Annotated in this window: 74 protein-coding genes and 1 tRNA gene (1 of these 75 cut by a window edge); 30 read left to right on the top strand and 45 right to left on the bottom strand. The window is 39.7% G+C overall.

The genetic code is table 11. The annotated features are described in order from the left end of the window. Positions 1–233: 233 nt before the first annotated feature. Together JWG41_RS17650 and JWG41_RS17645 are read right to left on the bottom strand one after the other, a co-directional pair. A complete protein-coding gene (locus tag JWG41_RS17650) occupies positions 234–791 on the bottom strand; it encodes a hypothetical protein (RefSeq protein WP_205271128.1) in 558 nt (185 codons plus the stop codon). A 479-nt stretch (positions 792–1,270) separates the two neighbouring features. After that, the gene (locus tag JWG41_RS17645) at positions 1,271–2,728 is read right to left on the bottom strand and encodes an HD-GYP domain-containing protein (RefSeq protein ID WP_205271127.1); all 1,458 of its coding nucleotides are present in this window, start codon (positions 2,726–2,728) and stop codon (positions 1,271–1,273) included. A 482-nt stretch (positions 2,729–3,210) separates the two neighbouring features. Here JWG41_RS17645 and JWG41_RS17640 point away from each other — a divergent pair, with 482 nt between their 5' ends. Then, entirely contained in the window at positions 3,211–4,536 is a 1,326-nt protein-coding gene (locus tag JWG41_RS17640; protein WP_205271126.1) for an LA_0442/LA_0875 N-terminal domain-containing protein, read from the top strand. A gap of 103 nt (positions 4,537–4,639) precedes the next feature. On the opposite strand, the gene JWG41_RS17635 is transcribed toward JWG41_RS17640, so the two are convergent. Then, positions 4,640–5,548 carry a LysR family transcriptional regulator gene (locus JWG41_RS17635; protein WP_205271125.1) on the bottom strand — a complete coding sequence of 303 codons (909 nt, stop codon included), beginning with the start codon at positions 5,546–5,548 and terminating at the stop codon, positions 4,640–4,642. A gap of 91 nt (positions 5,549–5,639) precedes the next feature. On the opposite strand from JWG41_RS17635, the gene leuC reads away from it, so the two are divergent. Then, positions 5,640–7,043, top strand: a complete 1,404-nt coding sequence (leuC, locus tag JWG41_RS17630; protein WP_205271124.1) for a 3-isopropylmalate dehydratase large subunit — start codon at positions 5,640–5,642, stop codon at positions 7,041–7,043. Then, a complete protein-coding gene (leuD, locus tag JWG41_RS17625) occupies positions 7,040–7,666 on the top strand; it encodes a 3-isopropylmalate dehydratase small subunit (protein WP_205271123.1) in 627 nt (208 codons plus the stop codon). Before leuC ends, leuD begins: the two co-directional genes overlap by 4 nt. An 804-nt stretch (positions 7,667–8,470) precedes the next feature. On the opposite strand, the gene JWG41_RS17620 is transcribed toward leuD, so the two are convergent. After that, complete coding sequence (locus JWG41_RS17620; protein ID WP_205271122.1) at positions 8,471–8,881, bottom strand: response regulator; 411 nt, start codon at positions 8,879–8,881, stop codon at positions 8,471–8,473. Continuing rightward, positions 8,878–10,818 carry an ATP-binding protein gene (locus JWG41_RS17615; RefSeq protein ID WP_205271121.1) on the bottom strand — a complete coding sequence of 647 codons (1,941 nt, stop codon included), beginning with the start codon at positions 10,816–10,818 and terminating at the stop codon, positions 8,878–8,880. Before JWG41_RS17615 ends, JWG41_RS17620 begins: the two co-directional genes overlap by 4 nt. A 135-nt stretch (positions 10,819–10,953) precedes the next feature. Between JWG41_RS17615 and JWG41_RS17610 the strand changes: the two genes are divergently transcribed. After that, positions 10,954–11,400 carry a DUF3592 domain-containing protein gene (locus tag JWG41_RS17610; protein ID WP_205271120.1) on the top strand — a complete coding sequence of 149 codons (447 nt, stop codon included), beginning with the start codon at positions 10,954–10,956 and terminating at the stop codon, positions 11,398–11,400. Between the two features lie 57 nt (positions 11,401–11,457). On the opposite strand, the gene JWG41_RS17605 is transcribed toward JWG41_RS17610, so the two are convergent. The 3 genes from JWG41_RS17605 to JWG41_RS17595 all read right to left on the bottom strand — a co-directional run bounded on the left by JWG41_RS17605 (position 11,458) and on the right by JWG41_RS17595 (position 15,606). After that, a complete protein-coding gene (locus tag JWG41_RS17605; protein WP_205271119.1) occupies positions 11,458–13,362 on the bottom strand; it encodes a methyl-accepting chemotaxis protein in 1,905 nt (634 codons plus the stop codon). Positions 13,363–13,405: 43 nt separating this feature from the next. Continuing rightward, positions 13,406–14,569 carry a hypothetical protein gene (locus JWG41_RS17600; RefSeq protein ID WP_205271118.1) on the bottom strand — a complete coding sequence of 388 codons (1,164 nt, stop codon included), beginning with the start codon at positions 14,567–14,569 and terminating at the stop codon, positions 13,406–13,408. A gap of 212 nt (positions 14,570–14,781) precedes the next feature. Further along, the gene (locus JWG41_RS17595; RefSeq protein WP_205271117.1) at positions 14,782–15,606 is read right to left on the bottom strand and encodes a YndJ family transporter; all 825 of its coding nucleotides are present in this window, start codon (positions 15,604–15,606) and stop codon (positions 14,782–14,784) included. On the opposite strand from JWG41_RS17595, the gene JWG41_RS17590 reads away from it, so the two are divergent. Next, positions 15,600–16,385, top strand: a complete 786-nt coding sequence (locus tag JWG41_RS17590; RefSeq protein ID WP_205271116.1) for a hypothetical protein — start codon at positions 15,600–15,602, stop codon at positions 16,383–16,385. The two genes, JWG41_RS17595 and JWG41_RS17590, sit on opposite strands and share 7 nt — an antisense overlap. Here the strand turns inward: JWG41_RS17590 and JWG41_RS17585 are convergent. Then, positions 16,274–17,677 carry a beta-propeller fold lactonase family protein gene (locus JWG41_RS17585; protein ID WP_205271115.1) on the bottom strand — a complete coding sequence of 468 codons (1,404 nt, stop codon included), beginning with the start codon at positions 17,675–17,677 and terminating at the stop codon, positions 16,274–16,276. The genes JWG41_RS17590 and JWG41_RS17585 overlap by 112 nt on opposite strands. 248 nt (positions 17,678–17,925) lie before the next feature. On the opposite strand from JWG41_RS17585, the gene JWG41_RS17580 reads away from it, so the two are divergent. Beyond that, the gene (locus JWG41_RS17580; protein ID WP_205271114.1) at positions 17,926–18,876 is read left to right on the top strand and encodes an MBL fold metallo-hydrolase; all 951 of its coding nucleotides are present in this window, start codon (positions 17,926–17,928) and stop codon (positions 18,874–18,876) included. Between the two features lie 47 nt (positions 18,877–18,923). Here JWG41_RS17580 and JWG41_RS17575 read toward each other — a convergent pair whose 3' ends face one another. Together JWG41_RS17575 and JWG41_RS17570 are read right to left on the bottom strand one after the other, a co-directional pair. Next, complete coding sequence (locus JWG41_RS17575) at positions 18,924–20,486, bottom strand: aldehyde dehydrogenase family protein (protein WP_205271113.1); 1,563 nt, start codon at positions 20,484–20,486, stop codon at positions 18,924–18,926. After that, positions 20,476–21,795 (bottom strand): proline dehydrogenase family protein, encoded by a 1,320-nt coding sequence (locus tag JWG41_RS17570; protein ID WP_205271112.1) that lies wholly within the window; start codon positions 21,793–21,795, stop codon positions 20,476–20,478. Before JWG41_RS17570 ends, JWG41_RS17575 begins: the two co-directional genes overlap by 11 nt. A gap of 105 nt (positions 21,796–21,900) precedes the next feature. Here JWG41_RS17570 and rocD point away from each other — a divergent pair, with 105 nt between their 5' ends. Then, a complete protein-coding gene (rocD, locus tag JWG41_RS17565) occupies positions 21,901–23,109 on the top strand; it encodes an ornithine--oxo-acid transaminase (protein WP_205271111.1) in 1,209 nt (402 codons plus the stop codon). A 22-nt stretch (positions 23,110–23,131) separates the two neighbouring features. Here the strand turns inward: rocD and JWG41_RS17560 are convergent, their stop codons facing one another. Beyond that, on the bottom strand, positions 23,132–24,178 hold the full coding sequence (locus JWG41_RS17560; protein ID WP_205271110.1) for an alpha/beta hydrolase family protein: 1,047 nt from the start codon (positions 24,176–24,178) through the stop codon (positions 23,132–23,134). A 437-nt stretch (positions 24,179–24,615) separates the two neighbouring features. On the opposite strand from JWG41_RS17560, the gene JWG41_RS17555 reads away from it, so the two are divergent. Continuing rightward, on the top strand, positions 24,616–25,863 hold the full coding sequence (locus tag JWG41_RS17555) for a lactonase family protein (RefSeq protein ID WP_232374083.1): 1,248 nt from the start codon (positions 24,616–24,618) through the stop codon (positions 25,861–25,863). A 36-nt stretch (positions 25,864–25,899) separates the two neighbouring features. Here the strand turns inward: JWG41_RS17555 and JWG41_RS17550 are convergent, their stop codons facing one another. Further along, positions 25,900–28,173, bottom strand: a complete 2,274-nt coding sequence (locus tag JWG41_RS17550; RefSeq protein WP_205271109.1) for an autotransporter outer membrane beta-barrel domain-containing protein — start codon at positions 28,171–28,173, stop codon at positions 25,900–25,902. 347 nt (positions 28,174–28,520) lie between these two features. On the opposite strand from JWG41_RS17550, the gene JWG41_RS17545 reads away from it, so the two are divergent. The 10 genes from JWG41_RS17545 (at position 28,521) to JWG41_RS17500 (ending at position 37,526) form a co-directional block, all read left to right on the top strand. After that, the gene (locus tag JWG41_RS17545; RefSeq protein WP_205271108.1) at positions 28,521–30,332 is read left to right on the top strand and encodes a 7TM diverse intracellular signaling domain-containing protein; all 1,812 of its coding nucleotides are present in this window, start codon (positions 28,521–28,523) and stop codon (positions 30,330–30,332) included. A gap of 93 nt (positions 30,333–30,425) precedes the next feature. Then, positions 30,426–31,325, top strand: a complete 900-nt coding sequence (locus tag JWG41_RS17540) for a VIT1/CCC1 transporter family protein (RefSeq protein ID WP_205271107.1) — start codon at positions 30,426–30,428, stop codon at positions 31,323–31,325. 16 nt (positions 31,326–31,341) lie between these two features. Continuing rightward, the gene (locus JWG41_RS17535; protein ID WP_205271106.1) at positions 31,342–32,037 is read left to right on the top strand and encodes a LytR/AlgR family response regulator transcription factor; all 696 of its coding nucleotides are present in this window, start codon (positions 31,342–31,344) and stop codon (positions 32,035–32,037) included. Between the two features lie 300 nt (positions 32,038–32,337). Beyond that, positions 32,338–32,883: a DUF6886 family protein gene (locus JWG41_RS17530; protein ID WP_205271105.1), complete on the top strand. Its 546-nt coding sequence runs from the start codon at positions 32,338–32,340 to the stop codon at positions 32,881–32,883. Positions 32,884–33,052: 169 nt separating this feature from the next. After that, positions 33,053–33,934: an Ig domain-containing protein gene (locus tag JWG41_RS17525; RefSeq protein ID WP_205271104.1), complete on the top strand. Its 882-nt coding sequence runs from the start codon at positions 33,053–33,055 to the stop codon at positions 33,932–33,934. Between the two features lie 226 nt (positions 33,935–34,160). Next, positions 34,161–34,691, top strand: coding sequence for a hypothetical protein (locus tag JWG41_RS17520; protein WP_205271103.1), 531 nt, complete (start codon positions 34,161–34,163; stop codon positions 34,689–34,691). A 126-nt stretch (positions 34,692–34,817) separates the two neighbouring features. Continuing rightward, positions 34,818–35,273, top strand: a complete 456-nt coding sequence (locus tag JWG41_RS17515; protein WP_205271102.1) for a hypothetical protein — start codon at positions 34,818–34,820, stop codon at positions 35,271–35,273. After that, complete coding sequence (locus tag JWG41_RS17510) at positions 35,270–35,791, top strand: hypothetical protein (protein ID WP_205271101.1); 522 nt, start codon at positions 35,270–35,272, stop codon at positions 35,789–35,791. Before JWG41_RS17515 ends, JWG41_RS17510 begins: the two co-directional genes overlap by 4 nt. A gap of 73 nt (positions 35,792–35,864) precedes the next feature. Next, entirely contained in the window at positions 35,865–36,926 is a 1,062-nt protein-coding gene (locus JWG41_RS17505; RefSeq protein ID WP_205271100.1) for an alkaline phosphatase D family protein, read from the top strand. 33 nt (positions 36,927–36,959) lie between these two features. Continuing rightward, the gene (locus JWG41_RS17500; RefSeq protein ID WP_205271099.1) at positions 36,960–37,526 is read left to right on the top strand and encodes a TetR/AcrR family transcriptional regulator; all 567 of its coding nucleotides are present in this window, start codon (positions 36,960–36,962) and stop codon (positions 37,524–37,526) included. A 46-nt stretch (positions 37,527–37,572) separates the two neighbouring features. On the opposite strand, the gene JWG41_RS17495 is transcribed toward JWG41_RS17500, so the two are convergent. From JWG41_RS17495 to JWG41_RS17475, 5 genes are all read right to left on the bottom strand, one after another. Then, the gene (locus JWG41_RS17495) at positions 37,573–38,268 is read right to left on the bottom strand and encodes a DUF4349 domain-containing protein (protein ID WP_232374082.1); all 696 of its coding nucleotides are present in this window, start codon (positions 38,266–38,268) and stop codon (positions 37,573–37,575) included. A 149-nt stretch (positions 38,269–38,417) separates the two neighbouring features. Continuing rightward, the gene (locus JWG41_RS17490; protein ID WP_205271097.1) at positions 38,418–40,166 is read right to left on the bottom strand and encodes an N-acyl-D-amino-acid deacylase family protein; all 1,749 of its coding nucleotides are present in this window, start codon (positions 40,164–40,166) and stop codon (positions 38,418–38,420) included. Between the two features lie 105 nt (positions 40,167–40,271). Further along, a complete protein-coding gene (leuA2, locus tag JWG41_RS17485; RefSeq protein ID WP_205271096.1) occupies positions 40,272–41,456 on the bottom strand; it encodes a 2-isopropylmalate synthase LeuA2 in 1,185 nt (394 codons plus the stop codon). A gap of 196 nt (positions 41,457–41,652) precedes the next feature. Continuing rightward, positions 41,653–43,086, bottom strand: coding sequence for a sodium:solute symporter (locus JWG41_RS17480; protein ID WP_205271095.1), 1,434 nt, complete (start codon positions 43,084–43,086; stop codon positions 41,653–41,655). A gap of 8 nt (positions 43,087–43,094) precedes the next feature. Continuing rightward, positions 43,095–43,694 carry a CBS domain-containing protein gene (locus JWG41_RS17475; protein WP_205271094.1) on the bottom strand — a complete coding sequence of 200 codons (600 nt, stop codon included), beginning with the start codon at positions 43,692–43,694 and terminating at the stop codon, positions 43,095–43,097. A gap of 123 nt (positions 43,695–43,817) precedes the next feature. Here JWG41_RS17475 and JWG41_RS17470 point away from each other — a divergent pair, with 123 nt between their 5' ends. The 4 genes from JWG41_RS17470 to JWG41_RS17455 are packed head-to-tail and all read left to right on the top strand — an operon-like array spanning position 43,818 to position 48,965. After that, positions 43,818–45,719 carry an AMP-dependent synthetase/ligase gene (locus tag JWG41_RS17470; protein WP_205271093.1) on the top strand — a complete coding sequence of 634 codons (1,902 nt, stop codon included), beginning with the start codon at positions 43,818–43,820 and terminating at the stop codon, positions 45,717–45,719. After that, entirely contained in the window at positions 45,716–47,290 is a 1,575-nt protein-coding gene (locus JWG41_RS17465) for an acyl-CoA dehydrogenase family protein (protein WP_205271092.1), read from the top strand. The genes JWG41_RS17470 and JWG41_RS17465 overlap by 4 nt, the downstream gene beginning before the upstream one ends. Positions 47,291–47,293: 3 nt before the next feature. Then, positions 47,294–48,559: a sensor histidine kinase gene (locus tag JWG41_RS17460; RefSeq protein ID WP_205271091.1), complete on the top strand. Its 1,266-nt coding sequence runs from the start codon at positions 47,294–47,296 to the stop codon at positions 48,557–48,559. After that, on the top strand, positions 48,543–48,965 hold the full coding sequence (locus JWG41_RS17455) for a MaoC family dehydratase (RefSeq protein WP_205271090.1): 423 nt from the start codon (positions 48,543–48,545) through the stop codon (positions 48,963–48,965). The genes JWG41_RS17460 and JWG41_RS17455 overlap by 17 nt, the downstream gene beginning before the upstream one ends. Here the strand turns inward: JWG41_RS17455 and JWG41_RS17450 are convergent. After that, a complete protein-coding gene (locus JWG41_RS17450) occupies positions 48,949–49,314 on the bottom strand; it encodes a DUF1292 domain-containing protein (protein WP_205271089.1) in 366 nt (121 codons plus the stop codon). The genes JWG41_RS17455 and JWG41_RS17450 overlap by 17 nt on opposite strands. Further along, positions 49,314–49,607: an HNH endonuclease gene (locus JWG41_RS17445; RefSeq protein ID WP_205271088.1), complete on the bottom strand. Its 294-nt coding sequence runs from the start codon at positions 49,605–49,607 to the stop codon at positions 49,314–49,316. The genes JWG41_RS17450 and JWG41_RS17445 overlap by 1 nt, the downstream gene beginning before the upstream one ends. A gap of 49 nt (positions 49,608–49,656) precedes the next feature. Here JWG41_RS17445 and JWG41_RS17440 point away from each other — a divergent pair, with 49 nt between their 5' ends. Next, complete coding sequence (locus JWG41_RS17440; RefSeq protein WP_205271087.1) at positions 49,657–50,769, top strand: acyltransferase family protein; 1,113 nt, start codon at positions 49,657–49,659, stop codon at positions 50,767–50,769. Between the two features lies 1 nt (position 50,770). Here the strand turns inward: JWG41_RS17440 and JWG41_RS17435 are convergent, their stop codons facing one another. Beyond that, positions 50,771–52,147: a flavin monoamine oxidase family protein gene (locus JWG41_RS17435; protein WP_205271086.1), complete on the bottom strand. Its 1,377-nt coding sequence runs from the start codon at positions 52,145–52,147 to the stop codon at positions 50,771–50,773. Between the two features lie 104 nt (positions 52,148–52,251). On the opposite strand from JWG41_RS17435, the gene JWG41_RS17430 reads away from it, so the two are divergent. Beyond that, on the top strand, positions 52,252–54,366 hold the full coding sequence (locus tag JWG41_RS17430; protein ID WP_205271085.1) for a 7TM diverse intracellular signaling domain-containing protein: 2,115 nt from the start codon (positions 52,252–52,254) through the stop codon (positions 54,364–54,366). Here JWG41_RS17430 and JWG41_RS17425 read toward each other — a convergent pair. The 15 genes from JWG41_RS17425 to JWG41_RS17355 all read right to left on the bottom strand — a co-directional run bounded on the left by JWG41_RS17425 (position 54,363) and on the right by JWG41_RS17355 (position 69,012). Beyond that, entirely contained in the window at positions 54,363–55,289 is a 927-nt protein-coding gene (locus JWG41_RS17425; RefSeq protein ID WP_205271084.1) for a 50S ribosomal protein L11 methyltransferase, read from the bottom strand. The two genes, JWG41_RS17430 and JWG41_RS17425, sit on opposite strands and share 4 nt — an antisense overlap. 2 nt (positions 55,290–55,291) lie before the next feature. After that, the gene (locus JWG41_RS17420) at positions 55,292–55,915 is read right to left on the bottom strand and encodes a helix-turn-helix domain-containing protein (RefSeq protein ID WP_040507030.1); all 624 of its coding nucleotides are present in this window, start codon (positions 55,913–55,915) and stop codon (positions 55,292–55,294) included. A gap of 39 nt (positions 55,916–55,954) precedes the next feature. Then, positions 55,955–56,641, bottom strand: a complete 687-nt coding sequence (rsmI, locus tag JWG41_RS17415; protein ID WP_205271083.1) for a 16S rRNA (cytidine(1402)-2'-O)-methyltransferase — start codon at positions 56,639–56,641, stop codon at positions 55,955–55,957. Continuing rightward, entirely contained in the window at positions 56,638–57,465 is an 828-nt protein-coding gene (locus JWG41_RS17410; RefSeq protein ID WP_205271082.1) for an HAD family hydrolase, read from the bottom strand. Before JWG41_RS17410 ends, rsmI begins: the two co-directional genes overlap by 4 nt. 6 nt (positions 57,466–57,471) lie before the next feature. After that, complete coding sequence (locus JWG41_RS17405) at positions 57,472–58,257, bottom strand: M23 family metallopeptidase (protein ID WP_205271081.1); 786 nt, start codon at positions 58,255–58,257, stop codon at positions 57,472–57,474. Positions 58,258–58,550: 293 nt separating this feature from the next. Then, on the bottom strand, positions 58,551–59,792 hold the full coding sequence (locus JWG41_RS17400) for a sterol desaturase family protein (RefSeq protein ID WP_205271080.1): 1,242 nt from the start codon (positions 59,790–59,792) through the stop codon (positions 58,551–58,553). An 18-nt stretch (positions 59,793–59,810) separates the two neighbouring features. Beyond that, entirely contained in the window at positions 59,811–60,686 is an 876-nt protein-coding gene (gene rsmA, locus JWG41_RS17395; protein WP_205271079.1) for a 16S rRNA (adenine(1518)-N(6)/adenine(1519)-N(6))-dimethyltransferase RsmA, read from the bottom strand. Then, positions 60,640–62,475: a ComEC/Rec2 family competence protein gene (locus JWG41_RS17390; protein ID WP_205271078.1), complete on the bottom strand. Its 1,836-nt coding sequence runs from the start codon at positions 62,473–62,475 to the stop codon at positions 60,640–60,642. The genes rsmA and JWG41_RS17390 overlap by 47 nt, the downstream gene beginning before the upstream one ends. A 42-nt stretch (positions 62,476–62,517) precedes the next feature. Further along, entirely contained in the window at positions 62,518–63,486 is a 969-nt protein-coding gene (gene trpS / locus JWG41_RS17385) for a tryptophan--tRNA ligase (RefSeq protein ID WP_205271077.1), read from the bottom strand. After that, complete coding sequence (locus JWG41_RS17380; RefSeq protein WP_205271076.1) at positions 63,483–65,459, bottom strand: hypothetical protein; 1,977 nt, start codon at positions 65,457–65,459, stop codon at positions 63,483–63,485. Before JWG41_RS17380 ends, trpS begins: the two co-directional genes overlap by 4 nt. 2 nt (positions 65,460–65,461) lie before the next feature. Further along, entirely contained in the window at positions 65,462–66,043 is a 582-nt protein-coding gene (locus JWG41_RS17375) for a LolA family protein (protein WP_205271075.1), read from the bottom strand. A gap of 23 nt (positions 66,044–66,066) precedes the next feature. Then, positions 66,067–67,026 carry an electron transfer flavoprotein subunit alpha/FixB family protein gene (locus JWG41_RS17370; RefSeq protein ID WP_205271074.1) on the bottom strand — a complete coding sequence of 320 codons (960 nt, stop codon included), beginning with the start codon at positions 67,024–67,026 and terminating at the stop codon, positions 66,067–66,069. Between the two features lie 10 nt (positions 67,027–67,036). Then, positions 67,037–67,798, bottom strand: a complete 762-nt coding sequence (locus tag JWG41_RS17365; protein ID WP_205271073.1) for an electron transfer flavoprotein subunit beta/FixA family protein — start codon at positions 67,796–67,798, stop codon at positions 67,037–67,039. Between the two features lie 67 nt (positions 67,799–67,865). Then, complete coding sequence (locus tag JWG41_RS17360) at positions 67,866–68,165, bottom strand: LIC10362 family protein (RefSeq protein ID WP_205271072.1); 300 nt, start codon at positions 68,163–68,165, stop codon at positions 67,866–67,868. A gap of 16 nt (positions 68,166–68,181) precedes the next feature. Further along, positions 68,182–69,012, bottom strand: a complete 831-nt coding sequence (locus tag JWG41_RS17355) for a hypothetical protein (RefSeq protein ID WP_232374081.1) — start codon at positions 69,010–69,012, stop codon at positions 68,182–68,184. Between the two features lie 81 nt (positions 69,013–69,093). Here JWG41_RS17355 and JWG41_RS17350 point away from each other — a divergent pair, with 81 nt between their 5' ends. Beyond that, positions 69,094–70,440: an adenylate/guanylate cyclase domain-containing protein gene (locus tag JWG41_RS17350; RefSeq protein WP_205271071.1), complete on the top strand. Its 1,347-nt coding sequence runs from the start codon at positions 69,094–69,096 to the stop codon at positions 70,438–70,440. On the opposite strand, the gene JWG41_RS17345 is transcribed toward JWG41_RS17350, so the two are convergent. Continuing rightward, positions 70,441–71,913, bottom strand: coding sequence for an HD domain-containing phosphohydrolase (locus tag JWG41_RS17345; protein ID WP_205271070.1), 1,473 nt, complete (start codon positions 71,911–71,913; stop codon positions 70,441–70,443). A gap of 372 nt (positions 71,914–72,285) precedes the next feature. Here JWG41_RS17345 and JWG41_RS17340 point away from each other — a divergent pair, with 372 nt between their 5' ends. Both JWG41_RS17340 and thrB read left to right on the top strand, forming a co-directional pair. Beyond that, the gene (locus JWG41_RS17340) at positions 72,286–73,470 is read left to right on the top strand and encodes an acyl-CoA dehydrogenase family protein (RefSeq protein WP_205271069.1); all 1,185 of its coding nucleotides are present in this window, start codon (positions 72,286–72,288) and stop codon (positions 73,468–73,470) included. Positions 73,471–73,623: 153 nt separating this feature from the next. Then, positions 73,624–74,577 carry a homoserine kinase gene (gene thrB / locus JWG41_RS17335; protein WP_205271068.1) on the top strand — a complete coding sequence of 318 codons (954 nt, stop codon included), beginning with the start codon at positions 73,624–73,626 and terminating at the stop codon, positions 74,575–74,577. 2 nt (positions 74,578–74,579) lie between these two features. Here the strand turns inward: thrB and JWG41_RS17330 are convergent, their stop codons facing one another. Together JWG41_RS17330 and JWG41_RS17325 are read right to left on the bottom strand one after the other, a co-directional pair. Next, a complete protein-coding gene (locus JWG41_RS17330) occupies positions 74,580–75,218 on the bottom strand; it encodes a hypothetical protein (protein ID WP_205271067.1) in 639 nt (212 codons plus the stop codon). Positions 75,219–75,220: 2 nt separating this feature from the next. Beyond that, positions 75,221–75,538: a hypothetical protein gene (locus JWG41_RS17325; protein ID WP_205271066.1), complete on the bottom strand. Its 318-nt coding sequence runs from the start codon at positions 75,536–75,538 to the stop codon at positions 75,221–75,223. A gap of 161 nt (positions 75,539–75,699) precedes the next feature. Between JWG41_RS17325 and JWG41_RS17320 the strand changes: the two genes are divergently transcribed. Both JWG41_RS17320 and JWG41_RS17315 read left to right on the top strand, forming a co-directional pair. Continuing rightward, a complete protein-coding gene (locus tag JWG41_RS17320; protein ID WP_205271065.1) occupies positions 75,700–76,749 on the top strand; it encodes a DsbA family protein in 1,050 nt (349 codons plus the stop codon). A 28-nt stretch (positions 76,750–76,777) separates the two neighbouring features. After that, on the top strand, positions 76,778–77,761 hold the full coding sequence (locus JWG41_RS17315; protein ID WP_205271064.1) for a malate dehydrogenase: 984 nt from the start codon (positions 76,778–76,780) through the stop codon (positions 77,759–77,761). A gap of 68 nt (positions 77,762–77,829) precedes the next feature. Here the strand turns inward: JWG41_RS17315 and JWG41_RS17310 are convergent, their stop codons facing one another. Next, positions 77,830–78,687 carry an alpha/beta fold hydrolase gene (locus tag JWG41_RS17310; RefSeq protein WP_205271063.1) on the bottom strand — a complete coding sequence of 286 codons (858 nt, stop codon included), beginning with the start codon at positions 78,685–78,687 and terminating at the stop codon, positions 77,830–77,832. 121 nt (positions 78,688–78,808) lie between these two features. On the opposite strand from JWG41_RS17310, the gene JWG41_RS17305 reads away from it, so the two are divergent. Continuing rightward, entirely contained in the window at positions 78,809–79,255 is a 447-nt protein-coding gene (locus tag JWG41_RS17305; RefSeq protein WP_332461311.1) for a MarR family winged helix-turn-helix transcriptional regulator, read from the top strand. Between the two features lie 3 nt (positions 79,256–79,258). On the opposite strand, the gene prmC is transcribed toward JWG41_RS17305, so the two are convergent. The 5 genes from prmC to JWG41_RS17280 all read right to left on the bottom strand — a co-directional run. Then, positions 79,259–80,143, bottom strand: a complete 885-nt coding sequence (gene prmC, locus JWG41_RS17300; RefSeq protein WP_205271062.1) for a peptide chain release factor N(5)-glutamine methyltransferase — start codon at positions 80,141–80,143, stop codon at positions 79,259–79,261. A gap of 6 nt (positions 80,144–80,149) precedes the next feature. Further along, positions 80,150–80,222, bottom strand: a tRNA-Arg gene (locus JWG41_RS17295). A gap of 17 nt (positions 80,223–80,239) precedes the next feature. After that, complete coding sequence (locus tag JWG41_RS17290; RefSeq protein ID WP_039936944.1) at positions 80,240–80,872, bottom strand: Crp/Fnr family transcriptional regulator; 633 nt, start codon at positions 80,870–80,872, stop codon at positions 80,240–80,242. An 11-nt stretch (positions 80,873–80,883) separates the two neighbouring features. Then, a complete protein-coding gene (locus tag JWG41_RS17285; RefSeq protein ID WP_205271061.1) occupies positions 80,884–81,936 on the bottom strand; it encodes a tetratricopeptide repeat protein in 1,053 nt (350 codons plus the stop codon). Between the two features lie 25 nt (positions 81,937–81,961). Further along, a protein-coding gene (locus tag JWG41_RS17280) for an amidohydrolase family protein (protein ID WP_205271060.1) crosses the window boundary here: on the bottom strand, positions 81,962–82,014 show its end. Its footprint extends 1,177 nt past the window's final position; 53 of the gene's 1,230 nt are visible here — the last part of the coding sequence; the start codon falls outside the window, past its right edge; it ends in the stop codon at positions 81,962–81,964.

Raw genomic sequence — 82,014 nt, 5'->3', positions numbered from 1 at the left:
TATAACACAACCTATCGTTTTTGAAAAGAACCTTGATCGCTTCGGAAATTTTATTCTAAATCTTTTCACCTTTGCACGGGGATGACTCAATGCAGAGTAGTTTCCAAAGTACGTTCTTATTCCTGATCATGATAAATGATCAAACCAGATTTATTCTGATTCCTGCTCTTGGATAGCGGCTAGCTTTGAATTTAGCATGGTATCTTTACATCGCAAGATTGAATGCAGATTTCTCAGACCTTATCCTTCTTTCCCCGCATCCAGTAATACCGCATTACACCTATGAGTGCAAAGAAAGCGCAGACGAAAATTCCTGTGGTAGAAAAAATCCCAACTATATCTTTTGCACTGAAAACGTCGATGGGATGCGTGCCTGTTTGCGAAAGTAACGGATTTAGTATCCCAACCCAGAGAACAAACACAAACATAAATGCTGCGCCCCGACCTGCCCAAAGACGAATGATTGCAGGATCGCCTGGTTTGATTTTTCCTCTGACTACTATATAGTCGACTAATAGGCCTAAGGTTACTCCCAAGAATAGCCCTTTGGTCAATCCCAGTATTCCTGCGGTAGTGAGCAAAGAAAGGAACGAGAGCACGACAAGAAACATGAATACAAAAACGATAGTCAGTATGAATGGTCCTCCCACTCGTGCGGCTGGCAGTGCACCCGATCCTAGTTCTATTGAAGAAAAGGCACTGGCAAATCCACCAAGCCCAGCGATGACTTCAGCTCCTAACGAAAAGAGAATGCTGAAAATAAATATGAAAATCCAGAGTTTCCGGCGCATTCGTTGATTTTATGGCCAGGATGGTTTCTCGCAAGCACTTAGGAAATTACTAAGACTTTTTACCAGATAGATTTCACAATCTTCAATTGGTCGGGATAAACTCTATCCTTGCCCATGATTTGACATGTTCTTTGCTACTTGGAAGGAGTAGATTACTTTGGAAGCAATTTTTTTTACTTAATGGATATGCGAGAGGGATAGTAAGGGCGCGTTAGCGGTCGCGGTTTGCGACCGAAGCCCTGCATAGCCCGACCCCAAACGGTTTGGAAAATTGTTTTGTAGTAGCAAACTTTTTGTGGGAAGAAAATATCTTTGGGGGGTCGCCCGAAATATCAGAGGGGATCGTAAAGATAGACACTTACTTCGATAGATCCTATTTTTCCAAAAACATATTTTTCTTAGTTTAGGAATTCATGTCCAGATGTATCCAATCTGAACTAATTCAATGTTGAGTTGAAAGTAAAAGACAATGAGTTCAGTTAAGAGATGTCCATCTTTCTTGCTGCATTATAAAGAGGTGCGTTCATTTCTGGATCAATAATGTAAATGATCCTTTGGGTACTGGAAGTCTGGCCTGCAAGATCAATCACTGCTCGTCGTTTGTCCATACGAATTTCGTTAATATCAAAATCGGCAATTCGATACTTAATCCCTTTTTTAAACAAAGGTTTGATGGTGCATATCCTTTGGATCTTTGGGCGTGTCTGGAAGCGATCGACTTCTAAAATTTTGCAGATATCAAAATGTGCCTGTTTTTCAGAATCAATAGAGGCGGTGATTACATAATCACCTACGTTAATTATATTTTGATTATTGGTTAAGCTGGCACCGACATAGTCCAATAAGTGTCGAATGTTTCTATTGCTATAGGAAAAAAACGAATCATTTACAATCATTTTCAATGCTGTTGCTGAATTGAATGCTGGGCGCCACGGTTGGTTTGTTGTTAAACTTGCATATTCGCTTGCGAGCGACAAAATTGCGATATCTTCTTCAAAATTGACAGAGTTTACATTCGATTCTTGGATTCGAAGTTGTGCATCTATATCAGCAACAATCATTTTTTTACTTGGATCTTTTAAAAACTTATCCCTAATTACCATCAACTTTCTAAAAACTGTGTTATTGTCAGGAAAGTTATTGTTAATTGAGTTACCTCGGAATGGTCTATGGTGGTTCAAAACAAGAGTACGAATTTCTTGCGTAATTTCTGGCGCTGCAAGAGTCATTAAGTAACTTATAATTGGATGTTGTTGGATTGAGTTGTATTCTTCTTTAGTCAAGTTAGGTTTGTCTGGAAGAACTAACTTTGAATAACCAATATCCGCAAGAAAACTTGCCGTCATTACCGAAAGATGGTCTTTTTTATTGGGTTTGTTATCTTCTCCCATGCCTATCTTTTTGGTTCGGACTTTCATACCCATTGCAACAATCGTTCGTTTGGTCATTAACTCTGATTCCACTGGAACGCCAGCAAGATTCAAAATTTCTAATATATTAAATAATCCAGATTCAAAATCTGGATTGCTAGTGAAATCATCTAAAACTTTTCCGATTGATTTGTGAACTCGGAGTGCATGATCCGAATTGAATGCTTCTTTTTTTAACTCAAGAATCAGTGATTCGGTTTGTTTTGCAAATTCTGTGGTTTTGTCTGGGTCAAAAAGTTTTGTTTGGCGAGGGTCAGCTATTTCTCCGGATGTTACTAGCAAATGTTTTTTGTCAGATGTTAGGTAATAGGCTCCTTGCAACTCAATCTTTAAAAGTTTGCCAAAATCCTCTTCCGTCGGGTTCCTTTTTTTTGACATGATGAGTTTGCCAGTTCGATCAAAAAGATCGAGTGGAATTTGTTTGCTCTTACGGTAATTACTGAGCAGATCATCATTAAATTCAAATTTAGCAAGTTGGTCAGTGGGAATTAAGGGAATATCGCTCAAAATTTGCAGTCCAGTTATGGTATGATTATCTAATGATATGAGACGAGAAAAATTGACTTTCACCAACAACAAAGTTCATTTTTTCAATTAAAAGCTTCCTCTGATGATTATCAATACATATCGGCAAAACTCAAAGAATGGTTGTTCAGTAATGGGGATGGCGAACGTTTTTGCCCAAAAAGACGTTGGTCACTTTCTATCAAGTTTTTACGAAATGAGTGTTTGGTTTTGATCAATGCAATGTATCGTAAGATCTGTTCTGATTAAATGCTTGTTTCACTTTGTAACTTTGTAACTTTGTTGGTTTGAAAAGTAAATATAATGGAAGCAAAGCCGTCGAGTGACTCGGCTTACTAATTTTTAATAATCATTCCCAATGCTTAGTTTTTTCTTTATAATCGAACATTAAAGTGCTGAATTGATTTGCAGAATGGATACGATGTGTTAAGATCCGCCGATACTGTCTTGAATTGGTCAAAATTATGAAAAAAATTATTTCCTTACTGTTCTCAGTGTTTCTTTTTGTAAACTTATCTCTTCGTAGTGAAACGATTCAACTCAAGTCCGGAGAAAAATTTGAAGGTTCGATTATAGACCAAGACAAGGATTCCGTGACTATCAAACTCGCAAACGGAAATACGAAAGTGTTCCCTAAGTCGGCGGTTCAAAAAGTTTCTTATGGAAAGGGGCCGGAATCCTCTGCTCTTAAAAAAGAATCTCCGATTTTGGAGAAAGAAAAGAAAATCAAAGAGGAAAAGGAACTCGCAGAAAAACAAAAACAGGAAGAGGAGAAACTTAAAGCTAAAGAAGAAAAACTCAAAAATCGAGAGGAACAGCTTTCGAAATCTAAACGACATTATTTAGAAGGTTCCTTCGGGGTTGGAAGTGGCGAGAGTCAATCAGAGCTTCGTCCTTTCTTTCAGACAATTCAGTATGCTGGACTTCTTTTTAGCAGTGGCGGTCAGGCCGAACTACAATCCACTCCTTATAAAAGTAAAAATCAAAGTACAACGGCGCGTTTGTTTTATGCCTGGAACCGGTTCACCATTGAGATTCGCGGAACAGAAGCGAAAGGAAATTTAGACGTAGGTGGCTTCCAGACTCTATCTTTCGGAAGTGGGGGTGGGTCTTCTTCCTCCAGTTCTGAAAAAACTACAAATGTTCTGCTAGGCAACGGGGAAACAAAGTTTCAAAAAGTTTCATCCAGGATCGGTTTTTCTCCTTATCCGCATCCGGTTTTAGATCTTCAAATCTTGGGAGGACTGGAAAGAATTTGGACAAAGACCTCTCAAGAAGTCGATAGTCTCGGAGGGATTACCGCCACTGGAATCAATCCCAGCCGCGTGAGTTATCGGGAAACGAACAGTGCCCTCAGAGGTTATAGTTTGGGACTTGGGTTTGAATGGAATTTTTGGGAGAGATTTACCTTACAAGGACAGATTTTACATTTAGATATGCAAGGTCCATCCTCGCTTCGAAGCGACGAATTTCGATTGAATGCCATTCCTTTTCGATACAATCAATATGGACTCGATTATCAATGGAAATCTACTGGAACCGAAGTGAATGTAAAATTCACAACGAAGATCAAAGGTGATCTAAGTTTATTCGTGGAAACGAGCAATATGACCCTGAATAACAAATTGCAGTCAGGTTATATCACGGAAAACGAAGGTGGGGGAAATACGGATCCGTCCCAAATCTTACTAAGATTTTATGGGCCACAAATTTTAATACCAATCTTACATGATTCAAAGACTGTATTAACATATGTTCAAGTCGGTGCCAATTATCGTTTTAATTTTTGAGTCGGAGTAGATTCCTCCAGTTCCGACATTGCAACTTTGTAGATCGAACTAAAACAGAGTTTTGTCTTCTTATGTAAAATCGGAGTAAAATAATAGGATCGCTTTATTCCGTTGAAAGGGAAGAGGTTTCTTTTTCTGATGCCCATTTCTCTGCGGATCTCAAAATTTCTTCGGCGAGCATCGCAAGTCCGGGTCCGGATTTTTTGCGATAACAAAGATAAAATTTCCTTTCTACTTTCCAGTCTTCGAATTTAATTTTTTTTAGTTTTGAGTTCATCGAATATTCGGATAAAAAACCGATTCCGAGTCCCGCTTCCAATGATTTGATTACGGATTCTACACTTCTTAGTTCCATCGCAATCTTAGGACCAAAATCTTTTGAAAAAGATTTTATTTTCTTCTCTACTGCTTTTCTAAGAGCAGAACCTGGATGGAAGAATACAAAAGATTGTTTTTTTAGATCTTCTAATCTGATTTTCTTTTTTTGAAAAATGGGATGATCTTTTGCTGCTACAGGAAATATCTGATCGGATAAAAATTCCAATACATTCAGACTAGGCTCTGAAATGGGACCAGTTAAAATCCCAAGATCTACTTCTCCTTTTAATACAGCGTCTTTAGTTTCCTTTGCGTCTCCTTCTCTTACGGAAAGAGAAAGTCCGGATCTTTTTTTTAAGATTTGTTTTAAGATTTGAGGTAATATCCATGCGGATACTGTCCCTCCCGCTGAAATGGAAAAGTTACCTTTTAGTTCATTTTCTTTAGAAAAGCCATTTCGTATTTCTTCCCATAATTCTTTCATTCTTATCGAATACTGATAGAATCTTTCTCCTTCATGAGTCAGTCGTACAGACCTTCCCCCTCTTTCCAAAACCCTTACTCCTAATTCCTTTTCTAAAAGAAAAATCTGTCTAGAGAGTGCAGGTTGTGTTAATCCCAAACGAGTTGCTGCCTTTTGGAATGTTCCTGATTCCGAGATTTCCAGAAAATAAATGATCTGTCTGAATTCCATACAACATATAACTTTTAGTTATATATTTTATAAAACCAATTTATTTGCATTATATCAATTAATTTGATATCCTCTTTACTAAGAGGGAAATATGGGACAAACACTTTACGACAAAATTTGGGAGACTCATCAGATCATAGAAAATTCTGACTCGGAATTTATTTTATATGTGGACCGTCATATCCTACATGAAGTGACATCTGCCCAAGCATTCGAAGGATTAAGAACTAAGAACAGAGATGTAAGTAGAAAGGATCTCACTTTTGGAGTTGTGGATCATAATGTTTCCACAAGAGATCGCAAAAACAGAGATGCGGCAGGACCAGTCTCCCGATTGCAGATCGATACGATGGAGAGAAACTGTAAAGATTTCGGAATCCGTTTGTTCGGCCCTGAAGATCCCAATCAAGGGATTGTACACGTGTTAGGTCCTGAGTTAGGTTTTACAACTCCTGGATCTGTAATTGTATGTGGAGACTCACACACTGCAACTCATGGAGCATTCGGTGCATTGGCTTTTGGGATCGGGACAAGTGAAGTGGAACATGTGCTTGCAACACAAACTCTCAAACAGGCAAAAACAAAATCAATGTTCGTTCGATTTGTCGGTAAACCTGGATTTGGGATCACTGCAAAAGATATAGTTTTAGCACTCATTGCAAAGATTGGGACTTCAGGAGGAAGAGGTTTCACTATGGAATATTCTGGTGAATGGATCAGTTCACTTTCAATGGAAGGTCGAATGACTCTTTGTAATATGAGTATCGAAGCGGGGGCAAGGGCAAGTTTAATCGCACCAGATCAAATCACATTTGATTATTTGAAAGATAGAAAACTTGTGCCGAAAGGAGAAAGTTTTCAGAAGGCAATCGAATATTGGAAAACATTCTTCACGGATAAAGATGCCGTTTTTGACGAGAAGATAGAATTAGATATTTCTAATATAGAACCTCAAGTCACATGGGGAACAAATCCATCTCAGACTTTATCCATTGACGGAGTAATCCCAAATCCAAAAGAATTTCAGGACAAGCGAGCCAGAGAGACAGTAGAGAATGCATTGGAATATATGGATTTAAAACCTGGGACTCCGATTTCAGAGATTAAAATCGATAAAGTATTCATCGGATCTTGCACGAACTCAAGGATAGAAGACTTAAGAGCTGCAGCAGAAGTAGTCAAAGGAAAAAAAATTCATCCAAGAGTGCAAGCTTTGGTGGTTCCGGGTTCCGGCTCAGTAAAACGTCAGGCAGAATCGGAAGGTTTGGATCAAATTTTTAAAGAAGCTGGATTTGAATGGAGAGAGCCTGGCTGTTCGCTTTGCCTTGCGATGAACGACGACGTATTAAAACCGGGAGAAAGATGCGCTTCCACTTCTAATCGCAATTTCGAAGGAAGACAAGGTAGGGGAGGAAGGACTCATTTATTAAGTCCTTCTATGGCTGCAGCAGCGGCAGTGACTGGAAAATTATCTGATGTGAGGAAATTGGCATGAGTACGAAAAATTGGACAATCCATACGGGAATTGTCGTATCAATCCCAAAAGAAGATATTGATACGGACCAAATACTTCCTAAACAATTTATGAAATTAATAGATAAAAAGGGTTTTGGAAAACATCTGTTTCATGATTGGAGATATTTAGACTTAGAAGGAAAAATTCATAATCCCGAATTCATTTTGAACCAAGAAGGATTTAAGAATGCCAGTGTGCTTATCGCAGGGAAAAATTTCGGCTGTGGATCAAGCCGAGAACATGCGCCTTGGGCCTTATCAGATTTCGGATTCCGAGCGATTTTGGCTCCTTCTTTTGCCGATATATTCTCGATTAATTCTGCGAAGAATGGAATTGCATTGGTTCGTTTGCAAGAAAAAGAGATTCATTATCTCAATGAATGGGTTTCTAAAAACTCAAGGTTATCTATCAGGATCAATTTAGAAAATTTGGAAGTACAGGCGGGAGACAGGACATTCTCTTTCCATTTGGACTCGGCTTCCGTCAATCGGATCCGGAACAGTTGGGATGATATTGATATCACTTTGAAACATGCAAATGAGATTTTGGAATTTGAACGGATACGAAAAACTGAAAAATCATTTTTGGAAGTGTATTGGTAAAGATACTTCCAAAATTTTCTTAGCGAAAGTTTGCATAAAAGAAATTGAGACGAACCACCTATCAGGTAATTCAAGAGTGGATCTTCATATTGGTTTGAATGTATCCACTGCGAGAGGGATAGTAAGGGCGCGAAGCGGTCGCTAATTGCGACCGAAGCCCTGGATAGCCCGGCCTCAAATTCTATAAACCATTGTTATGTGGAAAGAATTTGATTTGAGATAGAGTTCAATCTTTGGGGACTCGCCCCGAAGAGCTTGCTTTCAATGTTAGGGGAGGCATGGGGAAATTCGTGAAGAGGGTTTGGGAGGAGGGTTCTAATGAGACATAATGTGGAGGCGAATCTACAAACCCCCGCCCGAGTTAGGGTGGAGGGGAGTGGTTCGTGGGAGGTGCCGTATTTCCCCTAACATAATTTCCACGTTTTAACAAGGAACTTTCAGAAAACCTATGTTTTATTCCAAAAGTTTTCGCCTTTTAGCAACATATCTTTGAAGTGTTCTTTGCTGTTTTACATATTCACAAAGCAAGTGCATGCGAGGGTAAGTCTTTCCTGAATGATAAGTTCCAAAACACATTCGTAAAGCAGATGTTTGAAAAACAATTTTCCATTGAATCAGCACTATAAATCCGTATAGTTTAGGATTTAAAAAATTTAGATTATGACTGTATTATAAAATTAAACTTTATTTCTACTTTAAGTCTGATGCTTGTCCATAGATTGTATGATTATGGAGTAGATAGAATACGATTGTGTATTGCGTTAGTTTGGCCAAGGAGTGACAGTTGTAGAAAATCGGTTGCTATCAGCTTGATGGTAATACATGCAACTCTCCAATCACCGAGACCAATTGTTCTTTAGTCCACGGTTTGGCTAAGACATGGTCTACATGGCCCAAAGTTTTTGCTCGCACCAAAGAGTTTGGATCCGCTTGGCCGGTTAAAAGAATTTTTTTAATATTTGGAAAATGATTCTCTAGGTAGATCATAAATTCATCACCTTTCATTCCAGGCATAAGCCAGTCGCTGATAATGATTAAAACCGTATGGTTTGCATCTTCCGTCTCGTTCAGAATTTCCATTGCTTCTTCGGCTGACAAAGCCATTTCATAAATAAAATTTTGACCGTAAGTATTACGAAGTTGTTCTTTTAAACACAGTAACACGATCTCTTCATCGTCTACACATAGAAGAATGCTTTTTTTAATTTTGGTCATAGAGGTAGCCTCACAGTAAAGGTAGTTCCCACGGCAACATCCGACTGAAAATATATCTCTCCTTTATGTTTTTCAATGATTTTTTTTACAATTCCGAGTCCTAGGCCTGTTCCTTCACCTCTTATTTTTGTGGTAAAAAAAGGATCAAAAATCCGTGCTTTGTCTTCTTCTTTGATCCCCTTTCCCGTGTCTCGAATGATAATGTTAGCCATGTTGGTTTCTATCTCTTTGTTAGTCTCAATATAGATTGATCCTTGGCCTTCAATTGCCTGCACAGCATTGTGAATTAGATTTGTCCATACCTGACTGATTTCATCTGGGAAACAATGGATTGGACCATCGTAGTTGAAATTTTTTATGACCTCTACTCCGTCCCTTAATAAACTATTATAGATTGTGAGCACAGTTTCTATATTTTCCGTTAAGTTGATCTCGATTTTTTTGCCTAATAAATCTTGGTGAGAATAATTCTTTAGGGCGTAAACAATTTTAGAAGCTCGGTCGACGGATTGACTTATGTTTCGAATATTGCCTCGTAATCGGGAAATTTTGTAAATATATTCAATTGTATTTTCACCACCTTCTTCTTGTAGTATCGAGATTAAAGGTTCTATTGGTTTATTCTTGTTGATATCCAATAATAAGTCTGCAAAATACTCTGGATTTTTAATTTTTGCTTTCTGCAAAAGTTCTTCCACGTCTTTCTTGATTGTCCTTCGTTCCCTCGTTGTTTGGTTTGATTGGCTGAACTCTTGTCTATCTTTTATAAGATCTTTGAATATGATGGAAGCATTGTCAGATAATTTAGCTGTCGGAAATGATAACACAAATGTAACGGCTTCGTCGAAATTGGAAATGGAAGTCCGAATCGAACCTAGCGGTGTATTGATTTCATGGGCAATCCCTGCCACTAGCTGACCTAGAGCTGACATTTTTTCGGATTGAATGAGTTGTGCTTCTGCTGCCTTTAATTCTTCTAGTGCCTTCATTAGATCTAAGTTTGTTTTAGATAAGTTTTGGTTCGAATTGTTTAAATCTTGTATTAGAATTGAAATTTTATTTTTAAGGACTCTAAATGCTCGAGCTAAATGGCCAATTTCATCGTTTGACTCATAACTAATCGATGTATTCCAGTTTTGGTTGCCAATCTCGGTGGCAGCATCGATTAAGCCATAAATTGGTAAACTTACTTTACCATGAATCACCTTATAAGAGAATAATAACGAAAGGATTAAGATTGTGATAATGGCAAACATTGTTGTTAGTAAATAAAGAATGTAACTTTCAAATTTTCTAACGGATTCATTTGTACGGTTTTCAATTAATTTAAGGAATTCATTGATGGGTTGCATAATTTCTCTTTTGTGTAGATGGTAATCGATTCCATGCATTATGGATATGGCATATGCTCTGTTAGGTTTTCCATGAATTGTAAAATTTCCTTTTTGATCTAAGAAAATACCTTTTGCTGCATTTTTTGCGATGTTTTCCAGTTTTACAAGTTTATCAGAATTGATTTGAGCTTTTTTCAATTTATCAAATTCTTCCTCAGTGAACCCGGCATCAATCATTTTGGAATGTAGGGAGATTTTCTGCCCAAAATCTTCTTTTCGATCGGAAGGAAAAACAATCAAATCCCAATAAATTCGATCATAATTCTCGGGCCTAGGTTTTTCTCCATTTCGTATTGCTAATATATCGTTGAAAATAGTTTGATATAATTCGTCCCCGGTTACCACATTGGTGCGTGCAAATCGTGTTAGGTCATCTGAACTTTGTCTAAGTTCGTCTGCTAGTTTGATGGATACTAATCGTTTTTCTTGGCTCTCCGCCAAGGCCGATTCTACTTTAAAAAGAGCGAGTGTAAGCAATCCTATTGAAATCAATAATAGGATGTTGATTGAAAATATTAGGTAAAATAATCGTTTTAAGCTCATAAATGACTCATTCATTTTTTATAAACGGGAATTTTAGTTTGAGATGATTCATCCGTTTCAGTTTACCAGAAGTGCTCCATTTATGCAAAGATAATGAGTTGACTTAAATTATTTATTAACTAAATTTTATAACCTATGAATGCTTACCGAAATGCTTCTTATGTTGGTTTTGTTCTGTATGCCTTTGGAATTGTATTATTTCTTTATGGATTTTACAATCTGTCCATTGAAAAGGACTTGGATGCTAAGGGCAACAAAGCCGTTGGGGAAGTTTATGGTTTGGAAGTGACAGAGCCCTATCGTCAGGCTTGGGTTGTTTTTAAAACGGAAAAAGGGCAGACTGTGAGATTTTTGGATAAGTTGTTTTGGAATCATAGTTTTGAGAAATATAAAAAAGGCCAAAAGGTGGAAGTATTGTATGATCCGGCAAATCCAATCCAAACTGCGGTCATCAACGATTTCTTCCAACGAACCACTGCACCTTGGTGGCCCGTGATCGTTGGTGGTATCGTAACTTTAGTTGGTTTTATCCTACGTAAAATCATGAAACGAAAAGCAATCGAGTTAGATGCTCGTTTATGAAATTTTTTTATAGCAATCATCATTGTTTTTTTGAAATACCTAGAGATACATCTATCCTCATTCAATTTTGAATCGAAACTGTTCCACCAAGACCATTAAATGTTCTGCTTGTCGGCTCATTTCATTGGCGGTGGCAGATAATTCCTCGGAACTTGCTGCATTCGTTTGTGTACTTTCATTCACTTGAGTCATTGCATCAGTGATTTGTTGGACACCCATTGCCTGTTCTTTCGAGGAGAAGGCAATTTCTTGGACTAAATCAGCAGTTTTACTAATAGAAGGAACAATTTCGTTTAGTAGCGATCCGGCTTCTTGTGCTGTGGTTAAACTTTCATTCGTAAGATGACTGATTTCTTTCGCAGCAGCTTGACTTCTCTCTGCTAACTTACCGACTTCTGAAGCGACCACAGCAAATCCCATTCCTTGTTCTCCTGCCCGTGCCGCTTCGATCGCAGCATTTAATGCAAGTAAGTTGGTTTGTCCTGAGATTTCATTGATGATGCCAATTTTTTCAGCAATTTTTGACATTGCTAAAACCGTCGCATTCACCGATTCACCACCTCTGGATGCATCATCTGCTGATTTTTTAGCAATTCCATCAGTATTTTTTGCATTTTGATTTGTTTGTGTGATTGAGGCGGACATTTCTTCCACAGCTGCCGTGGTTTGTTCAATACTAGAAGCTTGTTCCGAGGTGGCTTCCGCTAGAGAAAGGGAAGTAGAGGATATTTGGCTTGAAGCTTGTGAGATTACCACAGCGGAACTTCTGACTTCCGATAAAGCTAATGATAGTTTTTCTAATGCGTTATTTAGAGAATTTGCTAATGTTTCAAAATCACCAAGGTAGTTTAAAGAAACTCTGTGAGTTAAGTCACCTTCAGCCATTGCAATCAATACTTGATTCACATCATCAATGATATTGGAGCTTGTGTTCGCTAATAAATTAACACTACCACCTAAGTCTTTTGCAAAACCTTGTTTGTCCTCTAGGGAAACTCTTGTTTTTAAATTTCCTTTTCCAGCAGCATCAACTACGTCTTGCGTTTCACTAATCATAGTTTGGAGACGATCGACCATACCTTTGATCGAAAATAACATACTCATTTTATCTTTAGGAAGTGTTTGGATCTTTACATTTAAATTTCCTGCTGCAACTTCTGCAACGATAGCATTTGCATAAGCAGGTTCTCCGCCAAGATACTTAAATAGTAATCGTATTTCATAACCTGCATAAGTTAAGATACAAAGTGTAATGAAAACGAAAATGATAACCACAGTATTCCAAAAATTTTGACTAGAAATGGCTTCGTCAACTTTGGATTGGGTTCTTTGGTTTAGAAGATCAAAGAACTCGGAAACTGGTTTCATGATTGTTGCTTTGTTTTTATGATATTCATCATTATGCATCAATCTGCGTGCCTCTGCTAAGTCAGGGTTTTTCTTTAGAACAAAGTTCCCCGAAGCATCTGCATATAAACCCTTTACCATATTCATGGCGATGGTTTCTGTTTTGACTAATGCATCCGATTTTACTTTTGCTTCATCTAATTTTGCCAATTCTTTATCAGAGAAACCTTTTTCTTTCATTAAATCCAGGAGTGCAATGGCTTTAGAAGCTGGGCGAGGGGTTAATTCACCGGCGGCAACGAAATCCCAATAAATATTTTCATATTGAGTGGGTCTTGGTTTTTTACCATTTCTAATATCAAGAATGTCGAAGTATTGATTTTCCCATTTGGGATCTCCACCGGAAATTACGTAAGTTCGAGCAAGCCTTGTTAAGTCATCGGAACTTTGGCGTAATTCATCTGCTAGCAAATAGGATTCGTATCTAGAAATTGTAGCGTCCGCTACAATTTCCGAAGCTTTTCTTAATTGCATAGTAAAGATGACGAGAGAGATCATTGCCAGTGTGATTGTAATGAAGACAGTTCTGAAAATGGAACGCATGTTTTCTTTCATTGTAATTATCCTTTAGTTTATTGATGGGTGTTTTTGAATGGAATTAAAATTTCATAGTATATCCGATTTGGATCACAAAGGTATTTTTAACGAAGTCTTGTTGTTGGTATCGATAGACAAGTTTTTGTCGTAAGTCCCCATCGATGGGTAGGTTTTTAATGGCATCAATAGTGATTTGATTTTCTAATCCATATCGTTTTGAAGGATCTGTGATTCTTTGGTCATTTTGATTATTGTCTGAAATAATCACTCCTGTTTGTGGATTAAAAATGGCATTGTCCCAAAGGTAAGTGTCGGGACGATATATATGAATTCCTTTCACAAAAAAACCTAAATAACTCAGTTTTAAACTAGTGTTAATGTCAGAAATCCCTCTGCGTTGTAGTGCATAATCATTTACATATTGGTAACCAATATGAGTGGCGGGTGTGATTTGAAAATTTTCAGTCACTAAAAATTTATGAGAAAAAGATAAATTGGAATAAACACTCCCTGTTCCATAACCGCTGAATTCGGAAGTGAATTTATAGAAAGTGGAAATGGTGGGGTTAATATACTTTAAAAATGCCGTACGCCAAATAAAAGCATAATCGGAAGTGGCAAATCTTGAATTATCACCTACATTGATGAGTACATATAGTCCAGTAGAGAACGATCCGGCGCGATTTTCCCAATTGAAATAAAATTCTCCGAGCGCAGAATCCCCTAAGGCATTTTTCTCGGCTCGTTTTTTGATATGATTGGGATCATAACCTAAACTTCCTGTGGAGAGGGAATGGGCAACCGTTTGTGTTTGGTTATCACCGCCAGGTTTATCTTGGTAATAATAATCATTGTCCCTGTTTGTCCTTCCCACGATGGGATTAAAGAAGAGCATATTGGAACTAAATTTTTTGTCTCCGGTGTTGAAGGCAAGTTCCGTTGTTAGAAACCATGCATCCGGTATAGATTTATACTCAGTATTGTTTCGTCTGGCAAATCGATCTCCGTAGACACTGATCCCTCGGAAGTTATTTTCGTTGGCTGCATATTGCGTAATAGTCACAACATTTTCATTGGGAACTGTTGGCGATGCTTCTACTTCCGCTTTTACGGAGGGAAGATTGGCACCTTTCTTTTGGTTTTTACCTTTTGGAGTTTCTTGTGCTATGGTTTCCGCATAAAGAGTGACGCTAAAAAGCAAAAAGAGTATGGTTTTATGTTTCATACATTCAATTTAAATCCCGCACATTGTTCACTTATCTATTTTTCATTTGCGTACAAAACGTAACCTGCAAATTGAGAAATGCTACATTAAGAACATATTTTACTTTTGCAAGCAAAATCGAAATATTTACGAGAAGTAAAGAGGAGTGAGAAAGGAATCGGTTACTAGGGTTTTCCTCTTCTATCTCTTTCGGTGACTCTGTTCTGAGAATTTTATGTTGATTCTTCTTTAGCGAATAAAAGGGAAAATAAAAAACAAGGAATCACAAGGAAGGCATTGATGCCTCCATGAAGGATGACCATAAGGGGATATCCATAAATAAACTTAGGAAAACCAATATAGAATTCGTGAACCAGTGCCAAGAGAAAGGTAAAACAGAGGAATAGTCGACTGCAGTTGGCAAGAATTAAGGAAACCCTGTTTTGATTTCTAATTTCCTTTGTTGCCACCCAGAGAGTGTAAGGTACTAGAAACGAAAATCCAACCACTGCGATTTTTTTTAAAATGGGATTTCCATAAATACCCAATGCGATGAGGAGAAATAGAATTACAATTCCTAGAGATTCGATTAAAGTTTTTTTGGATCCTTCTGGATGATTCGAAACACTGATGATCCCTGATAAAAATAACCAACCGATAAAACAACCGTGAATGGCTGCGTAGTAACTCCAAGTTTCGTTATAACCAAGAAGATGGCATTCGTTTTGCCCACAATAAAACCAAAGGGAAGAAAGAAGGCTAAATCCAAAGGGTAAAAATCCAATCCAAGTCTGTAATTGTTTGAAATTTGTCTTTTGTATTTTACAGAATAAAACCAATCCCAATCCACAAAATATAGGCCAGACCACGGTTAATTTGGGGATTCTAAAAAAGATTGCTAAAAGGATCAAAAGGAAGGAAATGAAGTGAAATACGGAATATATTTTTGAATTTTTTAAAAAGAAACGATTGGTAAAAAAAGGTGCCAGACCGTATCCAAAAGTTAGAACAGCAAGTAATAAAGAATTTTCATTCATAAAATAGAAGATCAATGTCACAGAAACAAAACCCCGCACAAGAAGTTTTTAGTTTTCACTATTTTGAAGTGCCTATCTATAAACTTCCGTTCTATTTGTTTCTCTATTTAAAGAAAAAGAAAACAAAAGGACTGATCCATTCCGAATCCTTGGTGCCCATGCAATTAGGTGCTTCTCTCTTTTCTAAAAAACGTTACCATCTATCGCAGATTGCTTTGATCGCATTTTGGCAATCAGAAGAAGATCTGGATCAGTTTCTGAATCTTTCTAGGAACCATCCTATTCATTCTTCTTGGCAGATGCGATTGCGATTGTATCGGAGGTGGGGGAAAATTAGTGAATTAGATTCAGCCGTCCTCTATCCCAAACCATCGAAAGAAGATACACCAATGGTTGCCATCACTCTCGCTCGATTGAAAATTTCTCAACTATTTCGATTTACAAAATGGGGAAGGCCTGTGGAAAAACAAGTCAGGGATCATCCTTCGCAAAGATTTGCTTTTGCTGCCTTCCGACCGTTTCGAAATTTTTTGACTTTTAGTATTTGGAATTCGGAACATGAAATGATCCAGATGGTCCACGGCCTAGAACCTACAAAGGATGGTTTAGAACACAAAGAAGCCATGGCGGAAAGAAATCGTAAGGACTTTCATACTGAATTCACAACACTTCGATTTGAAATTTTGAATCATTGTGCCACCCGAAACGGTTCGGGAACACTAGGAGTTCCCGATGCTGGATACGGATTCCCAGAGTTCATTAGACTTGGTAATCCTGTTTCTGCATCCACTTTGAATTGATAAAAGTTATTTGATCCAATATTACTGACAAAACAGTAAGTACCTGTGGGATCCAAAGTAATAAATTGTAAATTCGATCCAAAGTTCAGAATCGAATTAGCCAAGGATAGGGAACCATTCGCTAAAGAAATATCATGTTTTGCCAGTAATGCTCCTGTAATATTCACAGTATAAAAATACTTTCCAGAGGGATGCATCACTGCTCGAAAATTTCCGCTGGTTCCTGTAAATGGACTTCCTGGAATCACTGTTAGGTTCCCTGTGGCGGAATCAATTTGCCTGCCAAGAATGCCATTCGCCAATGAAAGCGAATATAAGTAGTTGGATGTGGAGTCAATGAGCAGTGCCTCGAGATTGGGGATCCCCGTCGCAAATGGGGAACCGGCCAAATTAGACAATGCCCCCGTGTTTTGATCAATCGAATAACCGATGATAGGTTCTGTGCCACCGTTCCCATTTACGTAAAGATATTTTCCATCAGGTGAGATTGCCAGATGGTTAAGATTGCAAGTGCAAGGTTGGTTATAGTCATTAATTTTCGTGAGTATCCCTGTGTTGGAATCAAATCCAAAGGCTGCGATGCTACTACCACTATTACTTGATACATAAAGGAATTGGTTTGAGGGATGAAAGGCAAAGAATACAGGATCTACTGTTGTGGTACCCGCATTGGTGTTGAATGAAGACAAAAATCCCGTGTTTTGATTTGTCGCATAACTAGAAATATAGGTGATTCCGAATCCACCAGAAAAGGCAAATTTTCCATTGGGTGAAAATTTGGCAGAATTGGTGGCGAGGGCATAAGGGGATCCCGTGGCAGCAACAATTTCGCCGGTATTCATATTGAGTGAGTATAATTCTGAATTGGCATCAACAGAAAAGTTAAGGAAATATCGATACACGGTAAATGCATCAAAGCTCTGCGCAGAACCTTTGTTATTTTCAATTGTGATGGGACCTGATTTGGCACCGTAAGGTACTTTCACTGTTAAGCTTGAAGGACTTGTATTATCTATGGTTGCTTGGACAGAACCTGAAAAGAACACTCTGTTTTCTGCACCTTCTGCTGAAAAATTTACACCTCCAATGACTATCGTTTCGCCTTCCACACCAGAAGTTTTGGAAAGAGAATAAATCCTTGGTTGTATGAGAAATATAGCGGAAGCAAATTGTAATTGGAGTTTAGAAAGAGGATCCTTCTCTGGGAAAAAATAGGGTTTCCACAAAGGATGATAGAAACAAGAATTACAAAAATAAAATGTAAGTAAAATGGGAACACTGAATTTTCGCATGGTTGTTTGGCTTTACAAAGTGGTTTATTTAGCGGATATCTGAAATCAATTTGCAATAAATTATTTCCTTTTTCGTTTGTAAATTCCAGAAAAATTTTCTAAGATCTACTCGCGGGAAGTGAAAACTTTTTTTGATCCTTTCGTTTGATTGTAAGTTCCTTTTTAAGGATGCGGAACGAATCCTCAATTTTTAGAGTGACTGCTAAAATGGATTCATTCGACTTAGTTTTAGAGAAGGTGGTGGTTTTATGTTTTTTCGGATGAACTTTATCGTACTGTTTATACTTTGTCTTTTCGCCCTTTCTTGTCAGATAACATCGCACCAAGTAAAACCCTTTTTTTCAGACAAGGGGACGGGGCAAATCCCTCTTTCCCCGAAACCGAAACCGAAACACTGGGTCGAATTCCAAGTTGTCAAAGTGGCGGATTGGGAAACATCTCTTGCCGGACTTTTGGATTTGGATGATCCTAAAGCAAAAGCAGCTGGTTTAAAGGATCGTCAGGAACCCATCTCCATTTATTTCTATCTCGTCAAACATCCGAAATTTGGAACCTTTATGATTGATTCCGGTGTGGGGGAAAGTTTTACCAAAGGTAAGGATGCCCTACCCATCAGTTCTATAGTGGAATCTCAGATGCATTTTTCAAAAATGCAAGTCTATCAAACAACCAAAGCCTATTTGCATCAAAACAAAATCGATGTAAAGGGAGTCTTTCTGACTCACTTACATTTGGATCATACACTCGGAGCTTCAGAGTTAGATAACTCGATTCCTTTGTATGTCGGGCCTGGAGAAGTCACGAGTAAATATTTTATCAATTTATTTGTCCAAGGTTCCACCAATCGTTTGTTAGGAGAAAATCCGAATTTAATCCAATTTGATTTTGGTAAAGATAAAGACCAAATTACTGTTTTGGATTTTTTTGGGGACGAGAGTTTCTATATACTTTCTGTTCCGGGGCATACACCCGGAAGTTTGGCATTTTTCATTCCAACAAAAGATGGGGCTCATTTGGTCCTCGGGGATACTTCCCATACGAGTTGGGGTTGGAAAGAAGGTGTCACTCCGGGGGCCTTTACCTCGGATCACAAACTCAATCGTAAAAGTTTGGATTTTTTAAAAGGACTGGAAAACACTCACAAACTTAAGTTTGTGTATCCAGGCCACCAAGAACGAATTTCTGTTTCTGGAAAGTAACCGGTTTGTCGATTATGTTTTAAAGATTTCTATACTGACAAAAATCTTTATTGAATTGTATCGCGAGAGAAACCTTGGCGCATTGTGTTTTCCGTAAACGTTTTTCCTTCTACAAAAAGATGTAAATAATCGGGACCTCCTGCTTTCGCACCGGTTCCCGATAACTTTCCTCCACCAAACGGTTGTCTATTGACTATAGCTCCCGTGATTCCGCGGTTGATATATAAATTCCCGGCATCTATTTTTAATTTTGCTTCCTGCACATGTTTGGGATTTCGGGAGATGACTCCGCACGTCAGAGCATAGTCGGAGTCGTTGGCTAATTCGATTCCTTCTTGGAAACTAGAAATCTTTTTCATCGAGAGTAGTGGTCCAAAAATTTCAGAACTCCACATGGATGAGTCGGGAGGTGGTTCGTATAAGCTTGGTGGAATATAAAACCCATCTTTTGGGTATTGGGTAGTAATTCCTGTTAAAAAACTTTCATTTTCCTTTTGCAAACGAAGGAGTCGTAAATAACTCTCTTCGTGGATGACAGGTCCAATTCGATTTTCAAAATCTAAAGGAGAACCAACCAGTAAATCTTCCATACTTGCCATTAATCTTTCTTTTAGTTTCTTGAAACAATCGTTATGTACATAAAGCCGAGAGAGAGCACTGCATTTTTGGCCTTGGAATCCAAAGGCAGAAGAAAGGATGGCCTGGACGGCCACATCTAAGTCGGCATCAGCATCCACAACCATCGCATTTTTACCACCTAACTCGCAGATGACTTTTTTTATGCTGCGTTGTCCGGGGGAAATCTGGGACGCTAGTCTTACAATGGAAAGTCCCACATCTCTGGATCCTGTGAAATTGATAACCGAAACCTCCGAGTGGGTTACCATTGCTTCCCCAATTTCGGAACCAAGACCTGGTAAAAAATGAAACACTTCTTTGGGTATTCCTGCTTCCCAAAAACATTTTGTGATCTCGTAAGCCGTAGCCGAAGTTTCTTCCGCTGGCTTTGTTAGGACAACGTTGCCCGTGACCAGAGGGGCAGCACACATTCCGGTAAAAATTGCCATAGGAAAATTCCAAGGAGAGATGGAAGCCACAATCCCTTTTGGTTGGTAATAATATAAATTGTCTTCACCTAAGAGATTTATATTTTTTGGTAACATTTGATCATTGGCAACGGCTGCATAATAACGACAAAAGTCGACGGCTTCCGCAAATTCAATTTCTGCTTCCGTGATATGTTTTCCTGTTTCCCAAATGCAAACAGAGAGGATCCAATCTTTTTTACTCACTAACTTTTCTGCGACTTTCATGAGTAAGGCGGAGCGTTCTTCTTGTGGACGTTCTTTCCAAAGGTTCCCTCTTTTTTTGGAAATTTTGATGGCTTCTTCTAAATCCAAAGCATTGGAAAGAGAAACCTTCGAGACGACGATCTCTGGAGACCAAGGGTTTTTGTGGACAAAATGATTTGTTGAAAACTTCTGCGTGTTCCCGATCGAGATGGGAATTGTAAAAGGTAATACTTTTTCGATAGAGTTTAGTGCCAAACGAATGGCATTCCTTTCTTTCTCTATGGAAAAATCTCGAATGGTTTCATTTTTAAATTCCATGTAAATTTTCCTCTTGGGGACTCATTATTAAAGAATCTAAATTTTTTCCCAAACTCATTTGATACAAAAATCCTTGGTTGGATGTATTCTCTAAAAGCCTACGAATCAAATAAGCCATCCCAGGAAGTAGGGCACCTATGGGAGAGTATTCCCGGACAATGATTCCCATAGATTCTAACCCAAACTTGTATTTACCGGCCATCCCATACAACATTTGAATTTCAAAATCGGAAATGTTTTTTCTTTTTGTATGATATAGGATATAAGAAAGCGAACGAAGGTTATGTGTTCCGAAGGCTGGCCTAAGGTAGGGATAGGATTCTAAAAGAAATAAAACATTTTCTTCAAATTTGATATCGGTTTCTTTTTTGGTCTCAAATACGGGAGAGGTCCATCCGCGTTCTTCTGCTTTGATTCGTTCGAATTCTAAATAGGCCCCCTTCACCAGTCGAATGGTGATGGGAACGGTCCGAAGTTTTGCGTATTCTTTCCAAACACCTAAATCCTCTTTTGAGGATTTTAAATAGGATTGTACAACGATACCGAAGTGTGGATAGAATTGAAATTCTGGCTCTAGAAATAAATCCATTGCGGATCGGCTGATGATTGCTTTAAGGTCATACTGTTCCATGTCCAAATTGATTCCGATTCCCTTCGTCATTGCCAAACGAAGGATGGGCCTCAGGGCATCTTGTAAATATCTCACACTCACCTCTTCGGCTTCTGGATAGAGCCTTGTTTCAATCCCGGAGCATTTGATGGATATATTGGTTCGTAATTTGGAATTGATACCTGTTGGCACCTCGGGTAGAATTTTTAGGAGTTCCGAATATTGATGTAGATATTCTTTTGCTTCTCTAGGGGAGAGTGCCGTTTCTCCTAAAATATCATAGGTGCGAGGTCTTGTTGATAAATGGATTTCTTCTAAATTCCTCGGAGAGTCCGTCAGTATAAATAATTTGGCAAAGATTTTTACTATTTTTAGTATGAGGAAAGAAACAATGTAATCTAGGAAAAAGATATTGATGAGAAACTGAATCGAAGATTTTAAAAATGTAGGAATCTCTGTATTTTCATCGAAAAGATAAATTTTAAAATACTTGTATATGTTTTTTGATTCGAGTGAGGGAAGGACATCGATGAATTTGAAAGTTTGTAATTTTAATTTTGGATAACGAAACCCCAAGTGGATTGTTTTGGAAGTGATAAAAAATCTGAATCTTTGATACCAAGGTCCCCCGCTTCCATCGATTGTTTTAGCAATGGAAAGAATTTCTTTATCATCATCTTGCATTTGTTTTGTAAACATAATGTAACAACCAAATTCGATCCCAAAACTCTTGATTCTGTAAAAAATGAGAATATAAAATCTGAAAGGAGTTGTAAACAATAACTTAGATGTTTTTATTTCCAAATGGGAAAATTGACAGATTTGTTTATCGAAAAAGAATCTAAGTTTGGAGCTTTCAATTATTCTCCTTTGCCTGTTGTGATCACAAAAGGGGAAGGGATTTATCTTTGGGATATTGAAGGAAAAAAATATTTTGATTTTCTATCTGCATACAGCGCTGTGAACCAAGGCCACTGCCATCCTAAAATTGTTGAAGTTTTTCAAAAACAATCAGCAATCCTTACTTTGACATCCAGAGCTTTTTATAACGACAAACTTCCATTATTTACTGAGTTTATGACAAAAACTTTTGGATACGATCGAGTATTGCCCATGAATACGGGAGTGGAGGCCGGGGAAACCGCGATTAAACTAGCGAGGAAGTGGGGTTATCAAAAGAAGAAAATTTCCGATAATCAGGCAAAAATCATTTTCTGTGAAGGAAACTTTTGGGGAAGAACCATCGCTGCCATTTCAGCGTCCACTGATTCAAAAAGTAAAAATGATTTTGGTCCTTTCCTTACTGGGTACGAAATCATTCCCTATAATGATTTGGATGCTTTGAAAAAGTGCGTTTCCGATAAAAATGTTGCCGCCTTTATGGTGGAGGCCATTCAAGGGGAAGCGGGTGTCATTGTTCCTAATGAAAACTATTTAAGCGAAGCAAAGAAAATATGCGAATTTCATAATGTACTACTCATCGTTGATGAAATACAAACAGGTTTAGGTAGGACTGGGGAACTTGTTTGTTCGGATCACTCGAAAATCAAACCAGATTTGTTACTTCTTGGTAAAGCCCTTTCTGGTGGAATGATGCCCGTATCTTGCGTATTAGGTTCTGATGAAATTCTTTTACTTTTGAAACCAGGGGAACATGGTTCTACATTTGGTGGCAATCCACTGGCTTGCGAAGTGGCAATGACTGCAGTGAAAACCATTCTAGAGGAAGGGATGAGCGAGAATTCAAAACGAATGGGAATCCTATTTCGAGAAACAATTGAATCTTGGAATCATCCTTTGGTCCATTTGGTTCGGGGAAAAGGCCTCTTAAATGCGGTACAATTTACTGACAAGGTAGATGCCAAAAACTTGTGTTTGGAGTTAATGAAGTCAGGAATTTTAGCCAAGGAAACTCATAAAAACACAGTGCGATTTGCACCCCCTCTCGTGATTCAGGAGAAAGAAATGAGAGAAGCAATGGGAATCATAAAATCAGCAATTGATTTATTGTGATCAAACGTTGTTGGATGATTTTTTATTTTTCTCTATCATAAGCTTTTAAGAAAAAAAAGGAAAAGGAGCTAATCAGTTTTGGTACTTCTAATAAAGTTTTGAAACTGAATCCCGTATCCCCATGGGAGATTAGGGAAGTAATACAAAGTTTGCATTCAACACCCCGAGCTAAAAGTTTCTCGTATAACATGAGTGATTCGTTTGCAGGCACCACATCATCTTTGACTCCATGAATTAATAAAATGGGTATATTGAGAGAATTGATATAATTGGTAACAGATAAAGCCGTTAACAATTCGCGGTTTTTCCCTCCTTTTTTTAGAATGAGTTTCCAATGTTTCATTCGAAATTCACTATCATATTTCAGGTTTTCAAAAAAATCACGATCTGATTTTTTCATTTTTGTATAATGAGGTTCGAGAAGGTTATTTTTGTATTTGTAGTAATTGTCTAAGATCGCAAGTTTAATGGCTTTAAATAAGCTTTTGTTTTCTCCAATGGATAGGGGAAGAAAATTTAAAAGAAGGATCATTCGTCCATATTCATCTAGATTCTGGTTTGCAAATAAATTTCCAATGATATCATCTACATTGGCAAAGGCTCCGATGGCGCAAAGGGAATGGGTTCGGTCTGCAATTTCTTTATCGCTGGCTGCGATGAGACTTAAGGAACCGGAGAAAGAAGGTGCAAAAATGGATACTTTCCCGGAGGGGCTAAGTTCTTTTTGGGAAGAGATATAAAGAATCGAATCTTTTATATCATCAATGTTACGAAGTGAAATTTTATAATCACAGATTTCATCATAGAAAGGACTGACGACCGTATAACCCAGTTTGCTCAGACTTTTATTGACAATGATAAACCTTGGGTCCCTGTTTCCTAAGGGAGCTAGTCCATTGATAGTGACAATGGTTCCGATTGGTTTTTTTTTCGGAATGTAACAGTCTGCACGCAAAACTCCGTTGCGTATGGGAATGGAAACTTCCTTAACATCAGGCAAGGATTCATCCTGACTTTGTAGTCCTAATAAAAATTGGATTGATTTTCCCCAAGCTATGATGTGATTCATTGGTTTCGTTTACCGGAAGTAATGTTCTTTATCGGAAACAATCTAAAAGTTAAGTTTGCAATCAATCGAATTCTTTTTTAACACATACAAACTATTTTTTTTACTTTAAGATAAAGAATATAATTTTTGGATTTGTCATCTAAATGAAATTTTATATGGGATTTTTTAGCGTTAGGGACCTGGAGGGCTTGGTCCGCTTTCGCGGACGGGAGCGAACGCGCACCCCGGAAGAGCCCGACCCAGCATGAATCCAATTTTTAAATAACGATCCAATGGGGAACGCCCAGGTTTGAAAAGATGTGAGTGATTTTTTCTGATGGATTGTCCTTTGTATTTCTTAAAATAAATTGATAGAAATGATGGAGGAAAGGTGAATAAAGTTTGTATATTTTTTATTAGAAAGGAATACCTGCTTAGTGAAAAGGAATGAACCCGGATTGAAACAAAAACCGTTGATTTACTTATGTAAAAAGATTCTTTGTATTGCTCTTGTGATTACGTTTTGTTCTCAATGCGAACCTTCTGAACTCAATGTTAGTTGTGATCCAGGGGCTTCATCTTATTTTCAAACCTTGGCGATCCTGCTCGGCACTAGTGAAAGCACGCAATTTTGTGGTGTTAGTATGAGAAATCCTTCTCATACTAGAATTAAAATTCCTCGTTTCCTTCTGGTTACCAATGTCGGTGTGTCTACGGCAACGAGCAGCATCAGTGTTTTTCGGATCCTCCCGAACACTGGTGAATTAGCTGAGGTGGCTGGATCACCCTTTGCATTGACAAATCGTCCTCGTCATTCAGTAGCCAATGCGGATGGTACAATTGTATATGTGGCTAATGTTGGTAATACTTCCATTTCTATACTTAATCTAAATCCCGATACAGGAACCCTATCTATAAAACATACCGATTTGGTTCTTGCTTCTACCCCATATTCTTTAGCCTTAGATCCTAGTGGAAAATATTTATTTGCTAGTTCGGAAACCACTCAGCAAATTCATCGGTTGGCCATCGATTCTTCTGGAAATATTTCTAGCCTAACACCTACTACTAATACATCCAATCCAACGGCTGGGGCAGTTGGAAGACTTGTTTTCGATTCTACTGGTAGGCATTTGTATGTTGGACTTACTGGTGCGAGCGGAAATATATCTGGAGTTCAGGCGTTTCATCTGGATTCGACGACAGGAGGATTAACTTCTGTTAACGTTTATCAAACTGGTGAAAATAATATTTCCATAGCCATTTCTGCTAATGATCAGTTTGTTTATGGAGCCAATTATTTTTCACAAGATGTGTTCCCATTTTTGAGAGATGGAAATACGGGAAATCTTACCATCCAAACCAGTATTTCTGCAGGAATCGCACCAGGGTTTACTGTCACAGATCCATTCAATCGGTTTGTGTTTGTTGCCAACAGTGGTACGGGGCAAGGAACGATTTCTGCTTATACTGTAAATCCTGTTAATGGAATTTTAACATCTGTAAGTGGGTCACCTTTTTCTTCTGGATTTAGTCCTATTGGTCTTAGTATTGATCCAAGTGGAAAGTTTTTATATTCCTCCAATACACAAGGAGGCAATGTTTCGGGTTACACTATTGGTGGGGATGGATCTCTTTTGCCTCTTAGCGGATTTCCTGTGACTGCCGGAAGTAATCCATTTTCAGTGGAAATTGTATCTTATTGAAACTAAAAATGGAAGTTTGAAAATCTTTAGATACCACTAATTATTGATATCAGCAAAGTAAAATCCCCCTTTCGGACGATAGTTGACTTGGCTAATTTTTCCTCCGAAGTAATGTGTGTTGTTTACTGAGATAGACCGGTAGACATCACCTGCCGATGGAATATTGGAATCTAATATTTTTCTATTCAGAAAATCATAATATACGAATCCTTCTTTAGGGTATCCGTTTATGGTTGTAAAATAACCACCAACAACTCCCTTACCATTTTCTCCAATACTTATGGTGGAAACTATGTTATCGGTGGAAAATAATTGATGTGTATAAGCACCGGAAGTATTATCGAAGGAACTAAACCTCGAAGTGGTTTGTGCACCGATGGTAGTAAAATTTCCTCCGATAAACACTTGATTTTGATAGTTAGCTATTGCAGAAACATTGATATTGGGGAACATTGTCGGAGATGGAAAAAGTAAATTGGTGCCGCTTGTTGGGTTCAGTGCGGTAATATAAGATGTATTGGATCCTCCTATATTGGTAAAAGATCCTCCCACAAATACTTTTTCTTTTAAAAGGTGAATGGAGGCAACGTTTCCATCTCCTACAGGATTCCAATTGTCAAGTGCACCATTGGAAAGCACCAAACGCGCGATATTTGTGCGCGCTGTTCCTGCCACATTCGAAAAACTTCCGCCGACATAAATATAATTTTCATCTGTGGTGATAGTTTCGACGTTGGAGTTGAATGTGGGCGCTGTCCCTTCTAAGGTATTTGTATTTAAATTCAAAATAAAAAAATTGGTTCTGGAGTTATTTAAAATAGAAGTAAATTGTCCTCCTCCATATAAAATGTTATCTCGAATATGCAAACTTCGTATTGCTATACCCGCCATTTGAAGATTCAAATCTGTTGGTTTGCCGGTGTTTAAATCAATGGCTCCAAATCCATTGCGTTCGACTACATTAACGCTGTAATAATTGCCTGGAACTAACACCTTACTGCCGTCAGAGGAAAAGGCGATTTTTCCTGTGGGATAGGAGAAACCAGTGGTAAAACTTGGATTCCAATCTGATATTTTTCCAGTGGTGGGATCTATAGAGAATCCATACCTCCTTGGTGTACCAGCTATGGAAGTGAAATTTCCTAGGAGATAAATTTTACCACCAAATACAGTGATGGAGGCTAGTGTGTCAGCACCAGAGAAAGGTAAATCTTCATTGCCCACAGCTCCTAAATTGTTATCTACAGCAGCAAAGTAATTTCTAACGGTAGCACCTAATAGAGAAAAGCTACCGATTAAATAAACTTTTGAACCTACTGCTACAAGATCATCGACTAGATTGTTTGGAGCGGGATTCCAAGCCGTTAAACTACCATCCATTGCAAAGGATTTTGCATTGGAGTTGGAACCAGCGGTAAAACTTCCACCTGCATAGATTACTTTATTATTTGAAGCATTGATTCCGATTGCAATGGAACGAATGGCCCCTGCTGTAATACTCGGCGCAAAACTCAAAATTGGATTCCCTGTATCGAAGGCAATTTTTGATAACCTACCGATTCCGCTTCCGTTGATATTGATAAATTGTCCTGCGACAAAGATTCCGTCTGTGTCAGCGATTATAGCTTCTACGACTCCATCAGCATTTGCGATCCAATTTGTATCTAAAGCACCTGAGGTTCTGTCCACCGCAGCCAGATATCCACGAGTAGAACCATTCCATGTGGAAAAACTCCCCGCGATATAAATTGTTTCTCCCACTAATAAGAGATCACGAATGTCGGCTCCTCCAGATCCCGTTCCCACATCAAAATTTGTATCCAATTTACAATTGGAATTAATATGCACTAAACTTTGTTTGGCGACCCCTTGGACGTGTGTAAAATTCCCAGCCAAATAAAACCCACCTCTTTCGTCAGAAATAGCTACATTGCTAAAACTAAGGACTTCTAAGTAGGGACAGGAGTTCGAATCAAGTAGGGATCCATCCACTGTATTTAAGATGGCAGCTCCTCCCGTATTGGGACCTAAAAATTGAAATCTACCACCTAAGTAGAGTTTATTGTTATGGATGGCCATACCTAAGATTTCCAGATTGGCCAAGGAATCGCTATGTGCACCCCAGGTGGGAGGTTTGGGAAATCCGGGGAAACAAGAAGGGGAGTTATCGCTAGTTAAAAACCTGAGGATTGTGGAAGTTATATAGGATTCGGAATTTGGATCGCAAGCGTTGGAGAGTTCCGCTGGTTTACAAATGATAAGGGAGAAAAAAAGAAAGATTAGATAGGAAAATTTTGCCAGTCGTATCATGATTCAAGCCTTACAGTTGGAGTGTTCAGGATTCAAAAACGTTGACAACTGTTATTTTGTATTAAAATCCAAACGATGGGAAGTGTTGTCAAAAAATTTTCGAAATTAAGTGATTTGATTGGGTCCTTCCTTGAGGAATTTCCTAAACCAACTTTTCATTCCGTCTGAGGGGTGGTGATGGAGAACATTCGCAAGTATAAGAGAAAGTTTACCCGATTGGGAGTTTTTGATCCATGAATCTTCCATATTGTCCGCTTTTGGGATCAAAAAGAATGTTGGGAATCATTTAACACCAAACAGAATCTTTTACTTTACAATCTAACTCAAACAAAGTAAATTTTGTCAAAATGTCCTGGACGCAATTTAGCCTAATTCTAATATTTTTAAGTGGTTTTTCTCTTTCGGCTCTCCCCACCCAGTCTCGATTTACTACCATTTTAAAAACTGGAACTGGTGAATATCCCATTGGATTTCATATGGAGATTCTTACCCTAACGCCTGATAATCACTTGAAATTTGAGGAAGTCCGAAAATCGAATCTATTTGCTGAGAGTAAATCCCTTTCGCCCAATTTTGGGTTCACAAAAAATGTTTATTGGGTTCGGTTTGAACTACAAAATGAATCCAAAGTGCGGGATTGGTTCATTCATGTATCCTATCCATTACTAGACAAAATAGAATTTTATGAATGGAACGATCAAACTTGGAAAGAGATCATCACTGGCGATTCCTATGTATTTTCGCAAAGGCCCTTAGAAGAAAAAAGTTTTATTTTTCCGATCAAACTAGGCTCCCAAAAAAATAATAAATATTACTTTCGGTTTGAGAGTGAAGGAACTGTACAATTTCCAATCACAGTGTATTCGCATGAACGATTTTTAAAACTTAAAGAAAAGGAAAATTTGTCTCTGGGGATTTATTATGGGATTCTCTTTGTATTAGTAATTTATAATTTAATTCTTTTGTTTATGCTAAGAGATTTGGGTTATTTGTATTATCTTTTGTATATTAGTTTTTATGGTCTTTCTCAGTCAGTTTTAAATGGATTAGCATTCCAAATATTTTGGCCTAATTCGCCGCATTGGGCAAATATTAGTTTGCCTTTTGTGGGAGGGTTTTCCTTATTTTGGGGGCTTCAGTTTACGAGAAGTTTTTTAAGCACAAAGAAAAATACGCCGACTTGGGATAAAATCATATTTGTTTTGATGGGACTCATGTTATTTTTAATGTTATCTTCCTTTATCTTTTCATACTATGTGAATATATATTTACTGGCATCCCTTGTTATTTTGTTCGCTTTGTCTGTGTTTCTTGTCGCCGTTGTTTGTTGGGATAAAGGATACAAGCCGGCACGGTACTTTTTAATCGCTTGGGTGGCACTTCTATTTGGTGTCGGTATCTATTCCCTCAAAGGTTTTGGGATTTTACCTGCAAATATAGTGACTGAGTATGGGCTGCAAGCGGGTTCGGCCATAGAGATGTGTTTACTTTCCTTGGGTCTTGCCTACAAAATCAAACTTACGAACTCGGAAAAAAACAGAGCCGAAAGGCGGATGGCTTCCTATAAAGTCAAACTCCAAGATGCCCAACTCGTTTCCTCGAGGCTAGAGGTAGAATTATTAAAAAATAATATCCATCCCCACTTTTTGTTAAATTCGATCAATGCAACGATCATTTGGTTAGATGAAGATCCAGAAACAGCAAAACAATTGCTAACTGCTCTTTCTGATGAATTACGAGCCATTCTAAAGTTAACAAACAAAAAAACCATTTCCGTTAACGAAGAAATTAGTATTTGTAAAAGATACTTAGAAATTATGAGTCTTAGAAAAGAATCAAAATTTGAATTCAAAACTGAAGGTATCAGTGCCAAAGATCTGATTCCTCCGATTGTATTGTTGACATTGGTTGAAAATGGACTGACCCATGGTTATCAAGGCAAAAATTCAGGAACTTTCACATTGAAGAAAAAGAAGGATAAAAATAAAACAAAATACATCCTTTTCAATGACGGCCTCCCCACAACCAAATCAGATTCACTTGGTACTGGTATTAAATATATAAAATCAAGGTTACAAGAAGCTTTCCCAAATAAATGGGATTTTTCTTCCAAAATGGTGACAGGTGGTTGGGAAAATACCATCACACTTATGGAATGAATTTGTGCGTCTCACGCTGATTTAGTGCGCTTCGCTCCTTTTTTTTTGTAAGTTTTGATCATGTCTTTATCCTATCCATAAGGATAAAGATATATGAATACAAAGAAACTGACAGTAACCTTGCTTCTGTTATCTGCAAGGATGACCTTTGCAGAACCCCTCATTAAAAAAGAAGAGAAGCCAGTAGTAAACCAAACTACAGAAGAGACTCAAAAAAACAATGCAGAACTAGAAAAATATTACGCAAAGCTTAAATACCCACCAGGTTTTTATGAAGGCGCATTTTTGATTAGTTTTATGGGAGGAGGGACATTGGCACCTAGTGGATCTTTCATTAGTCATGAGAAAAACTATGACAGTTCTCTCCAATATAAGGTTGTAACAAAAGAAGTAGGCCAAGAATATTATCCGCAAGGTTCCGTTCCTAATAATCAAGCAGGTTTGTATTTTAAGCCAACTTATACCCCTGGTGTTGCCTCTCAGTTTGATTTTGAATATGGTTGGAAAGAAAAAATTGGTCTTGGGTTTACTGTAATGCAAAATTCTATGAATGCCAAAAGACAAGATGTAATTCCAGGGTTATCCTATTACAAAGAATTTGTTGATCCTGTTCCTAGGGAACGAACCATTTACCGTGGGAATTCAATGAGTTTTCTTGCCACTTATCATCCTGTTCCAAGAAATTTTTTTGATCCTTATCTTGTGGCAAGGGCTGGTGTTGTTTCATTTACAGGGGAAGCACATTCTGGCTTAACACATGACAGGTTTGTTTACAGCAATCAGATCACGAGTGGTATTGGAAGTATCGTTGGTGCCGGTGCAGGTTTAAATATTTATTTGGGTCGTTACTTTGGAATTAAAGCCGAAGTCGATTATTATAGGGAGTTTTTAAAAGCAGACCAATTTTCTATGCGTACATTAAATTCCTATCAAGCCATGATTGGTGTATTTGTAAACCTCTCCAATGTACAATATAGATTGGAACAGTATTAAAGGTCGGATTTAAACTTTGAGAATTTTAATCGTAGAGGATGAAGTTGTGGCGGCAAGGGGACTGGAACGAATGTTACGTGAACTCCTTGGGAGTAAAATTTCATCTCTACGTATTGAAAAAAGTCTGATTGGTTCTCAGTGTTTCATTCAGGAAAATGAAATCGATTTATTGTTTTTAGATCTGAATTTGGATGGTGATATCGGCTTTGATTTGTTAAAAGAAACATCCGCTGCCTCTTTTTTAACCATCGTCACATCCGGTAATACGGCCGAAGCCATTCACGCCTTTGATTATGGAGTTTTAGATTTTGTTCCCAAACCAATCAGTAAAGATAGAATAACAAAAGCCCTTCAGAAATTCCAAACAAACAATAACAGAACCAAAACGAAATACATTGGTATTAAACAAGAGGATCAACTAAACTTAATCGCAACAAAGGATGTTTTGTATGTCCAGTCCTTTGATAAACGAGTGAAGGTGTTTCAAAAGAATGGAGAAATGTTGGTTCATAATAAAAGTTTAGATTCTATTCTGAAAGTATTACCAGGATATTTTTTAAGAATTCATCGTTCGTTTATAGTGAATGGAAAACAAATCAAAAAAATTATTACTTCACCAGGTGGTTCCTACCAATTAGAACTGACTACGGGAACTAAACTTAAAATGGGACGAAACTATTATAAAGAGTTGAAGGAAACATTACAAACGTAAAATGAATGACTTTCCTTTTGTAAACCGCTGCATTTATCACAGTAGGGTGAAGGGTAATCCGGTGCAGAATTCTAGTTATTGAAAAAGGTAACTCACTTACTTCTTTCATTCCCTTTCGAACGAAACCCGCTTACGAGAGTAACTCATTCACCCCTTCCCAATCCCCCATAAATGTCCTACACTCACCGTTACTCCCAAATCTAAACTGGCAGACGGAATGGATGTTCCAAAGAAAGACTTAAGGGTTCATGATTTTTCAGAAAGGTGAAGCTATGGAACAGTCAAAAATAAGGGAAACCAATGAAATTATATCATTTTAGTGAAGAAGGAAGTATCACAACATTCAAGCCGAGGGTAAAAGACACAAGAAAGGATATGCCTCCCGTCGTTTGGGCCATTGACGAAACCCATCAATTTTCCTTTTACTTTCCTCGGTTATGCCCGCGGATTGTTTATACGAAATCGAACCATATCACAGAAACTGATGATCGTAAGTTTTTTGGTACAACTAGTGCGGATATTGTCGTCACAGTAGAGGCAAACTGGTTGCAACGGATTTTAAATGCCACTTTATTTCGCTACGAATTACCAACACAAACCTTCTCGTTGTTTGACGAAATCGCGGGGTATTATATCTCACCTGTGGAAGTAGAACCAGTTGGAATGGAAGCTATAAAAAATGGGGTGGAAAGGTTACTCGAAGAAAATATTGAATTAAGGATCACGACAGATCTAAATCGACTTCGAGCGGAATTGTTAAATTCATCGATTCAAGATTTCGGAATTCATCAATTTGGTTCTGCCATCCAGCGGAATTCTAGAGTGCCATCAGAAACAAAATCCTAAAATACATTGACTATATTTTTCTCAGACTACTATTGTTCACAAAAGATTTTTAGAAATTAGTTTTTCAATCGTTTTTGGATTCATTGGTTCGGAAGATCATTCTTTCTGCATAATTTTTTATGCCCAACCTTCTTTTTTCTTACCCATCTCTCCGGTAGAGGTGGTCACGATGACAAAAAAATTCATTCTCCTTTTTACACTAAAGTTATGTTCTTTGGCTGTATTTTTTCTTTTTACTTGGAGCTGTTCTGCTAAAGAATCAAAGGATTCTGGTTCCTGGGCCGTAAACCTGCTTGGGTTAGTTTCTCACTTCCCGGAAGATAAAGGAATTTCCGATCCGGCGACTTCTGTTTCGGAAGAGTCCTATACCATCCGTTCGGTTTCTCCCACTGTGGTGTTTGAAAATTCTAACTTTTCGATAGAAGGCGAGAATTTAAGTGTATTGACGAGAGAACGATTGTTTGGCGAAGGGTCTGGAAAGTTTTTAGAATTTACGGAAATGACAGACACGAAAATTACAGTTTCTTTATTTCGTTGTCCTGATATTTCCTTGGTTTTATTACCTTCCGATAAAAAGGAAAACAATCAGTCCCTTTCCATTCCTTGTCTCGGCTCCTTTCGATATTTGGTTCGGTCTATGCAATTAGAATTAGGTCTTTCATTGGTTCCGATCTCTCCAATTTTTTTAGGGAACTCTTTGGAAATCTTACGAAGCTTAGGTGAAGTCGAATTTGTTTCCTTATCCCCATTGCCGGCAGGAATCCACTTAAATCCGGACACGGGAGAAATCAAGGGAACACCGACGGAAACAACGGGTAATGAATTCCAATCTTACACAGTATTTGTCCGATTAAAAACAGATCCTGAGAAAAAAATCACCTCCTCGTTTCAGCTCATCGTTGTTTCTGAAGAGGAAAAAAACAATCGAACTTGTAAATCGATTTCGCAGACATCCACCTGCCGTGGTCCCGCACCCCATGTTTGCTCCAATTCTTCGGTCTGTTATACGAGTCAGTCTGCTTGTGTGATGGATTCCCGATGTGGATTTTGAATCTAAGAAAACGAAGCGCCAGTGATTGTAGCGGAAATCCTTTCCCAATCAGGAAAAAATCTCTGATGGTATAGGGATTGGAAAGATTGCAGCGTAAAGCGCGGTCGCGGATTGGGATCTGATTTTTATCTAACAAAGGATCGCGAGGCGCCCCGACTTTTTTAGAAAATGGGGAACCAACTAATAGAATTCAAAACCTACTTAGAAAACAATAAGTAGGTTTTGTATGTTAAAATATTTGGTTTGGTTGCCACTCCTTGCTCTCTTTATTTGGAGTTGTTCGCATGAGAAAGAAGAGGGGTTGATACCCGGCACAAGGCTCACAGGGGATCCCATGGCGGATGCCCTTGTACTTTCGGTTCTTGCCACCCCGCCTTGTCAGTATCTGACAAACGAAAATGCCAGTGTTCCATTCGTTTTGGACGGATCGATTTCCATTTGTAGTGTTTTGGCGGTTCCTGGGTCATTATCGGTAACGGTGAGTGGAAACTATGAAGTGACTGCGGTTTCCGGCCGACAGACACTCACGTCGAACAATTGTAATTCGAGTCGGTTTGATTTTCTTGTGTCTTTGAAGGATGGAAATACCGAACTGTTTTCTTCCACATCGGCTGGTGCCAAACAAATCGTATTGGAAACCGGAAAGTTGTATGCGTTGCAATCGACAGGGCTTGTCGATCCCTCCGCCTACCAATGCCAGGGAAGGCCCGTATCCTCTGCAGTCACTCCTTACCGAATCAATCTTCGCAGATTATGATATAGATTTGGTTTTTAGGATACCCATCCTTTCGTTTTTTCGAGTTTCGTTGATTCGATTTAGGTAGTATCCGCAATTGCGGATACCTCCCATCGCATTTCTGTTAGTTTTCAGTAGAATGTCAGTATGAAACTTCTAGTAGGCATTTTGCTTGTTTTTATTCAGTGCACAAGTCTTGACAGAAGGTCTTTTTTTGGAACAAAGAATTCTCGTGCAAACGAAAGGTGGCACTATCAAAATTCGGTGATTACGGAAACGGGACATTCTTCAGAATGTTTGCTTCCTCCCGATGGACAGTATCCCTTTCCTCGACTGAGTTATTGTTATGTGGGAAGTCGGTCTCTAAACTCACCGTCAAGTTTTGGTGAGGGGCGAAAGGAAACGGTTCGACCTTTTCTCTCCATCATTCCGGGTTATGTTCTGGAAGGGCATGCCAATTCGGAAATATACAAGGATGTGACCTTAGGGCGAGGGCCTTTTCATAATCGTTCGTTAAAAGAAAATATTCTCCGCCAATCGATGCAACAGAGTTTGCCTGGAAAAGTCCAGTCGGTTCAGTATTCGCGGGGAGGTGGGTTATGAACCTTTATCTTCGCAAATTCAATGTATGGCGGGTTTTATTTTTCATTCTAATGTTTGGATCCTTGTTAGAATGTACAACTTTGGATAAAAAAACCGCAATGAGGGGATGGTATCAAACCTCTCACCTTCGAATGCACCAACAATTGGCCTATGCGGAAAAACATGGATACAATTCGGAATGTTTGGTTTTGATGGCGGGCTCAGTTCCCAGTCGGATGGAACCTTGTGCAATTGGAGATCGAAGGTCTGGTCGGGATATGTATCAAGAAACGGAAGTTCAGGTAGCAGGGGATTTTTTCCCAGCGGATTGGCCCATTGCTGGTTATACTTATGCACTACATGTAAATAACGAGTATTACCAAAATATAATCCTTTATACCGGATCTTACCAAAGAAGGGATTATTCTCGGTTTCCTCACTTATATGTGTATCGGGGAATGTATGGAAACCGAGTGATCCGAAATACCGTGGGATATCCTTACCCAATGTCGCCTGGTCTATTTATGAATGGCCGCTAGTCGAAATCCGATTGACGAAAAGGGAAAATTCGGGAAAATTTAGAAACATTTTCCGAATACTAGTGAATCCTTTATGAAACAACAATCTTCCTTCGTTTCTTTTTCTCTATCCATTATTTTTTTGATTCTATTCCAATTCCCCATGGAAGCAAAGGAGAAAGAAACTTTCGAGATTGGCTTTGGGTCTTGTTTGCATCAGGACAAAGAAAGTCCCATTCTTACCCAGTGGAAAAAAGAATCTTTCAACTTAGTGCTTCTGTTAGGTGATAATATTTATGCAGACAGTTTGGTTGCCACAGAAAAGATTCCTGCCTATAAAAAACAGTTTGCTCGGCCTGAATGGAAGGCCATTCGCTCGAAAGCCAAAATCCTTGCGACTTGGGATGATCATGATTATGGGGTCAACGATAGTGGTGGTGAATTTTTAGATAAAGAAAAGAGCCGAGAAGTTTTTATCTCCCAAGTCGGTCCTCTGATGCCCAAAGGACAAAAATTAGGAACTAAGGATGGAAAGGGAATTTTTCTTTCTTACTGGATTGAATTCAAAAAGAAAAAAATTCATTTTGTGATTCCTGACACCCGGTTTTTTCGTTCTCCTTTGAAACGATCTTTTTTCTCTTACTTTACCGGCAAAAGCCAATACACTGCAAATGATGCAGAAGATGCCACAGTTCTCGGAGAAGAGCAGTGGAAGTGGCTTGCAGCGGAGTTGGATCAACCTTCGGATTTACTTGTTTTTGTTTCTAGTGTCCAAGTCATTCCCACCGAACAACCGTTTGAGAAATGGGGGAACTTTCCCAAAGATAGAGAGAAGTTATTCCAACTTTTGGGTTCTGCCAAAACATCCGACTTAGTCATCCTTTCCGGAGACAGGCACATTGCAGAAATATACGAATATCCTTTGTCTGACACTCGTAAGTTAGTGGAAATCACTTCGAGTTCCCTCAATGTACCATTGTCTTTTTTACAATTGGAATATGATTCTGAATACAAGTTAGGTTCTGCCTTCCGGGAGGAAAACTATGGAACACTGCAGATTCAATGGAAAGAAGGAAAATTGGTTTGGCGATCCTCCGTCAAAGACAAAACTGGGAATGTAGTCCTTGAATATACGAAGAATGATTCTAAAGAATAAAAGTATTTTAGAAACAATAGGAGCCGATTCATTTTGAAACCAAAACAAAAAATTTTAGAAAGTTCCTTTGCCTTGTTTCGTGAAAAAGGTTTTCAAGCCACAGGAATTGCGGAGATCTTAGAGAAGGCCGGTGCTTATAAAAAAACTTTATATGATCATTTCCCTTCCAAGGACGATATCGGGTTTGAATACTTAAATTATCTTTCTGAACAACAACGCGTTGTTATGTTAAAGGTATTGGCCAAAGCCAGTGATATGGCAGACTTCATTGAAAAATGGGTCAATTTTATTGTTAGAAACCAAAGGAATACTTCTAGAAAGGATTGCCCCATTGCTCTTTTCTCTGGTGAAATTTCCCACCTCAGCCAATTTGATACCTATAGAAATAAAGCAGTGCATCATGTACTAGAAACCGTAGAGACTTGTATTTTAAACTTTGCACCGAACTTGCGATCCGACCTTGTAAAATCATTGAGTTACGAGTTGTATATGAGTTATCTTGGTGGGCTTAGGTTGTATGCCTTAACCAAAGATCGTAAGGTCATTGAACGTATGAAATCACAAATGATTGTGTCGGCAGAGCGTATCATCAAAAGTTAATTTTTCTGAAACGCCCTGTTTGGAATCGGTTCGGCTTGTGATTTGATTAATCTGGAATTTCTGTTTTTTCCTTTGGAATTTCTTGGATGAATAACCAAACCAGTCCGTCTTTTACTTTTCCCATTCCTAAATACAAATAGTAGAAAGGATATCCCAAAGGCCCCGGTTTGTATTCTTTTTGAACGACTGGCTCCCATTTCTGACGGACTTGCACTTGAACGGAAGATAATTGAACCGCGCTCGCAAGGTATTTTAGTTTTCCTTCCCATCTTTCAATCGATTCGGAAACTTTGTTTAGTTCTGCTTCTACTTTCAAAGTTTCTTCCACAGTCTTTGTTGATTTTAAAATTTCTAAAAGTCGAACTCGCATCTTGAGAGAGTTTTCCATACGGATTTCCGTATCGGTATAATCTTCCGTGACATCTTTTGCTGAAACGTCTTCTGAGTAGTTTTGCGATTGGCCACGTAGGGTAAATAAAAACTGTTTTAACTTTTCTGCGGGAATCTTCAGCTGTATGATGCCATTGGAACTGTATTGGAGCGCATAACCACCATAAGACTCCGCCAGTTTGATGATTTCTGTGACTTTGGATTCAATTTCCTTGGACTGTAAATTGACATTCACCGAATACACCATCATTCTTTTTTGGACTTTCAGTTCATTGGATGTAGTATCTGTTTTTGGGGAAGGTGCCGCAACCGATGGTGCATATTCCTCTGCTTCCCCGTAAGAACGGCTCATAGGCCGTTCCCGTTCCATTCCTTTTGCGGAGGAACAGTGGACAAAAGAAAAACAAAGGCTAAGGAATAATAGGAAGGAGAGTTGGTTCTTTGTAATTTTCATGTTGGATACTGAAATTAATCAGTTCAGTATCCAACCGCAAATCTTTTTTATGTGCCGATCGTGGACTCGAGAAAGCTACCATACCCTTTTTCTTTTCCAAGGGCGGTGACTGGTTTTCCCTGATCGACAGCAAGTTTTCCATTGATATAGACTTTTTTGACAGTTTCATCGTTACGACGAACCCAACGTTTGAAGTCTTCCATAAATGGCATAGCTGCTTCTACGTCTTTGGCAAGTGAGTCGTCGAGTTTGGTTGGATCAATCAAAACTAAATCGGCTCTTTTTCCTTCTTTGATATATCCAGCATCGATTCCAAACCAATCTCCGATTTCTCCTGTTAGGCGATGCACTGCTTTTTCCATTGTCATAAATGGTTTTTGTTCCAGTTCTGCATCCCGAACCAATTTCAACATACGCAAAGGAAAGTTATAATGAGCCATACCTCGTAAGTGGGCGCCCGCATCTGAAAATCCGATGAGGATGTCGGGATAGGATACAATTTTTTGGAGAGGTTCTTTTCTGTGATTTGCCATCACGGTATACCAACGAACTTTGTTACCATGTTCGGCCACCAGATCTAAAAAGGCAGTCACCGAATGAACTCCCTTTTCTTTCGCCACTTCATCAATGGATTTCCCGATCAGTGATTTGTCAGGAGCATCGACAATTTTTGTTTCTTTGAAGTTTCTATGGAAAACACGAGGTAAAAACCAATTGGTCCATTGGCGTTTGAACCAAGACCTATAAGTTGGATCTTTCATTAATTGTTTTCTTTCCAATTCATCTTCGATATGATTTGCTTTGGCACCAGCTGCAAACTCTTCGAAGACAACAACATCCATTCCATCCGCGTATAAATCAAATGGTTCAGGGAGTGCTTGGAATTTAAAGTCAGACCTAAATATGGTATTGGTGATTCTTCCAATGAGGTTCAATAATTTATACAAACCCGGATCAAACTTCACATCCATAAGTGAGATGACTGTAGTTTTTAATGGTTTACGAAAGAGTCCAAAACCTTCTTTCAAAAACATAAGAACATTGATTTTGGTAGAAACATTTGGAACACCTTGAAAGATCTTTCCGCGTTTTCTCAATGTTTTGTTTAGGTATTGGTATTCGCTCCAATTGGCATAGGTAGAAGGGAGTGGGCGAGATCTAAATCTAGATCCATCCATTTTATCCCAAACAAGAGTGTTGATGGAAAGACCCATAAAACCTGCATCCAGTGCTTCTTCCAGATGTTGGTTCATTGTCTCTAACTCTTGTTTTGTGGGGTTTTCCCCTTTGGTGAGAGAACGTTCGAGGCCCATCACATGTGCACGAATGGCTGAGTGGCCTGCAAACGAAGTTACATTGGGACCGAGTGCTAAACTGTTTAAATGTTTTTTATATTCAGAAGCGGAGTTCCAATTTTTTTTACTTTCGAGGATGGATAAAACATTCTTTCTTGGGATGGCTTCGACCCGACTAAACATATCTGCCAAATCAGTGGGATCACCCACAGCCAAACTCAAAGAACAACTGCCAAGAGATATGGTGGTAACACCATGACGCACCGATTCGGAAAGATCCGGTGCCATTTCTATCTCTGCATCGTAGTGAGTATGAAAGTCTATAAACCCAGGTGTGAGCCAAAGCCCTTTGGCATCGACCACGGTTTCTCCCGAGTTGGGGTTTAATTCCGTTTTGGATATGGATTGGATGACTCCATCTTTAATCCTTACATCACCTACAAAAGATGGATTTGTGCTACCGTCAAAAATTCTCGCCTGTTTGATGAGAGTGTCTGCCATGATACCTCCGGAAAAACCAAACAAAATTATGGCAGATTGACAAAGATTTGTCAATGATTCGATACGAATCACGTAAAAGATTCTCTGGACGAAAGCCCCCCTTGTTCAGGAGGCTGTTACGTAATTACTGACTAAATCCACTAACTCCCCTTCGGTGATTTCTCTGTTGTTTTCATTGGAGGAAATGGCTTTGGCTCTTTCAAACAATCTATGGATTTCTTCGTTGGAAACGCTTACTCCTCGTTTTTCCAATAAAAATTGAATGGCCCTATGTCCCGATTGGTTGGTAAAGGAGATAGTTTCGGAATCATTTCTTCCTACAAATTCAGGAGAAAAAGTTCGGTAAGCGCCTTTGGTTTGTTTTATGGTCTTGGCAACACCATCTTGATGGATTCCTGATCTGTGCGAAAAAATATCATCTCCAATAATCGGTGTTTTTTCTCCAATGGGAATGTCTGTCATTTCTGCAATGCGTTTGGCTGTGGGATAAATTCTTTGGAAGTTGATTCCTAAAGATTCACCATTTTGATGTAAGGCGATGGCTGTTTCATACAAATTGGTATTCCCTGCTCTCTCTCCAAGTCCATTCAAAGCCACTTCGATTTGTTCGGCCCCGACATACACACATTCCACAGAAGTTGCTGTTGCCATTCCTAAATCGTTGTGGGTATGCACAGAAACCTTGGCTCTGTCCCCGATAAAGTCTTTCATCTCTTTTACCATATTCACAAATACCATGGGCCGGTAACGTTCGACTGTATTGGGTAAGTTGATGATATTGGCCCCGGCTTCAATGGCGGCAAGAAAGGCATCTTTAGTAAAAGAAAAGTTCTCGATCGCATCTCCAAAATGTTCCCCAGAGAATTGAATTTCTACGTCGGGCCCAACGATGGACCGGGCAAATGAAACAGATTTCCTGATCTTCTGAATGACTTCCGCTTCCGAGATTTTCAAAACATGGCGAATGGAAAAATCACTGACCGGATACACAATATGCATTCGGGGTTTGTTTGCATATTGAATGGCTTCCCAGGTTCTCGCAATTTCTGTTTCATTGGCACGTGACAATCCAGCGATGGGGATTCCGACTGGTGCTCGTTTGGCTAAGGTCTTACTTGCCACAAACTCAGTTTCATTGGAAGAAGGGAACCCCACTTCGATTCCATCTACATTCAATGCGACAAGCAAATCAAAGACTTCGATTTTCTCATCTAAGGTCCAGGGTCTTCGCAAAGCTTGGTTACCGTCTCGTAAGGTAACGTCTTGGATTTTAATTTGGTTTGGTTTCATATTTCCTCCGAATCCGCTGCCACTACTGACCGGAAGGAGGACTAAAAATAAAAAAAGCCCACTTCCTGGTTAGGAGTGGGCTTTGTCACACAGCACGTTCTCCCTCGATCTATAAAAGTTCGAGGAGGAGGAGTGACTGAATGTTAGCAGATAATTTCATTGTTAATCTTTAGACGAACGGATACGGAAGATCCTGTCAATTTTTTTTAACTCGAATACGAGAAATTTGTACAAGAAAGATTTGGATTCCAAATCCAATTGGGATGAGAAGGGTAAAGGAAATTTGAAAACCAAGTCCAAGGGCTACAGTAAGCAAGATACTGGTTAGGAAGAAAATGGAAAATACAAGACCTGATACAGGCAAATCCGCTTTTCCTCTCGCCAAAAAGAAAACCGCAATCGAAGGCCCAAGTGTATAGGAAAATATCGTGAGACCCATTTCCAAAAGCCCTTTTTCCCAGGTTTGGATGAGAAAATAAGGAATGAGACTCGAGATAAAGAGAGTGATTCCAAAAAACAGAGAGAGGGTGCGTGGACTAAACCATTGGTCCATTCCCCAGTCCCGGGCCCAAGTGAGAGAGAGGGAATTGATGGTGGAGCTGAGTGTGGACATGGCACTGGCAAGAATCGCAGCCACAAGGATTCCCAGGAGTGGAGAAGGGACTTCATTCACAATGAACTGACTAAAGACTTTGTCTGGGGCCATGGTTTGGCCTGCATAGAAAAGATAAAGAAGGGATCCAATCAGGAGAAACAAGATGAATTGGAGGAGGACCACAATCCCACTTCCAATGAGAATCTTCTGGCCCGAAACTAAATTCTTGGTAGCAATGACTCGTTGTACAAGCATTAGGTCTGTGCCATGAGAACCAATGGAGATAAAAGCCCCCCCGATCAGAGCAAATACGATAAAGTAACTATTGTCTCCTGCGGGAAGGTAATCGAAGACAAACAAATTCCATTTTCCCAAAGTTTGGAGACTAGAGATTCCTTCAAAGATAGGAATATTTAATTTATGGATCAGTAGTCCGAGAGCAAAAATTCCCCCAAAAATATAAATGAACCACTGGAGAACATCGGTGAATACGATGGCACGAAATCCTCCCACAACAGAATAGATGATGGTGACAACACTTAAGGTAGTGAGGGCGATGATTCCTAGAAGTTCGGGGGAAAACGCAAGTCCCATTCTTTCCAAAAGAAAAGCAATCGGAAGGGAACTGACATACAATCGAATTCCATCTCCTAGAAGTCTGGAAATCGTAAATACGAAGGAGATGGTTTTTTGGGGAGATTTTCCAAAACGATTTCCTACATACTCATAAACAGAAATTGTATTTCCTGAAAAATACGATGGCAAAAGATAGAGAGCCACAATCGTCCTTCCAATCAAATACCCAAAAGCAATTTCTAAAAACCGGTAGTCTCCCTTGAAAGACAAGGAGGGAATGCTTAAAAAAGTTAAACTAGAAGTTTCTGTTGCCACAAGAGACAATAACAGAAAGACCCAATGGATTTCTTTTTTCGCAAGATAGAAGTCCTCTTCTTTTTGTGTGTTCTTTGCAAAATGAAATCCAAAATAAAAAACGAGAATAAAATAAAAAATAAGAACAATTACATCCCAGATCATAAAATTCCTTACGCGATAATATTTAAATTTGGATATTTCAGTAACAAACGGAGTAAGTCCGATCGAGTGATGATCCCAATAGGATGATTATCGTCATCTACGACAGGAATACATCCAATTCTTTCTTCCAAAAGCACTTGTGTGACCCCTCTGATTTCGGCTCCTGGAGATCCAACTAATACTCGTTTGGTCATTATGTCGGAAACCGTCCAATCCCTTTCATAGGATTTACTTTTTTCGAGAATGTCCCGGTCCGAAACAAAACCAACAAGAATCCCTGATTCATTGGTGATGGGGAGGTGGCGGATTTTTTTCTCCACCATAAAATCCAAACAATTTGTGATCGTTTCCGTGGAGGGAAGAGAAAGGGCAGGGGTCGACATGATCTCGTGGAGGAAATAGACCGTTTTTTCAGTTTGGCCTGCGGATTCTTTGTAAACATCTCCTGGCGCACGGTGTAAAAAAGAAGTATGAGGGGCATTGGAGGAGCCGTCCCCCTCGCTAGAAACCGGAGCACTTTTGCCTCCCGGATGGATTTTATGCACCCGATCTGCGTGGGTGGTCGGGAGATTGGGGGAAATTCGCCCCTCATGGATCCAAAAGAACATAATTATGCCCTACCTTTCTGAAAAGTTTGTCAAAAATAAGAAAAAACTTGCAAAAAACGAACAGTGGTTTTTTATCCATCCTACATTTCCGAATTCCCATCCCATACGAAAAAGGCAAGACCCATGATCCAAAACTACGAAAACCTCTACCAAGCGTTGGCCCACGTTGCAGAAACCCTTCCGAACAAAGTTTCCTTTCGGAAACGAAAGTCTGCCACTGAATTCCCTGGGATCAGTTTTGGAGATTTGAAAGAGTTTGTCGACCAATTGACTTTGGGCTTTATCGAACTCGGTGTCGAAGTAGGGGATCGAATTGGTTTTTTCTGCGATGCCACTGTGAATTGGCTCCGCACAGACATCGCCATCCTCACTTCTGGAGCCGTTGTCGTCCCTCGCGGAACAGACATTGTTCGAGAAGAAATTCTTTATATTCTAAACCATTCGGAAGCCAAATACTTGGTCGTCCAAAAACCCAAGGATAAAAAACGCATTGATGATTTGTTAGGTGAACTTCCTCATTTAAAACAAATTTTTATTTTGGAAACAGACCAAGGGGATTTGTATACGGGTGAGAATTCCATTCTTTCCGTTGCTAAAAAAGGAAAGGACAGATGGGTCCGTGACGGCAAACAGACATTAGAAGCTAGAATGGGGCAAACCGATGCTGATGCATTGGCTACTTTAATTTATACATCGGGAACCACGGGAAATCCAAAAGGTGTGATGTTGTCTCAAAAAGGTTGGATTACTGCGATTCGAAATACCAGTTCTAGGTTGGACATGAATTCCAATGACAATGCAGTGAGTTTACTTCCTCCTTGGCATGCGTTTGAAAGAGCGATTGAATATGCCACTATCTTTCTTGGGATTGATTTTTTAGTATCGAATATGTCTTCCTTAAAGGACGACCTAAGGGATTTTCGTCCGACGATTTTTCCTTCTGTCCCTCGAATTTGGGAATCTGTTTATAATGGGATCATTGCCAAAGTTGCCAAAGAAGGTGGGTTCAAAGAAAAACTATTCCATTTCTTTTTGAAAGTTGGAGCCACTTGGGCCCATTACTATGCTATGTGTTTTGGATTTGAATTTGAAATCAAAAAACCTAATTTCCTAGTTTCGTTTGTAAAGAGGACCTATGCCTTCTTTATTTTGATTTTACTTTCTCCTTTAAAACTTTTGAGTATCAAAATCTTTTCTGCCATACACAAGGCGTTAGGTGGTAGGATTCGTATTTGTATATCGGCAGGATCAGCACTTCCTAGTGTGGTGGATGGATTTTTATCTGCCATTGGACTGAAAGTTTTGGAAGGATATGGAATGACAGAAACGTCAGCTGTAGTTTCCATTCGTTCCAACACCAAACCAACCAAAGGAACAGTCGGGATTCCCATCGATGGATACCAAATTCGTTTGAAGGATGATACGGGAAAGACGGTTACAGCCGTCGGTGCGAAAGGTACCCTTTGGATCAAATCCAAACAAATCTTAAAAGGTTACTACAAACGTCCGGAATTGAACCAAGTTGTTTTTGATGCAGAAGGTTTTTTTGATACAGGGGATCTTATGATGATCTCTCATAGAAACGAACTTGTTTTTGCTGGTCGTTCGAAAGACACCATTGCTCTCATCGGTGGGGAAAACGTAGAACCTATCCCGATCGAAGACAAACTTCTTACTTCTCCCTTCATTGACCAAGTGATGGTTGTGGGTCATGATAAAAAAACTTTGGGAGCACTCATTGTCCCGAACTTCGAAGCTGTGGAAGCTAAAATTGAAGGAATTTCCAAGGAAAAAGCAGGGGAATGGAATCTAAACCCCAAGGTTCGGCAATTGTACCGAACTGAAATTACACGCATTATTTCTCGCGAAAACGGATTCAAAGGATTTGAAACAGTGCCAGCTAACAACTTCTATGTGGTTTCTCGTCCCTTTGATCCCGATGTCGAAATGACAAGAACTTTGAAAATGAAACGAAATGTCATTTCTGAAGTTTTTGCAAAACAAATTGAAGGAATTTACGAATGATACACCCGAAACTGAATCCCTATTTAAATGAGGAGGAAAGAAGTTTTTACAATACCGTATTTCAGTTTTCTGAAGACAAAGTGTTTCCATCAGCAGAAGAAAGAGACGAAAAAGAAATCTGGTCTGATGACTTATGGAAAGAGTTTAGTAAAGCAGGTCTAACCGGTCTTACCATCCCTTCGGAATATGGTGGTGAGGGAGCAAGTTGTTTGCAATGTTCGATTGCAACCGATGCCTTTGCTTCTGGATGTTTGGATGGCGGAATGGGACTATCTTGGGTTGCCCATTTGGTCATTGGGACTATGCCCATTATCTTCCAAGGAACCAAGGAACAAAAATCCAAATACCTTCCTAAACTTTCCACGGGAGAATGGATGGCTGGATTTGCCTTAACAGAACCGGCTTCCGGATCCGATGCCGCTTCTCTTTTAACCAAAGCAGAAGAAGTGGACGGTGGTTGGAAACTCAACGGAACCAAGATGTACATTACCAACGGACCCGTAGGACAGGTGTTTGTTGTGATGGCAAGAACTTCTGAAAAAGGAAGAGGGCCCATGGGAATTTCTGCCTTCATTGTAGAAAGCCATACCCCTGGTTTTAAGGTGAGTAAGGTTTTGAAAAAACTCGGGCATCATACTTCCATGACCGCCGAACTCGTGTTTGAAGATATGGTCATTCCCAAAGAAAACTTACTCGGTCCTATGAACACTGGGTTTTTGCGAATTGGTAAGGAAACTTTAGAGTGGGAAAGAACTGTATTTGTGGCAGGACTTGCCGGAGCTATGGAGTTTTGTTTTCGGAAAGGCCTTCGGTATGCCAATGAAAGGGTCCAATTTGGAAAACCCATTTCTAGTTTTTATGGAATGCGTGATATTTTAGTTCGCAACTGGGTTTATATCCAAGCAGCAAGAAGGTTGATCTATTGGGTGGCAGAACGAAAAGATGCAGGGATCCCTTCTCCTTTAGAAAGTAGTTTGGGAAAACTCATTACTTCTGAAATTGCGGAAGATGTAGCTAAGGATTCCGTACAGTTGTTTGGTGGGTATGGATACATGAAAGAATATGCCGTGGAAAGATTTTACAGAGATGTAAAGTTAGGAACCATTGGTGGAGGGACAAGCGAAATCCAACGTTCCATCATCTCCTCTTTATATCCGGGAAAAGAAAAATTCCAAAAGGAATTTTCTCGACTTGCGGCAGAGTCTGACCTTACAGACAAAATTCAAAATGTACTCTTTGCGATCATACTCTCCATGGATACAGAACCAAACCGTAAAAAACAACAATCGGTTGAATTTGCCTTTGCAGACGTTTTGTCCATTTTTGTAATCCTTTCTTTGTCAGAAATGGATACACATAAATCTTCGGATTACTATTCTTTGGATGAAAAATTGATGGATCGAAAGTTACTTTCGTATTATCTTGTGGGGAAGTACCTTATGTCCTTCAGTAGACTTACAAGTTATGTTCCTTCCGAACTCACCCAATTGTGGGATCATTATTCCCAATTGGGGAAATCGATTGAAGAAACTGTACACGGACGTTTTCAAACCCTTCAGGAACTTTTATAATCAATGAAAGCCGCTGGCCGAATTGCATTTTTCTATTTGTTATTCGGCTATATTTGGATCTATTTTTCAGACTATACTATTTCTCTTATATTTCAATCGGCAGAAGACATTCGAGAGATTCAAAGTTTTAAGGGTTGGGGGTTTGTCACCCTCTCGGCAGTCATAATTTTCGTATTGCTAGTTCGAGAGTTACGGCGGCAGAAAAAAGTCCTTTTTGAAAAAATAGAATCCGACCAGCTATTCCAAGTTATTTTGGAACGGATTGAGGATGCGGTGATCGTCTTCAATTTAGATACTTGGAAAATTGATTTTTTAAGCGAACAAGTCTCTCGTCTTTTTGACATACCTACGAAAGAGATTCTCATCCATCCAGAACTTCTGATTGAACGTGTGCACGAATCGGATAGACAGCGGATGACAAATATTTGGATGAACCAACTACGAGAAAACCATACAGGGCTTTTATATCGTATTCGTATGTTAGATGGTCAGATCAAGTGGGCCTTGGAACATAGGCTTTTTATCCCTGCTAAAGAGGTGAGTGCCAACAAAGCCGTTGCTGTCATTACTGATATGACGAGTTATATGGAAAATCAGTCCAAACTCGAAAGCTCTTTGCGAGAGAACGAAACCTTACTTACCGAAGTTCACCATCGGGTAAAAAATAATCTAGCGGTTGTCATTTCTTTTTTGCAGCTCCAAGTGTATTCTTCGCCACCGGAAACGGCAGATATTTTAGAACAAAGTATTGTGCGAATCAAAGCCATTGCCCTCGTTCATGAAAAATTATACAGTAGTAAAAATCTATCAGGACTTAGTTCAGTGGATTATATCACAAGCCTTGTGGAAAATATCAAACTGATGTATATGAGAACCGATATCCAAATTGAGTTGGATATTCAACATTTAGAGTTTAATATTGTCGATGCGATTCCCATGGGTCTTATGATCACAGAAATGTTAACCAATAGTTTTCGGCATGCCTTTACAGCAGGAAAAACCGGTGCTTTGATCAAAATTTCTTTTGTGGTTACTGATAAATTTAATTATGAATTAAAATACAGAGACAATGGAATTGGTTTTCCACCGGGACTGAATTATAAAAAAGCAGAATCCATAGGATTGTCCGTTATTTTTTCGTTATGCAGTCAGATGAATGGGCGCGAAGTAGAATGTTCCTCAAAACCAAACGAAGGTGTATTCTATCACTTTGCCTTTTCACCAAAAAAAGTCATTCCTAAGGGCAGTTCGAATGTATCAAAAGGGTAAAAGTTTTTTAGAAATTCAAATTGGTGATTCCGCATCCTTTACCAAAACCATAACAGAAACCGATGTCTATCTGTTTGCCGGAATCAGTGGTGATTTTAATCCATTACACGTAGATGAAGAGTATGCCAAATCCACTAGTTTTGGAACAAGGATTGCACATGGGGGACTTGCGGCATCGTTACTCGCACCGGTTCTTGGAATGAAATTACCGGGTCTTGGAACTATTGCTTTAGAAACCACAACCAAGTTTCGAAAACCTGTTTATTTTGGAGATACAATCACTTGTTTTGTGGAAGTTATTGAAAAAGTAGAACGACTGAAGGCAGTGAGGATGAAAATTGTTTGGACCAATCAAAAATCGGAAGTAGTGAGTAAAGGGGAAACTCTTGTCATTCCTCCCGGTTGAGAAATTGTCCCACAAGTCCAATTTCATCTTCCACATATTCACGAATTTCTTCCAATTCGTCCTCATCTAAGATCTCTTCTAAAATTTCTTCCCCTGCCTCGTCTTGGCCAATCCGCATCACAATGTATCCTGGTACATCGGAATCTGGATCGTCCATCTCTACGTTGACAAACTGGAATTCTTGTTCTGTGGCAGGTAGGAAAACAAGGTAGTCGTTTCCCATTTGAGAAAAGGAATAGAACACTTCCCATTGGTAACTGTTTCCCTTCTCATCCACAAGATCAATTTCTTCCGTGGCACGACTAGGAAGAAAGTCATCCCCTTGGAATCCTAAGTCCTTCATATCCATTAGGTGAAGAACTCCTTCTCAAAAGGGAGGCTATGTTTTTTCTTAAAATTACATTCCTTACAAGCGGGAACCAAATTGGCTTTGACCGATTTTCCTCCTCGAATAAGAGGAATTAGGTGGTCCATGGTGATCTCTTCCATTTTGAATTTTTTCCCACAATAATGGCAGATTCCAGAAGAACGTTTGTTCTTCCACCAGGCGGTATTTTTTAGTTCTTTGGCTTTCCTTCTTTCCCTAGCGATTTCTTCATCGCTCACATCGGAAAAAAATGAATCGGAGGGAGTTTCCGTCATAATTTAAAAAAATCTGTTTTTTTCCCTTCGTCAAGAAAAAGATGGAGGAATGGGAAGATTGGTCTACCTCGACAATTTACGATCCTTTGCACTTTTACTGGGAATTGTGTTCCACGCAGCCATTGTTTATGCCTCGGATATCAAATATGCCATCCAAGACCAAAACCGGAGTGAGGTTCTTTCTTATTTTTGTTATTGGATTCATAGTTACCGGATGCCTATGTTCTATATGATTTCTGGCTTTTTTTCGGCCATGGTTTGGGAAAAAAAAGGTCGGAACTTTTATCTAGAAGCAAGGTTCAAACGAGTTCTTGTTCCTACCATTTTGGGACTCATTTTTTTGGCACCCATCCAATACTATCTGACAGAAAGGATGAGGACTCCGCAAATGGAACTCCTTCCTTTTTTAAAATTCTTTTTTACCAAAGAAAATTTTCAACATTCGCATATTTGGTTTCTGGTTGATTTGTTTTGTTTTAGTATTCTATACAGTTTGGTTCCCAAATCTTTTTTTCGCTCCAAACTCTGGGACAGAATTCCCCATGGATTATCCAGATATTTAATCCTTGTTAGCTTTTGTTTTCTTTTTGTTTTTCTTTCCCATACACAGATTTCAAAAGGGGAATCGTATTACGGAATTTTCAAACTCACTTTTATATTCCAGTTTTCCTTTTTTATTTCAGGAGTGTTCTGTTATCATTGGAAAAACATTCTCACTCCAAATGATTCTTCTCGAATCAAAACATTAGCTGTATTTGTTTGGGCTATTTTTATATACTTAGTGTTTAAAGACATGGAAATTGAAGATCCACTTTGGATTTACTTTCAGTATGTGAATGTTTGGGTACGGGCCCTACATATTTTTTTATGGGTTTTATCTCCCTTTTTATGGACGAGTTTTCTTATCTCGGTTTTTCAATACTTGGGAAACAAAGAAGGAAAATTAGGATCTTATTTGATTGAAGCAAGCCTTCCCATTTATCTAGTCCACCATCCTATATCTTTGGTTTATGCATTCTGGGTAAGGGATTTAGAATGGGGCGTATGGGTCAAATTTATCTCCCATACTCTCGTAGTCCTTGGGCTTAGTTTTTTCTTATATGAATTTTTAATCCGAAAGATCAAACCCCTTCGGTTTCTCTTCGGATTAAAAAGTACATAGATTATGTTCTGCTGATCGCTTGGATTGCTGATGCCACTGCCGAATCCATACTTCCCGTATGGAAGGCTAAATGTTCGCCAGCAAAGAATACTCTTTCAAATGGCTCTGCCCAAACATCTTTGATTCCAAAACTTCCCGGTGGGAATAAGGAAACAAATCCGGCCCGACCTGTCGTTTTTTGAAAACTATGGAAAACAAAAGGGGATTCCAGGATCAATTCCAATTCTCCTACTTCTTCCAAAGAAGAGGTCATTAGATTTTTTCTCTGACGATCACTTCCTTTTTCAAACAAAGAAGCTCTGTCCCCAGTGGAAATAGAGGTAACAGCTGTTACGATTGACCCAATCGCAGATTCTGAAACATATAAAGTTTCTGCTGCAGTATTTGTAGAGAGGAAAAATTGGGATAAAGAGTCTTTGGATTTCACCAAACTTAAGTTTTTGGAAATTTTTCCTGTTTGCATCCGTAGAGCTGAGTAAATCAAATCTTTGGGTAGGCCCGGTGTCCATTTGATATCAAGAACAGCAGCGGCCGGAAGAGAACAAACTACCAAACTTCCTTTTACGGATCTACCAGAAGCCAATTCAACAGTGACTTGATTTTTTTGTTGAGAGACCTTGGTAACAACATCTCCTAAAATCACTTCCTGGTTCCTGAGAGAGTTTGCGAGTTCTTTAATGATTCGTTCTGCCCCACCGCGCACTTGGAATTTGGGTTTGAGAGCGGACTGTAAAGCCGAAAGATCATCTAATACCGATTCGCTGGAGATTTGGTTTAGGTCAGCACCAAGGATCACTCGGTATAAATCGTTCATGGAACGAATTTCATCTTCTGTTAACCCTTGGTAACGAGCATACGAAGAAAAATTGATTTTATCTAAACCTTGTTTTTGAGTCGTACCTAAAGACTTATGAAGTTCAATGACTTTGTCTAAGGTCTCAATCGAGGAGGGTGATATTTTTAATAGATCTGCATTTGATTTTTGGAGTGAAAAACGATCAGTTACATTGGAAGTTACCAAATCTAAGCTCAGTTGTTTTACTAAACTTTTGATATCGGATTGACCTTCACCGATCCACTCACCACCTAAATCTTGTAAGATTCCTAGGCCTGAGTTTTCGTAAGTGGCAATTCGGCCACCCAACTTCTCTCCGCGTTCAATGACTGTCACATCGTACCCTGTTTGTTTCAGAAGATAGGCAGAGTAGAGCCCCGAGAGCCCACCACCAAGAACGATGGCTTTTTTGCCACCACTAGACTTTGGTTTGGTTTCAGCAGTCGTGGATGTTGTGGTTTGTCCGAATGATTTTTTAGGAAGTAATAACCCTGCCCCGAAGGTAACAGCGCTCAGCTTTTGTAGGAAACGTTTTCGATTCATAGAACTTTCCCCTATTTTAGCAATGGAAACAAAAAAGGCTAGAAAAATTAGAAAAATACAATCTAGTAACTTTGTCTTTTTAAGCGAATTGGGAGATTTACACTTTGTCTTTCCGTCACACAAAATATTTTTTCGTTAGCCTACTTGTGTTTTTGCCGGGGATTTTGTTATCAGAATCCGTCATTCCACTGCAGTCCCAAATTTCGGGAAAGGCCATTTGGCAAGATGTATTGGTTCTGGAGGACAAAGACCAGTCCCTACCTGTGGCCAGTATCACCAATGGATCCAACGATTCCCGGTTCCAGAAAATTGCTTCACCAAATTTGGGTTTTTCTAAATCCACTTTTTGGGTACGCCTCCAAGTAAAAAATCCCACAGAAGATTTGGTTCGCTGGAATTTGGTTTTTGATTTTCCTCTTTTGGATGAGATCCAAATTTATGGAGACCAACTTCCCAAAACAATGATTCGCACTTTGGGAGACAACCATCCGTTTTCAGAAAGAAATTTGGACTATAGAAATCCTGTTTTTCCTTTAGAATCAAGTCCAGGTTCCATTTCGATTTATTATTTACGAATCCAATCAGAATCAACCATTCCGCTAACTCTCACTATATGGACAAGTAAAGAGTTCTATGATCACCTGAACAAAGAACAAATGATCTTTGGTTTGTTTTATGGAATTTTATTTGTGATGGTTGCGTATAACTTTTTTATCTATATTTTTACTTATGAAAAAAGTTATCTTTTCTATTTGTTTTTTATTAGTTCCATTTTCTTTTTTCATTTGGTGAATAACGGATTTGCCTTCCAATACCTCTGGTCTAGTTGGGTTTTTTGGGGGAATTATTCTTTGCCTTTTTTTATCTGTCTTTCTTGTATCACAGGAATCTTTTTTACAGATAATTATTTAAATTTAAAAAAACACCTTCCTCGAATTTCTAAATTGATGTGGTTTTGGGTGGGTGTCCTTGTTATCTTTTCCATCGTCACATTCTTTTTGAATTACCGAATTGCCATGGTAACTTCCATTTTCTTAACAGTTCCCACGGCACTCATTTTAGTTTATAGTGGAACCTATACTTATTTGTTAGGAGTTCGAACCGCTCGGTATTTTTTGATTTCCTGGGCGTTTTTTCTTTTGGGTGTATTACTTTATTCATTAAAAAGTTTGGGAGTTCTTTCTGACAATCATATCACAAGATGGACCATCCAAATTGGGACTGCCTTACAAACGATTCTATTATCACTGGGCCTTGCGGATAGAATCAACTTTCTCACAAGAAGCCTTCGTGAAAATATCAGAGAACTTTCGCAGGCCAAACTAAAAATCGAAGAGTCTGAAAAACGGTTCCGAGAAATTTTTCAAGGTTCCGATGAAGTGATTCTGATGATGAATGAAAATTTTGAAATCATCAATGCAAACAGGGCTCTTTCCAAACATATGGGTTTCCGATTGGATGATTTACGTGGCAAAAAAATCACCGAGTTTTTATATACGGGTCGAGACCAAAGTTCTGATTACAATGTTATGTATGTGAACGACAAACTCACCGATCTAAAAATGACAGGTTCCATTATTAATTTCAAAACAGAGTTTGGACAAAAGTATGTAAAGGAACCAAAAGAAATGTACTGTAGGTTGCAGTACATCGACTTCGATGAAACAAGGGAAGTTCTTGCGACCATGTCTTCTCAATTTGAAGACACCATCATCCAACTCATCGAATCGGAAAAGATTGAACTTTCGATGAATAATTATTTGCGAAATGCGGAACTTGTATCTCAAAAAATCACTTCCCAACTTGCAAAATACCTTTCCACCATTGAACAAACCGAGGTTAGATCTTCTGTGCGTGAGATCATCATCAATGCGGTGGAACATGGAAATTTAAATATTAGTTTTGATGAAAAATCGAAAGCCCTAATTGAAGGGAACTATTTAGAGTTTTTGCAGAAACGACAAGAGGATCCGCGTTATAACCAAAAGCGGGTAAAAATTGAATATTCATTCACAAGAGAGTATGTGGCTTATCGGATCTCCGATGAAGGTCGAGGTTTTGATCATAAAAAACACATGGAAAAATCCCTGGAACAGATGAATGAAGCTCATATCCAACACGGGCGTGGGATTCTTATGACAAAGTCGGTTTTTGATCGCATTGAATACAACGATCGTGGCAATCAGGTGAGTTTGATTAAGTTTCTAAATAAGAATTAATTACGAATCCAGTCAAGAACCCACCACTCATTCCATTCTTTGGAGTAGAGGAGTTTTCCTGGCAGATGGCTTTGTAATAAACCTAGGAACTGGTCTTTTTTATCTGTGATGATTCCAGAAAAAATAATTCTTGGGGCTTCGATTTTTGCCAGATGACGAATGTTCTGCGAAAGAACGGCATAAGTAATATTGGCAATGGCTAAATCGTATTTTCTATTGGATAATTTGGGATTGTCGATTCCTGATTCTTCCACACTGAATTGAAAACCTTTTGGGTATTCATTTTCAGTCCAGTTAGACCATGCGGCCTTCACTGCATTGGGATCAATGTCTAAAGCAAAAATTTGAGAAACCCCAAACTTAGCAAGGCCAATGGAAAGGATTCCGGAACCGGTTCCCACATCACAAGCAGAAGAAAATTGGAATTCTCCTCTGTCATATAACTCATCCAAATGTTCTAATATGAGTTTGGTGGTTTCATGATGGCCTGTACCAAAAGCAACCCCTGGATTGATGAACAAAGGAATGCCGCCATTTGGTTTCCAAAGTTTGATGGTGTCCGGTTCATTTTTTTCCCAAGTGGGAATCACCCAAAGTTTTTTTCCAATGGGGAAAGGTTTGTAATATTCTTTATAGGCTTCTTCGTAGTCACGAGTTTCAATATTTCGTGATTCTGTATTGGAATTATCAGGTGCGCGGATCTTTAAAAAGATAAGAACCTGTAGTTCTTTTTCTATCTCATCTGTTTGTAAATAGATACGAATGTTGGTATTGTCTCGGATGAGACCTTGGTCTTTTTCTTTGGGAGCTTCCCCATCAAATAGAATCTCATAGTAACCTGCACATTGGAGTGTATCCAACAGTTCATAAAAACTGTCAGATAGTTCTTTCGGTAGGTTGACTTTGAGTTCTCTGTATTCCAATCTTAACCTATTTCGTCCGTATAATCCATAACAAGATACATTAACGTTTCTTGGTCAGTGGGATTGGAATACTCATGCGAAACATCGGCTTTGAAAAATACAGAATCTTTTGGTTCCAGTTCTACAACCTTTTCACCAACGCGTAACCGTAGTTTGCCGGAAACAACAACCAAGTTTTCAGTAGTTCCTGTTTTGTGTGGTTCGGCAACTTCATGTCCACCGGGTTTTAACATCAGTTCATAGAACTCTGTTTTGCGGTTTCCAAGGAAGGGGAAGAGAGCTCGGCTTGCAAAGACTTTGGAATTGGAATACAAAACTTTGGAGTTTTCTACTTTGAGGACATGAATTCCATCTTGGTTTTTTTCTTTGAGGAGTTCGGAAAAAGGAACATTGAGTCCGTTTGCAATCTTCCATAAAACGGAAATTGTAGGAACTGATTTCCCTTGTTCGATTTGTGATAACATCGCTCGGCTCACGCCACATCGGTTTGCGAGTTTGTCCAAAGAAAAACCTTTGGTATGACGGATGAGTTTCAAATTTTCTTTGACGACGTCTGTTATATAGTCGCCAGATTCTGAAATCAATTGTTCTATTCCGTCAGTCGGTTGTTCTACTTTACTTACCATTGTCCAAGCGTCCAATATAACAGAGGTACTGTCAACAAACTAACGTTTCGGCCTTTCTTTTTTCTCTTCAATCACGAAGACGGGAGGGAGTTTGAGGCCTGGAGGGAATTTTTTCTGTATTTCTTTGGCCGAACCACGGTAACTGGTTTCGCTTGCCAGGGAGATCCCAAGAGCTAAGAAAATCTGACGATCCCCGGGCAAGATCTTGGCCAAGGTCTCCAAACAATGTTTGGCCCGGTAGGCTGTCTCATAAAAGGCAATGGTAATCCCAAGCCCAATGTATTGTTTGAGAGTTCTTTCTCTTTCCTTTTCCTCTCTAGGCAAAAAACCCAAAAAAAGAAAGGGGGAGGTGGCAAACCCGGAACTTGTGAGGGCGGCAATGAGGGCTGTGGGTCCAGGGGCCGATCGAACTTCGACACCCATCTCCCAAGCCAGAGGGACAAGCCATTTGCCGGGATCTTCCAGGCCAGGGCTTCCGGAATCAGAGATGAGGCAGGTTCTTTTGGTGGTCGCCAGTTTCATCCCGATCTCATCCATTTCCTTCCGGGATGTGTGTTCGTTCAAAAGGTCAAAGGGTTTTGCGATTCCTAACTTTTTTAGTAAGGTAGAGGTAGTTCTTTGTTCTTCGCCAATGATCCAGTCCGCTTCCTCTAATAAGGTTTTGGTGCGAGGAGGGATGTCGGCATCGTTTCCAATGGAATTGGATACTAAATAAAGTCGGTTCATCGGGTCACAACAGGAAAGGTAAAGTAAGGTTGTACAAAGATTCCTTTGTCGGCACAGGCTTTCGCAAATTCTGGATTGTCGCGATTGATTCCGACTGCCATTTGTTTGGCTCGGCAAAGCATAGGATAATCATTGAAGGAATCTCCAAAAGCAAGATCGGGATATGTGCCGATTCTTTCTTCGATGGCTTTTACTTTTCCTTCGCCGTAAGTATAAGGTTCAATCAGATTATGGGTGAACTTACCATCTTCACCTAACTCTTGTCTCATGCCAATCACTTTGGATTCTTCTACAGGGAATAGGTGGGCGATGGCAGCAATCCCCGGTTCTGGCGAGGCGGTCACGATGTAAACCGTCCAATCATGGTGGTTTAGGTAAGCGATGAGGTCTTTCATTTCCACTTGGGGAAGGACACCGGAATCTTTATCGGGAAAACTCACTCTTTCCCAAGCGCGTCTAGACACTTCGTAGTATTCTTTTTTGTCCATCCCTTGGAAGATAAAACTCGTCCAACGGTATCCTCTTTCGATTCCATATTCTTTGAGTTGGTATGTGTATTCTTCCCAAACCAACCGTTCTTTATCCGGGGCATTCAGTTTGGTATGGTCTTTCCAAAGTTCTTTATCACGAAAAAAATCAGATAGGTCTTTCTTTACATAAATAAGTCCATCATGGAGGAGTTCATCCATGATCTTTTCGCCAAAATCGTTACGAATGAGGGTATTATCAAAATCAAAACAGGCAATGCCTGGGTTTTTCGGTATGATGGTTGTCAGACGGTCGTAAATTTCGTCCGTCCAACTGTTCTTTGTCAGGTTAGTCACTAATACTTATTCTGCAAATCCGACGATACTAGTGGCAACTCCTTCTTCGTAGGGAGTGAGAAAGTTTTCTGGATTTAAATACACATTATGAAATCGAACTTCGAAGTGGACATGGGGTCCTGTGGACTTTCCCGTGTTTCCCGAAAGAGCAATGATTTGCCCTTTGCGAACCACATCTCCTGGTTTTACGAGTAACTCTTGGTTGTGTCCGTAAACGGTATGAAAGTGATTCATGTCATGGTGGTAAATTTTGACAGCAAGTCCGTAGTCACCACCTCGACCTGCTTCTTCGACCACTCCGTCCGCTGCCGCAAGAACGATCGAATTTTTAGGAATGGCGATGTCGAGACCGGTGTGCCAGGTATTCCAACGCCTTCCAATTCGGGAAGAAATGCGAGATTTATGATTGGGGAGGACGGGCCAGATGAATTGGTCGATAGGAGATTCTACAGTTTCGCGAAAGAGTTCCTTTTCTTGGAGCCCGCGCATGTATTCTGCAGAGTAAGGAAAGAAAATGGAGCGTTTCAAACGTTTTAGATCCGCTTCTTTCAGTTGGTTGATCTCCATCACCTCTTGGGCGAGGATTCCAAACTCGGATGCCTTCTCCAGAAGGCTTTTTTTCTCGGCGCCTAGGTCTACCCAAAGGCCCCATTGTTCATTATAACGTTGGAAGACATGATTGTCCAAAAAAACAGGACCGTTCTTTTGTTTCTGGTAAGCCGCATAGGCTGAATAGGTCACTACGAATAGGATCAGAACCAGAATGATATAGTAACTGCGGTTTCGCTTCATCTCATTTCGCCTCAAAAACTATGGTGCAATGCCAAATTCTCACGAGACCCCGTTCGGTCAAGGCGAACGGTCTGGAAATCCGCCCCAAACATGGCATTTATGTGACATAACACTGAGACTGGTTTTCAGGTCATTCGTTTTTCTTTTGGCAAAATCATTAGAGAACAAGGTTTAGCGAGAGATGGAGGGATTTTTTCGAAGAGTTTCCGGCAGGGAAGGAGGACATCTTCCTACCAGAGGGAATTCTGGGAGGAAGATGGGAAATAAATTCTATCCTTAGCGAGAACTTTAGGTCAGACCGCTTGGGCTTTCTGGCCGTTTGTGCGGTAGAGGTAGATTCCTGCGACGAGGAGACAAACAATACCGATCACATAGTACGCCCAACCCACATCAAAGTAGGCAATCACGAGAAATCCAAAGAGAAGGCGTCCAATTTCCATCGCTCCTGCCCAAGATTTCCCTTCGATCAGAGCGTTGATCGCCACAAGGGAAAATGTCACCCAAAGAGTCACAAGGATTTGTGAGATGAGGGAGAACTTCGCGACAAAGAGTAGGAAGGAAAAGGACAAAAGTAATACCAAAACAAACCAGGTCGTGGTATAGGTTCTCACTTCGGACGGAGGTTTCGGATCATACTTATGGAAACTCGCGGGACTTACTTCCGGGATCGGTAAAAATCCAGAAGGATTTTTTCCTTCCCTGGGATACCAGCCTGGTGGTTTGAAAAAGACCCGAATTTTATCTAAGAAATAAGGGGCACTGGCGGCTTGTTTGATCAGTTCCCAATAATAATGAAAGTTGGCATAGACAGGATTGAAACTTTTGAGAGGTTTTACCGTTCCATAAACGCAAGGTTCTGTTTCTTCCCGGAAAGTTCCAAACATCCGATCAAAGATAATAAAGATTCCCCCATGGTTTTTATCGATATAGATGGGGTTGATCGCATGGTGGACACGGTGGTGGGAAGGAGTGGATAGAATGTATTCTCCAATCTTTCCAATTTTACCCACAGCTTTGGTATGCACCCAAAATTGGTAGATGAGGTTGATTTGTCCGCTAGCCAAATACATCCAAGGATGGAATCCAACGAGGGCCAAAGGAACATAGAAGATCCAAGAAACGATTCCGCCGAGTCCAGTTTGTCTGAGAGCCACAACCAAATTGTATTCTTCACTATGGTGGTGGATGACATGTCCTGCCCAAAGGATGTTCACTTCATGGGCCAAACGGTGGGACCAGTAGTAACAGAAGTCTTGGCCGACAATACAAAGGACCCAAGCCCAAGGGTTCGTCATGGCAAATTCAAAAAAACGAAAGTGCTCATAAACATAGAAATAAGCAAAGAGTCCAATTCCCTTTTGGAAAAGTCCCCAGATTTGCGATATGATTCCCGTACTTAGGTCGGCAATGGAATCATTCAGCCGGTAGAGGGCCTTATTTTTTCGGTAACCAATGTAGACTTCGATCCCAATCAGGAGGAAGAATACAGGGATGGCATAGGTGACAATGGGCGGAGGTGTAAAATTCTCGAACATGGCGGAGTAATTTTGACATCATTTTGACAAATGGTCAAGTAAATGTTGACCCAAAGTCAGAAATTGTTCACGGTTCAATTCTTCCGGTCTGGCCGTGGGAGGGAGTCCCGCGGATTGGATGGCCATTCCCAGAGCTTCGCGGAATTTTTCGTCTGCTGAAAAGGGAGATTCCCGAAGGCTTACTTGGATTTGTTTTCGTTTTCCCCAAAACAAAGTACGAAGCATACGTGACCAAAACTCCACTTCCTTGTCGGTTGTGAGTTTCCACTGGTTCGGCGTTTCTTTTTTGGGACTGAGAAGGATGAGAGCCGAGTGGATTTTTGGAATGGGAAAAAAACAGTTTTTGTGGACAGTTTTTAAATACTTCACTTCGCAAAAAGCAGAGAGAAAGACCGATAGGGAAGAGGTTTCTTTGACAAGTCGTTCCGCAAATTCCTTTTGCACCATAAAAATCCCACCTTGGAAATGGCGACAGTGGATGACTAGAGTGTTGATGATTTCTGTTGTTAGGTGGTAAGGTAAATTTCCATACACAAATACCTTTTCCTGATAGATATGGAATAGGTTTTCTAAAGCATCTCCTTCAAAAAGCACTGCTTTCGGAAACTGAGGTAAAATTTCTTCTTTGGTTAATTGGATGTAGGCGTTGTCGATTTCGAAAAGATAAGTCTTTTTATCTAAACCGAGGACGGGGTAGGTTAGAGTTCCCAGTCCAATTCCAATTTCTGCAAGGACTGTGGATTCGTCACTTAGCAGTGGTTCGGTGGAATTGACGATAAAATTGACTATGTTTTGGTCGATGAGGAAGTTTTGCCCAAATTTCTTTTGTGCTCGAATGCCTTTGGCTTCAAAGAAGGTTTGGATATTGGATATGGTCGCGTAAGGGGATTTCAAAAGTTTCCTCAACGAGTATCATTTTCCAGGCAGTGGAAATCCCAAGTAGTTTTTGGTATTGGATCCATTCTTTCGCTTCCTTTTTTTTCCAAGGAGGAAAGTCCAAAAGGAGGATTCCCTTCCAATTGGGGTTGGTTTTCGATTGGTCAGCCTGTTTTGTTTGTTTTAAAAACCGGTCTACCTCCTTAGGATTTCCATCAAACCGTATGATGGAAAAGAGTGGGTTCATTTTTGCCCCAAGGATTTCTTTTTCCATTGGTTTTATGGGAAGTTGGAATTGAGTCATCCATTCCAATTCCAAGGATTTTTTAGATCCATGCCAGTAAACATTCGTTATTTGGTGTTTTTTCATTAAAGATAAAATTCCTTTTAGACAAGATTCCGATTCAAAGGAAATGGATTTGGGTGGGGGAAGACCTGGGGTCGGTTCAGTCATTCCTTTTGCATAACAATTTCCAAAGAGATACAAATGGTCACCTTGTTGGATGGAAAGGTTTCCCTTTCTGAGTTTGGTTTCTAAATAAGGAAATTGCGGTAGGGGAAAAAAATAGGAAGTGAACAAAAACAAAATTGGCAAAAGGTAAAGTGAGGTTTGGAGGGATGTGTATTTTAAAAACCGAAGTCTGGGGTAAAGTGTGAAAGTGAAAAGAATTAGGATCGAAACCAAACAGAGTCCTTCTTGAGAGGTGGCCCAGGTTTTATAGGCTCTACCGAAACTTGCCAATTCTTGAAAAAGTTTTAAGAAGATAGACAAAACAAAAGAAGCGGGAATCCAGATCCAAGAAGAAAGTTCATTCAGGAGAAAGGAGGGAACCAAGGACTGCAAAAGAAAACTTAAATAGAGTATGGGAAGAAGGATTCCCGCCAAAGGAACCAAAATCAAATTGATTCCAATCCCCCCAAAAGAAAAGGAACGAAAGAAATATACCAAAACCGGAAAGGTACTAAGAGAACAAGCTAGTGTTAAGTGGAGGTTTTCTTTCCAAAACGATTTGGATTTGGGAAGGAGGATATTGTCAAAACTAGGTTTTAGAAAAAATATCCCAAATACAGCCCCAAAGGATAATAAAAACCCAATACTTAAAAAATCATAAAACAAAAAGAAGGCTATTGTGGCAGAGGAGATGGTAAGTAAATCCGCAGGTCCAATCTTTCTGAAAAACAAAGAAGCCACAAGGGATAAAAAAACAAATAGATAGGCACGTAAAAAAGAAACAGGAAAGTCCAGAGCCGCCAAATAAAGAAAACCACCGCCTAATGAAAGTATAATGGATATCCATTTTCTTTTCGGAAAACAAAGGTTTCCCAAAAATTGTAAGGAACCAATAAAAATTCCTAAGTGGAGACCGGAGGCCGCAAACAAATGAAGGATTCCTGATTCTTTACTTAAGTCTTTGAAACTGCGAGGAATTTCTTTTGTGGATCCCGTCACAAAACCCATCACGATCCTTGATTCTAACTTACTGAGAGGGGATTGTTTTAGTTGGGTTTCTAAATACGAACGAAAGAGCGGATGGGTGGTTCGAACCCTGGGGCCTGAATGAATGTTGGCAAATAACAAAAAAAGAATGGATGCGAAAAGAAAAAGATAAATTCTTTTGTTTGGAATGCGGGGGAGGAAGGGGGGAGTGAAGGTATAGAGAATGAATAAAGATAGGAAAACTAAAATTAAGAGAGAATGAAATCCGGGAATTTTCATTCCCAGTTTGAGAAGGAATGCGGCCCCGCAAATTCCCAAACAGAACCAACTGAAATCGGCTCTGGGGAGAAGGTAGATCTCCTGCTTCATACAGAAGTAGGTAGAAAATGATGGGTTTTGGTTCTTTAGAAATTAGAAAGGATAGATGCCTAAGGTTTTTCTCAGGTCTTCGATTTTTGTTTGTGCAACCGCTCTTGCTTTTTCCTTTCCTTCTTTTAGAACTTGGTGCACATAGTCTAGGTTTTGTGCGAGTTCTTCTCTTTTGGTTCGGTAAGGAGCAAAGTGGTTTAGAATCGAATCCAAAAGATCTTTTTTTAGATCCCCGTAACCTGCGCCCCCACGTTTGTATTTTTCTATTTGCGTTTCTTTTTCGGAAGGTGAAAGAAAAAGAGAATGGATTTGGAAGATAACAGATGTTTCAGGGTCTTTTGGTTCTTCTACGGCTTTGGAATCACTTACGATAGACATCACTTTCTTTTTGATCTCTTTTTCGGTTCCAAAGAAGTCGATGGTGTTTTTATAAGACTTGGACATCTTTGCCCCGTCCACACCAGGAACTGTGGCTGTGTTTTCGTCGATATCAGGTTCTGGGATGGTTAAGGCAGGCCCAAATTGTGTATTGAATCTTTCTGCAATGTCACGGGCAAATTCCAAATGTTGTTTTTGGTCTTTTCCTACGGGGATTTTTTCTGCAGAAAAAAGTAGGATGTCACTTGCCATAAGAATGGGATAAGTGAAAAGTCCAGCACCAGGAACAAATCCTTTCGCCACTTTGTCTTTAAAAGAATGAGCTAGTTGTAATTGAGAAACAGTAATGGATTGAGACAAATACCAAGTGAGTTCTGTCACTTCTGGAACATCACTTTGAATCCAAAATACAGACTTTTTTGGATCAACACCAAGCGCTAGTAAGTCGATCGCACATTCCAATGTGAAATCCTTTAGTTCTTCTTTGGAGCGGAAAGTGGTGAGTGCATGTAAGTTTGCGATAAAAAGAAATAAGTCTTCTGTGGATTGGTAATCCAAGATTTTTTTGATCGCTGAAAAATAATTACCTAAGTGGAGTTTTCCGGAGGGTTGTAAGCCAGTCAGGACTCTCATGTTTCTCCTTCTGTATCGGAAAGGTCTATAGGATCAGAAGGTTCTTTGTTTTCTGAAGATTCGGAGCCCGGATTTTCACCACTACCGTCTTTCTGGAAACTGGAGTAAGTAAGCCTTTCGTATTCTTTATTGAGTTTGATCAGTTCTTGTTCAATTTTGCGATGTGCTGTGAGTTTTGATGTGGTTGCTTGATCTTTAAAGATCACTGCATAATTGTACAAATATTTTGTGAATTGGATGAAGACATCTTCTACTTTGATTCCGTTGATTCGTTCTTTGGCGACTACGGCTTTATCAAAATGGGGAATGAATCTTTGGGCAATTTTAACTTCTTCGATGACTTTGTCTTTTGTGGAGGCAATTTTATCGTTTCCTTTCCCTTTGGATTCGGTGACTTTCGCCATCAAATGGTTTTCCACAATGATATTGAGTTTTCCGGCAAAACTTCCAAAAAACTCAGAAGCTTCTTGTAAGGCCTGGACTATCGGTCCGGCAATTTGGTCGTTTGCCGCATTACCCGTGCTATTGTCCATTCCATACTGTTGGAAACTATATTGGAAACTCGGGAATTTTTTATTAAAATTATCAATGGTTCGAACGAGGGAATTCAGTTGGTCAATTTCGTTCCGGAAAAGGCCTGGTTGGATGAGAAGAAGTTCTTGGTTTTGGTTTTTGTCACCAAGGCGAACATATCCTTCAATTAAGTTGATGTATACGGTTTGTAAATCTCGAAGTAATAAATAAACCAGTCTATGCGGTTGGGATTTAAAACTGTTTTTGACGGTTTGGCTTTTGGCTGACTCTGGCATATGATGAGCCATAAAATCGTCAACAACCACATTCAAAAAATCAAAACTGATTTTTCCTTTATCATCGATAGAGAAGTATCTAGATCTTAGGTTTTGTAGTTCTTCTCTTTTGAAGGATCTTGTATTGATATCGTCAGAGATTTTTGCAACAGTGATCTCCACTTCTTTTTGGATTTCCCTTGCTGCTTGGAATTTATGTTCTTGGATGGCGGGAACTCGTAAGTCCGTAATGATTTCCGGCCAGGTGAACATTTTCTTTTTTGCTACTATATAAAATGCAGTGATTGCTTCCGATAATCTAGGTTTGTTGTTTTCTAGATTGAGCGCGTAGTTCACACCTTCCATAATTTTACTCAGTTTTGGTGTGAGTTTTTCATCCATCTTTACGATGTCTGGGAGGTTAGAAAGAATGATGTCACTTGCATCATTTCTTTGGAGAAATCTTACGTAAAACATCTGCATCTTTAAGGAACGTTCCAAAAAGATATCAGCAGAAATTTTATCCAAAATTAGGGCGTCTAGAGATGCAAAGGAATTGAAGAACTTATTAAAATTATTGATGATATTATAAACAAGGGGAGTCCAGATCCTCCAACCTTGTTGTTCCGAAACACGAAGGGCTTGGATCGTGGGGATGAGAACATCTTCTTTCATACCACGAAAGAGTTTTTCTACATTATTGGAAATTACAGGGTTACGACCAAAAAGACCAATGTCTATGGTTCCTGTTTCTTTTCCAAACTTTCCAATGGAATTGTTTACACTTCCCGCACCACCGCCGAAAAGACCAGCAAGTAGGCCACCACCACCTTGTCTTTGTTCGATGGCTCTTTTTTTTGCCGGGTTTTGTTTTTGTTTGGCACTGTCGATGGTAACCAAATCACTCGAACGTTTGGGTTTAGGTTCGGGAGTTTCAGGTCGAGAAATGACTTCTCTTCTTGGTTGTTCCCTTTCCGGGAGTCCACGATCACGACTGTCTTCTTTTTTTGGTTTGTTTTTGCTTTCAAAGTCCTCATCGACTTTACGGATGAGGTCAATGCGTATAAATACATCATTCGATTTTAAGATGGCCTCATCGATAAGCTGTTGGTGTTCCGGTGTCCGTGTTTTACGATACAAATCGGCAAAAACGCGGTGAGCTTCTGTACGGGAGACTGGAGTCACAATCACTCCTTTTGGTTGAGAGGGTTCTCAACAATCTGTGAGCTTGTGGGAGGTTGGAAGTTGAATAGTCCGGTTCCAAGACCAATATTCGTAGCTATGCCAGAGAAGGCCACTTCGGTTATTTCTTCATCGGAACGTTTCATTTTGAGTACACGAGGTAGGTCATTATCGGAAACAACCAGGATAATTTCATTATACCGCTTCGTATTGGAGGTTAGACGAAAAGTTCTGCCACTTACCGTCACATTTTCGTATCCGGATAAAAGTCCACCGAGTCCGCCCGAGGTACCTTTTAGATCCTGTTTTCCGGCAATGGAGGAGTCTGGATTGTAAAACCACAGAATTCGACCGTTGGAGGAAATGATCCTTCCATCGCCAAAACGAACGTGGAGTTGGTTAGGGCTTTTGAAGGAAACGACACCTGTCAGTCCACCATTGATGGTTACCGAGGCGCGAAAACTTTCTAGGGAATTCATTTTGCCAATGACGGCGTTTAGGCGATCTCTTCCTTCCTCTGCCCAAAGGTTACCCGTTTGGACAGAGAAAAAGAGAACAATCGTAAATTTTGGAAGGAAATTCCTCAAAGGACGAAGGTTCGTATTGGGAATTAACCCAATACTTTTTTGAACTCAGAAGTGAGTGCAGGCACTACTTCAAAAAGGTCTGCAACCACACCGTAAGTCGCTACTTTGAAAATAGGAGCGTCTCCATCTTTATTGATGGCAACGATGTATTTAGAAGATCCCATACCCGCTAAATGTTGGATGGCTCCGGAGATACCGCAAGCAATGTAACAGTTAGGGGAGACAGTTTTACCTGTTTGTCCTACTTGGTGGGCGTGAGAAATCCATCCTGCATCTACAGTTGCTCGAGAAGCACCAAGTGCTGCACCGAGTGTGTCTGCTAGGTCTTGGATGATAGGCCAGTTTTCTGGTCCTTTGATTCCGCGTCCGCCAGATACAATGATAGAAGCATCAGCAAGTTGCACTTTGTTTCCACCAGAAAGATCTTTAGAAAGAGACTTCGTTCTTACTTCACCAGCTGCAGCACCAGATTTTTCAACAGCACCCGCTCCGTCTTTTGGAGTTACTTCTTGGGAGTTTGCACGCACTGTAAAGATTTGGATGTCAGAAGTTACTTTGAAATTTGCATACGCTTTTCCAGAGTAAATCGGTTTCTTTGCTACTACTTTACCACCGTCAACAGAAAGAGATACAGCATCAGCAACGATACCAGCATTTGCTTTGATCGCTACTCTTGCAGAGTATTCTTTTCCTTGTGCGGAGTGTGGTAAAAGAACCACTGCTGGTTTTTTCTCTTGGATGATTGCAAAAATTCCATTTGCATAACCTTCAGGAGAAAATTCACCAAGGTTCGCGCCGATGACTGTATCAGCACCAACCGCTTTTAGATCACCAGCAAACGTATCTACGTTGTCAGTAATGATTACTGTATGAACTTTACCACCAATGGAGTCCGCAATTTTGCGAGCTGCAGAGGTAAGTTCTTTTGAGATTTTTTTAAGTTCGCCGTTTTTTAATTCACCAACTACTAAAACATCAGCCATGTTCGTCTCCTTAGATGACCTTCGCTTCTTCGCGAAGAGCTTTTACAAGTTGAGATGCAAAACCTTGTGCATCTGCTGCTTCCAGTTTTCGACCAGCGATACGTGGAGGAGGTGGTTCAAGAGATACTACTTCGAGTTTAGATCCTGTTGCTCCGAGTTCTTCCGGTTTTTTAACATCTACCGGTTTTTTCTTCGCAGACATGATACCTTTTAAACTTGGGTATCTTGGTTCATTCAAACCTTTTTGCGCAGTCACTGCTAGAGGAGCAGAAGTTTCGATGACTTCAGTTCCACCTTCGATTTCTCGAGTTGCAGTTACTTTGTTTCCGTCAAACTCAAGTTTGAGGGCCATAGCTACGTGAGGAACATTTAATCTCTCTGCAATTTGAACAACAACTTGTGAGCTGTCAGTGTCGATTGATTGACGACCACCGATGACTACATCTGCGTTTTCTGCTTTGATCAGATTTGCAAGAAGTTCGGAAGTGTATGTAGAATCAAAAGTTACATAGTCATCCACTTTTACATGAACGGCTCTGTCCACACCCATAGCGTAAGCAGTGCGAAGAGCTTCGACTGCACGGTCTGGACCGAGGGACACTGCGATGACTTCTCCACCGCTTTTTTCACGAATTCTGATTCCTTCTTCGATCGCAAATTCATCATAAGGAGAGATGATCCATTTTACGCCAGCTTCGTTGATCGATTTGTCACCGACCTTGATATTGGTTTCCGTGTCCGGAACCTGCTTTACTAGAACAACAATTTTCATTCCTTAACCCCGTTATCGTGGATTACCTAAGACCAGAAAACGGGAGCGAAGTGATAAGGGAAGTAAATTATTCTCTCCAGAACGTGTATTTACTCCAATTGTAGGCCCAAATGATCCAAACGATGACAACAATGACATTCGCATCGGTCTGGAGGAAGAAGGCGAATCCCAGAGTCAGGGGAAGGAGGAGGAAGAGGGCAAAACCGATGAGGAGGACCAAATAGGGAGTGGATTTCCAGTCTTTTGTGGCGGCTTGGATTTCTAAGAGGATGCCATCCTGGGGATTTGGCACTAATTTTCGGAATCGGAAGCTATAGAGTAGGACAAAGGCAAAAAGTGCGAGCAAATGTAAGATGAGTAACCACATAAACCCACCCTAATTTTTAAGGAAGTAGGGAGAAGAAAAAAAAGATCTGGGGTAGGAACATCGGTAGGTAGGAAAGTTCACAAAGAGATTTGAATCGGATGCCCCCTTTCTTTTGGAAGCTACAAATTCCAAGCCAGAGATAACTGAAGGCCATCCCTAAAAGAACCGAGACCTCGTGGGTTTGCAGGAACCCTAGGCCAAGGAGTAAAAATATTCCAAGGCCGAGAAGGCAGCGGGCTACGATTCGTACTGTTTTGGGTTTCCAATATTGGGTTAGGGTATAGGTGTGATGTTCTTTGTCAAATTCTCTGTCGCCGTCATAGGTAAGAAGGACATTCGCGAGGACATGGAGGAAAAAAATCCAAACGATTGGGTCCCGACCAACAAACAAAGAAAAGGGGGCAAACACTCCCCATGTATAATATAGAGAAACCAAAATTTCCTTGGGGATCGGGGACTTTTTTAGAAGAATCAAAACAAGAAAGAATCCAAAGGAGATGACAAGGGGAAGTTGGTTCCAGAGAAAGTTGAATTCAAAAGAAAACCCAATGGATAAGGATAAAAAAGCCAGAAGGACAAACAAACTAACAATAAAAAGTCGGAATCGCAAATAGAAACTTCCCCTTTCGGAAAAAGGTTCTTTTTCTCGGTTCGCATCCCAGAAATGATCGGCCAAATAGAGGGCCCAAACAGAACTCAAATAAAAGAGAAACAGTGTGGATTGGATTTTCTCATTCAGATGGTGAGAAAAAAAGGATAAGTTTGCCGAAAGGGAGAACAGAACATCCAAAGCCAAAAAGGAGACAAGTTTTCCGATGCGAATCAAAAATCCGTTTGGGATCATCATTCATTGATAACGAATCGTTTCTCCATTGGCAAAAAGAAAATTCCCTTGCAACAAAAACTTTCCGTGTTGGAATGTCTGGCAATGTTCGCCTCCATTGTTCGTGCCGTTCGCTCCGTTTATTGCATCCGAGACCAATTCCCTCGTTATATGTCGGATCTGTTATTCCAAGAAGAACAAATGGGGGCTTTATTTGCAGTTCGGTTCCGTTATGTGATCGGTGTGGCTCTTGTTGCCAGTGCTTTGGCCAATGTAGGGAATATAGACTCTATTTTTGGGCATCTCATTAACTTTGTTGCGATCACGATTTACTTTATCAATACATTTGTACATGCGCAAATTCTAAAAAAGAGTAGGGGACATTGGAAAACAAAATATGATTACATTAGTTTGTTTATCGATAACCTTCTTGTCTCAATGACCATTATCAATTGGTTTTTTTTGAAGGGGGATGGAAATCCTAACTTTCTTGTGAAATCTCCCTTAGTTGTTTTTTATCTCCTGCCTTTGTCACTCAGTTTGTTCCAATACCGATTTTCCCTTGTGAACTTTTCTTTTGTTTGTTTTTTGATTAGTTATTATGGGTTCATTCTGTTCGCCGTCTTTGATTCTCATGCCGTATTTTCTTTGGATTGGTATCGTTATGTTTTGGGTGACCAAATCATTTTGTTAGATGCTCTTGTCACAAAACCTGCGGTTTATCTTACACTTGTTTTTGCCATTTCCTATGGAATCTTTCGAAGCCTTCGTATGTTATTAAAATTTGCGGCAGCGGAATCTCAAAAAACAACATTATCTCGTTATTTTTCCCCTGATTTGGTTTCCGAAATTGTTTCGGAACCAGAAGTCATTGCCAAAGGTCGACGCCAAAAGGTTGCCGTCCTCTTCAGTGACATTCGTGGGTTTACTCAGTTTTCTGAACCTATGGATCCAGAAAGTCTCTCCATATTTTTAACAGAGTTTCGTCGGCGTATGGTGCGAGCGATTTTTAGTCACAATGGAAGTTTGGATAAATTCATTGGAGATGCAGTGATGGCTACTTTTGGCACACCTTCTCCTTCGGAAATAGAAGGTGAGGATTCTAAAAATGCAGTCCTTGCCGCAAAGTCTATGTTAAATGAGCTGATACAATGGAACAAAGAACGAACCGCTGAAGGTTTGGCAGAAATTAAAATTGGAATCGGGATTCATACGGGCGAAGTATTCTGTGGAAGTATTGGTTCCGAAGAAAGGATGGAATACACTGTCATTGGAGATACAGTAAACACGGCTTCAAGGGTTGAGTCTGCATGTAAAGATTTAGGAGTTTCTTTTTTGATTTCGGAAGCGGTTTGGTTAGAGATTGGTTCTCCCATTGGTTGGGATAAAAAAGAATCTGTCACACTTGCAGGAAGAGAACAAAAAATTCATTTGTATACCGCAAAAGGATAGTTAGGAGGCCAGATTGATTCGATAAACAGCTTCGTGGAGGACTGGGTTCAGTTCGGGATCGATGATATAAATCACTCGAGAAGTTCCTGCCTGCAAAGCCAAATCCATAATGGCTTTTCTGCGATCGATTTTGATGCTGTGCAAATCAAAGTCAGCAATTTTGAATTTGATTCCCTTTTGAAAAATAGGATTGATACTACAAATTCTTTGGAGTTTGGGACGTGTTTGGTATCGACCTACATCAAGAACAATACAAATATCAAAGTGAGCCCTTCTTTCTGAATCAACAGAAGCGGTAATCACAAAGTCTCCAAAGTTCACAATGTTTTCATTGTTGGTGAGAGAACTTCCTACATAATCTAAAAGATGTCTAATGTTTTTATTGCTATAAGAGAAAAAGGAATCGTTCAAAATCATTTTTAAAGCAATGGAAGATTTGAAGGCAGGTCTCCAAGGTTGGTTGGAAGTGAGAGATGCATATTCACTGGCAAGAGAGAGGATGGCAACGTCTTCTTCGAAACTAGACGTGGTTACATTGTTTTCTTGTAAGTGGAGTTGGAGTTCAATGTCCTGAGAAATTCTTTCCTTCCCCACTTCTTTATTATACTTGTCTCGAACAGACATGAGTTTTGTAAATAGTGATCTGGGATCGGGGAAGTTGTTATTCACTCCATTCCCACGATAAGGTCTGTGATGGTTTAAAATCAGTGTGCGAACATGGGAATCAATTTCTTGGGCAGGGAGAGTCATCAAATAACTGATGATAGGATGTTGTTGGACAACCGCATATTCTTCTTTTGTGAGTTTGGGATTGTTTTTGATATCGAGTCTTGAATACCCAACATCGGCCAAATAACTCGCCATCATCAAACTGAGATGGTCTTTTTTATTGGATTCTTCTTTGCCTTCGTTGACAATCTTTCGGGTGCGAACCTTCATCCCCATCGCAACGACTGTTCGTTTGGTCATCAGTTCTGATTCCACAGAAACGCCCGCCACACTGAGGATTTCTAAGATATTAAAAATTCCCAACTCAAAGTCAGGGTTACTGGTAAAGTCTGTGAGGAGTTCGTTTACCGAATTTTGAACAAAGATGGCTTGGTCAGAAGAGAAGGAAGTCTTTCGTAAATCTTCGATCAGTGCTTGGGATTGTTTGGCGAAACGAGAAGTTTTTTCCTGATCAAATAGCTTAGTTAGGCGGCCAGGCTCTAGGATATGTTTGTCATGGCCATTATGTGCTGATTTTCTCAATTCAGAGATGAGAAAGTAAACACCTTGCATTTCAAATTTTAGGAGTTTACCGAAATCGGCTTCAGAAGGGTTTCTTTTTTTATGAATGAGGATTTGTCCGTCTTTATTATAAAGATCGAGCGGGATATTATTGTTGCGACGGAAACTATTTAAGGACTCTTCCGTTAACTCAAATTTGGCGAGCTTTTCTCTTGGTACTATGTTTGTATCGTTGGTGCTCATTTGATTGCGCTTGATTCGACGAAAGAAATTTTCGAATGTTTTAGTGATGATTATATACAATCAATAAATTGTAAATTCATTCCTGTATTTCATGAATACTTTTTCATACATAGGAATTTCCTCATAGGATAATCACTAGTTATAAGTAGTTGTTCTATCAATGAGTGTAGTTTTTGTTTTATCTTATCATAAGATGTGTCAATGATTGTTAGTGGAATAACTAGAGTTAGGGTGTGTCGGAAAGTTTCTACTTGGTTCTGATTTTCCCTCTATCAGAAACTGTTCTTTTTTGTAGCGAATTCAATCGTGAGAATGTAATGGGTCTTGGTTTTTTCGTTTACAGGCTCAGGAAAAGTACGAAAAAATTATCGAATGAGTACGCTTTCGACAAAAAAATCCTCACTGGATCTATTCAATCCGACAGAAGACCATTTGGCCCTTAGAGAGTCTGTGGCTTCCTTTGCGGAACGGGAAATGGATGAACAAGCCAAAGAAAACGATGAAAAAGAAACATTCAATACCTTGCTTTTCAAACGACTTGGTTCTGAACTCGGAATTTTTGGAATCACTGTTCCAGAAGCTGATGGTGGGCATGGACTCGATCCACTTGCCTCTGTCATCATTCATGAAGAGATGTCCAGGTTTGATCCAGGATTTACTCTTTCTTACTTAGCTCACGAAGTACTTTTTGTGAATAATTTTTTCTATAGTTCCAATCCTTCGCAGAGAGCTCGGTACTTAAGTAAGGTGATTACCGGAGAATGGATTGGGGGAATGGGGATGACTGAACCCGGTGCGGGAACGGACGTTCTGGGAATGACCACTCACGCCGTGAAGAAGGGTGATCGTTATATCATCAATGGTGTGAAACAATACATCACCAATGGATCGATAGGTCAGGTTTTTGTTCTTTATACAAAGTTAGAAAAAAATGGGAAAAAAATGACCTCCTTTGTCATTGAATCGTCTTACAAAGGTTTTTCGGTCGGAAAAAAAGAAGAGAAGATGGGGATGCGTTCCTCTCCTACCACCCAACTTGTTTTTGAAGATATGGAAGTCCCCGAAGAGAATTTACTCGGTGTGGAAAACGGTGCTGTCACTCATATGATGCGTAATTTAGAAATCGAACGTGTGACCCTTGCCGCCCAGTCACTGGGGATTGCTCGTCGCTGTATCGATATCATGTGTGATTATACCATCCGTCATAGAGAAGCCTTTGGAAAAAAACTCATGGAGTTTGGACAAATCCAAAGGATGGTGGCTGAGTCCTATGCTGACTACCAAGCCGCACGAGCTCTTGTTTATCATGTGGCAAGTGAACTTGGACCCGATGTGCGTAACTCACTGGGAGCTGCTTCTGCGAAACTTGTGGCAACACAAATGGCGGAGCGTGTTTCTAGAAATGCCATTCAAGTTCTCGGCGGGTATGGATACTGTCGCGAATATCCAGTGGAACGTTTGCATCGGGATGCCATCTTACTTAGTATTGGTGGTGGAACGAATGAAGCCATGCAAAAGAACATTGCCAGTGACTTAAAAAAACTTTGGTCTGAGTAAAGGTTCCAATTTGTTTGTATCCATCCTCAAACCTTTTCCGGCCTCCAAGGGGGATGGATCGATTTTGGGATGGAGGACTCAATTCAAGTGAGCAATACTTCGATCGAAAGAGAGGTTGATTTTCGAAACCCGTCTTAGAGCCTGGGCGAAACGATGATTCGCCTTCCTAAGATTTTCATACAAGTGCCGGGAACTTCCGCCAACTTGGGGCCTGGTTTCGATCTCATGGGCCTTGCTCTCGATCTTCGAAATGAATTTGAATTTACTTTTTCCAAAGAAATTACAGAACCAAAAACAGAATTAAAAAACGGCAAACCGTTGCCGTTTTCAGCAAAAGAAGATTTGGTTTATCAGTCCTATCTTGCCTACTTCCAGAAGTTTTTACCCGGAACAATCGCCCCGCCTTACCATTGTAAAATGAACCTCTCTCTCCCATTAAAAGGAGGACTTGGTTCTAGTGCTTCTGCCATAGTAGCCGGGCTTTCTTTAGCAAGAGAAGTTCATAAACGATTGGATGCGGCCACTGTACCAGCGGAATCAGTTTTTACTCAGTATTTGGCTGAATTCGAAGGCCATCCAGACAATACTCTACCTGCTTATTTAGGTGGGTTTGTCTTCGCATACTCTACATTTGGTGAACCATTGCGTTATTTCCGTAAAAAATTTCCATCCTCAGTGGCAATTTTTGTATTAACCCCAGAATTCCATGTATCCACTGAGGAATCTAGAAAAGCCCTTCCTAAAACCTATGCGACGGCCGATGTGATTTTTAATTTATCTCGTATCGGTGCTTGGATGCATTTTTTAGACAAACGTAAGTTTGGTGATCTTCTGATTGCGTTAGAAGATAAAATGCATACACCCTATAGAATTCCCAAGTCCTCTCCTTTGTATCCACTTGCGGATCTTTTCAAAGAGGCAGGAGTTGGGTATTGTTTATCTGGATCGGGCCCAAGTCTACTTGTGTTTTTAGAACGAAAGGCAGTCAAACGGTATCAGGTAGATTTAGAGGAAAAGATTGGGCAAGTGATGCAAACTTCTGGGATTGCTTATAGTTTCAAACGAGTGAAACCCGATGGGCTTGGGGTTCGTATCCAAACCAAATAGTTTTAGTCTTCGTCCGCTCCTTCTTCTTTTCCAAATCCGTAGACATCTCCACGAAACCGCGCTTTTCTATTGATCCCCGGTTGGATCTTTCCCACTTCAAATGTAAATTTCATTCGTTCCTTTCCAGACCGGTTGAAATAAAAGGAAGAGGTGAGGGAAACTTCGATGTAGTTTACCATCCGTTCTTTGGCGATTTTATCAGAGATTCGAAATTCAGCGGGATGGCCAATGACTTCATAGGATTCAAAACTTTCTTTGGATTCCATCTTCCCATAATGTTCCATGCGAGGTGGTTTGTAAAAGGTCGGGCCATTTTTTAAAACAGTAATGGTGTAGTCTTCACTATCCCGACTTTTTTTGAATTGGAAGATGAGATGGTCTTCGGAGATCGCATTACAGCGAGTGGCGAGCTGCCCCGTTTTACTTCCAATTTGAAAGGTAGCAAATCGACTGAGTTCGTCCACAACGAGATCGTATTTGTCTCCGGTTTGGACAGGAATGAAACGGTCAGATTCTTTTCTCGAAATGATAGGATGGATGAATTGGTTGTACACAACAAGCCCTAGTCCTAAAACGGCAACGGTCAACACTCCGCTAAGAACTAGGATAAAGCTGTCAAGAATGGCAATGCTAAGAAACAAACTTACCTTTTTGTATCTACTCTATGGCTTTTTGGAGACGGTAGGGGAGTTCGTGTCACAAGAGAGAGTAAGTCTTTCACTTCTTCGGCGGAGATGATTTGGTTTAATTTTTCTTCCAATGAAGCGGGAGTTGGTTTTAAAACCAAATCTTCCGGTTTTACTTTGGCCTCTCGTTCCGCCTCTGCCTTCTTCGTGGCTCTAAGGTTTTGCGATTTTTCGGGAAGGGATTCATTTCCTTCCTCCGATTGTTTCCCCGTTTGGGTTGGAATCGTGGGGGGAACCGATGTGTGCGAATTTCCTTGAATGTTAATGGTGTTCATTTTTCCCAAACCTCCGTGTTCAGGATCAGCTTTTGAGAAAAAAATTTCCTTTTCCCTCCCTCAAATTTTCGGTTATTTCGGGGTAGGCTTTAGCAAAATCGTTTCTTTTTTTCAGTTTTTTCCGTTTGATTGCCCGCTTTATGGCCGGGAAGCTGGCAGGGATGGAAAATAATTTTAAAAAGTGGGTGGAAAACCCCATCTCCAAGATCGTCCTTGCGACAAACTTAGTTTTTGTTCTGCTCTTTTTGGTCAGTGTACCTTCCTTTGTTCAGGATTATATTACCCAAGATGCAGTCAGTATCGGCGGAAAAAAATATGACTTAAGTGATGTGAAGGAAACTTCTCCCATTGCTTATTCTAAATTCCAATCGGAATATAAGGCACTCATCAAAAATACTCTGGGTGAATTTGCTCAGGACAAATTATTTGAACTTGTAGCCAAAGACAAAAACATCAAACCTTCGGAAGTATTAACTCAAGGGTTTACTCCGAGAGAACCATCAGAAGAAGATATCATCAATGTATATATGTCCAATAAAGCTCAGTTAGGTGGAAAATCCTTAAATGAGACAAAAGACAAAATTGTTGGGTTTTTAAAAAACCAACAAGAACAAGAACATAGTCGTTCTGTTTACCGTGATATTGTTACAAAATATCCTGTTGAATTTTTGATCAAAGAACCCGCTGCCGTTCGAGTGACTGTAGAAGAAAAAAATAACCCGTCTATCGGTCCAAAAGATGCAAAGATTACAATCATCGAATTTTCTGATTTCGAATGTCCATTTTGCAAACGAAGCCAAGATGTGAACCAAAAACTCCGCGAAAAATATAAAGGCCAAATTCGTTGGGTATTCCGTGACTTTCCTCTTCCTTTCCACCAAGATGCAATGTATGCACATATGGCTGCCAATTGTTCTGTTGCAGAAGGAAAGTATTGGGATGTGTTTAACTTGTTTTTTGAAAACACAGGAAACTTGAGTAAAGCCAATGTAGATGCACTTGTCATCAAAGCAGGTCTACCAAAAGACAAATACCAAGCTTGTATGAAAAATGCACCTACACTAAAATCAGAAATTGATGCAGACATCCAAGATGGTCAGAAAGTCGGTGTGAGTGGAACTCCTGCATTTTTTATCAATGGGATCTTTGTTTCGGGAGCATTACCTTTCGAAAACTTTGATGAGATCATTCAAAAAGAATTAAAACAATAATAGATTATAAAGTTAAAGGAAAATTTATATGAGCAAAAAAGTAAAAGTTGCTGTTACTGGTGCTGCCGGACAAATCGGATACGCACTACTATTTCGTATCGCTTCAGGACAAATGTTTGGACCTGACACTGCAGTAGAACTCCAATTATTGGAATTGGAACAAGCACTTCCTGCTGCAAAAGGTGTCATTATGGAACTAGACGACTGTGCATTTCCTCTTTTGGAAAAAGTATCAGTCTCTTCTAACATTGATGAGGCGTTCCGTGACATCAACTGGGCACTCCTCGTTGGTTCTGTTCCTAGAAAAGCAGGAATGGAAAGGGGAGACCTTCTTAAAATCAATGGTGGAATTTTTACAACTCAAGGAAAAGCAATCGAGAAGAATGCTGCAAGCGACGTAAGAGTTCTTGTTGTTGGTAACCCATGTAATACAAATGCACTCATTGCTATGAATAATGCAAAAGGTATTCCGTCTGACAGATGGTTTGCGATGACTGGTCTTGATGAAAACCGTGCTAAAACACAACTTGCCCAAAAAGCAGGAGTTCTTGTAAAAGATGTTTCCAATGTAGCCATTTGGGGAAACCACTCCGCAACCCAATACCCAGACTTTTACAATGCAAAAATCAAAGGAAAAATTGCAACAGACGTGATCTCTGACCACGACTGGTTAAAAGGAGATTTTATCTCTACTGTACAAAAAAGAGGAGCAGCCATCATTGCAGCACGCGGGGCATCTTCTGCGGCTTCAGCAGCAAATGCAGTAGTGGATACAGTGCATAACATTGTGACTCCTACAAAAGCGGGAGATTGGTTCAGTGCTGCTTGCCATTCTAATGGTGAGTATGGTGTGGACAAAGGTCTTATCTTTGGATACCCACTGAAATCTGATGGCAAAAAAGTAGAGATCGTAACTGGTCTTGAAATCAATGCTTTCGGTAAGGAAAAATTTGACATCACTCACAATGAGTTGAAAGAAGAAAGAAACGAAGTGAAAGACATGCTTGGTTAATTTTTAACCCACAACACTTTGTTGAAGGAACCCGCTAACCGAAAGGTGGCGGGTTTTTTATACCTAATTTATTTTGTTTGTAACCAGTTTTGGAATTGGGTTAAGAATTCATCTGGTCTTTCCAAAAAAGGCAAATGGCTCGATTCTTCTAAAATAGTACATTTGATTTTTGGAAATTCTTTTAGAATGGATCTCCAAGTGTAATGCGGTGCCACCTGAAAGTCTTCTTTTCCCATACAAATCCAAATCGGTACAGAAACTTTTTTTAAGTATTCTGATACAATAATATCTCGAAACACTTCCCCAAAAAGATAATCAAACGCGAGTTTGTTTGTATGAATTCCATTCCAAAACTCCCTGGAAGGAAAAGGGATTTGGTAAAAACCTTTGGCTTCCTGACTCACGCAAAAATGGATAAAGAAGTCTTCTGGGGATGTTTCTATATTTTTTTGGAATTGAATTTGATTGGCGATATGGGTCGCCTTACGTAAGTCAGATGCTTCTTTTTCGAAGTAAACTTCGGCTTCGAGTAGGTGGCTCCCATGGCTTGGGCCAGTGGAGATCATACAAAGCTTGGATACAAGTTCCGGATAACAAGCAGCATAAGCAAGAGCCATATACCCATGCCCTGAATGGCCGACTACCGGACAGGGTGGGATTTTTAATTCTCTTTGGAGGAAGGCAAAATCCTCGAGTAGTTTATTTAAGGCGTAATCTTCTCGGGATTCCAAATCCGTTATGGTTCGTTTGCCAAATCCTCTTTGGTCAATCACAGTGATTTGATATCTCTCCGCAATCTCCAAGGGGATCACTCGAGGATAATACATGGCACTGCCGATCCAAAAAAGGGGTGGGCCATCCGTTTGGTTCCTTGCCACCTGAAGGGCAAATCCCTCCCTTTCGATTGTTTGGTATGTCCAACTCATATTCTAATTCTCCTGGAATCTAATATAAAATTCCATATAGTTGCAATATACAACTATATGGTTGCTACTTGCAACTAAAAAAGACTTGAAAGGTGTAGGTAAAATAAATGGAGTGGAAGTTGTGAAAGGAATCTCTGCTTATTTGGGCATTCATATGAGCGAAACCCTGCTCCTCATGAGGAGGTTTCTCGCAAACGAATTTACAACCAAAAGAATCGGAATGCAGTTTGATGAGTGGATGCAGCTCCTTCCTTTGGTCGAATCGGAATTCTTGAGTCAAAAGGATTTAAGTGACCGGTTGGTGAAAGAGAAAACCACTGTATCCCGGCTTGTGGATGGTTGGGTCAAAAAAGCTTGGGTGAAACGAGAAGTTTCTCCAGAGGACAAACGATACTATCATTTGCGATTTACAAAGAAGGGGAAAGATGTTTGGGAAAAAGGACTTCCCATCGTCGCTTCTGCCGATTCGGTCTTTCGAAAGGATTTAAGTGATACTGATGAAAGAGATTTATATCTTCTTCTTTTTAAAATCCAATCTTCTGTCCAGTTAGCGAAAGAGAAAAAATAAAGTTTAAGAAAGAGAAGGGGCTTCCGCAAAGAAAAATCGTTCCTTCTTGGAGCTGTCTAAAATTCTTTTTGGGGAAAGAAAACCTAGTTCCGTTGCCAGAGATTCCACATCATCCATATACAAGGGATGGGTTTCCATCATAAACTTCCCACCCGGGTGTAGCCTGTTCTTTACGGCAGATAACAATCGTTTGTGGAATTCTTTAAAATCAGAAACAAAGAGGGCCAAGTGAGGCTCAAACTCTAATACATCGGGCATAATTTCTGGTTTTTCTGATTCAGGAATGTAGGGTGGATTTGAGACAATCAAATCAAATTTTAATTCTTTAGGGAGCGATAAGTCCAAATCAGAAACATAAAATTCGGTTTTTTCTGTTAGCTGGTATTTTTCTGCATTGCGCCGGCTCACATCAATTGCTTTTTCTGAAAGGTCTGAGAGAGTCACAAAACTGGATTCTAAAAGTTGGACAAGACTTAGCCCAATACATCCACTCCCTGAACATAAATCCCAAATTTGGATTTCATCGGTAGGATTTGTTCTCAGGTTTTCTTTCCCTTTCCAAAGGTAATCCACAAGTTCTTCTGTTTCTGGCCTTGGGATCAGAACATCTTCAGTCACCAAGTAATCGAATTTATGAAATCCTTTTTTACCTGTGATATAGGCTACGGGTTTTCGTTTACTTCGTTCAACGATACGTTCGCGATAAAGATCAATTTCTTTTTGGCCAAGAGGCATTTCAAACTGCGAGTAGAGTTTGATTCGAGGTAAGTTTAGGAGATCAGAAAGGATCCATTCGGCATCCACACGTGGGTTTGGAATTTCCTTTTTCTCTAGAAATTCCGTAGACCGTTTTAAATAATAAAGTAGAGTACCTGGTTCTTCCGCCATATCTTATGCCCCCAACAGGATTCGAACCTGTGTCCCCAGTTTAGGAAACTAGTGCTCTATCCACCTGAGCTATGGGAGCTTGAGCTTTTACGCTTTTTACGTAGGTTTACGTTTCTGATTCACTATCCTTTGGAAATCGGAGATATTGTGAATAACAATTTTATCCGGATAGAGATCTAGTTTGCCTGTTTTTACATACTGCATCAGCACCTTTTGTACTTCTCCCACAGGTTGGGCGCACCAATTGGCAATGTCATCTACAGTCGCAGAAAGGATAATTTCATTATATACATCATTGTTATACTGCTTTTCGTATAACATTACAAAGACGTCGCAAACCTTTCCGATGATATCATCCATAAGAAGGATCATGAGGCGGCGTTTTTGGTCATAAATCCGAAAGGAAAAAATATGAAGGAGTTTCATTGCCAGTGCCGGGTTTTTCGTCATCAGCATTTCAAAATTGGCACGATTGAAGTTCAGAGCCTTCACTTCTGTGACTGCAATCGCAGTGGCTGAACGAGGTTGTTCCTCTAGAATCGCCATCTCTCCTAAAATATCTCCCGACTCTAAAACATCCAAAGTTTTGATGCTAGTCCCGATGGTTTTTGTGATTTTGACTTTCCCTTCTTTAATTAGGTAAAAGTCATTTCCCGGTTCATATTCACAAAACAAGACTTCGTTGGGTTGGAATACCTTCCCAAACTTTCCGAACATGGCTTCTAACATTTGGTCGTTCACTATTTGCCTCCTTTGAGTTTGGATTTAGCATCTTCCGAGATACTATCATCCAAAGGTGGCATTTGAGTTACCTTTTGGAATAACTGTTTGGATTTTTCTTTATCACCGGATGCCTCTGTAGCAAGTGCTAGGTGGTATAGATTTTCTTTGAGTAGAAGGCCTTTGGGATATTTTTTTATAAAATTAGAAAAATGTGTGATGGCACTGGGATAGTCTTTGGCTTTGAAACTAGATTTACCCATGTAAAAAAAAGAATTTTCCACAAACTGTTCTTCTTCTTGGGTCACTGAATCGGTCCTTTCGGAAACGGTTTTAAAAAGATCAATGGCATCGGCATACTTTCCCGCGTTCATAAAAGTAGAGGCTTTGTCATATAGAGAAAGGATGGAATTTGGATCTACGCTGGATGTGGAATTCTGCGCGGGAACTGCCATGGTTTTTAGCATTTCTTGCAGTTTGCCTGATTGGGCTCCCGGCTCTGGTTTATAAACTAACTCTTGTATGGTGAGAGGGAAAGGAGTCTTTTTACGAGCCAGGTCAACCAATTGTTTGGCACGATCTAAATACATTCCGTCAGGATAATGTTGTAAATACTTTTCAAAGGCATAGGCGGCATGTTCAAAATTGCCATTTTTGTAATAAACTTCAGCCACGTTCATCAGTTCAAAGGCCGGGTTTTTGGCTTCCCCTTGTCCGAGGATTTCCCTAACCTGCCTGTGGACTTGGCGGAGCTGGCTCGAGAAAACTTTTAGCATTTTGATGATTAAATGGGTTTTGTCAGATACGAATTTTTCGAATTCTGGGACTTTAAAAACAAGAACTGTAGCGGCTCCAATGACTTGTGCCGTTTCTTCTCGGGGGTAACGACCGATGGCACTCTTAACTCCGAAAAACTCACCGAGTTTTACATCCTCTTTCAGCTCCACACCGTTGATATTCGTGTAAGTTAGTACAACACGACCTTTTTGTAGTACAAAGATATCCTCCGCCTTGTCTTTCTCGAAGTAGACGATGGAACCTCCTTTGTAATTACGAACTATGGGACCTGACAACTCATGCCTCGCTTGCGCTTCATTTTCAAAAATTAGGTAAAAAAGCCAAACTCTTTTTGTAACCGACACTGTCAGAAA

Source organism: Leptospira chreensis (genome assembly GCF_016919165.1).
GTDB classification, from domain to species: Bacteria; Spirochaetota; Leptospiria; order Leptospirales; family Leptospiraceae; genus Leptospira_A; species Leptospira_A chreensis.
Note: the sequence above shows the minus strand (reverse complement) of the source record. Positions and strands in the feature narration are given on the sequence as shown.

Bases quoted from the DNA above. Each gene is read 5' to 3' on its own strand.
- JWG41_RS17650 (WP_205271128.1), bottom strand. From the start codon at position 791: ATGCGCCGGAAACTCTGGATTTTCATATTTATTTTCAGCATTCTCTTT.
- JWG41_RS17640 (WP_205271126.1), top strand. From the start codon at position 3,211: ATGAAAAAAATTATTTCCTTACTGTTCTCAGTGTTTCTTTTTGTAAAC.
- JWG41_RS17635 (WP_205271125.1), bottom strand. From the start codon at position 5,548: ATGGAATTCAGACAGATCATTTATTTTCTGGAAATCTCGGAATCAGGA.
- leuC (WP_205271124.1), top strand. From the start codon at position 5,640: ATGGGACAAACACTTTACGACAAAATTTGGGAGACTCATCAGATCATA.
- leuD (WP_205271123.1), top strand. From the start codon at position 7,040: ATGAGTACGAAAAATTGGACAATCCATACGGGAATTGTCGTATCAATC.
- JWG41_RS17620 (WP_205271122.1), bottom strand. From the start codon at position 8,881: ATGACCAAAATTAAAAAAAGCATTCTTCTATGTGTAGACGATGAAGAG.
- JWG41_RS17615 (WP_205271121.1), bottom strand. From the start codon at position 10,818: ATGAGCTTAAAACGATTATTTTACCTAATATTTTCAATCAACATCCTA.
- JWG41_RS17610 (WP_205271120.1), top strand. From the start codon at position 10,954: ATGAATGCTTACCGAAATGCTTCTTATGTTGGTTTTGTTCTGTATGCC.
- JWG41_RS17605 (WP_205271119.1), bottom strand. From the start codon at position 13,362: ATGAAAGAAAACATGCGTTCCATTTTCAGAACTGTCTTCATTACAATC.
- JWG41_RS17600 (WP_205271118.1), bottom strand. From the start codon at position 14,569: ATGAAACATAAAACCATACTCTTTTTGCTTTTTAGCGTCACTCTTTAT.
- JWG41_RS17590 (WP_205271116.1), top strand. From the start codon at position 15,600: ATGTCACAGAAACAAAACCCCGCACAAGAAGTTTTTAGTTTTCACTAT.
- JWG41_RS17585 (WP_205271115.1), bottom strand. From the start codon at position 17,677: ATGCGAAAATTCAGTGTTCCCATTTTACTTACATTTTATTTTTGTAAT.
- JWG41_RS17580 (WP_205271114.1), top strand. From the start codon at position 17,926: ATGTTTTTTCGGATGAACTTTATCGTACTGTTTATACTTTGTCTTTTC.
- JWG41_RS17575 (WP_205271113.1), bottom strand. From the start codon at position 20,486: ATGGAATTTAAAAATGAAACCATTCGAGATTTTTCCATAGAGAAAGAA.
- JWG41_RS17570 (WP_205271112.1), bottom strand. From the start codon at position 21,795: ATGTTTACAAAACAAATGCAAGATGATGATAAAGAAATTCTTTCCATT.
- rocD (WP_205271111.1), top strand. From the start codon at position 21,901: ATGGGAAAATTGACAGATTTGTTTATCGAAAAAGAATCTAAGTTTGGA.
- JWG41_RS17560 (WP_205271110.1), bottom strand. From the start codon at position 24,178: ATGAATCACATCATAGCTTGGGGAAAATCAATCCAATTTTTATTAGGA.
- JWG41_RS17550 (WP_205271109.1), bottom strand. From the start codon at position 28,173: ATGATACGACTGGCAAAATTTTCCTATCTAATCTTTCTTTTTTTCTCC.
- JWG41_RS17545 (WP_205271108.1), top strand. From the start codon at position 28,521: ATGTCCTGGACGCAATTTAGCCTAATTCTAATATTTTTAAGTGGTTTT.
- JWG41_RS17540 (WP_205271107.1), top strand. From the start codon at position 30,426: ATGAATACAAAGAAACTGACAGTAACCTTGCTTCTGTTATCTGCAAGG.
- JWG41_RS17530 (WP_205271105.1), top strand. From the start codon at position 32,338: ATGAAATTATATCATTTTAGTGAAGAAGGAAGTATCACAACATTCAAG.
- JWG41_RS17525 (WP_205271104.1), top strand. From the start codon at position 33,053: ATGACAAAAAAATTCATTCTCCTTTTTACACTAAAGTTATGTTCTTTG.
- JWG41_RS17520 (WP_205271103.1), top strand. From the start codon at position 34,161: ATGTTAAAATATTTGGTTTGGTTGCCACTCCTTGCTCTCTTTATTTGG.
- JWG41_RS17515 (WP_205271102.1), top strand. From the start codon at position 34,818: ATGAAACTTCTAGTAGGCATTTTGCTTGTTTTTATTCAGTGCACAAGT.
- JWG41_RS17510 (WP_205271101.1), top strand. From the start codon at position 35,270: ATGAACCTTTATCTTCGCAAATTCAATGTATGGCGGGTTTTATTTTTC.
- JWG41_RS17505 (WP_205271100.1), top strand. From the start codon at position 35,865: ATGAAACAACAATCTTCCTTCGTTTCTTTTTCTCTATCCATTATTTTT.
- JWG41_RS17495 (WP_232374082.1), bottom strand. From the start codon at position 38,268: ATGAGCCGTTCTTACGGGGAAGCAGAGGAATATGCACCATCGGTTGCG.
- JWG41_RS17490 (WP_205271097.1), bottom strand. From the start codon at position 40,166: ATGGCAGACACTCTCATCAAACAGGCGAGAATTTTTGACGGTAGCACA.
- leuA2 (WP_205271096.1), bottom strand. From the start codon at position 41,456: ATGAAACCAAACCAAATTAAAATCCAAGACGTTACCTTACGAGACGGT.
- JWG41_RS17480 (WP_205271095.1), bottom strand. From the start codon at position 43,086: ATGATCTGGGATGTAATTGTTCTTATTTTTTATTTTATTCTCGTTTTT.
- JWG41_RS17475 (WP_205271094.1), bottom strand. From the start codon at position 43,694: ATGTTCTTTTGGATCCATGAGGGGCGAATTTCCCCCAATCTCCCGACC.
- JWG41_RS17470 (WP_205271093.1), top strand. From the start codon at position 43,818: ATGATCCAAAACTACGAAAACCTCTACCAAGCGTTGGCCCACGTTGCA.
- JWG41_RS17465 (WP_205271092.1), top strand. From the start codon at position 45,716: ATGATACACCCGAAACTGAATCCCTATTTAAATGAGGAGGAAAGAAGT.
- JWG41_RS17460 (WP_205271091.1), top strand. From the start codon at position 47,294: ATGAAAGCCGCTGGCCGAATTGCATTTTTCTATTTGTTATTCGGCTAT.
- JWG41_RS17455 (WP_205271090.1), top strand. From the start codon at position 48,543: ATGTATCAAAAGGGTAAAAGTTTTTTAGAAATTCAAATTGGTGATTCC.
- JWG41_RS17450 (WP_205271089.1), bottom strand. From the start codon at position 49,314: ATGGATATGAAGGACTTAGGATTCCAAGGGGATGACTTTCTTCCTAGT.
- JWG41_RS17445 (WP_205271088.1), bottom strand. From the start codon at position 49,607: ATGACGGAAACTCCCTCCGATTCATTTTTTTCCGATGTGAGCGATGAA.
- JWG41_RS17440 (WP_205271087.1), top strand. From the start codon at position 49,657: ATGGGAAGATTGGTCTACCTCGACAATTTACGATCCTTTGCACTTTTA.
- JWG41_RS17435 (WP_205271086.1), bottom strand. From the start codon at position 52,147: ATGAATCGAAAACGTTTCCTACAAAAGCTGAGCGCTGTTACCTTCGGG.
- JWG41_RS17420 (WP_040507030.1), bottom strand. From the start codon at position 55,915: ATGGTAAGTAAAGTAGAACAACCGACTGACGGAATAGAACAATTGATT.
- rsmI (WP_205271083.1), bottom strand. From the start codon at position 56,641: ATGAACCGACTTTATTTAGTATCCAATTCCATTGGAAACGATGCCGAC.
- JWG41_RS17405 (WP_205271081.1), bottom strand. From the start codon at position 58,257: ATGAAGCGAAACCGCAGTTACTATATCATTCTGGTTCTGATCCTATTC.
- JWG41_RS17400 (WP_205271080.1), bottom strand. From the start codon at position 59,792: ATGTTCGAGAATTTTACACCTCCGCCCATTGTCACCTATGCCATCCCT.
- JWG41_RS17390 (WP_205271078.1), bottom strand. From the start codon at position 62,475: ATGAAGCAGGAGATCTACCTTCTCCCCAGAGCCGATTTCAGTTGGTTC.
- trpS (WP_205271077.1), bottom strand. From the start codon at position 63,486: ATGAGAGTCCTGACTGGCTTACAACCCTCCGGAAAACTCCACTTAGGT.
- JWG41_RS17370 (WP_205271074.1), bottom strand. From the start codon at position 67,026: ATGGCTGATGTTTTAGTAGTTGGTGAATTAAAAAACGGCGAACTTAAA.
- JWG41_RS17365 (WP_205271073.1), bottom strand. From the start codon at position 67,798: ATGAAAATTGTTGTTCTAGTAAAGCAGGTTCCGGACACGGAAACCAAT.
- JWG41_RS17360 (WP_205271072.1), bottom strand. From the start codon at position 68,165: ATGTGGTTACTCATCTTACATTTGCTCGCACTTTTTGCCTTTGTCCTA.
- JWG41_RS17355 (WP_232374081.1), bottom strand. From the start codon at position 69,012: ATGATGATCCCAAACGGATTTTTGATTCGCATCGGAAAACTTGTCTCC.
- JWG41_RS17350 (WP_205271071.1), top strand. From the start codon at position 69,094: ATGTTCGCCTCCATTGTTCGTGCCGTTCGCTCCGTTTATTGCATCCGA.
- JWG41_RS17345 (WP_205271070.1), bottom strand. From the start codon at position 71,913: ATGAGCACCAACGATACAAACATAGTACCAAGAGAAAAGCTCGCCAAA.
- JWG41_RS17340 (WP_205271069.1), top strand. From the start codon at position 72,286: ATGAGTACGCTTTCGACAAAAAAATCCTCACTGGATCTATTCAATCCG.
- thrB (WP_205271068.1), top strand. From the start codon at position 73,624: ATGATTCGCCTTCCTAAGATTTTCATACAAGTGCCGGGAACTTCCGCC.
- JWG41_RS17325 (WP_205271066.1), bottom strand. From the start codon at position 75,538: ATGAACACCATTAACATTCAAGGAAATTCGCACACATCGGTTCCCCCC.
- JWG41_RS17320 (WP_205271065.1), top strand. From the start codon at position 75,700: ATGGAAAATAATTTTAAAAAGTGGGTGGAAAACCCCATCTCCAAGATC.
- JWG41_RS17315 (WP_205271064.1), top strand. From the start codon at position 76,778: ATGAGCAAAAAAGTAAAAGTTGCTGTTACTGGTGCTGCCGGACAAATC.
- JWG41_RS17310 (WP_205271063.1), bottom strand. From the start codon at position 78,687: ATGAGTTGGACATACCAAACAATCGAAAGGGAGGGATTTGCCCTTCAG.
- prmC (WP_205271062.1), bottom strand. From the start codon at position 80,143: ATGGCGGAAGAACCAGGTACTCTACTTTATTATTTAAAACGGTCTACG.
- JWG41_RS17290 (WP_039936944.1), bottom strand. From the start codon at position 80,872: ATGTTAGAAGCCATGTTCGGAAAGTTTGGGAAGGTATTCCAACCCAAC.